This is a genomic window from Blautia hansenii (assembly GCF_013304445.1).
Taxonomy (GTDB): domain Bacteria; phylum Bacillota; class Clostridia; order Lachnospirales; family Lachnospiraceae; genus Blautia.
This window is the reverse complement of the sequence record NZ_JAAITA010000001.1, coordinates 1-115,343: the sequence shown is the minus strand read 5'-3', so window position 1 is coordinate 115,343 and position 115,343 is coordinate 1. Positions and strand designations below refer to the sequence as shown.

Sequence of the window (115,343 nt, the reverse complement as noted above, 5' to 3'; positions counted from 1 at the left end):
TGACTCTCTCCCGGTTTTAGCTCTGCCGTTCCCGGTGTCACAGCCAACGACAGGCTTTCCTCTTCCACAGCCTTTGCTGCAACTGTTATGGGCTGTACTGCCTCCTTTGTTACGCCCTGCCAGGTATATTGCACTGTCATTTCCGTATAAGAACTGTTCAGAGCCTCTTGCATCCAGGTAACTTCTCCTGTCACATCACTTTCTGTCCCATCGCTCCACTTCGCCAGGACCTGCATTCCTGCTCCATCAAAACTCTCGCCTTCTATATAGGAAACTTTAGACGGCGCATTTGCGATTGCAATGGATTCCAACTGTTTTTCTGGGGGTATTGTTTCATCTGTATCCGGTGCCTGCTCCTGTGTGTTCTTCCCCCGGCTTACCACCGTGAGATAATCGCTTGACATATAGCCGTACATTCCCTCAAAGTCGTATTTTCCGCTGTCTTTTACCACCGTGCTTCGGCTGCTGTCCAGCACTGCGTCACTCTGAATCTCATAAAAGCCTTCCGAAGGTTCCTCATTCCTCACCAACACCACATAGTTTGCCGCTTTTCCGGTTTTATAAAGCAGCGTGGACGACACATTCTGCTCTTTCCGCACATTGACCGAGATATGTGTATCCGGAATGATTTCCTTAGCTGCAAGGGTGTAGGCTCCTGCGTCCTTACTGCCCAGTGTGCTGTCCAAACGCCATGCAATGTTGGCGGCTTTTTCTCCCCAATAGGGGTCTGATGCATATTTCACATTCAGACCACTGGCCTTATTTCCCAGAAAACCACCCTGATACCGGTAATCTCCCGGATAAAGATATCCTCTGGACATCCAGCCATTGGCAAAGTCTTCAATACAGGCCTCCACACTGCTGTACTGATTTGCATTGGCGCCGGGGGCCGCATCTGTGGCATTGAGCCCAAACAGGTTATTCTTTTTCTGGCTGATACTGCTCTTTCCCCAATTACTCTCATTGGCGGCAATTCCCGTCATCAGAAGCGCATGGACACCATATGTATTCTGGTTTTTTACAAAAGTTTCCCCTGTATTTTTCATTTTTGAGTTTGCGTTTACAAGCTTGTCCAGTGCTCCGTTGATTTCTTCCCCGGTATAGCCTGACTGGCTGCGCATGGGCAGATATTGAAAATAATTATAATAAGGCTCCTGAGGATTCACCGACTGTGTGCGCTGATTTTGCCTGTAATCTGCAGCCATGACTCCGTAATCTGTATAAAAATAATGTCCGTCATAACTGTAATATATGGTTCCGGGTGTAAGGTAAGAAGGCGCAGGACCGTTATTCAGGCTTGTAGCATAACCGGGAGTTGTCATGTCCTGTACAATATGATGCATCAGTTTCCCATCTTTTACCTCATAGCAGCTGACCGCTTTGGCCTGGGACAGATTGACCACCTGCACCTCTTCCGCCTTTACCCAGCCAACCACACCGGAAAGCATAAATTTGTATTTTCCATTGGCAGAGCCAAGATACACTGCATCTGCACCATATGCCCCATTGGTATAGCCCTGCTTTGCAGTCTCCTGCTCGATAAACTCTGTAATCGCATTGTTTTTCGTGCGGAAATTCACCACCTGGGGCTCTCCGCTTCTGGATTTGTTGGGTCCTGCCGGATTTTCAATGAGCTTTGCCGAACTGTCTGCGTCTTTTATATTTCCTTCTTCATCCATGGAAGTGATATGGTCTTCTCCGGAAGTATTTTCACTTTGTACCTGACTCTCAGACTGTGCTTCCGCTGCAAAAACCGGCTTGGAAAAATTCCATACACCTGAAAGTCCGAGGCAAAACGCCAGCCCGAAAGCCAGCAGTTTTCGCTTTCTCATTCGTTTCTCCTTTCTCTGTCTGAACGATTTTTTTGCCTCATTAAATGTAACATATTCTTAATACTTTCGCAAGAAATTATCGCTGCTCTGCTTTAAAAAAGCCAGCTTTGAATATTTAAAATTCAAAGCTGGCTTTTTCCTATCATATTCCCTTTCACAATCCGGACGTTTTATTGCAGCGCTTCCTCTTCTTTTTCTCCTCGATTTAATAAAAGCGAGCAGGCTGCTCCAATTCCCAGACAAAGAACATTTGTTATCATACTGCCCAGGGACGAGGCAAAACTTCCAAACGGTATAATCATAATGGTTGCCGCGATTACAACACCTACAATGGCATGAAATACATAAGAATAGTATTTTTTCAAAAGGGCGTCCATCAGTTTCGCAAAACACACAACCGTTACAAGGGCTCCAATCCCTCCGGGAAGGATGACACTCATATCCAGATGTCCCAAGCCTTCAATAAATGGTGTATACAGCCCCAAAGGCATCAGCAGCGTAGAAAAGCTCATTCCCGGAACAATCACGCTTAAGGCCAGGCATACACCGCAGAAACCATACCAGCCCACATTGGGCACAAGTTTCACGGACAAAATCTCCAAGGCCGCCAATACTGCAAAAATTACCACTGCAGAAATCATCAGGGCTATCCAGGAGCCTTTTGTTCTGCCTTCTTTTCCTGCCTCCTGCATGAGAGATGGCAGCATACCTGCAATCAGTCCTACAAAAAGGCACACCGATGGATTCGGATATTTCTCCAGGAAAAATGCCAATATATTGGCAACACCGAGAAAGCCGACTCCAATGCCCAGAATCACCGGAAACAATTTCCGGATATGCACCAGAAAGTATTTTCTGGGATTAGACAGCAATTCCATCACCGGCTTATAGATCCCAAAAATAACACACAAAACACCTCCTGAAATCCCCGGAAGGACGGAACCCAGACCAATCAGCATTCCCTGAAGCATTTGAATCAAAAACATGCGCGTTTTTCTGTTTCCTGTTTTCTGCTCTTTCATCATATTTTTTCTCATCACTCTCTTTTCAATGTTTAGGTGTTCTTCATTGCAACACTGCCCACAATATCAGCTACATGCTCGCAGGCATCCGCGCATTTCTCAAGATACGTATAAATCTCTCTCCACGCAATGATATTTCTTACATCCTGCTCTTCTACATGAAGTTTTCTCATACTGGACATAAATAATTCATCTTCTTTTTCCTCTAAGGTATTCAGGCGGATAATGCTCTTCTTTAATTCTTTAGAATGTTTGAAATTCTTAAATTCTTTCAAAAGATTCTGAAGCTCCTCACAGCATTCAATCACTACATCCAGCATAGCAAACACTTCCGGCCGCATTTCCTGTACATGATTGATGTAAACACGTATCAGTACTTCCTCTATCTTATCCGTAACATCATCAATATGGTGGCTGAGCGCAATAATATCCTCTCTCTCAATCGGTGTGATAAACGCCTTTGCCAGCTTATCTGTAATCTCGTGTCTCTGGGAATCGGCCTGACGCTCTATCTCATGGACTTCTTCCATTCTCTTAGAAATTTCTTCCGGCTGAAACTTAGTCAGTATCTCTTTTAATAAATACGCCTCTTTGCAGCTGTATTCTGCACATTTGATAAAATTATCAAAATAGTAATCATCCTGTTTTTTTGACATTTGTAGTCCTCCTCTTATCCAAATATATACATAAATATTTTTGCCATACAAAAACTAATCAGTCCGCAGCCCGGGAAAGTAAAAATCCAGGTCAGCATCATATCCTTTACAACTCCGAAATTAATGGCAGAAAGCCTTTTTACTGCTCCTACTCCCATAATGGCACTGGTCTTTGTGTGTGTCGTAGAAACCGGAACTCCCATCAGACTGGAATACAGCAGGCAGACAGCTCCTGCAATATCTGCGGAAAAGCCCTGATAACGCTCCAGCTTTACCATGTTCATGCCCACGGATTTAATAATCTTTTCACCGCCTACACTGGTTCCCACAGCCATAACAACACTGCATACAAGCATCAGCCATACCGGAATTTCCATACCGCTTACGGATGTATGTCCTCCCGAAAAGGCAATTCCCAAAAACAAAACACCGATAAACTTCTGTCCGTCCTGGGCTCCATGCATAAAGCTCATAGCCGCTGCTCCGGCAATCTGGGCGCCTCCAAAAAAGCGGTTTGTCTTCCGTCTGTCCATACTCTGGCACACAACTGTAATTATCTTGCACACAACCCATCCGGTTGCAAATCCCAGAATCAGACTCAGAACAAGACCGTACAAAACCTTTACCCATTCGTCGAAATTGATTCCGCCCACACCTTGCTGAATGGCAATGGCCGCTCCGGACAGGCCGGCAATGAGGCTGTGGCTTTCACTGGTTGGAATTCCGAAAAAGGAGGCCGCTGTACTGTAAATAACAATAGACAACAAGGCCGCGCACAAGGCAATCAAAGCCTCATTCGTATGTTCTCCGAAGTCTACCATGTTACTAATGGTGGACGCCACCGAACTGTTAATCTGTGTCATAACAAAAACACCAAGAAAATTAAACCCTGCACTCATCAGGATTGCGGCCCTCACCGGCATACATCTGGTTGCTACGCAGGTAGCAATGGCATTGGGCGCGTCCGTCCAGCCATTTACGAAAATAACCCCCAATGTAAGAACCACTGTAATAAACAGCACCGGATTTCTTACAACCTCCTGCCAGAAATTTATAAATGTCAATTCCATGCTCTCTTCCTCCGGTCTTTAAATTTCATTTGCAAATGCAGTAATGTTGTCTGTTTTTCCGATTACCACAATAATATCATCCCGGCGCAGACGATAATCCGGAATTACTTCAATATTCGTCTCATCTCCGTTCTCAATGGCAATGATGTTCAGCCGGTATCTCTGACGAATTTCTGTCTCTTCTATGCTTTTTCCAATCAAACGCTCCGAAATAGGTATCTGGCGAATTTCCACCTGGTTGCACAGAGAAACATATTCCAAAAAGTTATTGGACAACAGCTTCTTCCCAAGCCGCAGCGCCATATCCCGCTCCGGATATACCACTTCCGCACCAAGTTTTTCAAGCACGGCTCCCTGTTCAGGGCTTAATGCTTTTGCAATGACCCTGGGCACTCCCATCTCTATGACGCTCATGGTTGTCAATACGCTGACATCCACCTGTTCGCCAATGCAAATAATAACAACATCGCAATTTTGTATTCCGATTTCCTTTAAAGTATCTGCACTCAGGTTGTCTGCCACAAAAGCACAGTCCGTATACTGCCGTATTTCTCTTATCTTCTTTTCATCTTTGTCTACTGCAATGACTTCATTTCCTGATTGTGCCAGCATAGTGGCCAGCGCTTCTCCAAAGCGTCCCAGCCCAATCACTCCGTATGCTGCGTCTAGCTTCTTTTTCATTTTTATTTTCTCCTTTTTATCCTATTGCAACTTCTTCTTCTGAATATCTTGCTCTTGGCTCTGAACGGTTGACCCATATAGTAATCAAGGTGATGACTCCCACTCTTCCGGTAAACATCACAAGGATGATGACTGCTTTTCCTGCCACACTAAGCCCCGGCGTAATTCCCGTGGAAAGTCCCACAGTTCCAAATGCAGAAACCACCTCAAATAAGAGCTGCATAAAACTCAGGTCCGGTTCCAGAATACACATAAAAAATACTGCAATGCATACTACAGTTCCTGAAAGAATGGTAATCATGAAAGCCTTTGAAATATTCTGCTCAGATCTATTCCGCCGGAATGCATGCACAGTTCCTTTGGTACAGGTTCCTCTTATCTTCTGAAACATGATAAAAAAGGTACTTGTCTTGATACCGCCGCCTGTAGAACCCGGAGATGCACCGATAAACATCAGAATACACAGTACAAACAACCCTGCATTGGTAAATTCGCCAATGGGATAGGTGGAAAAACCAGCCGTTCTTGCAGAAACACTCTGAAAGAAGGCTCCCAGCCATGTAATATTTTCTGTTATTTTCAGCAGAACCGTTCCCACTGCAAGCAATACCACACTGGTAACAATGACCACTTTGGAATGAAGCGTCAATTCCCGGAAGCATCTCTGTTTCAGCAAATCCAGAATGACCAGAAAACCCAATCCGCCAAAAATAATCAGAATACTGGTGGTCAGATTCAGTAAAACATCATTCTGATAAGGCGTCAGATTTCTAAGTCCTCCCAGAATATCAAAGCCCGAGTTGTTAAAGGCCGCAATGGAATGGAAAATGCTGATTCCTACGGCATGCAGTGTATCGTAATCCCTGCTGAAAACCAGAAAACTTAACACTGCTCCTCCCGCTTCAAAGCATAAAGTCATTAATAATACGGCCTTTACCAGTTTTACAATTCCCTTATAGGTGTCAATGTTTAAGGCTTCCTTTACCATCATCCGGCTTTTAAGACCAACCTTTTTTCTTGCCACCAGCATGAGACCTACTCCAAGGGACGTGACACCCAGGCCGCCGATTTGTATCAGAGCTACAACAACTCCCTGTCCAAAGGCGGTAAAGTGGTCCGCTGTATCAATGGCAATCAGACCCGTTACACAGACCGCACTGGTAGAGGTAAACAGCGCGTCTATCACGGATACCTCTGCGCCGTCCTTTACAGATATAGGAAGGAGCAGCAAAATCATTCCGAGGAGAATGACGGCCGCAAATCCTCCCACAATCATTCTGCCGGGCGGCTGACTTCTTAAAAACATATTCATCTTTTTCATTTTTCTTTTCGTCCTGTCTTTTTTTTCTGAATCCTTTCTTTGTGTTCTTCCCGCCATACCCATAAAGGTCCGGCAATACAAATAGAAGAATAACATCCTGAAACAAGTCCGGCCAAAAGAGGCAGTGAGAAATTCGTAATAGATTCCATTCCGTAAACAACTGAAACAATCAAAATAATAGCCGCACACAATACTACGGTAAATGCAGTATTAATGGAACGCTGCAGGGTTTCTGTGGTACTGATATCCACCAGCTCCGCCAGGGTATTCTTCTGCTTCACGCCGTTTCTGTGTTCACGTATTCTGTCATATAATACAATGGTATCATTGATAGAATATCCGATAATTGTCAGGGTAACTGCCACAAATGCATCGTTTACCGGAATCCGGAAAATTCCAAACACAAACAAGACTATCAGAATATCGTGAAGCAGCGCTATTACAGCTGTAACACCGGATGCAAGTCCTCCCAGAGCAGAAAACCGAAGGCGAATATATACCACAATAAACAGGAAAGACAGCACAATGGCAATGGCTGAATTTTTCAATGCCTTTGCACCGATATAAGGTTCTACTGCTGAAGTTTCTGAGGTTTCAAACTGATTGTCGTTTCCCTCATTAATAGCAGTTAAAATTTCTTTCTGCTGGTCAGGGGTCAGCCCGTTCTTTCCGGACAGCGTAATAACCAGATTCTTTTCTCCTGTAGCGGAATCTTCAGAGGTCTGTACATTCACACTTCTGTCCACAATCTCCTCTACCTTTTTCTGAATTTCTCCGGTATCTGCCTCTTTGCTGTATGTATACCGCAAGATAACTCCGCCGGTAAACTGCGTATCCAGCTTAATTCCGTTTACAGAACTCCATATGGTTCCCACGATGAGCATTGCCAGACTGGCCAGGAAGAAATACCTCTTTGCCTCTGCAAATTTCAGTATCTTTTTTTCCTTTTTTCTTCGGAACCATTTTTCTTTATTGAAGAACTTGTATCTTATTACAGAATTCAACATATATCTGGACATCCAGACGCCTGCCAGCAGATTGATAATTACACCGGTAAGCAGTGTATATCCAAAACTAAGCATGGTACCGGAACCAAAAATCATCAAAATTCCTGCTACTGCCGCAGTTGTAATATTTCCATCCAAGACAGAGGAAAATGCCCTTTTGTATCCATTCTTCACTGCAGTTCTGACGGAATTTCCTTTTTTCAGTTCTTCGCTGATTCGTTCACTGATAATAATATTGGCATCCACCGCCATACCAGCCGACAAAATCAGGCCTGCAATTCCCGGCAGTGTAATGGTATACTGAGGAACAGAAATAACCAGAACCTGCAGTGCAATCTGAAAGGCCAGTGTCAGGCAGCTTATCACTCCCGGAAGACGATACCAGCATATCATAAACAGACAAATCAGTATCATTGCAATTTCTGCTGCCAGCGCCATGGCATTTAAAGCCTTACCGCCAAGTGTGGGACTAATCGTACTGTAATTGGTCGTCTCCATGGAAAAAGGAAGAGCGCCTGAATTAATCTTGTCCGAAAGGCTCTGTGCTTCTTCCTTCGAGGACATACCTGTAATTTCTGCTTTGCCGCCTGTGATTTTGGCATTGACCGTGGGATTGGAAATCAGTTCTTCATCCATATAGATTCCCATATTCTGTCCCACAAGCTTTTCTGTGGCTTCTGCAAATTTCTTTGCACCTTCACTGCTGAATTCCAGTTCCACCACATATCGCTTCTGCTCATCTAAACCTACCTGGCTTCTGGAAATATCGGAGCCTTTTATATACACGGTATTGTCCGAACCGCGGAAGGTCAATTCTGCCATTTCTCCAAGTTCCTGGATAGCTTCTTCCGGATTAAAATCTTTTTCATCCGACTTCCAGGGAAATCTCACAATCACATCCCCTGCTTTTTCATCTACCGTTACTTCCCTGTCTAAAATGTTCTGTGCGTCGAGACGTGTCTCAATAACCTCCCTGGCCATTTCCAACTGTTCCTCTGTTGGTTTGTCTTCAGACCTGACGGTTCAAAAACAGCTTCCACACCGCCTCGGATATCAATTCCGAAACGCATGTCACGAATTCCTTTGATATCCTCTCCGCATCCGAAAACTGCAAGGCACACAAACAGAACGATTACTGCAAGAGCAACCCAAATATGTAATTTTTTATTTTTCATTTTTTCCCGCTTTCTTTATAACCTTTTATTTTATAAAGTTCCGAAAGCAAGACTTCGTTTTTTTCCGTCTTTTTTTAATAGGATATAATACTCGCGCAGAAAACGCGCAAAAGAAAAGGAATAAAACTGAATGTACGACAAATAGACCCTCTTCAGACATACACCCAAAGAGAATATAAGAAATGCCAAAAGTTCCATGGAAAGTCTGTAAACATGCTTACGCTGCTCAAATTTCTGTGCAGAAAAAACTTCCTTCTGACTCTCCAGACGCATATAGTTCTCGTGAAGAATTTTCTTCTCCACATTATCCGTATACTTTGCTTCTGTCTGCATACCTGATCCGGATTCTTTCACAAAAACCTCCGAACCTTCGGACAGCAAAAAAGAAGGCAGAAAAATGCCAAACATAATCATTAACACAATTGCAACTGTTGATTTTAATCTGTGCTTCATTTTTCTCTCCTTCCTGTTTTTCACAAAGTATATAGAGAGTAACATTAAATGCATGATATGTCAATACATGATTTTCTTCTCTCCACTCTGTTCTATTGAAAAGAAACAGGACTCTGCCTTGTATCGTTCAGGTTTCCGAAAGAATCCTATACCAAGGCAAAGTCCTTTTATGTTACATATTTTTACTTTTTACAATCTGCCAAAGCATTAAGCCCTTTTCGCATTGATAGCTGCCTGAGCTGCTGCCAGCCTTGCGATAGGTACACGGAATGGTGAGCAGGAAACGTAGTCTAAGCCAATCTTATGGCAGAATTCTACAGAACTTGGGTCACCGCCGTGTTCTCCACAGATACCGATGTGTAAGTTTGGATTTACAGGTTTACCTAATTTGATAGCTGTTTCCATTAATTTACCAACACCAATCTGGTCTAATTTAGCGAATGGATCGTTTTCGAAGATTTTTGCATCATAGTAAGCATCTAAGAATTTACCAGCATCATCACGAGAGAATCCGTATGTCATCTGTGTTAAGTCGTTTGTACCGAAGCAGAAGAAGTCAGCGTCTTTAGCGATTTCGTCAGCTGTTAATGCAGCTCTTGGGATTTCAATCATTGTACCAACTTCGTAGTGTAATTCAATACCAGCTGCTGCGATTTCAGCGTCAGCTGTTTCAACAACGAATTTCTTAACGTATGCTAATTCTTTTGTATCTCCAACAAGTGGAATCATGATTTCCGGGCAAACGTTCCAGTCAGCGTGAGCTTTCTGTACGTTGATTGCTGCACGGATAACAGCTTTTGTCTGCATCTTAGCAATTTCTGGGTAAGTAACTGCAAGACGGCATCCGCGATGTCCCATCATTGGGTTGAACTCATGAAGAGAATCGATGATTGCTTTAATCTGTTCAACTGTTTTGCCCTGAGCATCTGCTAATTTCTTGATATCTTCTTCTGTTGTAGGAACGAACTCATGTAATGGCGGATCCAGGAAACGAATTGTAACTGGGTTACCTTCAAGAGCTTCGTATAATTTTTCGAAATCTCCCTGCTGTTCCGGAAGGATTTTCTCAAGAGCAGCTTCTCTTTCTTCTACTGTTTCAGAACAAATCATTTCACGGAATGCGTCAATTCTGTCACCTTCGAAGAACATATGCTCTGTACGGCAAAGACCGATACCTTCTGCACCAAGCTCACGAGCTTTGACAGCATCTGCTGGAGTATCAGCATTTGTACGAACTTTCATTGTTCTGTATTTATCAGCCCATCCCATGATTCTTCCGAATTCACCAGCGATTGTAGCATCTACTGTTGGGATAATTCCATCATAGATAGCACCTGTAGAACCATCCAGAGAAATGCTGTCTCCTTCATGGAATTCTTTTCCGCCTAATGTAAATTTCTTGTTTGCTTCGTCCATTGTGATATCACCACAACCGGATACACAGCATGTTCCCATACCACGAGCAACTACGGCTGCGTGAGATGTCATACCGCCACGAACTGTCAGGATACCCTGAGCGCTCTTCATACCTGTGATATCTTCCGGTGATGTTTCCAGACGAACAAGGATAACTTTTTCTCCTCTTGCAGCCCATTCAACAGCGTCATCTGCTGTGAATACGACTTTACCGCAAGCAGCTCCCGGAGATGCTCCAAGTGCTTTGGACATTGGTGTTGCAGCTTTTAAAGCAGCAGCATCAAACTGTGGGTGAAGCAGTGTATCTAAGTTACGTGGATCGATCATTGCAACTGCTTCTTCTTCTGTTCTCATGCCTTCATCAACAAGGTCACAAGCGATTTTCAGAGCAGCCTGAGCTGTTCTCTTACCGTTACGTGTCTGCAGCATATACAGTTTACCGTGTTCTACAGTAAATTCCATATCCTGCATATCTCTGTAGTGTGTTTCCAGAGTTTTGCAAACTTCTTTGAACTGAGCAAATGCTTCCGGGAATTTCTGTTCCATTTCGGAAATGTGCATTGGAGTACGAACTCCGGCAACAACGTCTTCACCCTGTGCATTTGTCAGGAATTCTCCGAACAGACCATTTTCACCTGTAGCCGGGTCACGAGTAAATGCAACACCTGTACCGCAGTCATCGCCCATGTTACCGAATGCCATCATCTGTACGTTAACAGCTGTACCCCAGGAATATGGGATATCGTTGTCACGACGATATACGTTAGCACGTGGGTTGTCCCAGGAACGGAATACGGCTTTAACAGCTCCCATTAACTGCTCTTTAGCGTCAGCCGGGAAGTCTTCACCGATTTTTTCTTTATATTCAGCTTTGAACTGTCCAGCCAGAGTTTTCAGGTCTTCTGCTGTAAGTTCAACGTCAAGAGTAACACCCTTTTCTTCTTTCATTTTGTCGATAAGCTCTTCAAAGTATTTCTTACCAACTTCCATAACTACGTCAGAGTACATCTGGATAAATCTTCTGTAGCAGTCCCATGCCCAACGAGCATTTCCTGATGCTTCTGCCAGAGTTTCAACAACTTCTTCATTTAAACCAAGGTTCAGGATAGTATCCATCATACCTGGCATAGAAGCTCTTGCTCCGGAACGAACAGATACAAGAAGTGGATTTTCTTTATCTCCGAATTTCTTTCCTGTTACTTCTTCCATTTTAACGATAGCTTCCATGATCTGTTCCATGATTTCATCGTTAATCTTTCTTCCATCTTCATAGTACTGAGTACAAGCATCTGTTGTAATTGTGAATCCCTGTGGTACCGGAAGACCTAATTTTGTCATCTCAGCAAGGTTCGCACCTTTACCACCGAGAGTGTTTCTCATGGATGCGTCACCTTCGGTGAACATATAAACCCATTTTGCCATTTTGAACATTCCTCCTAAAAGTAGATACTAGAAAAATAAATTGTTCAGTCCTTATTTTTCCCGGTGCAGGCTAACTGCGCTCGCACACAATATATTTTATCATAAGAAGTCATATAGTCAAGCAAGATTTGTTAATTTTTTTGCAATTTTTCCTGATTTTCCCTTCTATTTCCGTCAAAATTCCACAATACAAAATTGCATTTCATAATATGAAATAAATGGACATAAAATCAGCCCGGACCCCCATCCGGACTGATTTTCCTTCTATATAAAACCTTCTCACAAAACCTGTATCTTATTTCTTTTTCATCTTCAAAACAAGATGTCGCGGCAGACCATTTACCATAATCGGCTGATAATCTCCCTGAATCAGTGGTTTGATATAATCCACAAAGTCTTTTGTCACATAGTTGGCCTCCCGGTTCATCCATTCTCTCGGAACCAGCTTCTCTTCATTGGCAATTCTATGCACATCATAAATTCCGGTAGCGCTCATATACGGGTCATCAGAAACACGGTCAATCACTATCATCTTTCCGGTGTCCCCTTCGTCTGCTGCTTTCACAGCAGCACCGCCTACCATAAAGGCCTCGTCAATATCCACTCTGGACGCCATATGGGAAGCGCTTCTCTGAAGAGTAGATAATTCCACTGCTCTTGTCTTGCAGCCGCACTCTGCTGCCAGGAAGTTAGCCAGATAGGTAGCGGTTCCCTGAAGCTGCTTGTGTCCGAAAGCGTCTACATAGTCTCCTACGCTGCCAAGTTCGCAGACATAACGTCCGTCCTCCAGCTTAATCCCCTCAGAAACAGCAATGACAATAGACGATTTCTTTTTCAGAAGTTCTTTCACCTTCTTTAGGAATTTGTCTATATCAAAGGAAACTTCCGGAAGATAGATTAAATCCGGTCCATCGCAGTCTTCGGTCTTGGCCAGCGCCGTGGCACCGGTGAGCCAGCCTGCATTTCGTCCCATAATTTCCATAATGGTAATCATGTTCTTTTTATAGGTAAGTCCCTGAGCATCCCGAATGACTTCCTTCGTGGATGCGCCAATGTATTTGGCCGCACTGCCGAATCCCGGCGTGTGGTCTGTAAGCGCTAAATCGTTGTCAATGGTCTTTGGCACTCCCAGAAACTTCTGGCTCTGCCCTGTCAGAATCGCATAATCTGACAGTTTCTTAATGGTATCCATGGAATCATTGCCTCCGATATAAATAAAGGCATCAATTTCCAGTTTGTTTAAAATATCAAAGATTTTTTCATAAATCTCTTTATCCTGATGAATCTCCGGCAGTTTAAAACGGCAGGAGCCCAGAAATGCGGACGGAGTCCTTTTTAAAAGTTCAATGTCAAGTTCGGAGTGAATCTGTGTGGACAAATCTACATACTGCTCATCCAGTAATCCCTAAATGCCGTGAAGCATACCGTATACCTTATCAAATCCACGCTCAATAGCATTCTTATACACACCTGCAAGACTGGAATTAATGACAGCTGTAGGTCCGCCTGATTGTCCTACAATAATATTTCTTTTTTTCGCCATTTCGCCCTCTCCTCCTTTTTTTGAAAACGGAATCTATTGAAGATTATAACAAAAAAAATCCATATATTCAATAGATATATGGATTTTTGCACATTATTTTTATGTTTTTTCAAAGTTTTTTATGTATTTCATACAACTTTTTTTTAGTTTATGCGGCATCATCTGACAAATTATCACCACTGCCCCTCTTTCGTAAAATACCAAAAGGAGGCCATCGCTTTAAGCAATAGCCTCCAAAATTTCAGACTACCTTAAAATGTGAATTTTTCTTCAAAGTAATCTTTCAAGTCTTCAATCTTAATTCTTTCCTGCTCCATGCTGTCTCTGTCACGAACCGTTACTGCTCCGTCCGTCTCAGAGTCAAAATCGTAAGTTACACAGAACGGTGTACCAATTTCGTCCTGACGACGATAGCGTTTTCCAATGTTTCCTCTGTCATCAAATTCACAGTTGTATTTCTTGGAAAGCTGTTCAAATACTTTTAAGGCGCCTTCGTTTAACTTCTTAGACAGCGGCAGTACACCAATTTTCACCGGTGCCAACGCCGGATGGAAGTGAAGTACGGTACGTACATCATTCTTCTCTGCGTCCAGAACCTCTTCATCATAAGCGCTGCACAGAAATGCCAGTACCATACGGTCTGCACCAAGAGACGGCTCAATCACGTATGGAATGTACTTCTGATTTGTTTCATCATCAAAATAGGTCAAATCCTGTCCGGATACATTCTGATGCTGTGTCAAATCATAATCGGTTCTGTCGGCAATGCCCCAGAGCTCGCCCCAGCCAAATGGGAACAGGAACTCTACGTCTGTAGTGGCCTTGCTGTAGAAACTTAATTCTTCCTGGTCATGGTCACGGTAACGGACTTCTTCGTCTTTTAATCCCAGACTGTGCAGCCAGTCTAAGCAGAACTGTTTCCAGTATGCGAACCACTCCAAATCCGTATCCGGTTTACAGAAAAATTCCAGCTCCATCTGTTCAAATTCGCGGGTACGGAATGTAAAGTTACCCGGTGTAATTTCGTTACGGAAGGATTTCCCAATCTGGGCAATACCGAAAGGCAGTTTTTTCCGGGAGGTTCTCTGAACATTCTTGAAGTTTACAAAGATACCCTGTGCAGTTTCCGGTCTCAGATATACGGTGTTTTTCGCATCTTCTGTAACGCCCTGGAAAGTTTTAAACATCAGGTTGAACTGACGGATATCGGTAAAGTTGTGTTTGCCGCAGGTCGGACATGGAATCTGGTGCTCTTCGATAAAGTCTTTCATCTTTTCCTGGCTCCATGCGTCTACGCTTCCTTCGATTTCAATGCCTTTTTCAGCACAGAAGTCTTCGATAATCTTATCTGCACGGAAACGCTCATGGCACTCTTTACAATCCATCAGCGGGTCAGAAAAACCGCCCAGATGACCGGAAGCTACCCATGTCTGAGGATTCATGAGAATCGCACAGTCCACACCAACGTTGTAAGGGCTTTCCATTACAAACTTCTGCCACCATGCTTTCTTAACGTTGTTCTTCAGCTCAACTCCCAGGTTTCCGTAGTCCCATGTATTAGCCAGACCTCCGTAAATTTCAGAACCCGGATATACAAATCCTCTGGATTTTGCAAGTGCAACAATCTTTTCCATTGTCTTTTCCATTGTACAATCTCCTCTATTTCTACAGTTTATAAAATTTATTGCATTTTACTGATAGGGACTATTATACCTGTTAAATCTTATCTTTTCAACCTCTAAAAAGGGAGTTTTTTCACAGAATGAAATTAACAGTTGACAAAACACCCTCCCAAGTATAAAATACAAGCCATATCAGACAAGGGCGTCTTTTATGTGTTTTCGCATAAAAGGCGTCTTTTTGTTATATAAAAACAGGAATATAAAGGATATGGAGGTACTTGATTATGTGTTCAGTTATGGGATATTGTGACAGCGGCCTTCTTCTGGAAGAATTTCAGAAGTATTTTCAGAGAACGGTTTCCAGAGGACCGGATGACAGCCGCATAACAGATACGGGAAAAGGCTTTCTGGGCTTTCACCGACTTGCCATTATGGGGCTTACCCCTTCCGGTATGCAGCCCTTTTCGCTGCATGGAAATCATCTGGTGTGCAATGGAGAAATCTATGGATTCGAGCGGATAAAAAAACAGCTTCTGGGAAAATACAGCTTTGAGAGCGACTCAGACTGCGAAATCCTGCTGCCTCTGTATGAAGAATATGGCACCGACATGTTTGCCATGCTGGACGCAGAGTTTGCCTGTATCCTCTATGACAGCAAAACCCAGGAATACATTGCAGCCAGAGACCCCATAGGCATTCGCCCTCTTTACTATGGACGGGATTCAAAAGGGGTCATGGTTTTCGCCAGTGAACCTAAAAATCTGGTGGGTTTATGTGAACATATCATGCCCTTCCCACCGGGACATTTTTACAAAGACGGCAAATTTGTGTGCTACTGTGACATTGCAAAAGCCGAAAACTACAGTGATGACGATATGGAAACCGTATGCCAAAAGATTCATGACAAGCTCACTGCCGGAATTGAAAAGCGGCTGGTCGCCGATGCCAAGGTCGGTTTTCTCCTGTCCGGCGGTCTGGATTCTTCCCTGGTCTGTGCCGTGGCAGCACAAAAAAGCCAGGTTCCTATCCGCACCTTTGCCATTGGCATGAAGGAAGACGCCATTGATTTGAAATATGCCCGGCAGACAGCCGATTATATTGGCAGTCAGCACACGGAGGTCATCATCTCCAAGAAAGAGGTTCTGGCTTCCCTGGAAGAAGTCATTCAGCTCCTGGGCACTTTCGATATCACCACGATCCGCGCCAGCATTGGTATGTACCTGGTATGCAAAGCCATTCATGAACAGACAGACATCCGGGTTTTGCTTACCGGAGAAATTTCTGACGAATTATTCGGCTACAAATATACCGACTTTGCCCCTTCGCCGGAAGAATTTCAAAAGGAATCACAGAAGCGGATTCGGGAACTGCATATGTATGACGTGCTCCGGGCGGACCGCTGCATTTCCGTAAATTCTCTGGAAGCAAGGGTTCCCTTCGGGGATTTGGACTTTGTACGCTACGTCATGAGCGTAAATCCAAAACTAAAAATGAACACTTACGGAAAAGGAAAATATCTACTGCGCCGCGCCTTTGAAAAAGGCCGGTATCTGCCCCCTGAGATTCTCTGGAGAGAAAAAGCTGCATTTTCAGACGCAGTGGGGCATTCTATGGTAGATTATCTGAAAGAATATGCAGACACTCAATACACCCAGAAAGAGTTTGAAGAGAAGCAAAAGGGCTATGCCCACGCACAGCCCTTTACCAAGGAATCCCTTTTGTACCGGGAAATTTTTGAAAAATATTATCCAGGACAAAGCCGGATGGTGGCAGACTTCTGGATGCCCAACAAAGCCTGGAAAGGCTGTAATGTAGACGACCCTTCCGCCAGAGTCCTGTCCAATTACGGTGCAAGCGGAGCCTAAATCTCTGTGGGATACCGGTTGTCAAAGCAAGCTTTGCAAAGAGGCAGACCTTCTGCCATAGCAGCCAAATCCTCCACTTTCATATATCCCAGGGAATCCGCACCAATCATCCTGCGGATTTCCTCCGTGGAGTGGGATACTGCCAGAAGCTGTTTATTGGAAGGCACGTCTGTTCCATAATAGCAGGGATAGAGAAAGGGAGGAGAGCTAATGCGCACATGCACCTTTCCGGCACCTGCCTGTTTTAAAAGCCGTATCAAATTGGCAATGGTGGTTCCCCGGACAATGGAATCGTCTACCAGAACAAGGTTCTTTCCTTTGACTGCCTGCTCCAGCACGCTGAGTTTCAGACGCACACTGGATTCCCGCTCCTCCTGTGTAGGTTTGATAAAGGTTCTTCCCACATAACTGTTTTTGTAAAAAGCCATTCCAAAGGGAATACCGGAGGCTTTGGCATACCCCTGTGCCGCAGTAATGCCCGAATCCGGCACGCCTGCCACCATGTCTGCCTCTGCGGGATAAACTTTCGCCAGGGCTTCTCCTGCTTTTAACCTGGATTCATAGACCGAAACCCCATCGATTTTGCTGTCCAATCTGGCAAAATAAATGTATTCAAAAACACAGTGCGCCTGCTGCTTCTGACACAATTCCGTGTTGGAAAATACCTGCCCCTCGGAAATTGTCACAATTTCACCAGGACGGACATCACGAACAAACTCTGCACCAATGGCAGAAAGTGCACAGCTTTCCGAAGCAAATATATATGCCTCTCCCCGTTTGCCCAGACAGAGCGGCTTCAATCCCAGAGGGTCTCTTACGCCGATTAATTTCTGAGGACTGGCTATCACCAGGCCATAGGCGCCCTTGATTTTCTCTGCCGTCCGTAAAATTGCTTCTTCCACAGTTCTGGTATTCACTCTTTCTCTGGCAATGTAGTAGGCAATGACTTCTGAGTCCGTAGTGGTCTGGAAAATTGCACCGCTTTTCGCCAATTCTTCTCTCAGTTCCTTTGTATTCACTAAATTTCCGTTATGAGCCAGAGCCAGAGTACCCTTGATATAATGCAGCACTAAAGGCTGGGCATTATTTAACGCAGCCGCCCCTGTGGTAGAATACCGCACATGGCCGACACCCAGGTTTCCTTTCAGTTCTCTTAAATTTTCTTCTTTAAAAACTTCGTTTACAAGCCCCATGCCGCGATGTACATGCATATTTCCCACAGGCCCCTTTGTATCGCAGACGGCAATACCGCAGGATTCCTGTCCTCTGTGCTGCAGGGAAGACAGTCCGTAATAAACGGAATTTGCCACCTGTTCTCCTGCCGGGGCATAAATACCGAATACGCCGCAGGCTTCTTTTATACGTTCTTCCAATGTTTTTTCTCCTTTCCGCAGAAACGCAAAAAGACGCCTTGGATTTTCTCCAAAGCGCCTTTGCTTTACGATTAAGTAGTATACTCGAAATTCTGAATTTGTCAATCCCGTTTTCTCAATAATTTTCTTTCTGATAGAATCTTCCCAAAAGCGTATCTGTCTTCACCACATTTACAAATGCGTGAGGGTCTGCCTCCATCACCTTTTCGGTAAGCACTTTAGCCTCCATAGTTGATACCACGGAATATATCATTTTCCGCTTGGTATTGGAATACATACCCGTTGCTGTAAATTCCGTAGCGCTGTGGTTGGTAACCTCATAAATGGCCTGGTATACAGCTTCCGGTTCGTCCGTGATCACAAACAGCGTGACTTTCTTATACGTCTGATACAGCAGGTGAATCATCTGCGTGGAAGCATACTGAAAAATAATGGAATACAGAGCTTTGTCCCAGCCGAACAAATATCCTGCAACCAAAAGCACCATGGCATTTCCCAGAAGAATATAATTCCACACGTCCTTATTCTTCTTTTCCGCAAAATAAATGGCAATAAAATCCGTTCCTCCTGTAGAAGCGCCGCCGATTAACGCAATACTGATAGCCGCACCGTTAATCAACCCACCAAACACACTGATAAGCAGAATATCCTGGGTAATCGGTACGGAGGGTATTGCATCCGTAAGCACACTGGTAGCTATAATCAGCAAACTGGTGGTTATGGTAAAACGCTTGCCGATTGCCTTAAAGCTGATGATAGCCGGAATGGCATTCAACGCAAGGCTGATAGGGGAAAAAGGAACGGCAATAGCAAAAAAGCGGTCACAGATAGTCTGAAACAGCAGTGTCACTCCGTTAAATCCTCCCGGATACAATCCCCCTGCCCGCACAAAGGTCTTGATGTTCACAGCCATAATCACAGCGCCGATTAGACCAAAGATAATTCTCTTGGCTTCTCTTTTGGGGTCTATGTTTGTATTCACGTTTACACTCTCTTTCTTCTCCACGTTTTTTACAGCATATGTGCACGGAGTTCTTCCGGAGTCTCAAGGCTTAAATAAGCAGGTGCCACGTCAAATACGGTCTTGCAGCCTGTCTGTCCTTCCCGGCTCATGCGGTATGCCGCTCTTGCATATGCAGCAATGACAGAAGAAGTAAATTCTGGGTTGGAATCCAGCTTCAGACTGTATTCCACTACATGCTTATGCTCATCTTCCCACCCTGTGCTGCCTGTACGGATAACAAAACCGCCGTGAGGAAGCCCTGCATGGTTGGCTGCCATTTCTTCCGCGGTAATGAAATGTACGGTTGTATCATACTCGTCAAAATAGTTTGGCATGGTTTTAATTTCGTTTTCAATCCTTGCTTTGTCTGCACCGTCCTCAGCTACTACGAAGACTTCTCTTGTGTGCTTCTGGCGTGTGGTGAGTTCCGGATTTTCTCCGTTTCTTACTGCTTCCAGTGCGCTTTCCACAGGAATGGTATACTGTCTTGCGTCTAAGACTCCTTCAATTCTTCTCACTGCATCGGAATGGCCCTGACTGACACCTTTTCCCCAGAAGGTATAATCCTTACCTCCCGGCAAAATCGCATTGGCGTATAAGCGGTTCAGAGAAAACATACCCGGATCCCATCCCACAGAAATCATGGCTGTCTTATTTCCTTTCTTTGCCGCTTCATCTACAGCTGCAAAGTGTTCCGGAATTCTTGCGTGTGTATCAAAACTGTCTACAACGTTAAAATACTGTGCAAACTCCGGTGTCTGTACCGGCAGGTCTGTAGCGCTTCCGCCGCAGAGAATCAGCACGTCGATTTCATCTTTCATACCCACAGCCTGGTCTACATGATATACCTTTGCTGTCTCTGTAAGAATCTTTACCTCTTCGGGATTTCGTCTGGTAAAGACAGCAACCAGTTCCATATCCGGGTTATGTTTCACTGCGCACTCCACACCACGGCCTAAGTTTCCATATCCTAAAATACCAATTCTAATACTCATGTCACACTCTCCTATCTGTTTGTAGCCTGTATTTTCTCTTTCAGAATATATCAAATATCCTTTCTTTGTCAATGCCTGATTGAAAAAAAGGGCTGCGCAGAAGCGCAGCCACTTTTTTGTTATACCATGGTTGATTTAGTGATGGAACAGGCGAATTCCGGTAAACGCCATAACCATATTGTATTTGTTGCAGGTCTCAATAACCGCATCATCTCTGACTGAGCCTCCCGGCTGTGCAATATAAGCTACACCGCTTTTGTGTGCCCGCTCAATGTTGTCAGAGAATGGAAAGAAGGCGTCAGAGCCAAGGGTCACTTCCTGAAGGGTATCCAGCCATGCTCTCTTTTCCTCTCTGGTAAAGACTTCCGGTTTCTCGGTAAATGTTTTTTCCCACGCACCGTCAGCCAGCACGTCCATGTATTCCTCGCCAATATAAACGTCAATGGCATTGTCTCTCTCTGCACGGGTAATGCTGTCTTTAAACGGAAGGTTCATAACCTTCGGGCACTGTCTTAACCACCAGTTGTCTGCTTTCTGTCCTGCCAGACGGGTACAGTGTACACGGGACTGCTGTCCAGCGCCTACACCGATGGCCTGTCCGTCTTTGACAAAGCATACGGAATTAGACTGTGTATATTTCAGAATTATCAGAGAAATCTTCATATCTCTTTTTGCTTCTTCGGTAAGTTCTTTTTTTTCTGTCACCAAATTGGAAATCAGTGCATCGTCAATAGCCAGTTCCTGACGTCCCTGCTCAAAGGTAACACCAAAGACCTGCTTGTGTTCCAGAGGAGCCGGTACATAGTCCGGGTCAATTTCAATGACATTGTAATTGCCTTTTTTCTTCTGTGCCAGAATTTCCAGGGCTTCTTCTGTGTAGCCCGGCGCAATGACACCATCGGAAACTTCTCTCTTAATGAGCATAGCGGTATCTTTATCGCACACATCAGAAAGGGAAATGAAGTCACCAAAGGAAGACATACGGTCTGCGCCCCTGGCTCTTGCGTAAGCACAGGCAATGGGAGAAAAGTTTTTCCAGTCCATATCGTCTACCCAGTAAATTTTTGCCAGAGTTTCCGTAAGCGGAAGTCCTACCGCTGCGCCTGCAGGGGATACATGCTTAAAAGAAGTTGCCGCCGGAAGACCTGTGGCTTTCTTTAAGTCTCTGACTAACTGCCAGCCGTTAAACGCGTCCAGGAAATTGATATATCCCGGTTTTCCTGACAATACTTTAATAGGAAGTTCTGCACCCTCTTCCATGTAAATTCTGGAAGGTTTCTGATTCGGATTACAGCCGTATTTCAAAGCTAATTCTTTCATAACAAAGTTCTCCTTTCCCGTTTCTTATTTATTTTTATTCACAATTCTGGTTTCATACTTGCCTGTTTCAATATCAATAAAACGCACAAACAGAGAAACTTTGTTGTCCTCATTGAGACTGCTCCATACCTGCTCTGTAAAAGCGTCAATTTCATTTGGAATACTTACCAGCTTCGGTTCGCCTTCAAAACTTGGCAGCGGATTGCCGTCATGCATATAAGTATGAATAAAATGGCCCTCTCCTGCCACCGGATTTTCGTAAGCGAAGGTATAGCGGTTGCAGGCCTCCGGATTTCCATTGTTGCTCTTTAAAATGGACATGGCATAATTGTATTTCCCGCCTTCCACATGCATAATACCGGAAATACGAGGGGTATAGTTTGGTCCGTCCGGCTCAAACTCCCTACACCTCAAGGACTGCTCAAAAGTCATCTGTTTGTCCATGCCTTCATAAATTGTATCGGTCTGGTCTCCGTTTGTCACAATGGTTTTGTTTCCCAATACACGCACAGGCGCGTAGATAATCAGACTTGGATCCACTAATTTGGAAGGGTCAAAGGCCTGTGTGCGGATGCCTTCTCCTTCTTCTACAAATACGCGGTTTCTGCTGTTTTCACTTCTTCCCATAATGAAGTAAGCGGCAACGGCTTTTTTTCCGTCCTCTGATTTTCCCAGCACAATTCCTCTGCCCGGATACGCATTGTCTCTCAATTCTTTTTCCAGTGATAACATTTCCATGAACATTTCTCCTTTTCCTGCTGTTCTATGATAAGATGAAATCCTGCCCGGAAGACTTTTTCCTTTCCACAGCGTCTTCTGACCTTCCCGTGAAATAAGAAAAAGCCCACTTTCCGAGCATATGTGCCCAGACGGTCGGCTTCTGCGGCTTATACTCCCCGTGGTCATTTCCACTTCCGTCAGTCATATAAGCACTTAAAACATACCATTTTGCAAAAGGGTTGTCAATCCCCTTTTCTGTCCTTTTCCCTTCTTGTTTTTAATTTTTTCCCAAGTATCAGCCGGGGCAGTCCCCCGTAAAGCTCTGCTTCTGCCAGGATTTCATAACCTGCTCCCTGCATATTCTTCAGGCTAAAGCGGTTATCCGGGTGCACGGTACAAAGACAATACCACTGACTTAAGTCCCCGCGCTTTTTCAATGCTTCTTCTGCCGCCTCAAGCATCTTCCTCTGCAGTCCGTTTCCACAGAAAACTTTCTTTACAGCCGCCGTATCCATGTATACCAGATGTTCCCGCTCTTGTTCAGAAAGGGCTGTATACTCTGCCATGTATTCTTCCTTTTCCTCAGGAAAGAGCACGGCAAAAAAGCCTGCCGCTTCCCGACTTTCCCGCTCTCTGGCCAGAATGACAAAACTGTTTCCCAGAAGCGCGTCTAACAGACAGGCTCTGTCTCCCGCTGCAAACCATTCCTTTTTCTGTACGTTTCGGGCAGCGTCTTCCATAATTTCCACCAGTTCCTCTATCTGCTCTGCCCCTGCCATTTCCATGACAAATTCCATTTTTCCGCCTTCCTCCTTGCTTTTTTCATCTGAAAATTATATGATACTTTTAGCTTTTCATCAAGAGAAGCCTGACTGTTTTTTCATTCAGGATTTACCGCACCGCAGCTATGCGGAGAAAAGGAGTTTTTATGGAAATCGAACGCAAATATCTGATTCATCAACTTCCCAAAGAACTGGAAACCTTTCCCTCCAGAAAAATCCAGCAAGCCTATCTCTGTGTCAATCCGGTTGTCCGTATTCGCAGACAGAACGACGATTATTATCTGACCTACAAAGGAAAAGGCATGATGGTACGGGAGGAATACAATCTCCCCCTGACCAAGGAAGCCTACCAGCATTTAAAAGAAAAGGCGGATGGCCTTGTGCTCTCCAAAACCAGGTATCTGCTTCCCCTTCCCAATGACCTGACCATTGAACTGGACGTTTTTGACGCTCCCTATGAAGGTCTTTGGCTGGCAGAGGTAGAATTTCCCACAGAAGACGAGGCAAATGCCTTTGTTCCCCCTGCCTGGTTCGGGGAAGATGTGACTTTCTCCTCTGCCTATCACAACAGCACCTTATCTTCAGGCAAAAAAAGGGGTTGACTTCAGCGGCTATCTGCTCCAGGCCGTATCCACGGAATGCGATCCGAATACAGTCTGGGCAGATAACTCACCAAACCACGTTTCACCAACGGCTTTACTTTGCCGCTTTCTCGGCGTATTCTGTCAGTACCAGTTCTTCATACGGCGCCGGCTGCTCCAGTTCCCCTGCGCTTTCCAGAATATCTTCCAGAAGTTCAAAACTCTCCTGTTCAAAAATAAGATTTTCTTTCCAGGTATCCTGTTCCTGATAACGCTTCACAATAGCCGTAATGGTTTCCAAATCGTTTTCTTCAAACTGAGGTTCAATCATAGCAGCAATTTCTTCCGGGGTATGAGAATTCACATAATCCATCCCCTTTTGCAGCGCCCGGACAAATCCCTGAATCAGCTCTGGATTCTCTTCAATATAACTCTCTTTTGCGCTGTAAGCCGTATAGGGCACATAACCGGATTCCACACCGCAGGACGCTACCACATAACCGGCTCCTTCCTGTTCCAACATGGTGGCCGAAGGTTCAAACTCCACGCTGAATTCCCCCTGTCCACCGGAAAAAGCCGCTGCCGTAGAGCCAAAGTCTATACTCCGGTCAATGTTCATATCTTTTTCGGGGTCCATACCTTTTTCTTTCAAAATATATTCAAAAACCATTTCCGGCATACCGCTTTTGCGTCCTCCCAGAATATCTTTTCCCTTTAAGTCCGTCCATTGAAAATCCGGCATTTCTTCTCTTGCCACAAGAAAATTTCCGGCTCTCTGGGTAAGCTGGGCAAAATTCATCACCTTGTCATTCGCCCCCTGCTGATACGCATAAATCGTTGCTTCAGAACCCATAAAACCAATATCAGCCTCTCCTGACAACAGTGCAGACATGACTTTATCAGCGCCGAAACCGGTTACCAGTTCCAGTTTAATGCCCTCTTCCACAAAATATCCCTCTTCGATGGCCACATACTGAGGCGCATAGAACACAGAATGAGCCACCTCATTTAATGTCACCTTTGTCAATTCTTCCTTTGTATCCTCTTTCCCGTTCTCCTTGTTTGTTCCGCAGCCTGTAAGTCCCATGCTCAGGCACAAAAGGGCTGCAAAAAGCATGCTTACTTTCTTTTTCATAATCTCTCCCCCAAAATTCAAAAATCCCGCAAAACCTGCCGTAGATTCTGCGGGTATACTATACTCTATGATACGGGGAAAGATTGGATACAAAGACTACAGTTTCGGCACCTTTTTTTCCTTTTCTTTCAAATATCTTTTTACGCCCTCCACATCCGTATAGGCAAAGTGACGCAGTTCATTTTCCGCAAGCTGTCCCAGTTCTTCCAGATCAGAACTTCCGGTAAAGGGACAGATTGGTTTCAAATCTTCTTCTGTCAATCCTAATTCCTCCATCTGTTCTTTGGTAATATACTGGCTCACCTCAATTTTGTTGCAGGCTTTGCAGTGGTACACCGTAAAAATCTCTCTGCTTATCATGTTTTCTTACTCCTTTTTTCTCACTTTTGGTTCTTTGTCTTATTTTAGTATATTTCCTTCTTTTTGTACAGACCGGAACCTTCAGAAAACAGGCTCTATTTTTTTCCGGGAAATCTCTTCTCCGGCAAAAAAAACTGTGCTAAAATAGAACAAATCCTGTATATTTTATCTCAGAAAGGAAGGGTTCTTTATGACATTAGGTTTTATCGGATGCGGTAATATGGCCTCCGCCATTATTTCCGGCATTCTGGAAAAAGAAATTGTAAAAAAAGAGGAAATTTTCGCCTCCACAAAATCCGAAGTTTCCGCCCAAAAAATCACGGACGCTCTGGGTATCTCCTGCTCCACGGATAATCTCGCAGTGGCAAAAAAAGCCGATTATCTCTTTCTCTGTATCAAACCCCAGTTCTGTGGGGATGTAGCGGAAGAAATCCGGGACTGCCTGCCTGACGGACAGGTTCTGATTTCCATTATCGCCGGAAAAAATCTGGACTGGCTGCAGGAAAAATTCGGAACAGACAAAAAAATCATCCGCACCATGCCCAACACCCCTGCTCTGGTGGGAGAAGGCATTACCGGCGTCTGCCCAAACCAGTTTGTATCCCCGGATGAAATCCGTCAGGTGCTGACCCTGCTGCGCTCTTTCGGACGTGCTGACGTAGTGACAGAACCGATTCTGGATGTTGTGGGGGCTGTCAGCGGAAGTTCTCCCGCTTTTGTCTTTCTGTTTATTGAAGCCCTTGCAGACGGGGCTGTAGCGGAAGGAATGCCCAGAAAACAGGCTTATGAATTTGCCTCTCAGGCTGTTCTTGGAAGTGCAAAAATGGTGTTGGAAACAGGAATCCATCCCGGCGCTTTGAAAGATATGGTATGCTCACCTGCCGGAACCACCATTGAAGGCGTAAACGTGCTGGAAAAGGAAGGCATGCGCAGTGCAGTCATGGACGCTGTACGGGCTTGTATTGCAAAGACAAAAAAGCTGTAAGACTGCAAAAAGGGGCTGCGCACTATAATTCGTGCGTCAGCCCTAAAATCAGATTGTGAACCAAGTCGCTATTCGCCAACAATTGCTGCCCCAATCTGGCTGTATATATTCTCTGCGTCCAGAATATGAAAGGGCTCTGTATCATGATTTCCCTCTGCACCGGCAGTCACCAGAATGTATTCCTGCCCTTCCACTTCAGCCAGACTGGCCAGGCACAGTCCTGCTGCAGAAGTAAATCCCGTTTTTCCACCTAAAATTTCGCCGTCTGTCACTTCCAGGCTGTCTTTTTTCTCATACATGGTACTTTCAAAGGTAATCCCTTCCGGGTACTCCTGGGTTGGAGCTGTGGTATAGGAACGAGTGGTAAAGACCTGATAAAAAGTCTCGTTCTTTAAAGCGTATTCCAGTAAAACCAGAATGTCCTGTACCGTAGAATAGTGATTCTCATCATGGAGACCTGAGGCATTGACAAAGTTCGTATTTGTCATTCCCAGCTCTTTTGCCTTCGCATTCATTTTTTGTACAAATCCCGCCTCATCCCCGGCTATTTCACAGGCCAGAGCCATACAGCAGTCTGCGCCGGAGGGCAGCATTAACCCATACAGAAGGTCTCTTACCGAAACCGACTCTCCCGGCTTGAAGCCAGCCATAGAAGCCCCTCTTTCGTACAGGGCCAGTACCTCATCTACGGGAATCACAATACTTTTATCCAAATCCTCGAATTCTTCAATGGCTACCAACGCTGTCATAATTTTCGTCATAGAAGCCGGATAAATCCTCTCCTCCGGGCTTTTAGACGCCAGCACCTTCTGATTCTTCAAGTCTTTTACAATAGCCGCCTTACTGTAAATATTCATATCAATTTTTACATTCAGACGCTCTTCCAGTTTTCTCTTTTCCTCTGCTTTTCGTTCTTCCTCTTCCTGCTTTTTCTGCGCTTCTTCCCTTTCTATCCGCAGCTTTTCCTCCTGCCTCTGGTCATATTCCCGCTTTAGGGAAATGCCTCCGAATATGGCTGCAAAACCTGCCAGTGAGCAGGTACACACTATGGCCAATTTTCTTCTTAACTGCTTCTTTCGCTGTTCCTTCCTCATAATTCTCCGCCTCTTTTTTGTGCGAAAACACCCTTTCCACACAACCGTCTTGTGCAAAAAGGGCATTCTCCTAGTAAATAGCGAGAGGGGGATTCGAACCCTCGACACTACGGGTATGAACCGTATGCTCTAGCCAACTGAGCTATCTCGCCATGTTCTGTTCTTCTGTTTTTTGGCAAAAGAATGGGACCTATAGGGCTCGAACCTATGACCCTCTGCTTGTAAGGCAGATGCTCTCCCAGCTGAGCTAAGATCCCATTTGATTTTATGTCTTTCGACAAGTAGCGAGAGGGGGATTCGAACCCTCGACACTACGGGTATGAACCGTATGCTCTAGCCAACTGAGCTATCTCGCCATGTTTTGTTCTTTTGTCTTTTGGCAAAAGAATGGGACCTATAGGGCTCGAACCTATGACCCTCTGCTTGTAAGGCAGATGCTCTCCCAGCTGAGCTAAGATCCCGTTCCGTGTCAGCCGTATCGCTGACTGCTTTGCTATTATATACTGAAATTCCATGAATTGTCAATACCTTTTTTCAATTTTTTTCAAAAACTTCAATTTTTTTAAATTTATCCCCTTTTCAAGGGGCATTCCTTCGCCGGCAATCCGCAAGACTGCTGCATTTTCAGCCAATGTGTCTGTCTTTCGGATTGCCTTGTGAAGGCACAGCCCCGTATTTTTTATTCCGCCTCCCGCATTCTTTCCACCACGCTCTTCTTCTGGCTCTGACGGTAAGCGACCAGCGAAATTCCTCCTGCCACCAATGCAAACACCGGCAGCATTATCAGAAACGGAATGGCTGTATAGCGATAGGCAAAGCACATGATTACATTGTTTAGGGCACTGACAGCGAAATAGGCGATGATGCTTCCTGCTGTCACACTGATAACGCCCGAAATCAACAGATGATACCCACTCTCCCACAAGAGCATTTTCCGTACCTGTTCCTTTGTCATGCCAATGCTCTGCATGACGGCCAGCTCCTGCCGTCTGGACAAAATACCCGTCAGCATCGAATTGGCAAAATTCAGAATTCCAATCATGGCAATTGCGGCACAAAGCCCGTATCCCACCGCCGACACTCCGTCAATCATGCCGGAAAAGTCTGCTTTCACACTTTCTTTGGACAGATACCCCATGGACGTGTTCTCCTCTTCTGTATAGTATTTCAGATATCTGTCAAAAGCTTCTGCATTCTCTGACTCCACGGTATAAGATTTTGCAAACATGACGGCTTTGGGGCACTTCTTCATTTCTTCCAGCGGAAGAATGGTGGTAATGGCATTGATGGAATACGCATGGAGGTTCATACTGCCTGGAAGGGCTTCCACGATGGCCATAACCTCATACTCTTTTTGTTCCAGGTTGGTAAGACCAGACCCCAGTGCCTCTCCGTTTTCATCATATTCTATTTTCTGTTCTGTCCGAGAGGTGGGTGTCTGCAGCACAAGTTTATCTCCCGGCTCATAAAAGCTGTCGCCCTTTTCCGCATTGTCTGTGCAGACACTCTCCTGTAAAATCACATACTTTCCGCTTTTGAATTTTCCCAAATCAATGGTGCCTTTTATTGCTTTCAAATGTTTCAGCATGGATTCTGAATATCCATAGCGGTTCTCATTCAGAGCCATTTCTCCCCTGCCCATTTTTTCTTTATCTTCCTCTCTCGCTCTGTAATAAGAGCCTGTATCTATCTTTCCCTCTTTATCCAGCTTCCGGAATTCCTCCTGCCCTTTTTCGGACAAAAGATGTTCGGAATTCAAATACCAGAGTTCCGAAGCGCCTGTAATTCCCTGCTGACTGTCTGCCCCCTGCACATAAGCTTCATCAATCTGAAAGTCCATGACTCTGAGAGAAGCGCTGGTCCAGTTGGTATTTCCAATCATGTAATCTCCTGCTATCCGCTCCTCCAAATACTGTTCTATCCGAAAGCTGCCCACAACCGTCATAACCAATTCCAGCAAAATCACGCTCAGAGAAATCGAGGTAATCACTAACACGGTTTTCTTTTTGTTTCTTCCCAGATTGGAAAAGGCCATTCTGGCAATTTGGGCACCCTTTTGGGACTTCTTGATTCGTTTTCGTTTCAGGCCGCCTTCCGTATAGCGCACTGCCTCTATAGGAGATACATTTCCTGCAATTTTTACTGGTTTGCGGCAGCTGACAAACACGGTCAGCAAAGAGAACACACCGCCGAACACCAGTATCCAAATGTTGAAATAAAAGCTGCCGCTGCCTGTGAATGTACTGATTTTTGCCAGCATGGGAAGCAAAAGTTGTCCCAGAAAATACCCCAGCATCACTCCTAAGGGAATCCCCACACCGCACAGCTTCCACACCTGCCGGCAGACCAGTTTCTGCAGCTGCTTTTTCGTAGTTCCAATGGTTTTCAACAGTCCGTAAAACCGGATTTCCCGGAGAATGGAAAGCTGAAAAATATTATAGATAATCAGGTATCCTGTCACCAGAACCAAACAGAAAACTGCCGCAAACAGAACCATACTTTCCATATCCAGATTCTCTGTTCTGGAAGTCATATAGGCCCAGTTGACCCCATAGCGAATGGTATCTGTACCGGACATTTTCGTCTCATTTTCCGGTGTATAGCCTGCCTCTTTGATAGCCCGGATAACCTTATCCTCAATATTTCCGGCATTGTGAAAATACAGATTGCCATTTACCAGACCCTGCATATCTCCGGTTTTTTCATAATGTTTTAAAAAGTCTTTTTCTGTATAATTTCCCTTTACCTTTTCCCAGTATGCCTTTGAAATATAAAGTTCACTGGCATGGGAAATCTCGCTTCCTTCATACCAGCCGGAAAGAGTAAATTCCTGCTTCATGTTCTTATCCATAAAGGTATATTCAAGCGTTACCTTTTCGCCGACTCTGGCCGGGATTTTCAGTTCCTTCAGGGTAATGGTATCCATGAGAATCTCGTCTTCCTCCTCCGGATAAGCGCCTTCTTTTATCTTTACAAAAGCCCCCTCCAGTTCTTCTTTGCTGCCTGCCAGACGGATTTCCCCCTGCCTCTTTTTCAGGTTATCTGCTATTCCAAGAAAAATATTCCAGGACGACGAATCCACCTCAGAAGACTGGGAAATCTTCTCATACTGTTCCATGGTCACGGCTTTTAAACCTGCGTGAAATCTTCCTCCTACCTCCTGCATGGTCTGCTCCTGCAGCATCTGCATCATGCCGAATCCCATGGAAAAAACGGCGGTAAACAAAAGGGTAGTCAGACAGATAGCCGCAACGGCGAAAAGGTTCCGCATACGGCTCTGCTTCATAGTTCTGATGGAAAGCTTCTGTATGATTTTTTTGTTGTTATTCCTCATAAATCCTCACCCCCGGATTTGACGATTTTGCCGTCCTCAATGCGGATAATCCGGTCACAAAGCTGGGCCAGGGTTTCAGAATGAGTAATCATGACGATGGTCTGGGAGAACCTGGAATTGGTCAGTTTTAAAAGACCCAGAACCTCTTGCGAGGTCTTCGAGTCCAGGTTTCCGGTCGGTTCATCGGCCAGCAAAATACTGGGTTTTGAAGCCAGCGCCCTGGCAATGGCCACCCTCTGCTGCTGCCCGCCGGAAAGCTGATTCGGCAGGCTGTAGCGCTTCTCCTCCATACCTAAGGTGCGGATAATTTCATCCACATACGCTTTATCCGGCTCCTCCCCATCCAGTTCTATGGGAAGTACGATATTCTCATACACATTGAGCACCGGCACCAGATTGTAGTTCTGGAATACAAAGCCGATGTTGCGCCTTCTGAAAATTGTAAGCTGGGTTTCATTCAGAGAAAAAATGTCCTTTCCGGCCACAAATACTTTCCCTTCTGTAGGATAATCCAGACCGCCCAGCATGTGAAGAAGGGTGCTTTTTCCACTGCCAGAAGTTCCCACCACAGCTGCAAATTCGCCTTCTTCCACGGATAAATTCACCCCGTCCAGGGCCTTTACCCGACCGGTATCTTTTCCATAATATTTTTTCAGATTCTCTGTCTTTAAAATTTCCATAGAGCAAACTCCTCTCCTGTTGTCTTTCTATCTTTGATTCTACAGAGAAAATCTGACATTCCTCTGACAGTTTCCAAAAAAGTTCTGACAAAACTGTCAGAACTCCTTCCGCCTTTGTCACCCCAGAAACAGAAAAACCGAGAAACATGTCCCGCCTCTCCTGCCTTTGGCGACTGTAATATATCCTTTTTCACTTTGTAAAATCACCTGTGCCAGATACAGTCCAAGGCCGCTTCCCTCCTGCTCTTCCGCCTGTTTTCCACGGTAAAACCGACGGAAAATCCGGTTATATTCTGCCTCGCAGATACCGGGACCCTCATCCGTAATTTTCACCTGCACATACAACTCCATCATCGTTGTTTCTATGAAAATACGGCTGCCTTTTGGACTGTACTTCACCGCATTTTCCAGAATATTTCCTATGGCCTCTGCCGTCCATTTGGGATTGTGGACAGGCATACATTCCTCTACTTTTTCCGTTTCTATGGAAATCTGTTTTTCCTTTGCCAGGGCATAAACCGCGCTGATACTTCTGGCCAGAGTTTCTGTAAGCGGCGCCAAAAACGTATCAAATACCAGAATTCCCTGCTCAATCCGGGAGGCTTTTACTAATGTTTTCATGAGCCACTGCATTTTTTCCGCCTGCTCCTGATTCCGCATCAGAAACTGCCGCTGGTCCCTGCTGCTTAACTTCCCCTCTTTTAAAAGTTCCGTATTCAGCAGAATATTGGCCAGAGGTGTTTTTAGCTGATGAGAAATATCAGAAAGCAATTCTGCGATTTCCTGTTTCTCTTTTCCCGCCTGTTCTTCCTTCTGTCTGCTGCGCTTTAATACCCGGCACAGGCGGCTGATGAGCTTGGATTCCATGGTCTCCCGGCTCTCTTTTTCCACCAGTTCTCCCGTCTTTTCAAAGGTATTTAAAACATCTGAAAACACTCGAAGCTGACGCCGGTAATATAGAAAACTTCCCAACCCCAAAGCAATTCCCACTGCTGCAGCCCCCAGACAGATACCTGCAAATACTTCTGCTGTCATCCTTCCTCCTCCCACAGATAGCCAATACCGTGAATGGTTTTCACCGAAGAAGTGCAGCCTGCACTCTCCAGTTTTTTCCGCAGTCTTCCTATATTTACCTGCAGCGTATTGGCATTGACATACCGTCCTCTGCAGTCCCAGACAGCCTCTAAAATCTGATTTTGTGTCAGCACCTGTCCCCGGTTTTCCAGGAAGTATTTCAGCAGTTTATACTCCGTCATACTACATTCTATTTCTTCTTTTCCCACCCATATTTTCATAAAATCGGTGTCCATACACAAGTTTCCGGACTTCACCCGGCTGTCTTTTTTCGGCTTTTTTTCTTCTCTTTCCACCAGTTTTTTCAGGCGCAGTTTCAGTACGGCTATGGAAAAAGGCTTGGTAATATAATCATCCGCCCCGCTTTCCAGCCCCAGAAGTTCGTCTGTCTCCATGTCTCTGGCGGTCACCATAAGCACCGGCACACGGGAGTTTTCCCGTATCTTTCTGCACAGCAAAATTCCGTCCATATCCGGCAGATTTAAGTCCATTAAAACAGCTTTTGGCTGCTCTCTTTTAAAAAGAGCATAACCTTCTCTGGCTGTTCCAGCCTCCCATACCTCATAGCCTTCCTGGGAAAGCACAAAGGAAATTCCCGTGCGCAGTCCCTTGTCGTCCTCAATAAGTAAAATTTTCATTTCGTCCACCTCTCCCAAAGCATACCATGGCTTTTACAGGGATACAAGCCTGTTTTCTCCTTTGTCAAGGACTAAAACTTTATGAAATTTTCCCCGCTTTGGTATATTGTCTCATTCTTGGGAGAATCTTTTTAGTAGATGCTGAAACTACATGATTGGAGGATTCTTGCTATGGCACTCAACAAAGTGGAAATCTGCGGCGTCAATACGGCACGCCTTCCCGTTCTTACCAATGAGGAAAAGGAACAGTTGTTTACACGTATCAAAACAGGTGACATGGAAGCGAGAGAACGGTACATTAAGGGAAATCTGCGGCTGGTATTAAGCGTAATCAAACGTTTTTCCAACAGCAGCGAGAATGTGGATGATTTGTTTCAAATTGGCTGTGTAGGTCTCATCAAGGCCATTGACAACTTTGATACCACACTGAACGTAAAGTTTTCTACCTACGCAGTTCCCATGATTATAGGAGAAATCCGCCGCTATCTGCGGGATAACAATTCTATCCGTGTCAGCCGCTCCCTGCGGGACACGGCCTACAAAGCCATTTACGCCAGAGAAAACTATGTAAAGCAGCACCAGAAAGAGCCCACGATTACAGAAATTGCCGAAGAAATCGGCATGGAGAAGGAGGATATCGTCTATGCCCTGGATGCCATCCAAAGCCCGGTAAGCCTGTATGAACCAGTGTATACCGAAGGCGGTGACACCCTGTATGTCATGGATCAAATCAGCGACAAAAAGAACAAAGAAGATAACTGGATTGAAGACTTATCTTTAAAGGAAGCTTTAAAGCGGCTGGATGACCGGGAAAAAAATATCATTGAAATGCGTTTTTATGAGGGACGCACGCAAATGGAGGTTGCACAGGAAATCGGCATTTCCCAGGCACAGGTCAGCCGTCTGGAAAAACATGCTTTAAAGGCCATGCGCACCTACCTGCGTTCCTAAGCTGCACGCATCCCCCTTGTTTCCTTTTGCCAAAACCGCTATAATAGCTTTATAAAAAACAAAAGGAACTTCTATTGATTATGAGCAACCAACGTTATTCTCTGGATTTTCACAATCTGGACCGCCCCAAGGCCCAGCTTTTATATGTCACCTGCGCTACTTCGGACAGGGACTGGCACAGTATGGAACACGCCCACTCTTTTTCAGAACTGTTTTTTGTCACAAAGGGCAGCGGTTTTTTCCAGATTGGCAGTAAGAAAATTCCGGTTCAGAAAAATGATTTGATTTTTATTAACCCTAACACGCCGCACACGGAACTGGGAAACCGGGAAAAACCCTGGGAGTATGTTGCCCTGGGAATTGAGGGGGTACAGTTTGGCTACGCCCAAAAAGGAACGCCTTACGACTACAGCCTGTTTCCCCTTCCCCCCGGTCAACAGGAAATCCGCCGGTATCTGGACACGCTGTTAAAAGAGGTGCAGAGCCAGCCTTTAAACTATACAGCGGTGTGCCAGAACCTCCTGGAACTGATACTGCTCTTTATAGCCCGCAGCACCAGGCAGGAACTTCTGACTGCTCCCCAGCAGAAAACCACACGGGAATGTAAGCTGGTGGAGCAGTATATCAATGAGCACTATGCAGAGGACATTACTTTGGAGTTTTTAAGTTCTCTGGTACATATTAATAAGTATTACCTGGTGCATGCGTTTAAAAGCTACAAAGGGATTTCTCCCATTAATTACCTGATTGGACGCAGAGTGGAAGAAGCCAGGTATCTGTTGGAATCCACCAATTATCCGGTTACAAAAATAGGCGAAATCACGGGATTTTCCTCTCAGTCTTATTTTTCACAGACGTTTAAGAAATTTGCGGGGATTTCACCTAATGAATACAGGAAGAAAATGGCCCGGCATGTGCCGGATGGGAAAAAGGCGACTGCTTCCTATTCATAAAAAACAGGGCTGCGCACAAAACAGCCCCGTTTTTCTATAGAATATTCATATCCTCTGAAACTCAGATTTCATACCACTTAATCTCATTCGCTTCCAAATGCAGTGCAAAGCTGCTTCCGTCGCCTTTGTAAACTGTGGTATCCTGTGGTTCATAAGTATTGTTTACCACGCAGTATTTTCCATTCTTCACATACGCATGTACTTCTACATTGTAGTTGTCAGAGAACCATTTATGCAGGTTTTCTTCGTCATGGGAAGCCCAGATAATGGCGCGGTAAAGCACACGGCTGTTTTCAAAGCTGTATGGAAGTCCGCTGATGTATACGCTTCTTCCTTTTCCGAATTCATGGACAGCCATCTGTACTTCTTTATCGTTCTGCTTGATAATCGTGGTTTCCGGCAGAGCGTAAATCGCTTTCTGTCCTTCTCCGAAGTCCACGTCACCTTTGCAGTCTTCTGTTATAAAGTGCTCATGCTCATCCCAGTTGTACTTGTCTGTGTTTAAAGTAAAGCCTGTCTCTTTTTCCACACCCATAACGCCTGCAAGCTGGAAGAAACGTCCTTCGTGCTGGTAAGCGGTAGGTTCCCCTACACCGATGAAACCGCCGCCGTTGTAAATGAATCTCTTCACAGCCGTTACAATGGTTTCGTCTGCCCAGTTTTCGCCGCCTGTATAAGCCGTATAAGCGCCGCCTACGTTTAATACCACATCGATATCGTCCAGAATTGCCGGATTTTCCCGGATGTCGTCAAAGCTGATAAACTGTACGTCAAATGGTGCGCCGCTTAACGCTTCGATAATGCCTGCATAAGAATAATTCTGTTTGTAATAAATGGCATGATGCACCATGTGATTTCCCCATGCACGCATTTTGCCCCAACTGTTTAATACAGCCACTTTCTTGATGCAGTATGGAGTGGTTCCCTTGATGTTTTCATATAAAGTACGGAATTCGTTGCATACGCTTTCCACATAGTCGATAAATTCCGGGAACTCCATCGCCAGTTTCAGATAGCCGCCGTAGCCGATACGGTCGATAGGGCTTCTTAAAATTGCGCGTCTTGCTGTTACCCAGTTTACTTTTGCCTCTTTTACAGGGTCTCCGCCTTCGTGGAATGTATCCGGGAAAAAGTATGGAAGGAAACGGCCTTCTGTGTATTTTACGCCTTTGATATCACTGATAAGACGAAGAGTCGAACCATTTCCCACACTTCCTACCACTGCGTCCAAACCGATGTTTTTAAACTCATCCATGAAGGGCTCCATGCCAATCCAGTGGTCTCCTAAGAACATCATGGCTTCTTTGCCGCACTCGTGGGTGATGTCCACCATTTCTTTTGCCAGTTTGGCAACTTCTCTTCTCTGGAATGCCTGAAAATCCTGGAATTCTTTGGAAGGAATACGGTAGGTATTGTTCATATAGCCCTGGTCAATGATAAATTCCGGGCGGAATTTATAGCCCACTTCTTTTTCAAACTGTTCCAGAATGTAGGGACTTACAGAAGCGGAATATCCGTACCAGTCTACATATTTTTCTCTGGCCAGTTCATCGAAAATCAGGGTAAACTGGTGGAAGAAGGTGGTGTAACGGATAACGTCTACATGTGGATTGTCTGCAATAAATTTGCGCAGACGTTTCATGGAATATTCTTTTGTCTTCGGCTGACGCACATCAAAAGTAATCTGTTTTTCAAAGTTTGTCCAGCCATTTGTCACAGCATTGTACATATGTACCGGATCCCACATAATGTAAGCCAGGAAACTGACGGTGTAGTCATGAAATTCCTTTGCATTGTGAATGGTCACGTCTCCGGTTTCTTCGCTGTACTCCCACTGGGATGACTCAAGCGGTTCTCCTGTGGTACGGTCCATAACTTCCCACCAGCGTGTGATATCATCGTGGGAATTTACCTTCAGCATATCCGGGTATAAATGGTTCATCAGATGAATGGACAATTCGCTTTCCACAGCTGTGTAGAAAGGCGTCATAATGTACATCTGCTGGATTTCCTCCGGGTTGGCTTTTGCCCAGGCATTGTCCTTTCTTGTCGTGTAATAGGTGGAATATACCTTTGCGTCAACATTTTTCAGTTCCTCCGGGTAGTCTGTGCCGTCACAGTCACGGATAGCGTCTGCGCCCCATCTTTTTACCAGTTCCAGTGTCTCCGGTACCACATCCACATCTGTAGGAATGGTAACACGTCCTTTAAAATTTGTGTCGCTCATGTTTTTTCTCCTTTCGCAAGTTCGCCTTACTCTATATTCCTAGAATATACAAATTTTTCAAAAATTGCTAGGGTCATGTTGCTGGAAACTTTAGATATCTTGCTGTTTTTCTTTTCAGAAAAACAAAAAGATGAAGCTGTCCAAAAGAAACAACTCCATCTTTTCCTTTAAAAATCTTTTTCTATGCTGTCTTTCTGCCGTATTTTTTCTTAATGACCAGCAGAGTTCCCAACATCAGCAGAATCCCTGCCGGAAGGGCAATCCACGCCGTTTTTACGAAACCGGCAATGATATACGTTACAAAGGAAACTGCTGCTGCGGTCAGCGCATAAGGCAGCTGGGTAGTCACATGATTGACATGATTACACTGCGCTCCCGCAGACGCCATAATGGTGGTATCGGAAATGGGAGAACAGTGGTCTCCGCACACAGCGCCGGCCATGCAGGCAGAAATGGAAATAATCATCATCTGCGGGTCTTTGCCTTCAAAAACAGCCACTACAATGGGGATTAAAATACCAAAGGTTCCCCAGGAGGTTCCTGTGGCAAACGCCAGGGCGCAGCCCACCAGGAAAATAATTGCCGGCAGGAAATTCAACAGTCCTCCGGCTACCGATTTCATGGCTGTTGCCACAAAAACGTCTGCGCCCAGACTGTCCGTCATAGCTTTCAGTGTCCATGCAAAAGTCAGGATAAGAATCGCCGGCACCATGGCCTTAAATCCCTCCGGAATGCAGTCCATGCAGTCACGGAAAGACAGCACTCTCCTTGCCGCATAGAAAATCACGGTGAAAACAAAGGCAAAAAAGCTTCCGATAGACAGAGCCAGAGATGCTTCACTCTGGGAAAAAGCAGTCACAAAATCCGTTCCGCTAAAGAAGCCGCCCGTGTAAATCATCCCCGTAATACAACAGATAATCAGCAAAACAATGGGAACTACCAGGTCTGTAACTTTTCCTCTCGGATTTGGTTTTACCGTCTCTTCTTCCTCGTCCGCACGCTTGCCGCAGGTATAGATATCACCTTTCAAAGCGTTGGCTTCATGCAGGGCCATTGGGCCGAAATCTACCCGCATGAGCACCACGGCAAACATCATAAAAATAGTAAGCAGTGCATAAAAGTTATAGGGAATAGCCTGCATGAAAATGGCCAGTCCGTCCTCTCCTTCTACAAACCCGCTGACTGCCGCTGCCCAGGAGGAAATCGGGGCAATAATGCAGACCGGAGCAGCCGTGGAATCTATCAAATATGACAATTTGGCTTTTGACACCTGATGTCTATCCGTCACTGGACGCATAACGCTTCCCACGGTAAGGCAGTTGAAATAATCGTCTACAAAAATCAGGATTCCCAGAATAATGGTGGCAATCTGGGCACCGATTCTGGTTTTGATGTGCTTTCCTGCCCATTTTCCAAAAGCTGCGGAGCCTCCCGCCCGGTTCATCATACAGACCATGGTTCCCAGAATCACCAGGAAAATCAGAATTCCCACATTGGCAGAATCCGAAAGTACCTGAATAAAGCCTTCGTCTATGATTTTCAGAACTGTTCCTTCAAACTGAAAATCTGTGGCAAACAAAGCCCCCACTAAAATTCCCACAAACAGGGAACTATACACTTCTTTTGTAACCAGCGCCAGGGCAATAGCTACCACAGGGGGAATCAGAGACCAGAATGTAGCATACATATGGGGTTTCGGCTCCTCCCCGGTGGCTGCAAACACAGTCATCGTCATCAAAAGCAGCAGAGCCGCAAATGCGACGAAGGCTATCATGATTTTTTTTCTTCTTTGTGTCATTGTTCTTCTCCTTTTCTTATGAAACTCTTGCATAAGAAAAACCATGAACGATACTCCCTTTTGGGGAACGCGCTCATGGTTTGCCAATAAACATATGACTGTGACCAATGATGATAGCGCTCCACATATTGTGACAGTACGCTGCATATTCTGCAGCGTCCCAGGGGGAAAATCCCGGGCGGATTTCCCTCCTTCGGCAGTTTCCCCTTTCTCCTTCTGCGGCCGCCCAGCCCTTGCAGAAGAATACTCTTGAAACCTGCACCTCTATCATATATCGTCCCTGGCTTTCGCCAGAAATGTCTTTCTTATTCTGTTCTATACTATAGCATGAATTTTCCAGTGTGCCAAGACCGGTTTTTCCGGATTTTCCTGGAAATTCCCAAAAATATTTATTCCGGAAGCTGTCCTCCGTCTTTCACAGTCTGCATCAGCGCTTTGATGTTGTCTACAGACGTCTGGTCCGGCTGCATAACGTACAATGCAGTTCCCGGCATGGAGTAACAATACTGGCTGTCTCCCGTACCTTCCGCTGCCACAGATTTCATGGTCCAAGTTCCACCGCTGTTTAACTGGCTTTGAATCAGCTTCTGAATCTGGTCCATGCTCATGTTGGTTTCCACGCTGTCGCTGACTTCTGAAATCAGACTCGGGGCTTTCACCAGCATTTCCGGTGTAATCATCTTCTTAAACATAGCCTGGATAACTGCCATCTGATCTTTTCCTCTCTGATTGTCTCCGCCTGGAACGTTGTAACGCTCTCTTGCAAAAGCCAGAGCCTGTTTTCCGTTGAAATGATTGGTGCCCTGCTGTACGTTGATGACCGCACCGCCGTCTCCGTTTGTGGTAAATGCGTACTCGGATTCCACATCAATGCCGCCCATGGAGTCTACCATGGTAATCAGAGACGTAAAGTTGACTCTGGCGTAGAACGGAATTTCAATACCGTAAAGGTTTTCCAAAGTTGCCATGGACTTATCCACACCATAAATACCTGCATGAGTTAATTTGTCCTTGCTGTCTCCGCTGACGCCCGGGATAGTTACATAGTAATCTCTCGGTGTATTGGTCAGAAGAATCTGTTTCGTGGTAGGATTTACTGTAGCAATAATATTCACATCACTTCTGCTCTTGGAAGATACCGGGCCATATACATCAATACCACTAATGTACATATTGAAGGTTTCGTCTTTGACATCCACCTCTGCAGCCTTGCCCTGTACCAGCTGACTATCATCACTTTCTGTCTCAATGCTGTACTGCGCAATAATTTTCACCTGGCTGCTGTATCCCTCATATACCTCTTCCAGAATACCGCCGTAGCCTTCATTGTAAACAATGGCCTGTACACTTCCATCCAACAAAGCGGCCGCCTGCTCATTTAAAGTCTTGTACTCTGCCGTCATGACATCCGTCCCGGCGTCTTTATCTACGTGCTCCATAGCTGCGTCAATGTCCTCTGCATCTTCCGCGTGCTGAATACCGTAAATATAATCTTTGGTGTCCTTTACCTTCTCGGCAGGATCATCGCTTCTGACAACTACCAGCATACTGTTGACCTGCCTGCCCAGGCTGTCTCCACTGATGTCTTCTACTGCATTATGAGTCTGATACATATAGACTGAACCAAAAAGCAGCACCGCTGACATCAGAACACTGACCAGCTTACTGACAATAGCTTTTCCGCGGGTAACCACCTGCATGGTAAACAGCAGGGCTGCAAATACCAGAAGGATCCCTGCCATACCGGCCAGATACTTCGCAGGAACCATCCCCAGTCTCCAGGTAAATCCTATAAAAACAAGTGTCGCAAGAATCTGAATTCCAACCAGTACCTCTCCGGCAATCCGAAACGCTTTCTGGATACGCTTCTTTCTTCGCTTCGCCGGACTCATCTTTTTTCTGCGATTTGTATTTTCCATATGCAATTCTCCTCTTTTTCTATTGCCCCCGGCTTGCCTTCCGGCGGCATCACAGTTCCTAATATAATATAAATCCTGCGAAAAATCAACCTTCCCGTGGAATTTTCGGCATATTTGTGCTATAATATTTACAGAAACAGAGATTGAATTTTATACAGCAAGGAGGTATTTCTATGGCTCACCGTGTAATTACTATTAACCGTATGTATGGAAGTGGGGGAAGGCTTCTCGGCCGGGCGCTGGCCGAAAAACTGGGGATTCATTTTTATGATAAGGAATTAATCCGCCTTGCCAGTGAGGAAAACGACATTCCTTACGAAGAACTCTTAAAGGTAGATGAAAAGAAAGCAAACCAGTGGCGGCTGCCCATCAGTGAACAAATGCAGATGCAGCCCCAGTATCATTTTCACCCTATGAATGACGTGCTCTTTGAAACACAGTCTAAGATTATCAAAGACCTTGCAGCAAAAGAAGACTGTATCCTTGTAGGACGTTGTGCAGACTATATTCTGGGAGAAGACTGTCTGAGTCTTTTTGTTTACGCCCCCTATGAAGAGCGTGTCAAAAATGTAATGGAGCGCCTTGGACGTGAAGAAAAGAGCGCCCGCTCCCTGGTAAAAAAAATGGATAAAACCAGAAAAGCCTACTACGAGTTCTTCACAGACCGGAAGTGGAACGATTTGGGAAACTACCAGCTCTGCATTGACACCAGCCGCTTTTCCCAGAATTTTCTGCTGAATATGCTGGCTGACGTGTATAAACATATGTAACATTCGAAAAGAGGCTGCCTCATGAAACAGCCTCTTTTCTTTCTATCAGGATAATCTTCCATTTTCCATTTTATATACTTTATCTGCAATATTCATGGTGGACTGCCGGTGGGACACCAACACTACTGTCTTTTCCCTGCATTCCTCCTGCAGCGCTTTCAGGATAATCCCTTCATTTAGGGAATCCAGATTGCTGGTGGGTTCGTCCAACATCAAAAACGGCGCATTATGCAGGAAAGCTCTGGCGATTCCGATACGCTGCCGTTCTCCTCCTGAAAGGGTATCTCCCAATTCGCCTACCGGGGTGTCATATCCCTTTGGCAGACTTTCAATAAAACTGTGCAAAGAAGCCTTTTTTGCTGCTTTTATCACTTCTTCTCTGGTGGCGTCAGGTTTTGCCACCTTGATATTGTTTTCCACGGAATCGTGAAACAGGTAGGTTTCCTGAGTCACATAGGACTCCATTTCTCTCAGGTTTGCCGTATTGATTTCCTTTACATTTTTCCCGGAAATCAGCACCTGCCCCTGCTGCACATCCCAAAAACGCATAAACAGCTTCAAAAGCGTGGATTTTCCGGAGCCGCTTTTTCCGTGGATTCCGGTAATTCGGCCTTTCTCCAGTGCGATGCTGTAATCCTTTAATATGACCTCCTCCTCATAGGCAAAAGTCACATGTTCACACTGCGCCCGCCCAAAGGCCACCTCTTTTCTCCCTGTCACCTCTTCTACCTGCGGGGTTTCTTCTAAAATAGAAAGCACCCGCTCTCCGCTTGCCAGAGTCTGATTCAGATTGTTGGACAGATTGGCCAGAGCCACTACAGGCCCAAAGGAACCCATCATGGAAATCGTGCAGAGAATCACCGCTTCTTTATCCATGCTTCCCTGCGTGTATAAAAATACGGTGAAAAACAGCATGCCAAAGGAGCTTAAAAGAATCAGCAGATTGGTAAGCGCCCGTGTATTGCCCTCCATACGGCTGAGTTTTTTCTGCAGCGTTCCCAGTTCTATGGACTTTTCTGCCATGCCTTTTCGCCGCTCTTCTTCCTGTCCATACTGTATGGTTTCCTCCAATCCCCGCAGAGAATCCAGCACATAGCTGTTTAAATCCCCCAGCTTTGTCCGAAACTCCATTCCGGTCTGCGCTCCTTTTCTTCCATTCCAGAGGGGGACTCCCACTCCTACCAGAAGATAGGAAACCAGCGCCCAGATTCCCGCATACACATGGTAATGTCCAATGAACAGCACCATAATCAGAGAAGTCAGAAAGCCGATGGCAATGGGGGAAATGGTATGGGCATAAAAGACTTCCAGAAGTTCAATATCATTTGTGATAATGGAAATCAGATTGCCCTTGTCTTTTCCTTCCAGTTTTGCAGGACACAGCTTTCTAAGGGCCGCAAAAACCTTATGGCGGATAATAGCCAGCAATTTAAAAGCAATATAATGATTGCAGGCCTGCTCTGCATAGTGCAGAATTCCTCTTAAGACTGCGAATACGGCCATAAGTCCAAACAGTTTTCCCACAGAAAGACCTGCCAGGCTTTTTTCCATAATTCCGTATACCAGTCCGCTGCCCGCTAAAATGCTGAGGAAAATGGCGCACAGAAACCCTGCCACGCCCAGTAAAATGGCTGCTGTCATCACATGGAGCAGAGGAACTACCAGTCCAATCAACTGTCCCATGACCTTAATTCCGCTTCTTCTTTTCATGCTGTTTTCCCCCTTTCTTCTTTCGGCAGTCCGTATTTTTCCAGATTTCTCTGGGTCTGATACATGTTTTCGTAAACACCCTGTTTTTCCATCAGTTCTGAGTGCTTTCCTTTTTCTGCAATTTTCCCGTCTTTTAAGACATAAATCCTATCTGATTTTTTTACATTGGCCAGTCTGTGGGAAATCAGCAGTACCGTCCTTGTCTCTGCCAGTTCCCGGATGACTTCCATAATAATTTCTTCGCTCTCCACATCAATGTTGGAGGCCGCCTCATCAAAGATATACACCGGGGTCTCATGAAGCAGCGCTCTGGCTATGCACAGACGCTGGCACTGTCCTCCGGAAAAATTGCTGCCCTTTTCCAACAGCAAAGTTTCAAGCCCTTCCTGCTGCTGCAGGAAATCCCACAGATTCACTTTTCGCAGCACCTCTTCCATCTGCGCTTTGCCGGCTTTCGGATTCCCCATACGAAGGTTTTCTTCCACGGTTCCTTTAAACAGATAACTGTTGTGCCGTACCATGGTGATGTGTTCCATCAGGCTTTTTTCACTGATATCAGCCAGCGCCTTTCCTCCCATATAAATGTTCCCCCGGTAGTTTCTGTTTCTGCCCATTACCAAAGAGGCAATGGTACTTTTCCCGGAACCGGATTCTCCTACCAGGGATACAAAACTGCCTCCGGAAATCTGCAGACTGATGCCATCCAGAATTTTCCTCTCCTTTTCATACGCAAATTCCACATTTTCAAAGGAAATATCCAGGGAGCCTTCCGGCAGTTCTTCCCTGCCTGCTTCTCCCTCCGTCATATCTAACAGACGGAAAATTTTGTCGCTGGCTGCCATTCCGTTCATAGCAATGTGGAAAAAAGAGCCCAGCAGACGAAGAGGAATAAAAAATTCCGAAGCCAGAAGGATGATAGTAAAGGCTCCTGCAAATCCCAGATTTCCCGCCAGATATTCCCTCACAGTTACAATCATCCCCACCGCTGCACCGCCGTAGGCCACCAAATCCATAACGCTGATGGAATTCAACTGCATCGTCAGCACCTTCATGGTAATCCGGCGGAACTGCTCTGCCTCTTTATCCATTTCCTCTGCCTTTTTTTCATCAGACTGATAGATTTTCAGAGTGGTTAAGCCCTGGAGATTTTCTAAAAAGCTGTCTCCCAGTTCTGTATAGCTTCCCCAGTATTTATTCAGCAGTTTTTTGGCAAATTTCTGCACTGCCACAATAGAAACCGGAATCAGGGGAACGCAGACAAGCAGGATAACACTGGCCTTCAGATTTATAAAGGACAGCACGGCAAATAAGGTTAAGGGAGCCAGAAGGCTGTAGAAAAACTGGGGAAGATACCTTCCGAAATACGTTTCCAGCTGCTCCACACCCTCAGCGGAAAGCTGCACCACCTCTGAAGTAGAAATTTTTTCCCTGTAAGAGCTTCCCAGCCGTGTCAGTTTATCGTATATCTTTTCTCTTAAAATCCTCTTTACATCCACGCTTGCCATAAAGGATGCTTCCGCAGACTTCTTTTCGCAGAAAAAGCGCACCAGAATGGAACAGACACAGACCAGAGCTGTTCCTGCCAAAAGCCGGGTGCTGACCTCTCCTTGTACCAGATTTTCCAGTAAAATGCCCATGGCTGAAACTGCCAGAATCTGAAACAGCAGTCCGCACCACTGCCAGAAGACATTCTGGAAAATATACTTTCTGGAATCTTCCAGCAAATGAACCAGTCGTTTTTTAATCATTTTTCATTTTCCTCTTTTCTCTCAATGTACAAATCACATGCCAGATAGCCGCCTTAGGCGCATACAAAAGCATCCGTGGGCCGGAAAAGACCATCACCTGGCGAATACGCTCACGCATTTCTTTTTTATAGCAATGCACTCTGCAGTTGCTGCAAAAGGTCTTTTCTTCCATAAATGGGCATTTTCTGATTTTCCATTCCGCATAATCCAGCAATTCCCTGCACTGGGGGCAAAGCCCCCGCTCCTTAAATGCTTTCCCGCCATGTTTGCTTTTGCAGTAAAGAACCATCATTTTTCCAACCATTTCCTGCTCCTTCTGCCTTTTGAATTCTATCTGTGCGCTGTCTTTCCTCTCCATTTATACCTCCCCGGCCGCGGCTGTACGGATTCCCTTGGTGAAATAAATCATATGGAACAGCCAGACAAGGGCCAGAATGACACGGCCCACAGGCACACTGTCCATAAACCAGAAACCAATTCCCATAAACAGGGTCATGGACAGCATAACTGTAATTTTTGCCCTTCTGGTCATGGTTTTCTTCTCCATCAAGGGCTCCAAATGCTTCCGGTAAAGCCCGGTGGAACGGAACCAGTTTTCCATTTTGGCAGAGCTTTTGGCAAAACCAAACAATGCCAGAAGCAGGAAGGGAAACGTAGGCAGGATAGGCAGCACTACGCCAACTGCACCGATTCCCATACTGATACACCCCAAAAGCAGCCAGAAAATTCTCTTTATGTTCTTCATAAAACCTCCGTACACGTTTTTTTATCCTCTGCGTGGTTAGCTTTGTCTTACCGTCTTCAAAAGAAAGGGCCGCCACATCAAAATTGCGGCAGCCTTTTTTAACAGACGGCGCTTCCCGCCATAAATCCCTGCAGAAGTTAGTTTCCATTAACTTTTATATCATACCAGACTATTTTTGTCAACGAATTTTACATAGGAATTTCTGTCTCTCTCTTTACGCTGTCACTTCTGTGTGGTAGACTGAATTTATTTATCCGGCAATTTTTTCTGAAATATCCGGACATATAAGGAGGATTTGAACGTATGAATACGATTCTGGAAAGTTTACACAGCCGCAAATCAGTCCGCGTCTTTATCGACCGGGAAATTTCCCCAAAAGAAAAGCAGCAGATTCTCACTGCTGCCACCCAGGCCCCCACAGCAGGGAACCAACAAATGTACACCATTCTGGATATCACAGACCGGCGGCTGAAAGAGATTCTTGCCGAAACCTGCGACCACCAGCCTTTTATTGCCAAAGCCAAAATGGTGCTGATTTTCTGCGCAGATTATCAAAAATGGTATGATGCCTTTTCGTTCTTTGGCTGTTCTCCCAGAAAGCCTGCTGCAGGAGAATTTCTGCTGGCCGTTCAGGATGCCGCCATTGCGGCACAAAATGCAGTGACTGCTGCCGAAAGTCTGGGAATTGGCTCCTGTTACATCGGAGATATTATGGAACACTACGAAAAGCACCGGGAACTTCTAAATCTGCCGCCTTATGTTTTTCCTGCAATTATGGTGGTCTTCGGTTACCCCACACAGCAGCAGGCAGACCGCCAAAAGCCCAAAAGAGCGCCGCTGGATTTCATTGTACAGGAAAACCGTTATCACAGAGCAGACGAAACAACACTGAAAGCCTGTCTGAATACAGCCACCGGCACACTTTCCTTTGAAGAATGGATACAGCGTTTCTGCAAACGAAAATACCATTCTGACTTTTCAAATGAAATGAGCCGTTCTATTGAAGAAGCGCTGAAAAATTTCAGATAATCAGAAAAGAAGGGATTTTCAGCGCACCCCGAACCTGGATAAAAACCGCTTTCCCAATATACGGAGCAGTTTATCCGCAGCCAATCCCATGAGCCCCAGGGTGAAAATCCCCGTAAAAATCCAATCTGTGCGGTAATACAAACGGGATGTATAAATCAAATAGCCCACCCCTTCCGAAGCTGCCAGCATTTCTGCTGCTGCAATACAGATAATAGCGCTTCCCAGTCCCAGACGGATACCGGTAAAAATATGGGGCACTGCCGAAGGGAGAATGACGGTAAAAAAGGTTTTGGCCCGTCTTGCTCCCAGGGACTCGGCAGCTTCCAGCAATGCGGTATCCACGGACCGTACCCCGGCTATGGTGTTGACCATTACAGGAAAAATAACCGCATAAAATATCAGCGCTACCTTAGAAGTCTCTCCCACTCCGAACCACAGCAGAAACAGGGTGATAAAACCAATGGCAGGAACAAACCGGAAGAAATTTAAAAAAGGTTCAAAAATTCTGCCTGCCCAGGGAAAGCAGCCCACGCACAATCCCACAGGAACAGCAAATACCACGCCTAAAACCCAGCCCTTCAGTACACGTCCCAGACTCACCCAGACATCCCCGGCCAGTGTACCGTCTGAAATCAGAGAAAAAGCTCCTTTCCAGGTCTCCAGGGGACCTGGCAGAAATTCCGGGGGATAAAAAAGCGAACCTGCTTTCCAAATGGCAAGAAGCAGCACCCATGTCAGCACACCGCTTCCCAGTATCTTCGCAGCCACTCCTTTTGCTGCATTTTTTTTCTTCTGCATACAGATTCCTCCTTAAATTCCTTAAATATAGTACATATCTCTGCTGTCCAGAGCAGCGTTTACCAGCGTATAGGCTGTCTGTTGGTCAAATACATAAAGACGGGATACCATGACCTGAACCAAATCTCCCTTTTTGATGATTCCTTCGTCTATGGGCTTTCTTGCCTTTAATGTCAGATTGCCCACGCGAATGGAGAGTTCCACAGAGGTTCCTCCAAAGGCTGCGTCTTCCACCCTTCCTTCCTGGTATACACTGGGATAAGGCGGATTTTCGCCTCTTGGAATGACCTTTACAAATTCCGGACGAATGGCCGCATTGGGAGCATTTTCGTAAGGGGAAAAGCCTTTCAGCTTTGCATACTGAAACTCCGTTAAAAGCACGGATTCTCCGATAAACTGTGCTACAAACGGCGTCTGCGGGTTTCTGTAAATCTCCATGGGAGTCCCCATCTGCTCCACTCTTCCCGCATTGGTGACAAGGATTTCATCTGCCACCTCCACAGCCTCGTCCTGGTCATGGGTTACAAAAATACTGGTAATGCCTACCTTTTCCACCATTTCTTTCAACCAGCGGCGCAGCTCCTTGCGTACCTTGGCGTCAATGGCTGCAAAGGGTTCGTCCAAAAGCAGCACCTGTGGGTCTACGGCCAGAGCCCTGGCAAAAGCCACCCTCTGTCTTTGACCGCCGGAAAGCTGATTGGGATAGCGGTCTTCCAGTCCCGGCAGTCCTACAAGCTCCAACAGTTCCTTTACTTTCGTTTTGATTTCCTTTTTCCCTTTTTTGCGAATCTTCATGCCGTAAGCAATGTTATCGTATACTGTATAATAAGGAAACAATGCATAATTTTGAAACACAAAGCCGATTTCTCTTTCCTGTACGGAAAGGTCATTGACAACCCTCCCGTTAATAGAAATGTTGCCGCTATCCTGCCTCTCCAATCCGGCAAGCATACGCAGAAGCGTTGTTTTGCCGCTTCCGCTGGGTCCCAGAAGGGCCACCAGCTTTCCTTTTTCGATTCCAAAGGACACGTCATCAGAGGCTTTGAAATCTCCAAAGTTTTTATGAACATGCTCAAATGTAATATACATACCTGTTTCCTCCCATTGCTTTTCTTATTCTTCCGCTGCTTCGGCGTCAGGCAGCGCTGCCCGAAGGGGCTCTAAATCTGTAAAATCTGACAGTTCATAGTCGTCAAAATCCCCCTTTGCAACTGCCCAGGCTTTGATGTCCTCCAAATGTTTTTTGGTTTCTTCAGAATAGTCTATGGTCAGATTGGTATCCTGAAGTTCTGACAGAAACTGTTCCTTTGATGTTCCCAGCTTTTCCGAAACCACTTCCGCCGCTTCCTCCTCATGGGAATATATCCAGTCAACTGTTTCTTTAGAAGCCTTCAGATAGTTTTCCGCCACATCCTCATGCTCTTTGATAAAAGAAGCCGTGGTAATATAATAGGAATCCACTGTAAGGCCCAAATCCTTCAGCGTCAGAAGTTTTTCAAGTCCGCCTTCCTCCAGCTTTGCCGCATTCGCGCCGCTTGCCCAGAAGGCCGCTGCCTTTCCTGTTGTCATCAAAGCCACCGCCGAAGCTGCACTGTCCACTTTGACCAGTTTTTGTTCTGTTTCCCCTATGCCTGCTTTTTCATAAGTTTTCGCATTCCAGAAGTCCCATACCGTTCCCGGCTGTGTGGCAAAAGGCTGTCCTGCCAGGTCTTCCAGGCTTTTTACCTTACTGCCGTCTACGTAAAGGGCGCCCCCGGTTCCGGAACCGATGCGGCTGAGAATAAGAAGATTTTTATCCTGTGTACTTCCCATGCGGTTTACCAGCGCGTAGTCTGCCAGATTTCCCACATCTGCCTGTCCGGTTACAACGGCATCCACCGTATTAATACCTGCTGCAAATTCTGATGTTTCCAGTTTTATCCCATACTTTTGAAAAATACCTTCTTCCTCTCCCACAGCTGCAATCCAGTGCTGCGCACCGTTTGTCATCACAGCGGCGCGGACTGTGGTCAGTCCGCTTCCGGAAACCTTTTGCTCTGTGCCACCGCAGCCTGAAAGAGCCAGTACTGCTGCTCCTGTCAAAATAAAAACCAATGCTTTCTTCTTCATACCCTACTCCTTCTTTTTCGTCAAATCACTCTTTTTAATAGAAGCTACGCAAAAATCAATTCTCTCATCCTCGTCTTCCTCATCCTTACTGCCTGTTTTCGGATTTTTATTAGGGTCTACGCCTTCCACAATGGTTACTTTCCCATTATCTTTTCCCACAGGTGAACCCGGCACCCGGAAAGTCTCCACATCCAGAGGCAGAATAGACGTTTCCTCCGGTTTTTCCAACTGGGGAATCCACTCATAAGGCACTCGGTAAGCACGGTAAACCATATTGTTGGTAAAATTTCCTGCCAGCTTATTGAAATAAGGATTGATATATTCCCATACAATTTCATGTTCCGGAGTAACTTCCAGGATTCGTCCGTCCGAGCCTTCTGTAATCAATGTATTTCCGTTTGGCAGTCTCTGTGCGGAGCTGATATAGGAGCTGTAAAACTTGGAAGCATCGGTAAACAGCAGAAATCCCGCTTCCAAAGGCGTATACTGCCAGGTAATCTCCAGTGTGACCGGATTGAACTGCAACACACGGGAATAATCTCTTCTGGCATGATTCACACCGGTTACCGCACCGGGATTTGGATTTCCGTAACCGCCTTCCCCGCCGTTGTCAAACACCAGCAAGTCTCCTTCTCCCGGAAGACCTTTTGGTATCATGTGCAGATGGTGCTGCCCGATAATCCAGCCCAGTTTTCTGGTTGCTTCGCTTTCGTTAAAATCCGGTCCCAGTCTCCAGACAACCTCTCCTGTCGCCTTGCTGATAATTCCAAGAATATTGGCATTTCTGGCATCAAAAATAATATTGTCCGGATGAAAGCGTTCATCTCCCGCGTCGTACCATTTATTTTCTCCCAGCGTTGACATACTGTTGATGTGCAGCCAGTCACCTCCTGCTTCTTCATGAAGCCCCGGATTGCGGAACAAAACGTTTTTGGCGGCTTCGTCAAAGCCCATTTCTTCAAAATGGTCGCTGGCTCTCCAGCTCCACAGAATATTCCCTTCCCAGTCCACTTCAATAATCTTGTCGTCAATGAGTCTTTTATCTGAAATCTCGTGGTTGTATACGTTTTCATGGGTCAAAATAAGGGTGTTCCCGCCGTCTGTCCTGGGCTCTCCACCAGGATAATAATAGCCCACAGAGGAACCTTCTCTCTGATAGTCGTGATGCTGTCTTGCCTGATATTCCGGTTCTTCCATGCCTGGGTCTGCAATCAGCTCCGTGTTGCGGAATTTCCACACAATTTTGCCCTCCCAGTCCACCTGTACCAAATCTATCTGGTCCTGATAAGCATATTTTCCGGAACGTGTTCCTGTGGTTCCCATAACATATCCTCCGGGAAGAATCTTATTTGGGAAGCCCCCAAGACCTGCCCAGCGTTGTACTTCATTGCCGTTCATATTAAGCAGCAAAGCGCCTCTTCCGGAAGGGAAGATTGTATACCCGTTCCATGCTTTTTCTTTATCGTATAAAATTGTCCCTGTAGGGAACACACTTGGATAACCCATCTTTATCTACCTCCGTTTACTCACTCAATTTTTTGATTGCTTCATTTATGATTAATTTATGTGTAAAACCTGTTTTTTTGTCTTTCACCGCTCCATTCCGGAAAAACAAAAGGGTTGGCAGTACCTGTATATCCCACCGGGAGGCCAGTTCCGGCTCCGCCGTAATGTCCACTTTTCCGAAAAATGTCTGTACTCCTTCCGTCTCCAGTTCTTCTATCCCTGTCTCTGTCCTTTTACAATGAGCGCAGGTAGGGGAGTAAAAAAGAACCACGGTTTCTTCCCCGGATTGGATTTTCTCTTCAAATGTCTTCAGATTTAATTCCTGCATGTTTATACCTCTTTCTCTGTTGTTCGTCTCAAATCTTCTGCCGCCAGAACGGCTGCATTGGCTCCGTCTGCCGCTGCCGTAATCACCTGGCGCAGGCTTTTTGTCCGCACATCTCCGGCTCCGTAAAATCCTTTCAAAGCTGTTCTCCCTGTTTCGTCTGCCTGTATGTACCCGTTCTCGTCTGTCACGGCAAGCTCCCTCAGAATCTCTGTGCGTGGTATCTGGCCGATTTCTACAAAAATACCGTCCACCGGAAGCCGTCTGTTATCCTGCGTCCATATGGCCTCTGCCTTGTGGGTTCCCTCTATTTTGCTGACCACGGTATTTCTGAGAATTTCTATGTTTTCTTCTGCTTCTGCCTGAAGGAGGGAGGACTTAGCAGCCCGGAAGTCTTCTCTTCGGTGAATGAGCAGCACCTTTTTACAGATTCCCGCCAGATACAGAGCTGCGTCTACGGCACTGTCTCCGCCGCCAATGACTGCTGCCACCCGGTCTTTATAAAAAGCTCCGTCACACCATGCACAGACGTGAACTCCTTTTCCGAAAAACTGCTGTTCTCCCGGTATGCGCAGCTGCCTGTGTACCGTACCGGCTGCATAGATTATGGCTCTGGCTTCCAGAACTCTTCCATCCTCCAGGCGGCATTTCCACTTACCTTCCTCACGCCAAAGCTTTCCGGCTTCTCCTTCTGTAAAAGAAACCCCACACTTTTCGGCGTGTCCCCGAAACTGCTCTCCCAGTTCGTATCCCCCAATTCCCGGAAGCCCCGGGTAATTGTCCACCCGGCCACTGTCTGCAATCTGTCCGGTTCCTCTGTATTCCTTCTCCACTATCTGCACGGTCAGATTGGCTCTTCTGGCATAAATTCCTGCCGTCAGTCCTGCCGGTCCGCTGCCGATAATAAGCAAATCCGGTGTTTTTTCTCCCATCTGCTGTCCACCTTTCTTTATCCTAGTTTTCATAGTAACTTACTAGGAAATATGATATTTGAAAGGATACCACAGAAAAACCCATTCGTCAAATAGAAAATATACATTATGCGTAATAGTTTCTATTTATAGGCAAAAAAAGACAGTTCCACCTCTGTCCTGAGGTTTGGAACTGTCCTTTTTTGTAAGATTCTTTTTTTGTATGTATTCTGTATTATTCTATATTCAAATATTTCTTAATGGCTTCTATATACGTTTCCCCCATTTCACTGAGCACCATGTTTTTTCTTGTAATATAGCCGATTTCCATAACACTGTCCTGGTCTTCTTCGTCCCCTTCAAAGGGAACAGCCACATAATCACTGCCATTTAATTCTTCGCAGATAATCCCGGAGCAGAGGGTGTAACCGTTGAGCCCCACCATGAGATTCAGCATGGTAGCCCGGTCATTGGCTTTGATAATTTGGGCATATTCATTGGTAGAAAGAATTTCTTCCGCAAAATAGAAGGAACTGTTTTCTCCCTGTTCAAAAGACAGACAGGGATAGCCGCTGAGCTGCTCAAACCTTATGGAGGTTTCCTTTGCCAGAGGATGCTGTTTCCACAGGTATACATAAGCCCCGCAGGAAATCAGAGGATGAAATTCCAGGCTTGCGGTTTTCATCATTTTTTCCATAGCTTTCCGGTTAAAGTCAGAAAGATAGAGGACGCCGATTTCGCTTCGCAAGGTGCTGACGTCACTGAGCACCTTTCTGGTCTCAGTTTCCCGGATTGCAAACTCGTATTTCGACATATCAAATTCTTTTGCCATATCCACAAAGGCTTTCACCGCAAAGGAATAATGTTGGGTAGAAACTCCGAATTTTTTTCGGTAGCTTCCGTTTTTGCTATATTTCTGTACCACCGCTTCATATTGATCATAAATTTCTTTTGCGTGAAGCAAAAATTCCGCACCGTCATTGGTCAGCGCCACGCCTTTGCCGCCCCGGTAGAGAAGCACCAGTCCCAGTTCCTTTTCCAGTTCCTTCATGGCATTGGTCAGCGAAGGCTGTGAAACGTATAAAAGCTCTGCCGCTTTGTTCAATGATTTTGTTTCCGCTATGGTAATCAGATAATGCAACTGTGTCAGTGTCATTTTCTGCACTCCTTTAAAAATAGTTCATGAATCCTGTTATCTGTATCCAGTTCGGGATGAAAGGCCAGCCCATACTGTCTGCCGTACCGGACCGCCACGATTTTTCCCTCTGCCCGGGCGAGAATCTCTACAGCCGGGTCTGCTTTTTCCACATAGGGAGCACGAATGAAGGTCATAGGCACTGTGCCGATTCCTTTCATTTCCTGTATTGTGTGAAAGCTGCCAAGCTGTCTGCCATATGCATTTCGCTTTACCGTTACGGGAAGGGTACCGAAATATACATGAGGGTCGTTTACACACGCTTCGGCCAGCAGAATCAGCCCCGCGCAGGTGGCAAGCACAGGTATTCCCCGGATAATCCGCTCTTTCAGGCCCTCAAAGATATCCAGTTCCCGCAGAAGTTTTCCCTGTACTGTGCTTTCCCCGCCCGGCAGAACCAGACCGTCAAAGGCTTCCTGCAAGTCACCTTTCTGACGAATTTCCACGCATTGTGCGCCAAGGGCTTCCAGCTTTTTTCGGTGTTCCAGAAACGCGCCCTGCACTGCAAGTATTCCGATTTTCATCCTATTTTCCCCTCTCTGCCATAAGAAGCTGTATTTCCTGCTCATTGATTCCCACCATGGCTTCCCCTAAATCCTCTGACAGTTCTGCCAGCAGTTTGCTGTCCTGATAATTGGTCACTGCTTTTACAATGGCTGCCGCGCGTTTCTTCGGATTCCCGGATTTAAAAATACCGGAGCCTACAAAGACTCCCTCTGCACCCAGCTGCATCATCAGAGCCGCGTCCGCCGGAGTGGCTACGCCGCCTGCAGCAAAGTTTACGACCGGAAGACGTCTGTGCTCATGTACATAAGCGACCAGTTCGTAGGGTACCCGCAGATTCTTGGCCTCTTCAAAGAGTTCCGCTTCCTTCATAGCCCCAATTTTTGCAATCTCCTGGTTCATTTTCCGCATATGGCGCACGGCCTGCACTACATCTCCCGTTCCCGGTTCTCCTTTTGTTCGAATCATAGAAGCGCCCTCCTGAATTCTCCGAAGGGCTTCGCCCAAATCTTTTGCACCGCAGACAAAGGGTACCTGAAATTTCCGTTTGTCAATGTGGTAGACATCGTCTGCCGGAGAGAGGACTTCACTCTCATCTATGTAATCAATTTCAATGGCTTCCAGTATCTGTGCTTCCGCGAAATGACCGATTCTGCATTTCGCCATAACCGGAATGGACACCGCTTCCTGAATACCCTTTATCATTTTCGGGTCACTCATTCTGGCCACGCCGCCTGCAGCCCGTATATCAGCCGGAATCCTCTCCAGGGCCATAACAGCGCAGGCTCCCGCTTCTTCTGCAATCTTTGCCTGTTCCGGAGTGGTGACGTCCATAATTACTCCGCCTTTTAACATCTGTGCCAACTGCTTATTTAATGCATATCTCTCATTTACCATTTCCAATCTCTCCCTTTCTTTTGTGATTGATATGCATCTTAAACCAAAACTGTCCTTGTTAAAATAACCAGTTTATTTATTTTTAAGCAGTCCAGTTTTCTTTTTCTCCTGTTTTCTATGCTTTCAGGTATCCAAAAGCTTCTCCTACTTTTCCCCCGTCCAAAAGATAGGCTTTCATTTTTCTCTGCAAAGAAGTATCTTCCGGCAGTTCCTCCAGGGAATTCCCCCTTTTCTGGAAAACCCATTCCAGCACTGCATCTGATTCCCAATGCACTTTATCCACTTCAAAAAGCGCCTGAAAGTTTAAAATTCGGGAATTCGGAGGCAGTAAATCCTTTAAAGCAGGACTTAAAAGCCAGGATTCACAGGTATACGGCGCCTGTCTGTAATTTGGATAGTACCTTTCAAAAAATTCCCGGGTCTGGTGTAAAGATTCCTGTACTTTCTCACTGCTGATGTCCGCATCCGAGGGAATATGTACCGCAATGGTCTTTTTTTCCTTCTGTGTGCACATCTCATACTCCAGTTCTCCCAAGCGGAACAACTGCAGAGAAAGCTGTCTGCCTGTCCAGAAATCCCGGTCAAATCCATAACAGCCATAGCTGACCTGATGTTCCTGTACAAAGCGCCAAAAGCACTTCATAGTTTCTGCAAAAATTTCTTCTGAAATTCCCAGATTTTCATATTTTTCATAGGTATACCCACAGGCTGTCAGCATGCAGAGCAACATGTTCATGCCTTTCTTATCTGTCTGCAGCAAGTTCTTCAAACCTTTTCTTGCATCCTCCCAGCAAAAGGGGTCTGTGAGATTTTTCAATATCTGCTGCAGGTTTCCGTCCTTTGACAGGTTTCCCCTTGCCTGCTTTTCTGTTTCTTCTAATTCCTGTAAGGCTTCCCCGGAAAAGCCTGTAAGTTCTGCGATTTCTCTCCATGTTTTCATGTTGTTTTTCCCCCTTTTTACTGGTATTTTCTGCATTATACCATGTAAAAAATACTTTGCAAAGACAGAAAAGAGGCCTTCTCAGCCTCTCTCCTTCTCTATCTTTCTTAAATTTTCCTCTGCCGCACAGACAGTCTCTTCATAATGCTGAATTTTTTTATCCAACAGATGCAAAGATTCCTGCATCTCTTCCAGACGCATACGCAACTGCTCTCTCTGCTCCTCTAAAATGGCTTTTCTGGCACGGGCCGTTTCTTCGCCCTGCTGGTAAAGCGCCACATACTCAATCAGTGCTTCGATTTGCACTCCGGCCTTCCGCATACACTTCATAAGCTGTATCCAGCCGCAGGAGGCTTCGTCATAGTCGCGAATTCCGCTTTTGGTTCTGGGAACCGGAGGAATCAGACCGATTCTCTCATAATACCGCAGGGTATCCGCTGAAATATCGTATTTTTTACTGGCTTCCGCAATGGTCATACACTTCCATCCTTTCTTAAAGTCCTGCAGGCTGCTTCAGTTTCTCGGCAAAATCTTTCATGGCATGAGAAATCTGCAGCATCTGAGGACAAACTGCCTCACAGCTTTTACAGCCGATACAGGCCGCCGGACGCTTCTCTTCTTCCAGGGCATCCGCCGCCATCTGGACAATGATGTTATTGGCAAAACGCATTTCATTATACATGGAAAGCAAGGTAGGAATGTCCAGTCCTTTGGGGCAGTGCGTTACACAATAACGACAGGCTGTACAGGGGAGCGTGTCCAGCATACTGTCTGTCACCTCTGCCAGCACCTTCTGTTCCCCTTCACTTAAAGGTTTATCCTCCTCATAAGTGTAGATATTTTTCTCCATCTGCTCCATGTTCGACATTCCGGATAAAACCACAGTCACACCAGGTACGCTCTGAAGGAAGCGGAAAGCCCATGCCGGAATTTCTTCCTCCGGACGAAGCGTTTTCAGCTTTTCTGTATTTTCCTCTGAAAGCTGTGCCAGACGTCCTCCTCTTAAAGGTTCCATGACCCAGACAGGCATATGATACGCATTTAAAAGCTCTACCTTGGCTTTTGCGTCCTGCAGTTTCCAGTCCAGATAGTTTAACTGAATCTGGCAGAATTCCATATGCTCTCCGCAGGCTTTCAGAAAGTGCTCCAGTGTCTCATATCTGGCATGTGCCGAAAAGCCCAGATGACGGATTCTGCCTGCTTTCTTCTGCTGCAGCAGATATTCCAGAATCCCATATTCAGGATTCAGATAGGCATCTATGTTTTTCTCATACACATTGTGCAAAAGGTAAAAATCAAAATACTCCACGCCGCATTTTTTCAGCTGCTCTTCAAAAATTTCCTCCACCTTGTTCATATTGGACAAATCATAGCCCGGAAATTTACTGGCCAGACAGTAGCTGTCTCTTGGATATTTGCGCAGCAGTTTTCCCATAACCACTTCTGACTGTCCATTGTGATAACCGTAAGCCGTATCAAAATAATTCACACCGTTCTCTATAGCGCGGGCAATCATTCCCGCAGTTCTTTCTTCGTCAATGGCTGCATCCGGCTGGTCTCCCAGTGTGGGCAGGCGCATAGCGCCAAACCCCAGGGAAGAAAGTTTTAAGTCCTGAAATTCTTTATATATCATCTCTTTTGTCCTCCTGTCTGCTCTTCTTAGGACAGCATACTCCTTGAAGTTCACTCTAAGTCAAGCAGTTTTTTCAGAAAAACAAATTTTATGTTTCCAACAAGGTTATCAGTCTGCTGGTACCCAGACGGTCTGCACCCAAATCCAGAAATTTCTCCGCATCTTCCACAGAAGAAATTCCTCCGGCTGCTTTCACCTTCACCTGCTCTCCCACATGTTTTCGCATCAGCTCTACATCTGCAAAAGTAGCGCCGCCTGTGGAAAAACCCGTGGATGTCTTAATGTATTCTGCACCGGACCGGGTGACTACACGGCACATTTCCAGCTTTTCGTCTTCTGTGAGCAGACAGGTTTCTATAATCACCTTTAAAACTTTCCCGCCGCAGGCCTGCTTCACAGCCTGGATTTCCTCCAGCACCCGGTCATAATCCCGTTCCTTTACCATGCCCAGATTGATCACCATATCTATTTCATCTGCACCGTTCTCCACGGCATCTCTGGTTTCCAAAACCTTTACAGCCGTTGTGGTATTTCCATTGGGAAATCCAATAACCGTGCAGATGTTTACTTTGTCCTGCACGTACTCCTTTGCCCTTTTTACATAGCAGGGCGGAATACACACCGACGCGGTCTGATATTTCATTCCTTCTTCACAAATCCTGCGAATTTCTTCCCAGGTGGCTGTCTGTTTTAACAATGTATGGTCCAGTCTGCTTAATAGTTCTCTTTTTTCCATGTAAGCTTCTCCTTTTGTCCTTTTACAGAAGTTCTTTTAACAGGGAAGTACCAATGGTTCCTTCCGGCATTGCTACGCAGAAATTGTCTGCAATGGTAGCGCCAATTACGGCAAACGTATCACTGACCCCCAGATTTTTCCCCTCCTTCATAGAAGGAGAATAGGCCAGAAACGGCACCTGTTCTCTGGTGTGGTCTGTTCCTGTATACGTCGGGTCATTGCCATGGTCAGCAGTGAGAATCAGCAAATCATCTTCCCGCAGCACAGAAAGCAGCACACCCAGCTTTTCATCAAAACGCTCCAGTTCCTCTGCATATCCCTGGACATTTCTTCTGTGTCCCCACAGAGCATCAAAATCCACCAAATTGGTAAAACACAGCCCTGTAAAGTCTCTTTTCGCAAGGTCTGTGGTCTGTTCCATGCCGTGTACCGAGCTTTGAGATTTATTGGATTCTGTCAGCCCCTGTCCGTCAAAAATATCGTAAATCTTTCCCACGGAAATCACGGAAAGTCCGGCTTCTTTTAAGCTGTCCAGCGCCGTTTTTCCATAGGGTTTTAAAGCATAGTCATGGCGGTTTGCCGTCCGCTTAAACGCTCCTTTTTTCTTTCCGGTATAGGGTCTTGCAATGACGCGTCCCACCTTCCACTCATCCCGCATGGTCAGTTCTCTGGCGATTTCACAGTAATGGTACAGGGTTTCCAGTCCCATGGTTTCTTCATTGCCGCAGATTTGGAGAACCGAATCTGCAGAAGTGTACACAATCAGTTTTCCTTCCCGGATTTCCTGCTCTGCCAGTTCTTCTAAGATTTCTGTTCCGCTGGCGCTTTTGTTTCCAATAATGGTTCTGCCTGTACGCTGTTCCAGTTCCCGGATGAGCTCCGGTGGAAAGCCGTTTTCCGTAAAAGTTTTGAATGGTTTTGTCACATGCAGCCCCATCATTTCCCAGTGTCCCGTCATGGTATCCTTGCCGCAGCTTCTCTCCTGCAGTTTCATATAGCAGGCCATTGGACGTTCCGCTTCCGGAATATTCTTCAGTTTATGAAGATTGGCAATGCCCAGTTTCTGCAGATTTGGAATCCGAAAATTCTCTTTTTTCTCTGCAATATGCCCTAAAGTGTCCACCCTGATATCTCCGTATTTTTCAGAATCCGGCATAGCCCCGATTCCCAGGGAATCCAGTACAATGGTAAAAATTCTCCGATACTTCATATGCAACCTTCCTTTCTGTATGGTTCCAAGTTTATGCGTGATTTCTGTCCCTTTCCTCTTCCGGCATTTCCAGATTTTTTCCCGAAAATCCCAGGGGAAGCAACTCCTCTAAAGTATATTCTTCCCATGTTTTGTCGCCTTTTCCCAAAAGAATCCGAAACTCTTTTGGCTCGCAAAATTCCATAAACACCTGTCTGCATACACCGCAGGGCGCTGTCAAGTCTGTTGGTTCTCTCCCTTCCATACCGCCCACAATGGCAATGGCAGCAAACGCTCTGACTCCCTCAGAAACCGCCTTAAAAACTGCAGTCCGTTCCGCACAGTTGGTAGGACTGTAAGCAGCATTTTCAATATTGCAGCCGGTAAAAATCTGTCCCTCCTTTGTCAGCAGCGCCGCCCCTACCTGAAAATGAGAATAAGGGGCATACGCAAAGGTTCTGGCCTCCAAAGCCCGATTCACTAAGGTTCTTTTTTCCTGTTCTGTCATACACTTTCCCTGTCTTTCTGAATCAGCAGACGAATTCCCTCTACTGCTACGCGAATCGCGGTTTCCGTGTCATGTACAATGGGGTTCTCAAGCCCCTGCTTTTCTCTCTCCTGGTTTCCTATCACCAGCAGGTCTGTTCCCACTCGCACTTTCAGATAATTTCCCACAATAAACAGTGCAGCGGATTCCATTTCTGAGGCTTTACAGCCCATGCGCAGCCAGGCTTCCCACTTGTTCAGCAGTTCATAACTCACCGGCTTTGTCTCCGGCTCGTGCTGTCCGTAAAACGCATCTTTGCACTCCACCACACCTGTGTGGTAAGTACAGCCGCAGCGTCCGGCCGCCTCCACCAGTGCGTTTGTTACCTGCAGATTAGGTACTGCCGGATATTCAATGGGCGCATATTCCTTGCTGGTTCCCTCCATACGGATAGCGCCTGTGGCAATCACAAGGTCGCCGCCCTTTACTTCTGTATCCATACCGCCGCAGGTTCCCACACGGACAAAGGTGTCCGCGCCGCATTGCACCAGTTCCTCCAGAGCAATAGACGCCGAAGGCCCGCCGATTCCCGTGGAAGTCACACTGACTTTTTCTCCGTCCAGATATCCGGTATACGTCTTGTATTCCCGGCTGTCTGCAATGAGTACAGGATTGTCCAGATATTTTGCGATTTTCTCACATCGCTTGGGATCACCGGGCAAAATTACATACCGTCCTACGTCCCCTCTGCGAATCTGTAAATGATACTGAAGTCCTGCTTCCCCTGAATAGTTTTGCATAATACCGTCTCCTCTCATGAAAAATTTTTTCTATTTGCTGTTACATGGGCGTCCCCACCTCAATCAAATTACCGTCCAAATCGTAAAACCGAACCATTTTCTGTCCCCAGCTATGGGTCATAAGCCGGTTGACATATTCGATATCGGGATAACGTTCCTCAAGTTTTTCCACAAACGCCTCTATATCCCGCTCTTCAAAATAAAGTTCACAAGAATTGCTCTTTTGCACAATTTCTTTTCCCACAAAGTCTCTCCAGATTTTTTCGTCCTGAAGCACCAGACCTTCTGTTAAAATCATATTTCCCCCATGATCTAATATCGTATCCAGTCCAAATAAATCATGGTAAAACTCCCTGGATTTTTCAATATCCTTCACAACCACCAACACATTTTTCAATTTCATCAGACGTCATCTCCTACTCATACAAAAACAGCAGTTTTTCCTCTTTCAAATACAGCCTTTCCGGTATCTTTCCCGCATTCTCCCACAAATATTTGGAAACCTTCCAGTCAATCCTCTGTTTTCCTTTTGGACTTGCCAGAAAAGAAATATTATACTCAAACATATCCTCCGTCACAATGGGCTTTTGCAAAGGAAAGCACAGACAATTTTCCTCTTCTTTTATCAGAAATTCATGGGCGCGGACCGCCACGGATTGTATGCCTTCCGTGCTGCGGTTTTGAATCGGAAAGGCTATGCCCCAGTCCGGTACCACAATCTCATTCTGTTCTTTTGTCTGCACATCGGCGATATTCTTGCATCCGGTAAGGCGTGCTGTCACCTTTGTCCGTGGATTTTGAAACAGCGCTTTCGTTTCCCCCTGCCCCACAATCCGGCCATGGTCCATGACCAGCATTTCCTCACTCATTCGATAAATCTCATCTCTACTATGAGAAACCAGAATCACCGTTCCGGAATACTCTTTCAAAAATTCCATCATCTCTCTTTGAAGCTGATCCCGCAGATATACGTCCAACGCAGAAAAAGGCTCATCCAGAAGAATCACCTCCGGCTCGCATATCATCATTCTGGCCAGTGCGGCTCTCTGCTGCTGTCCTCCTGAGAGTTCGTGGGGAAGGCGTTTTTCCAGACCTTTTAATTGAAATTTTTCCATATACTGTGCGGCCTTTTGCCTCTTTTCCCTGGGGCTTACCAAAAGACCTGCCATAATATTTTCTTCCACCGTCATGGTTGGAAAAAGGGCATAATTCTGAAACAGATATCCTACCTTCCTTTTCTGGGGTTTTTCACAGATTTTTTGTTCCGTATCCAGTAACGTTCTGCCGCAAATCACAATTTTCCCTTCATCTGCGCTTTCCACTCCTGCCAGACTTCGCAACAGCAGACTTTTTCCGCTTCCTGACGCCCCCAGAATCCCAATGCGGCGGCAGTCGCTGGAAAACTCTACAGCAAGCTGAAACCTTTCCAACTTTTTCTTTATTTTCACTTCCATAAACATACACCTCTTGGCCCCATCCGAAATCTGCCCCTTTCGGTAAACTTTTACCAGCGTTTTCTCCGCTTTCCTTTGCTTCCTGCCACCAGGTTCATAACCAGCAGGATTCCAAACGCTGCCACAAGCACAATAGCGACCCAGAAGCCTGCCGTGGCATAATCTCCGTCCTGAATTACCATAGCGATTTTCTGGGATATGGTTCCTGTTTTTCCCGGAATATTTCCCGCCAGCATAGAAGTGGCACCATATTCTCCCAGCGCCCTGGCAAAGGTCAGCACGGTTCCCGCAGCCACACCCGGTCCGGCAGTGGGAAGCACCACCTTCCAGAAAATTTTTGTCTCAGACATGCCCAAAGTGCGGGCCGCATAAATCAGATTGGAATCTATCTGTTCAAAAGCCCCCCTGGCATTGCGGTACATCAGGGGAAAGGCAATCACCACTGCCGCCAGCACACACCCGGCCCAGGACTGTATGATTTTAATATGAAAGGAATCATACAAAAATGCCCCCACCGGCCTTCTGGTGCTAAAGGTCAGAAGAAGAAAAAATCCCGCTGCCGTAGGGGGCAGCACCATGGGCAGCGTGAGTATACCGTCCAGTACGGCCCTTGTTTTCCCTCCGGCCTTCATAGCCTTTGCCGCCGCAAAAATCCCCAGAAAAAAAGAGAAAAATGTGGCGGCAATTCCTGTTTTTAAGGAAATCCAAAGGGGACTCCAGTCCAGATTTTCCAGTATCTGCTTCAACGCTTCCATGGCCTCTCCTTTACTCTACATTCGTGTCAAAATAATAGTTTTCAAAAACTTCTTTTGCCTCATCGGAAAGCACATATTCCAGAAAATCCTGAGCCGCTTCTTCCTGTGCCTTATCTGCTTCCTGGTTTTTCACCCGGCAGATAGGATAAATCACATCTCCGGTCAAATCGTATCCCACAGTTTCCAGAATTTTCACCTTGTCCTCATATCCGTAGGTATCCGAATAATAAGTGGTTCCCACCTCACAGGCCCCTTCTGTCACAGCAGTAAGCGCCTTGCTTACGTTATCCTGCTCACTGATTTCCACACCGCCTAAGCCTTCGGACACTTCCTGCGTCGTAATTTTGGACACGTCCTCTGCCTGCGGCAAAATCCCCATATTCACCAGAGCCTGCCGGGTATACTTGCCCACCGGTACACTGCCCCCTGCAAGAGCAATACTTTTGGCTTCCTGCAAATTGTTAAGTCCGGTTACTTTTGTTTCACTGTCTTTTAAAGTCAGAAGCACTACCTGATTGTTTACCACATTGCGGCGGGTTCCCTCCACAATCAGTCCGTCCTGCTCCAACTGGTCCATTTGTTTCTGGGATGCGGAAAAGAAAATATCACAGGCATATCCCTCTTCAATCTGGGTCAGCAGGGTACCGGAGCTGTCTGCATTGTATACAATTTTCACCTCCGGGTGCTCCTCCTTATATTTCTCTGCCAGTTCGGTCATCACGGTATTTAAACTCGCTGCAATAAACACCTGAATTTCTTCAGGTTCTGTATTCGTTTCTTCCGTTCCGCCGCAGGCACCCAGTCCTGCTGTCATACACAATACCAAAGCTGCTGCTAAAAATCGTTTCTTCATTCTGCTTCTCCTATTCTCTTTTGTTCTGTTTTCTTCTAATTTCTTCCACATTCTCCTTCGGTTCCCCGCAGGATTCCCAGACCGTGTTCCAAGACCGACAGAACAAATTCCAGAGATTCCTTTACTGCCTTAGGGCTTCCCGGAAGATTTACAATCAGCGTGCCCTTTCGGATTCCGGATTCTGCCCGGCTTAACATAGCGCGCTTTGTAATGGTCATGGAATATCCCCGGATGGCCTCCGCAATGCCTCTGGCCATGCGGTCACACACGGCAATGGTTGCTTCCGGGGTCACATCCCTTTTAGAAAATCCGGTACCGCCGGTGGTGAGAATCAGGCTTATCTGCCTCTGGTCAGCCAGACGCATCAGCTGCTGTTCCAACGGTTTCTGTTCATCTGGTAAAAGCAGCGTTTCTTCCACCTGGTATCCGGCTTCTTCCAGCATTTTTACAATCAACGGACCGCTTTTGTCCTCTCGTTCGCCCTTAGCCCCTTTATCGCTGAGGGTAATCACTGCCGCTGTATAAGGCCGGTTTGCGTCAGGCAGTACCAATTGGATTTCGTCTCCCCTTTTGATTCTTCCCCCCTGCAAAACTCTGGCAAATACCCCTTCCTTGGGCATAATACATTCTCCCATGCGCTGATAAATCTGACAGTGGTTATGACACTCCTTTCCAATCTGGGTCATTTCCAGCACCACATCTCCTATCCGGAAACGGCTGCCCACAGGCAGAGCGGCAAAGTCAAATCCCTCTACCACCAGATTTTCTCCAAAAGCGCCGAAGTCCACTTCTGCTCCTCTTGCCTGAAAATCCTGAATTTTCTCTACAGAGAGCATGCTCACCTGACGATGCCACGGGCCTCCGTGAGCATCTCCCAGAATCCCCCATTGTGGGGTCAGTTCTGCTTCTACTACTTCCGTTTTTGCAGTTCCTCTCTGTTTACTGATACAGATTGCTCTGATATTTCCCATTTCTATCCTCCTATTTTCCACATATCCCGCTGCTCTGTTATCTGTTCCGTATGTGCAAAACAATGCCTCTGGGGCTTCTTTTCAACAGCACTTCTAAGCAGTTCTCTGATTTCCTCACGATTTCCTGCTCTTACTGCCTCTTTCAGAGAAAAATTTTCCTCATAGCAAAGGCAGGGCTTTACCTTTCCCTCCGCCGTCATGCGCAGGCGGTTACAGCCTGCACAGAAATTATCATGTATGGCGCTGATAAAGCCCACACTTCCCTGAAAACCGGGAAAACGGTAATACACTGCCGGGCCGTTTCCGTGAGAACGGCCGTCCGGTTCTGCCTTTCCGAAAGATGCCTGCATCTCTTCCAACAGCAAAATATTGGAAACTCCCTCTGTTTCCTTATCTTTTCCCAGAGGCATTTTTTCAATAAATCGCACATCTATTCTGCGGTTTTTAGCCAATAGCGCCAGTTCTTTCCAATCCTTTCCGTTCTCCCAGGGCAGCAGTACCGTGTTGGTTTTTAAAGGCACCGGGAATCGGCTCATCGTATCCAGTCCTTCAAGGACCTGTGCAAGCTTGTCAAAGCCCGTGATTTTCCTGTATGTTTCCTCATTCAAGGTATCCAGACTCACATTCACTCCATCAATCCCAGCCTGATAAAGCGCCTCGGCGAAAGGAGCCAGAAGTACACCGTTGGTTGTCAGGGTCACCTTTTCCATTCCGGGAATTTCTTTCAGTTTCCGGATAAGTTCCACACAGCCGGGACGCAGAAGAGGTTCTCCTCCGGTAATCTTTATTTTTCGGATACCCATCCGGGCGCCGCAGACACAGATGTCCAGAATTTCCTCCAGACTTAAAAGTTCTTTCCGGGGCAGAAAGCAGGGCATTTCCGGCATACAGTACCTGCACCTTAAATTGCAGCGGTCTGTAATGGAAATCCGCATATAATCCACTGTTCTTCCGTAGCTGTCCTTCACTTACTGCTCCCCGCTTTCCATCTGCCTCTGGTATATCCCGCTTTTTCCCCCGGTTTTCTTTTCCAGACAGATATTTCCGATTTCCATACTTTTATCCACCGCCTTACACATATCGTAAATGGTAAGCAGCGCAGTGCTCACTCCGGTCAAAGCTTCCATCTCCACTCCAGTCTTTCCCACAGTACGCACGGTACACACCGCTTTTACTGCGCATTCCTGCTCCAAAAGGAAAAACTCCAATTCTACCTTGGAAAGATTCAGCACATGGCAGAGAGGAATCAGTTCTGAAGTCTTCTTCGCCCCCATGATTCCGGCAATTCTGGCCACACCCAGCACGTCTCCTTTTCCCATTCCACCTTCTGCAAGTTTCAAAAAGCATGCTCTGCTCATAGTAATGGTTCCCGCGGCAATGGCTTCTCTGACCGTTTGCTTTTTCTCGCTGACGTCTACCATAACCGCCTCGCCCCGGTTGTTAAAATGCGTAAACTCTCCCATTTAAACTCCTTTCCCAAATCCGCAGTTCGGATAGGTACACTGGGGACAGGACAGACACAGACCGCCTTCCCCTGCCCGGATAAAATCTTCCTCTGTGAGCATTTCTCCTGCCAGAAGCCGCGGCAGAACCAAATCGAAAATCGTTCTTTTCGCATACATGACACAGCCAGGCAGTCCCAGAACGGGAATCTTCCTATCCCCATGCTCATAATAAGCCAGCAGGAACATAGCGCCCGGCAGCATGGGTGCTCCGTAAGTCACAATCCTGGCCCCTGTATTTTTAATAGCCAGAGGCGTCCGGTCGTCCGGGTCCACACTCATGCCTCCTGTGCAGATAACCATTTCCACGCCTTTTTCTATCATTTCTTCAATGGCTTTTGTAATCACAACATGGTCGTCTCCGCTTAATACATGCTCTGTCATCTGCACCTGATACTCTGCCAGTTTTTCCTCAATGACCGGGGTAAAGGTATCGGAAATTCTGTTTTTCAGCACCTCGCTTCCCGTAGTAACCACTCCTGCGGTTTTATACCGGTAAGGCAAAATCTGAAAAATCGGTTCTTCCCCTGTAGCCTGCCTGGCTGCCTCCATTTTTTCTTTTTCGATTACCAGGGGAATAATTCTGGTACCTGCAATTTTATCCCCTTTTTTCACCGGAAAATTGCCGTGGCGGCTGGCAATCATCATCTGGCCCATCCCATTGATTTTGTGCAGGGTTTCTCTTTGTATCTTCAGAACGCCGTCCATGTCGGCAATGAGTTCTATTTTTCCTTCCTTAACTTCACTTCCGTGCATATGCTCGCCCTTGCAAATGCGGTACAGGATTTCTGCCGCTTCGTTCTCATGCAGCATATGCTCATTATTTTCCCATATATAAATATGCTCTTTTCCCACACTTAAAAGAACGGGAATGTCCTCCTTCTGAATCACATGGCCTTTGCGAAACACAGCGTCTTTGGTAACGCCTTTGATAATCTGCGTAATATCATGGCATAAAATCTGTCCTACTGCGTCTTCTGTACGCATTAATTTCATAATAATATGCTCTCCCTTCTATCTGAACAAAAATAGTTTGTTTTCTCTATCTTTCTATTTTAATGCATCTTGCCCGTTCTGTCTATCTCCCTTCCCATTTTCTGTTGACAAACCCTTTCCCCCATTCTATAATGATTTATAACTTTTACGCTGTAATATCGTAAAATACAGGGAGGGATTGCATTATGAAACAAATTTCAGGAAACCGACTGTTGGTAAAAGCCCTGAAAGAAGAAGGGGTGGACGTTTTATTCGGCTATCCCGGGGCGTGTACCATTGACATCAGCGACGAGCTTTACAAACAGAACAATCTGGACATCATACTTCCCCGGCATGAGCAGGCTCTGGTTCACGAGGCAGACGCCTATGCCAGAACCACAGGAAAGGTTGGGGTCTGTCTGGTGACCAGCGGTCCCGGCGCTACCAATCTGGTGACAGGTCTTGCCACAGCCAACTATGACAGCGTACCTCTCGTATGCTTTACCGGACAGGTGGCACGTCATCTCATTGGAAACGACGCTTTTCAGGAGGTAGATATTGTGGGTATCACCCGCAGCATTACCAAATACGGCGTCACCGTACGCAGGCGGGAAGACCTGGGACGAATTATCAAAGAAGCCTTCTATATTGCACGCACAGGAAGACCCGGCCCTGTGCTCATTGACTTACCAAAAGACGTGATGGCTGAGCTTGGCAGCCCCGAATATCCCAAAACTGTCAACATTCGGGGATACAAACCCAATTCCGGTATCCATGTGGGGCAGCTGAAAAAGGCGCTGAAGCTTCTCCAAAAAGCCAAAAAACCTCTGTTTCTGGCAGGGGGCGGTGTCAACATTGCAGGAGCCGGAGAAGTTTTCACCAAAGTGGCTGAGCAAACCCAGGTTCCTGTGGTAACGACCATTATGGGCAGAGGCGCTATTTCCACCAACCATCCGCTGTTTATTGGAAATCTGGGCATGCACGGCGCTTATGCTGCCAATATGGCTGTCAATAACTGCGATTTGCTGTTTTCCATTGGTACTCGCTTTAACGACCGTATCACCGGAAAACTCCACGAATTTGCTCCCCATGCGCAGATTGTCCACATTGATATTGATACGGCTTCTATTTCCAGAAATATCCATGTAGATATCCCTATTGTGGCAGATGCCAAAGAAGCCCTGCTTAAGATGGATGCTTATGTAGAGCCCTGCAGCACGGGCAAATGGCTGAAGGAAATCCATGCATGGCAGGAAGAACACCCGCTTACCATGAAGAAGCGGGCGCTGATGGGGCCTCTGGATATTCTTCAGGAAATCAACCGCCAGTTTGACAAAGCCATTCTGGTCACAGACGTGGGCCAGCACCAGATGCTGGTAACCCAGTACGCAGAGATTACAGAAAAGAAAAAACTGATTATGTCCGGAGGCCTTGGCACTATGGGCTATGGACTTCCCGGTGCCATTGGGGCAAAAATCGGCAATCCCGATACGCCTGTCATTGCCGTTTCCGGCGACGGCGGCATGCAGATGAATATTCAGGAACTGGCTACCGCAGTTCTGGAAGAACTTCCGGTCATTCTCTGTATTTTCAATAACGAATATCTGGGCATGGTACGCCAGTGGCAGAAGCTGTTCTACGGCAAACGGTATTCTATGACAAACCTGCGGGCCGGCGCTCTCTCCCGCCGCACAGACGGAGAAGAACTGCCGCCTTATACCCCGGATTTTGTCAAACTGGCTCAAAGCTATGGGGCTGACGGCATTCGTGTTACGAAAAAAGAAGAAATCGCCCCTGCCTTTGAGCGGGCTAAGACCCACGCCAAGACGCCTACGGTGATTGAATTTATCCTCGACCCGGAGGAAATGGTTTACCCGATGATTAAACCCGGCGGCACTCTGGCCGATATGATTATGGATTGTTAGGAGGCGGGACTATGGAAAAAGGAATGAAAAAAAGATGGATTTCCCTCTATGTGGAAAATCAGGTAGGGGTACTTTCCAAAATTTCCGGACTGTTCTCCGGAAAATGCTACAATCTGGACAGTCTCACGGTAGGAACCACGGAAGACCCTACGGTTTCCCGTATGACCATTGCAACCGTCAGTGATGACGAAACCTTTGAGCAGATAAAAAAGCAGTTAAACCGCATGGTGGAGGTTATCAAAGTCATTGATTTTACGGATATTTTTATCCGCATGAAGGAAATTCTCTATGTGAAAGTCAGAGATTGCTCTCTGGAGGAAAAAATCGAGTTGTTTCAGATTGCGGAAACCTTTAAAGGACGTGTCATTGACCGTGGAAAAGACAGCCTGCTTCTGGAATTTGTCCAGACCGCTGCCAAAAATGATGCGGTTGTCAAGCTGTTTAAAGAAGAATTTAAAAATATCGAAGTGGTACGGGGCGGAAGCGTGGGAATTGAATCCATCAGCATGATGGAACACTGATTCTCCCCCCTATTCCAAAAAGCCCGCGAAGCTGCAGTCTTTCCTGTTTCTTCGCGGGCTTTTCTTTTTTATGCATCTTAGTATCTTCCGTAAAGTCTTCCTGTCCATGCAGCGTCAATGGCTGCGAAAGCTTTTCCGTTTTTCTCAATGTATCTTTCCAGGCGCTGTCCAAATGTCATTTTTTTTGTATCTATATTGTTCTGATTTAATTTCTTCATAATAATTTCTCCTCTTTTTGAAATAAGTGTTTTCCTTGTTTACAACCATATGTTATCATAGACTATAGAATTATTTTAGATAATATATTGACTGTTTTTAGGTCAATATTGACATTTAGGAGGTTTTTTATGAAGACTGCGTTTTACAGACATCTGGATGACCTGGAGGGAAAAAATATCTCCATCCGCTATCAGACCAACCGTGGTTCTTATTTCCCAGCCCACTGGCATCCTGCCGTTGAACTGCTCTATATCCTGAACGGCACTGCGGAAATCACCATAAGCGGCAAAAAATACACCCTGGTGGCAGGGGAATTTATTGTTACGGATTCCAACCAGATACATGAATCCCGCTGCGCTCTTGCTTATACGGAAATCTGTGTGCACATTTCCAGGGCATTTCTGGAATCCTATATGGAGCAGGGTATCCTTCCCCATCTGGTGTGCAGCAGAGAAACCCTTACCCACAAAGACCTTCCCTGGTTTCTGGAAATCTGTGACCTTTTCAAGCAGCTGGTTCCCCTTTACATCACCCAGCCCCCTGCCATGAACCTGGCCTGTGAAGCCATTGTCATGCAGATTCTGTTTAAACTGGTAAACCATTTCTCTGTTTCCATTCCTGCAGAGGAAGTACCTGCCGCCGGAAATCAGGAACGACTAAAGGAGATTCTGCTCTATGTGGAAGAACACTACAGCCACAGCATTTCTCTGGAGGAAATTTCTGCTCATTTTGGTCTCAACCGGGAATATTTCTGCCGTTTTTTCAAAAAGAATGTGGGGCTCAACTTTTCCCGGCATGTAAATCTGGTCCGGCTTTCTCACATTCATTTTGAACTGCTTACCACCAATGACCCCATTATGGAAATCATTGACCGGAACGGATTTACCAATTATAAGCTGTTTCATAAGCTCTTTCGTGAGATTTATGGCTGTACGCCCCGTGATTTGCGGACGTCGAAATCTGCAGGGGCGGAAAATTAAAACTGCTACAAAAACAGCCTCTTTCTGGCTGTCCGCACAGACAACAGGCAGATTCCGCTAAACAGCACCAAAACAATGCCTGCACTCCACAGATTTACCAGCAGCAACTCTTCCTTCATGACATTTCCCAGCGCATGTATGGAAAACCAGGAGGTGACAACCATGAGCACGAAGGGACAGTAGTAGGTAAAACAGATTTCATTCCGTACAGACTTTTTCAATACCTTTGTCTGAATTCCCATTTTTTCCAATACCCTGTACCGCTCTTTGTCCTCGTAAACTTCATTGCCCGTCTTTAAGAAAATAATACTTCCTGCTGCCAGTACCAGCGTCACAAACATAAACTGGCACAGAGAATACATAATCCGAATCCAACCGTCCTGCTTAGACTGTGCCTGGGAATAGTTGACACCGGTTGTATACTGGCCGTTTTCATCCTGCGTAACCAGGGATTGAAGATAAGCCTTTGACGCTTCTATGTTTTCGGGGTTTTTCAACCTGTAATTATACAGATAGCTTTTCACCCCAAGTCCCTCCAATTCTTCAAACGTCTTATCACTGACCACATAGATATCTGCTGAGCTTTGCAGAGCTCCCAGATAAGGGGTCTTGTCCACGGTAAGAACCTCATACATTTTCTCTCCTATCTGCTGTTTTTCATCTCCAACCGAACTGCCCGCAAGGCTCATAAGAATTTCGTGGTCCAGGTTAATCACCTGGGTGTCCTTCAGTTCTTTGTAGGGAAAGGAAAGCCCTGCCGCTTTGGCCGCGGACTTTACCTGGGAATAAGATACCACACCGTACATCGTTTGATTGTATTTTGAATGCATGGTTTTGGAATCCAGAATTACCAGTTCATAAGTATTCCAGCATTCCAGTTCATTTTCCTGTTGGATACCCCTGGCAATTTCTTCCCCGTCTTTTGGCTGTGTGCTTACCACCTGACAGGTATAAACCCGGTCAAAGGCATGTATTTTCTCATACCGCTGCTTCATGGCAATGGAAAAGGCCAGCACAGTCACAGAACAGATCATCAGTACAGTCACCATGGCATACGTTCTGTAATTCTTTTTCATGCGGAAAGCCAGACTGTTCACCCAGAGATTTCTCTCTTTTTTATACAGATACTTTTTATTGCCTGTCAGCTTTCTCAAAAGTGCAGGGATAAGACCGGAAAACAGCAAATACACGCCTGCAATCACCAGAATTACCGCTGCCAGAGCATTATTCAGAGCCTGCATACCATTGGTATCCCAGGCCAGATAATAGCCTGCTCCCAGAATACCCAGACCTGCCAGAATGCGCAGAAAGGTCAGAATCCCCTTTTCCGGACGGATTTCTTTCTGCTTCGCACCGGAAAGCAGATTCAGCACACTGCTGGTTGCCAGGGTGTGATAACTCTTTAACGTCATCAGTCCGTATACACCGCCAAACATAGCTGCTGTCACCAGTACCGGCGAAAGACTGAAAGAAAATTTTACATCCACACTGATATCCGACAGCTTCAAAAGCAGCATCTGAAACAGCTTGGAAAACAACACTCCGGTTACAATTCCCGAAACCAGGGAAACCAACCCGATAAATACAGCTTCCAGCACATACATTTTTCCGATACGCTGATTATCCAACCCCATAAAGATGTAAATACCGATTTCTTTTTTCCTCTGATTTAAAAACACATTGGACGCATACCAGATAAAGAAGAATAAAAATACGGCAAATACAACAGACGCGGCCTTTACAATCATATCAATGTAATCCTTTTTATAATCCATGAGTACGTCCATGGAATCCGAATACAGCACATTTTGAAAATTAAAAAAGATAAACACAGAAAAGGCCAGGGAAACAATGAGCATACCATAATTTCTTACACTTCGCTTAAAGTTCGAAAAAGAAAGCTTGAAAAGACTCATTCCTGCTCACCTCCCATGGCAGCCAGCATGGACATGATTTCCTCGTAAAACGCCTTTCTGCTTTCCCCGTGGTTTAAGCGGCTGTGAATTTTTCCGTCTTTGAGAAAATACACCTGTCTTGCATAGCTGGCTGTGTAGCCGTCATGGGTAACCATTAAAATCGTAGCCTTCTCCTCTTCATTAGCCGCCTTCAGACAGCACAGCAAATCCCGGCTGGATTTGGAATCCAAGGCTCCGGTGGGCTCATCCGCAAACAAAATCCGGGGTTCCGTAATCAAAGCTCTGGCGCTGGCCGCCCTCTGCTTCTGTCCTCCGGAAAGCTGATAGGGATATTTCCGCAGATGGCTTTCCAATCCAAAGGCGCACGCTCTCTGCTGTACCTTCCGGATAATCTCTCCGCTTTTCGCCCCGTTTAGAGATAAAGGCAGCGCAATATTATCCTGCAAAGTCATATTATCCAGCAGATTATACTCCTGAAAGATAAACCCGATTTTATCTCTTCGGATAAGAGAAAGCTGCTTGTTGGACAATTTTGTAATGTCCTTTCCTTCCAGAAGAATTTCTCCCTTTGTGGGCTTATCCAGTGTGGACAAAAGATTTAAAAGCGTGGTTTTCCCTGCGCCGCTGGGACCCATAATGGCAATGAAATCACCTTCAAAAATATCCATACTGATATCCTGCAGTACAGGTGTTTCATATCCCTTTCGTCCATAATTCTTATACAGATTTCTGATTTCCAATATTTTATTCATGTTCTATTACCTCCCTGTCTGCTTTTATCTTAGCAGACAGGATTCTAAAAATCCTTTCATTCCGGCAACACTTTCCCTTCCAGACTTTCATTTTTGTTAGAAATCCGCTTTTTGCTGCTTAAGGCAGTAGCAAATGGTCGGAGGTATCCTGAAAATACAGCGAAAAACAGGTTCCCTCCCCTTCCCTGGACGAAACCTCTATGGAAATGCAAAGCAGCTGTGCAATGCTTTTCGCAAAAGCAAGCCCCATTCCGGTAGAATGATAGTCGCCCTTTCTGAGTATTTTTCCCACATACCCTTTTTCAAAAATATAGGGCAAATCTTCCGAAGAAATACCGATTCCCTTATCTTCCACCGTAAAAATCACACCTTTTTCTTCCCTTTTTGCACGAAAGGAAAGTTTGGGCTCGTCTTTCCTGTATTTCACTGCGTTTCCAACGAGCTGGTTCAATAAATACACCAGCCACCGTCTGTCGCTGTATACCGAAATCCCCTGCAAATCCAATTCCAGTTCAAACTGATACTGAATCAGGAAATACGACTGATTTTTCACAGCCTCCTTTACCACGCTTTCCAGTGTAAGCTTTTCCATGCGCACATCGTGCTGGGGCTGCTGCAGCTTGCTTCCTGTAAGTACGGTGTGAATCAGCCCTTCCAGCCGCATAATACAGTCCTGCATATCTCTTTTCAGGCCTGTATCCTGATTTCTCTGATTCATGAGTTTTAAGGAGGTCAAAGGCAGCTTGGCCTCATGGGACCAGCGTGCAATATAATCCGAAAGCTCGCCCAGACGCCTGGTGTATTCCGCCGCCTCTTTTTGCTGCTCCTCCTGTATTTTGCAGACATACCCATACAGTTCCTCTCCCAGAATTTTCTTTTCCTCCTCTGCCAAAAAGGCCTCCTGATTCTGAAAATAATTTTTCAGCTTCCTCCATTTCTGATAATCCCGGATAAGCCAGCACACTCCGAAAAAGCAAAGCAACAGATTCAGATACAGGATATCCTCTCCCTGCAGCGCAGGAACACACAAGAAAATAAGATAGCCGTTTACAAATCCCCAGAGTCCTCCAATCATCAGAAAGACCTCTGCTCTGTGGCAAAAATATGCTTTCATTCCAGATAATACCCCTTTCCCTTTCTGGTATGGATACAGGAAACTCCGTCTGCGCACTCAGCAATCTTCGCCCTGAGCCTGGATACCAAAACAGTCAAAGAAGCGTCTGTTACATACTCATCTGTACTCCACAAATGCTGCATCAGTTCTTCCCGTTCCACCACACGCCCTTTGTTTTCTGCCAGAATCCCCAGAATCCGGTTTTCCGATTTCGTCATCTCAATAGTCCTGCCCTTGTAAAGCAAAACTCCCTGGTTCCTGTCATACACCAGATGTTCTCCCAGATATTCCCGGTCTGCCTGCGTATATTCATACGCTCTCCGAAGAAGCGCACGGATTTTCACCAGCAGAAGTTCCGTATCAAAAGGCTTTTCCACATAATCATCTCCCCCGGAAACCATAGCCATGACCTTGTCTGCATTCTGATCCCGGCTGGACAAAAACAAAATGGGAACTCTGGAAAAGCTGCGAATTTTGCTGCACCAGTAAAATCCGTCATAATACGGAAGGTTAATATCCATGAGCACCAGGTCACAGCCGCTTTTTTCGCACTGCTTATCCACTTCCTGAAATTCTTCCAGGTACACGGCCTCAAATCCCCATTTCTCACAAAGTCTGCAGATTTCTCCGGCCAGTGTGAAATCATCTTCTACAATCAAAATCTTCATACGGAAAATCTCCTGTTCTATATTCTGTCTCCTATCTTACACGTTTTTCTCTCTTCTTCCTACCCTTTGGAGCAATCTTGCAAAAATGTTAGAATTCATGATTCTTTTTCGGGAAGAAGGGGCAGGAAAATTTCTGCCCGAAATCCTCCCTGGGGTGCATGGGAAAGTTCTACCCTTCCTCCGTGTGCCTGGGCAATCTGCCGGACAATCAAAAGCCCCAGGCCGTGGCTCTGCTCTTTCACCTGACTGTCACACACCATATAATGAGGCTTCTTCTGAATCGCGGACAAAACTTCCTCTGTGACACCCACTCCGTCATCCGAGACTGCAAGACAGCACATTTCCTGGATTTGCTTCACTTCCAGAGTAATGATACAGCCCTTTGGATTGTGCACCTGGGCATTGCATATCAGGTTGGAAACTGCCCGCTTTAGAAGTTCCTCATCTCCCCGGATAAAAACTGCCGACACTTGCTCTTTTGTGGCCCACTCCACAGGATATTTATCCTCTCCATCCAGATTCAGAAAATCCACTGCCATTTTTCTTAAAAATGCCACTGCGTTGATTTTGCCGGAATGGAGAGGCTGTACCTGATATTCCAGTTTGGATGCCAGGTTTAAATCATTTATCAGATTTTTCATGCGCAGGCTCTGAAGCCGTATGACATGGGCTTTTCTTTTGTTTTCTTTTGAAAGTTCCTCATCTTCCTCCAACTGTCCCGCATACCCCATAACCATAGACAGCGGGGTGCGGATATCATGGGAAACTCCTGCAATCCAGTTGGCCCTGGCGGTTTCCTTCTTCTTTAGCACATATTCCTGGGAACGAAGCTGCCCTGCCGCCTGGTTAATGGACACGGCTATCTGGGAAAGCAGCCCGGTTTCCTTTACATAGACCTGATGATTTTCCGGCAGCTGACGGATTCCCTCTATAATAGGCTTAACTGCCTTTAAAACACCAGAGACGGAAACTGCATATACCAAAATAACAAACAACAGATTTCCTGCACAAAACAGTAAAAGAAATGTGGGAAATCTGGCGATTATCTGGTAATCAAACATAGGGGACATATGTTTCCAATATGCATTCTTTGGATACCCTATCAGCAGTACATCGGCTCCCTTCCCTACACTGACTGTAGGATAATCTTTTACATATCCCCGTACCGCCGAAGCCATTTCCGCGTAAGTGTATGCATCGGGAATCTCTTGCGGAAGGTTTGCACTGCTCCAGACAACCTTTCCGCTGCCATTTTCTATAAGCTGTACCCAGGCTCCCGCTTCCTTTAGAAGCTGAAGGCCGTTTTCAGAAAGAACATAGTTCTCCCCTTCCTGCTGCAATTCTGCAGATATCATTTCCGCCCTGCTCCACGGTCCTTTTTCTCCATTCAAAATGCTGTTCTGGTTTTTCGAAATGTAAGCAATCCAAAGCCCCACATTCAGCACAATTCCAAATACCAGGGAAAGAACCAGGATTCCGAAAAATCTCCGGATAAGTTTCAGTACACTGTTCATCTCCTACTCCTTTACTTTCAGCTTATATCCCAGCCCTTTTATCGTAATCAAAGAAACGGGTTTTGAGGGGTTTTCCTCTATTTTCTCCCGAATCCGGCGAATGTGGGCCATCAGGGAATTTTCATAGCCAAAAGGATTGTCTCCCCATACGGCTTCACAAAGCATATCAATGGTTACGATTCTTCCCGCATTGCGGGCCAGCACCTGCAAAAGCGCGTATTCCTTTGCAGTAAGAGCAATCCGATGCTCGCCTTTCACCACTTCCGCCCGCTGAAAATCAAGAGCACAGGCAGCAAGACGAAGTAAATCCTCTTTTTCTTCTTCCTTATAACATCTCCGCAAAATACCGGTCATGCGAAGAAGCAATTCTTTTGGAAGAAAGGGTTTGACCAGATAATCATCTGCCCCCAGCCCCAGTCCCCGAAACCTGTCCTCATCTTCTCCTCTGGCACTCAGAAACAGCACCGGAATGTCTGAAAACGCCCTGGCTGCTTCCAAAAATTCAAATCCATCTCCGTCCGGCAGCATAACATCTAAAAGCACCAGTTCCGGTTTCCATTCCTTCCATGCCGCCATAGCTTCCCTTACCGTCCCGGCCGTTCTTGTATTCAAATATCCTTCATGAGCCAAAATCCCCTGTACCATATACAAAATTTCCTGTTCATCATCCACCAGCAATATTTTTTTCTTCTTTAGATAATCCTGTTTCATGGCTTTCTCCTTTTCTTATTTCTTTCTAAAATTATAGCACGGCTTTGCTTTTGCAACAGACCATATTTAAAAATGTAAGGTAATTGTAAGGTTGCGGGAAGGTTCCCGTAAGACGGCGGGTTTATAGTAAAGACCAGAAACAGGAAAGGAGTTTTCACAATATGAATACCATAATCGAAACACACAATCTCACCAAACGATACAAAGATTTTACAGCTGTAAACAAGATAAACCTGCACATTCAGAAAGGAAGAATCTATGGCTTTCTGGGGCCAAACGGCGCCGGAAAATCCACGACCATGAAAATGTTTCTGGGACTGACCGCCCCTACCAGCGGCAGTTTTTCCGTAAACGGAAAGACGTATCCCAAAGACCGGAGGGAAATCTTGCGGGAAACCGGTTCCTTTATTGAATCCCCCGCCTACTATGGAAATCTTACAGGCGAAGAAAATCTGCAGATTATACAGCAGATTTTAAAGCTGCCCAAAAGCAGTGTCAAAGAGGTTCTGGAATTAACCGGACTTTACGAACACCGCAGACGCCCGGTATCCAAATATTCTCTGGGCATGAAACAGCGTCTGGGACTTGCGGGAGCGCTGATGGGACATCCTCCTGTGCTGATTCTGGATGAGCCAACCAATGGTCTGGATCCGGCGGGGATTCACGAAATCCGCACCCTGATTCGTTCCCTCCCGGAAAAATACAACTGCACTGTGTTGGTATCTTCTCATCTGCTTTCGGAAATAGAGCTAATGGCTGATGACATCGGTATTTTAAACCACGGCAGACTGCTCTTTGAGGGAACACTGACGGAACTGAAAACCCATGCCCACGAGCTTGGCTATCCTTCAGAAAATCTGGAAGAGGTCTTCCTGTCCATGATTGGAGAAGACAATCTGAAAAGAGGTGGACGAAAATGATACTGACTCTGGAAATGAAAAAACTGAAGCGCACAGGCTTTCTCCCCACCATTTTTCTGGGCAGTCTGTTTGCCTGCGCCTTTCCCCTGGCAAATACGGCTCTCCGGCCAGAACTCTTTGTGCAGCAGGAGCTGCCTGCCACGGAAATTCTCCTAAATGCCAACGGACAGATGCTTTCCATGGTGAATCTGCTGTTGACGGTGCTTGGCGCCTGTATTCTTTACCACACAGAATTTTCCGGCAGCGGCATTAAAAAAATGAACACCCTGCCAGTAAGCCAGGATCTGCTGTTTTTTCACAAAACCCTGCTGCTCCTTTTGGGGCTGGCCGCTGCTGTCCTACTGGAAAGCTGCTGTCTGGGATTTTGCGCCGTACACTGGTTTCCCAGCGAAGAAATGCTACCTCTTCATCTGGCGCAGCATACAGGCTATGCTTTTTTCCTGCTGGTGCCTGCTGCTCTCCTGATGATGCTGATTGCTCTTTCTTTTGAGAATATGTGGGTCACACTGGGTGTGGGTGTTATCTGTATCTTTGTATCCACCATGATTCCCACAGATACCGCCATCCTCGGGTATTTTCCCTTTGTCCTGCCCTTTTGGCGTTTCTTTGATATACAGGACAAAGAAACGCTGCTTCTTTCCCTGTGTATCTGTCTGGCAGAAATTTTGGTACTGATGTTCGTAGAAATTTTATTGCAAAAACTTCGGAGGAAATTATCATGACTTATATTCAGCTTGTTAAAACAGAACTAACCAAACTGCGCCGTTCTCATATTTTCTGGATTCTCCTGGCGCCTGTTATCCTTTTATGGATACCCAGCTTCTTAAACGCAGATATAAACTTTGAAGCAACCGGAATTTCCCCGGAAAACAACTTCTTCATCCAAAGCTACCTGGGCTTTACCTGGTTTATGTTCCCGGCTTCCCTTGTCGTCTGCACCGTACTGCTTACCCAGTCTGAGCGCACCAACAAAGGACTTCAAAAAATGCTGTCTCTTCCGGTAAACCCGCAGCTTTTCTGTCTGGCTAAGTTTACCATCCTGCTGCTTCTGGCTGCTTTTCAGCTTCTGCTCATGGGGGCTGCCTATTTTCCCACAGCCATGATTGTTTCCCATATGCAGAATTATTCCATGGTTCTGCCGGTATCTCTGGTACTGAAAGAAAGCTGTCTTTTGTACCTTTCTGCCATTCCCATGGCTGCCCTTTACTGGATGCTTGCGGTATGTATCCATACCCCGGTGTTTTCTATTGGTGCAGGACTGGCCTCCATTGTGCCTTCCATGCTGCTCATCAACACCAAAGTCTGGTTTGCTTATCCGGTATCTTATCCCATCTATACCCTGATGATACTCCGTGGTACTATGGAAAACAGTTTCCGCAGCTTTGTTATGGACCCCATCCCCTGGATTCCTGTATCCATCGGTATGACACTTGTTTTTCTCGCCGTTTCCTGTATAACCTTCGGCAGATATGAAAGGAGATAAGACCTATGAAAAGAACATGTATTTCCGTTTACCTTGTTCTTATGATAGGCGGGGCTGTATTTTCTCTTGTAGGGTATACAAAAGGAAAAGTAAGAACCGTATATATGCAGATTTGCATGGTGATAAACATGATATATGGAATTGCAGGAATTGCGCTGGCAGGGCTTATGCTGTATACCGCTTTAGGATAAGGCAAATTCCTTACCCTGCCGCACTGCTCTGCCTATTTAGACAGTTCAACAAAACCACCCTGCATTCACCCAGCAAGGTGGTTTTCTCATCTTCAATCCCTATCTCTTATCCCGCAAAAGTACATCATGCGCCCCGCCTTCTACAATACTGGTAGCGGAAACCAGTGTGATTTTTGCCTTTTCCTGCAATTCCGGTATGGTCAGCGCCCCGCAGTTGCACATGGTAGAGCGCACTTTGCTGAGCGTCAGCCCCACATTGTCCTTCAAACTTCCCGCATAGGGCACCAGCGAATCCACCCCTTCCTCAAAGGACAGCTTCTTATCTCCTCCCATATCATACCGCTGCCAGTTTCTGGCTCTTGCACTTCCCTCACCCCAGTACTCTTTCATATAGCTTCCGTTAATGTTCACCTTTTTCGTAGGACTTTCATCAAATCTGGCAAAATATCTTCCCAGCATAATGAAATCCGCCCCCATAGCCAGTGCAAGGGTAATGTGGTAATCATGGACAATACCGCCGTCCGAGCAAATCGGCACATAGATTCCCGTCTCCTTATAATATGCATCCCTGGCTTTGGCTACATCAATGAGGGCGGTAGCCTGTCCTCTTCCGATTCCCTTCTGCTCACGGGTAATACAGATAGCGCCGCCGCCGATACCTACCTTTACAAAATCTGCTCCGGCCTCTGCCAGAAAACGGAAACCTTCTCCGTCTACGACATTTCCGGCACCTACTTTTACTGTATCTCCGTAGTTTTCCCGGATATAGTCTATGGTCAGCTTCTGCCACTCCGAAAAGCCTTCGGAACTGTCAATACACAGCGCATCTGCCCCGGCTTCCAAAAGCGCCGGAACCCGTTCCCGGTAATCCCTGGTGTTAATTCCCGCACCCACCATGTACCGCTTGGAACTGTCAATCAATTCATTCTCGTTTTTCTTGTGGGTATCATAATCTTTTCGGAATACCAGATACACCAGTTCCTGATTTTTATTTACCAGAGGCAGACAGTTAATTTTATGCTCCCAGATTATGTCATTGGCCGCTTTTAAGGTGGTCTCCTCTCCTGCATATACCAGACTTTCCAGCTTTGTCATAAATTCTGACACTTTTGTATCCGGCGACATTCTGCTGATACGGTAGTCCTTATTCGTTACAATCCCCAGCAGCTTTCCGTTTGCCTGACCGTTTTCTGTAACCGCTACAGTAGAATGTCCGGTTTTCTCTGTAATATCCAACACGTTCTGCAGCGTCATTTCCGGAGATACATTGGAGTCACTCACCACAAAACCGGCCCGGTAGCGTTTCACTTTCCGAATCATCTCTGCCTGCTTTTCTATGGGCTGGGAACCATAGATAAAGGACATACCGCCCTCCTGGGCCAATGCAATAGCCAGATTATCATCCGAAACAGACTGCATAATGGCAGATACCATAGGAATGTTAACGGACAATGCCGGTTCTTCCCCTTTTTTAAACTTTATCAGAGGTGTTTTCAGGCTTACCTTTGACGGAATGCAGGCTGATGAAGAGTATCCCGGTACCAGAAGATACTCGCTAAAGGTTCTTGACGGTTCTTCATAATAAAATGCCATAGTTCTTCCTCCTTGGCTTCTCACTGTAAATTTTCTTTATTTTACCACAAAATGCACAAAAAGAAAAACAGGAAAAAGAACTTTTCTGTTAAATATTCTTTCAACGACTCTTATGACAGACGCGTAATCAATTCCGGCAGTTCTGCCAGATTGCGAATCACATAATCTGCCCCGGCCTCCCGATAGATTCTTTCCACTTTCGCACACTGCATAATCTTCTCTTCTTTGGAAAATTTTTCGTATTCTTCTTCTGTCAGACCCATCTCTGAACTGCCTTCCAGAACACCTACAGAAAGCACGCCGGCATGTTTTCCCTCTTTGATATCGGATACCGTATCTCCCACCTTCACGACACCTGCCGCAGAACTGCACTTTAACACTTCCATATTTTTAAATATCATAAAGGGATATGGACGTCCCGCATGCCCCACAGAGTCCGGGCTGAACCAGGCATCCGGTTCATATCCCGCATTTTTCGCTTCTCTTGTGACAATTTCCATCATCTTATCCGTGTATCCGGTGGTCGAACCGATTTTCACTCCCATTTCCCGAAGTTTTTTCACCGTTTCCAGCACATATGGCTTGGGTTCTGCAAATTGGTCCAGAATCCCCAGAAGTTTTTCCTCAAAAAGTCCATAAAGGCTGTCAATGTCTTCTTCTGTCACTTCATGCCCGTATTTTTCCAACCAAAGCCTGTGAATTCGTTCCATGGAAAGCATGGTTTTAATGTGATCTCTTTTCAGCATTCCCATGGGTTTCCGCACTTCCTCCATAGTCGGTTCAATACCGAAGTGTTTAAAGACTTCCACAAAAGCCTGCACCGGTGCAAAACATCCAAAGTCTACCGTAGTTCCTGCCCAGTCAAAAATTACCGCTTCTATTTTTCCCATTTTATCTGCCCTCCAGAAAGTCTTTCATAATGCTGCATACTTTTTCAATATCCTCTTCGTAAATTTCCCCGATATTTCCAATGCGGAAAGTATCTGCCTCTGTGACCTTTCCCGGATAAATAGCATAACCTCTCTCTTTGATATACTCGTACATCTCCTGAAAAGCAAAAGCGTGATTCTTCGGATACAAAAAAGTAGTAATAATCGGTCCCTGATGTTCGTCTTCAATATAAGTTTCCATGCCCATTTCTTTCATGCGCTGAATCAGCAGCCGGTTGTTGTCAGAATACCGTTTGCTTCTGGCTGCGATTCCACCCTCTTCCAGAATTTCATCTAAGGCTTTTGAGAAAGCCAGCACCACATGGGTAGGGGAGGTAAATCTCCACTTTCCATCCTTATTCATAGTTTTCCACTGATCATACAAATCCAGAGAAAGACTTCTGGCTTTGCCCTCACTTTCTATTAACTTCTGCTTGCGGGCAATGATAAAGGAGAATCCCGGTACGCCCTGAATACACTTGTTGGCGCTGCTCACCAGAAAATCAATGCCCCAGTCTTGAACCGGAATATCCACACCGCCAAAACTGCTCATGGCATCTACAATAAACGTACGTCCCTTTTCTTTCACAACCTTTCCCACTGCTTCAATATCGTTCAGAATCCCGGAGGTCGTTTCACTGTGTACCATGGAAACATGGGTAATATCCGGGTCTTTTTCCAGAATTTCCGCTATTTTTGCAGCGCTTGGAATCTTATTATATACCTCGCGGTACATCACATAGGAAATCTGAGCATGCTCAGCGATATCTTCCATACGCTCTCCATAGGCGCCATTTGCCACAATCAGCAGTTTCTCCTGCTCACCCATAACACTGGTAAGCACAGACTCCACACCAAAAGTTCCGCTTCCCTGCATCAATACCACGGTGTAGTCCTCATCTGTCACATGAGCCAGCTCCAGAAGCTGTCTTCTGATTTTCAGGGTAATGGCTTTATAATCATCATCCCAGGTACAATGGTCAAACATCATTTCTTTTCTCACAGTTTCTGTGGTGGTCAGCGGTCCCGGTGTTAATAATTTATAATTTTTCATGATTCTTTTTCTCCTTTTATCTCTTTCTATATCCTTTTTTATTTACATCTTTCTGATAATTTCTGATGTTGTTCCAACAGGTCCACAGTCAATGGCTCCGGAAATACTTTCGGGTAGGCCGATTGATTTGCGGCGTCCTCAACTTCTCCCTCATATACGGCAAGGGGATAGGTTTTCTGCAGTTTAGTTCTGCCTTTTTCGATTATGCACTGTGCCATTTCCATAGCCAGTTTCTTTCTCGGTGTTTCTCTGTCCAAAACAGCCACCGATTCCGTGAGAGAAAAGTTTCCCTCTTGCGGGTCTACATAGTCCACCGGCAGCCCTTCTTCCTTGTCTGCCACAGCCTGATGACGCAGGCCAAATCCCACCGCCACTTCTCCTGCCCGGACTTTCTTAAGGGGGCCGGAACCGGAATCTTCTATGTGCGGTCCTGCATTTTCGTAAATTTTTGTCAGCACTTCTTCGGCGCCGTCTTCTCCATAGGCATCTACCAAAGCCTGTACCATAAGCCAGGCCGTAGAAGAGGAGGATAAATCGGTTACAGAAATCATATCCCGGTACACAGGGTCTGCTAAATCTTTCAGAGAGTTTGGCATGGGAAGACCTGCCTCCAGCAGCACCCGGGTATTGATAAGAATAGCGCCCTCCTGGGCGGTAATGGGCTGACACCAGGCAGAAACGTCCGACAATGTCTGTTTCCCAAAATCCAGATCAGAAAACATAGGGTGCTGTTCCTGGGCGCTGTCAATGTAAAAGGTACTCATGGTAATCATATCTGCTTCCATATTTTCTCCTTCTGCCAGCAGTTTTCCTCCCAGTTCGGAAGTACCAAAAGACTGCAGAATGTATTTTCCCTGATATCCGTTTTCGTCCAGGGTATTTTTCATAGCCGTAACGGCCTCATCATCCGCATTGGAATAAATCACAACCAGGTCGCTGTTTCTGCCCCCGCTTACCAAAGATACTCCGGAAAATACCAGCACCAGGGCCAGTCCTGCTGCTGCCGCTCTTCTGGCAATGCGGACTCCTGCTTTATCCGTCTTCCGCTCCCGTCTGGCCAGATGTTGGAATATAAGCTTGCACACCAGATTGGTAGCCAGCAGCAATATGGACAATACAAAAATTTCATTGTATTTGTTATAATACTGCAGCTGCTTGATTTTCGTGGTAATCACCATGGTTCTGGCCCCTGCCAGGAAAATCACAGCACTGATGGTTACCATTGCATTGATAAAATAATAGCTGAACACCTCAATAATGGTGGAAAGAGCATTGGGCGTCACAATCCGCACAATGGTTTTCAGCCAGTTGTCTCCCATAAGCATGGCAGTAGTTTCCCAGGAGGCATTCATCTTTGCCAGGGATTCCTTCATCATAAGATACGGAGTTGAAAAAAAGTGAATCACATTGCACAGTACCAGAATCGCAAAAGTGCTCTGCAGTCCGGTTCCCGAAAAGGCAAAGAGAAAGGCAAGACCAAGCACCATTCCCGGAATGGTATTCGTCACCAGCGCAATTCCCTCAATGACATTTTTCAGCGCCCTGGACACCTTGCTTCTGGCTGTCACCAGAGCACTTCCATATGCAGTCAGCGTTCCAAACACTGCGGTAAAAAAAGCGGTGTAAAGAGAATTCAGATACACGTTCAAAAGTTCAGAATCTCCAAACACATTTTTTACATTCTCCAGAGTAAATCCCAATTCATAAGGCCACTGCTTTACAAAAGGCACTACAAAAATAACGAGGAAAATCATCAAAACCCCCAGACAGATAAAACTGCCCAGACCTGTGCAAACGATATCTCTGCCCCTGTTTTTCCGGATTTCAATATTGGAAATCTTGTTGTAGCGCACATTATATTTCTCCAGGTAATGAAGAAGGGCAATGCTGACAACAGAAGGAATGAGCATTACCACTGCAACCACTGCGCCGTTATGAAAATTGGGTACACTTCCCAACATCCGGTCATAAAGTACGCCGGCCAGCACCTCAAATTCCCCTCCTACAGCCGCAGGAATACCAAAATCCGTAAAGCTTAAGAAAAAAGACTGTACAAAAGAGGCTGCCAGCGTTCCCAACAGAGGCCGGATAATGGTTATCCAGAATGTAGACAGGGCATTATCCCCCATAACTCTGGAAACTACCATATATTTCTTGTCAATATAGGACATGGCATTATACAGCAGCATAAAGGACACAGGCAGAGTGTAAATCACATACCCCAGAAGAAGACCATTCATGCCGTAAATCTGGAAAAGCTGTTTTCCAAAAATTTTTGTCAAAAGCCCTTCTTTTCCAAAGGAATACAAAATCGCAAAACCATAAGTAATGGTGGGCAGCAGCATAGGAAGTACCGCTGCTGCACGGAGAAACTTTTTCAGCTTTTTTGGCACATTGGTATAGTGAATGGTATAGGCCAGCAAAAAAGCAATGGCCGTGGTACAAAGAGCTGCCAGAGAGGCCACCAGAAAACTGTTCCCCAGGGCTGTCAGAAATCCCTTTGAGCCAAATACTTCTCTGTAAAAGGCAGTGGTAACTCCGGAATCTCCCAGAAAAGATTTTCCCAGAAGCCGGAAAACGGGAAGCACCAGGAAGGCCCCGAAAAGCAGTATTACCGCTGCAAATATCAGTTTAATCTCTCGGTCTTTTGTTTTCTTCATCTCTGTCTTTCCCCTGACCTAACATGCTACGCTGGTCTTATCGGAGGAAAGTTCCCGGTATCCGAACAGACTGTAAATGTTGTTTCTCTTGATTTCCAGCTGATTGAGAATAAACTGTCGGATAAAATCGTCTTTTGGATTGTGTACAATCTCATCCGGCGTTCCGAACTGGGCAATTCCTCCCTTGTTTAAAATCAGCACTTTATCGGAAATTGTCAGTGCTTCCTCCGGGTCATGCGTAACAATAATGGTAGTCAGCTGATACTCTCTTGCAATTTTCTTAATCCGTTCTTTAATGGATTCTTTAATCACACCGTCCAGTGCACTTAAAGGCTCGTCTAAAAGCAGAATTTTCGGTTTCATAACCATGGTTCTGGCCAGTGCCACTCTCTGCTTCTGACCGCCGGAAAGCTGCTCGATTTTCTTTGTCAGATGTTCTCTTAACCCCAGCAGGTCAATAAGTTCCTCCACTTCCTGTCTGGTGGAAATATCCGGCTTATTCCGCAGCCCATAAGTAATGTTCCTGTACACATTCAGATTTGGAAAAAGGGCATAATCCTGAAAGACAATGTTAAATCCTCTTTTTTCCATAGGTACTCTGGTAATGTCTTCTCCCTGAAAGAGCATTGTTCCACTGTCCGGTTCCGTAATTCCCAGAATCATATTTAAAAGAGTGGTTTTTCCGCAGCCGGAAGGTCCCAAAATAGAAACAATTTCTCCTTTTTCAATACTCAGATTCATATCATTTAAAATTGTCACACCATCGTAAGATTTCTTAATGTTCACTAATTCTAACATACTACTTTTTTCCTTTCCGCTACTGTCTGCGCTCTGTTTTAAAACTCACCGCCATTATAAACATGTTGTTCTGACAAAAACTATCAAGAAAAAGTCAAAGTTTTGTAAAGAAAAGATAAAATCAGGACAGAAAAAACGGAAAAACTCTGTAGAAATTCTACAAAATTTTTCCGTCTTATTTATCTGTAGGCCCGATCACTTATCTTCTTACTGTTTTTATCCAGAAGTCCTGCGAATCTTGTATAATCACTGACCAGAATTCCCATATACAGCATATCCACCACAGCCAGCTGTGTCGTCCTGGAAAAAATGGCGTCTCCGTAAAAAAACTGCTTCTGACTGGAGCAAAGCACATAGTCTGCATATTTGCTTAAAGGAGAGTCCCGGAAATTGGTCAGGGCAATGGTAACTGCCCCCTGCTTTTTTGCTGCTTTTAACGTATCTACGGTATCTCTGGAACTGCCGCTGTAAGAAATCCCCACCGCTGCGTCTGTAGGTTTTAAATTTTCTGCACTGATACGCTGCAGATAAGTATCTGTGAAACACCTGCAGTTCAATCCCAGATATGTCAGCTTGGTACACAAATCACTGCATACTGTATGAGAGTTTTCCACACCGTACACCTCGATTTTTTCTGCCTGAAGCAGACTATCCACTGCTTTTTCATAAGCGTCTGCGGACAAAGATTTCAGATTTTCCTCCAACATGGCGATTACGGCAGCTGTAATTCCGGCCGGGATATTTCTCCTTTCCTCTTCCCTTGCCACCTCATATCCGTACATGGCATGAGGAATCGTACTCCCTCTGCCTGCCGGGCTTTGTGCCAGCAGACAGTGCTGAAATTCCTTATACCCTTTAAACCCCAATGCCTTTGCAAAGCGCACTACTGTAGGCTGACTAACCCCTGCCTTTTGAGCCAGGCAGGACAAGCCCATTCCTGCTGCCGCCTCCGGATTTTCCAATATATAATCTGCAGCCTTCTTCTCTGATGCCCGCAGGGACGCATAGTTTGCTTCTATTAAAAAACTCATGGATTCTTTTTGGTACACGTTCTTTCCTCCCTGTAGAAATTCTACATTTTTTTGACTATAAAAAAATTTTTTTCTGTTTTTCTCTTTTTTCTATTGTACACGAAATCACCCTTTTGCTATGTTAAATCTTGGTAAAATCCATTCTTTTCTGCTGTTTTCACGCAGATTTCCTTTCTTATCTCGCTTTATCTCTTTAAAAAAGCAGTTGACAGACGTGTTTTTCTGTGTATACTATAATGTCATAAAGCAAGGGCGCTTTGGAGAAATCCAGAGCGCCCCATTTTTATTTGAGGAGGAATGTATTATGAACACAGGTGACACAGGTTTTATGATTCTATCCGCTGCATTGGTCTTCTTTATGACACCGGGTCTTGCCTTTTTCTACGGCGGACTGGTCCGAAGGAAAAATGTGTGCAGTACCATGATGGCTTGTACTTCTATTATGGGACTTTCTGTTGTGATGTGGGTGCTCTTTGGATATTCGCTTTCCTTTGGCGGAAACCATTTGGGTATTATCGGAGATTTCCGCTGGCTGGCTTTCCGCCATGTGGGAATGGACGCCGGACCATATGCAGACACCATTCCCCATTTGGTCTTTGCTGCTTTTCAAATGATGTTTGCCATGATTACCCCTGCCTTAATCACAGGTTCTCTGGTCGGGCGCATGAAATTTAAAGCACTGTTTTTCTTTATGGCTTTCTGGTCTGTGCTGGTATACTATCCCCTGGCTCATATGGTCTGGGGCAGTGGAGGAATTTTGGCAAAGCTTGGCTCTGTAGACTTTGCAGGAGGCAATGTGGTACATATCAGTTCCGGAGTCAGCGCCCTTGTACTCTCCATTCTCCTTGGCAGGCGCCGCGGATACGAACACACCACTTACCGGGTACACAATGTGCCCTTTGTCCTTCTGGGCGCTTCTATTCTCTGGTTCGGCTGGTTTGGGTTCAATGCCGGAAGCGCGCTGGGAGCCAATGGTCTTGCCGCACATGCATTTATGACTTCGGCCCTGTCATCTGCCTGCGCCATGCTGACCTGGATGCTTATAGAAGTGATTCGAGAAAGAAAGCCTACACTGGTAGGCGCTTCTACAGGTCTGGTTATCGGGTTGGTTGCCATTACTCCAGGCGCCGGCTTTGTTCCCATCTGGTCTGCCTTTCTCATTGGCGGTTTGGTCAGCCCCATCTGTTACTTTGGCGTAGCTCTGGTAAAGAAAAAACTGAAAATTGACGATGCTTTGGATGCCTTTGGATGCCACGGTATCGGCGGTATCTGGGGCGGCCTTGCCACTGGTTTGTTCGGCCAGAGTTCCATTAACAGCACAGCCCAATGGGACGGCTTGTTTTTCGGTGATACCAGACTCTTTCTGGCACAACTTGCAGGTATTTTCATTACGATTATCATTGCAGTTATTGGCACACTTGTCTGTGCGGGAATCATAAGAATCTTTACGGAACTTCGCGTTTCTGTACGGGACGAACAGCTTGGGCTTGATATTTCCCAGCATGGAGAAAGTGCATATCCGACCTTTACAGGTCTTGACCAATAAGGAGGAGGAAACGTATGTTAATAAAAGTAGAAGCCATTATACGGGAAGAACAGTTTGAAGACGTGAAACAGGCGTTGCAGGAAATCGGAGTCAACGGCATGACTGTTTCCCAGGTTATGGGCTGCGGGGCTCAGTGGGGTTACACCCAATATGTCCGCGGCATGGAAGTGGATATTCAGATGGTACCTAAAATCAAATTTGAAATTGTGGTATCTTCTGAAGAATGGGAAACAAAAACCATACAAGCCATACAAAAAGCTGCCTTCACCGGGCAGGTGGGCGATGGAAAGATTTTCAGCTACGAAATCCGCATGGCACAGAAAATCCGAACCAAAGAAACCGGGTATGACGCTCTGCAGTCTGACAATTAAAAAAATGCCCCATGAAAGATTTTTTCTTCTTTCATGGGGCCGCTTTTTATTTTCAGACTACCTGATGCTTGGCAATATAAACCGGGAAGGTCTCTGCCCCCCGCACTTCTTTTCCTGCAGTAAGTTTCACATTTTTATCGGAAATCACATACTCTGCTTTCACACCATCTTCTACAACCGTATCCTGCATGAGCACACAGTTTTTCACCACAGCGCCTTTTCCAATTCTGACTCCTCTAAAGAGGATGCTGTTTTCTACTTCCCCTTCAATCACACAGCCGTCTGCCGCCATTATATTGCTGGCCTTGGAGCCATTGATGTAACGGGTTGGATTGTCGTCACGAATCTTGGTGTAAATCGGGTCTCCTGCAAAAAGACCATCCAGATTTTTCTCATCCAGCAGCTTCATATTTTCCCGGAAATAACTCTGCATATCGCAAATACGCGCTTTATAGCCGCAAAATTCATAGGCCTGCACATGCATTTTATCCAGATGCTGGGCCAAAATATCCCGCTCAAAGTAAGAGTATCCTCTGGCAAAAGCAATTTCAAAAAGTTTCACCAGAAATTCTCTTTCCATAATATAGATATTCATAGCCAGTTTTTGTACCCCGGGCTCTTTGGAATTAATATGGATTTTTCTTACTCTTCCGTCTGCGTCTACATTTAAGGTGTAATACATACCGTCTGTAGCTATACGGGGTTTTAAAAATCCCTGGGGAATTTCTTCCTCTGCGTAAACCATGGTGATGTCTGCATGATTGTCTGCGTGCTCGTCCATCAGGGCTTTAAAGTCAAAGTTCACTGCAATATTGCTATCCGACATAACCACATATTTTTCTTTCTGTCTTCTGAGATAATCCAGAAGATTAGCTATAGCCTCCACACGTCCGGTATAAAGCTTCACACCGTTTTCTGCAAAAGGAGGAACAATATTCAAACCGCCGTTTTTCCTGGTCAAATCCCATTCTCTTCCGGACCCCAGATGATCCATGAGAGAAAGATAATTCTGACGGACCGCAATGGAAATATTGCCGATACCGCTGTTTACCATACTTGACAAAATAAAGTCCACCATCCGATAACGTCCTGCAAAAGGAATGGAGGCCATCAGTCTTTTCCCGACCAGTTCGGGAACCAGTGTATCATAACTGTTTGGGAAAATGATTCCCAAAGCATCTGCATTTGAATTTACCATTGTTCTTCACCGTCCTTTACGTCATGCTCGACCATGGCACATGGCCCGATTTTGGCATTGTTTCCAATGTGGATGCCGGGGCCTACGGTAGCAACGCCCTTCTCTTTTTCTGAAGGCATGCCTCCTACCACTGCTTTTTCCCCTATCACTGCTTTTTCTGCAACAATACAATGTTTTACAACCGCACCGGCTTGAATTACCGTACCGCCCATAACCACGGCGTCTTCTACCACAGCGCCCTCTTCCACGCGCACGCCTGCAAACAGAACGGAGTGTTTTACATGACCTTTGATACGGCAGCCGTCTGTAATCATAGAATTTTCCACTACAGCCTCTGCACTGATACGGTGTCCGGTCATACCGCTGTTGCGGCTGTAGATTTTCCAGTCATCGTCAAATAAGTTGATGCCGCTGTGCTCCGGGTCCAGTACCTCCATATTGGCTTCCCAAAGTGAAGAAATGGTACCTACATCTTTCCAGTAACCGTCAAAATGATAGGCATACATTTTTCTTTTGTCGCGAAGCAGATTGGGAATAATGTTGTTTCCAAAGTCATTTTCGGAGTCCGGATCTGCCTTGTCTTCTTCCAGATATTTTCTCAAAATGTCCCAATTAAAGATATAAATCCCCATAGAAGCCAGATTAGACTTGGGATTTTTGGGTTTTTCCTGGAATTCTGTAATTCGGTCATCTTCATCTGCAACCATTAAACCGAAACGGGAGGCATCTTCCCACGGCACTTCCATAACAGCCACACTGAACTCAGCCCCTTTTTCTTTATGGAATCTGAGGAAGTCGCTGTAATCCTGTTTGCAAATCTGGTCTCCGGATAAAATAATGACGTACTGCGGGTCGTATCTCTCAATAAAAGATAAATTCTGGTAAATCGCATTTGCGGTTCCCTTATACCAGTCTGAACCGGACGCCTGCTGATACGGCGGCAGTACATGAACGCCTCCGTGAAGCCGGTCCAAATCCCACGGCTGGCCGTTTCCGATATATTCGTTCAATACCAAAGGCTGGTACTGGGTCAGAATTCCTACAGTATCAATCCCTGAATTAATACAGTTGGACAGCGGAAAGTCAATAATTCTGTATTTTCCGCCAAAAGGAACTGCCGGTTTTGCCAGCTTCTTTGTCAGTGCATACAAACGTGAACCCTGACCGCCTGCCAGCAGCATTGCAATCATTTCTTTTGCCATTTTAATTCCCCCTAGTATGTATTCGATGTCTCAATTATACCACACTTTTACCAATATCAATGTAAAATTTTGCATTTTTTTGTCAACTTTTAGCAAAAAAACTGCTGCCCAGATGGTGTTTTCCCTTGGGGCAGCAGTTTTTTCTGCATGTTCGTGTTGAATTGTTCTATTTTTCAAAAAGAATCGCTCTGGCTTCATAAGGTTTTAACATACCGTCCTTATGATACTCGTAATTGGAAATCAGTTCTTTTCCTTCCTCTGCTCTGTCGAACAAATCACAGGAAACTTCCTCTCCGCTGAAGTTACATGCCACAACCAGACGCTGGCTGCCCAGATTTCTGGCATAAGCATAAATATTTTCATCCTCTTCCAAAAGACCTTCGAAAATACCGTCAATAATAATCTCATAATTTTTACGCAGTTTTATCAGCTTCTGGTAATAGTAGTAAATGCTGTTTTTGTCCTCCACAGCTGCTTCTGCATTAATCTGCAGATAGTTTGGATTTACCCTAATCCATGGCTCCCCTGTGGTAAAACCTGCATGAGCGCTGGTATTCCACTGCATGGGAGTTCTGGCATTATCACGGCTGACTGCTTTTAATGCACTCATCATTTCTTCCGGATTCATCAGACCGTTTTCTGTAAATTCTTTATAGGTATTGATACTTTCAATATCCCGGTAATCTTCCATCTTGTCAAAGTAAGCATTGGTCATGCCGATTTCCTCACCCTGGTAAATGTAAGGTGTTCCTTTCAGCATGTGCAGACAGGTTGCCAGCATCTTGGCGGAAAGCTCTCTGTACATGGGGCCGTCGTTTCCGAAACGGGATACGGCTCTTGGCTGGTCATGGTTGTCCCAATACAGGCTGTTCCATGCTTTTCCTTCCAGCTGGGTCTGCCATTTATTTAAAATACTTCTCAGTCTTTTCAATTCAAATCTCTTGTCTGTCCATTTTCCGTGCTCAGCGGTTGGAGCGTCTACGTGCTCAAACTGGAAAACCATATTCAGCTCACTGCCGTCCAGGTTGGCATATTTTTTCGCTTCCTCTACGGTTACGCCTGCCGCCTCACCGACTGTAATCAAATCAAATTTGGACAATACCTTTTGATTCATTTCCTGCAGGTATTCATGGACACGAGGACCATTGCACACATAGGGGCTGTTATCTCCGTACAGACCATTATGTACAATACCGTCCGGGTATGCAGGGTCTTTGGAAATCATACTGATAACATCCATGCGGAAGCCATCCACTCCTTTCTCGCACCACCAGGTCATCATGTCAAAAACTTCCTTGCGCACCTTCTCATTTTCCCAGTTCAAATCCGGCTGTTTTTTGGAGAAACAGTGCAGATAATACATCTCTGTTTCCTCATCGTATTCCCAGGCAGAACCGCCGAAGCAAGCTCCCCAGTTGTTGGGTTCTTTACCGTCTTTCGGGTCTTTCCAGATATAGTAATCCCGGTAAGGATTGTCCTTTGACTTGCGGCTTTCCACAAACCAGCGATGCTCATCGGAAGTGTGGTTTACAACCAAATCCATTACCAGCTTCAGGCCTCTTTTATGCATTTCCTCCAGCATACGGTCAAAGTCTTCCATGGTTCCGAATTCCTGCATAATTGCCTGATAATCCGAAATATCGTATCCATTGTCATCATTGGGGGACTGGTATACCGGAGAGAGCCAGATGACATCGACTCCCAGATCTTTTAAATAATCCAGATGTGCGGTAATTCCGTTAATATCTCCAATTCCGTCCCCGTTGCTGTCTGCAAAACTTCTGGGGTAAATCTGATAAATAACACTTTTTTTCCACCATGCTTTTTCCACGTTTATTTCCTCTTTCCTCTGCGTTTTCTTATTTGTTACCTATAGTATACGAAAAGGCTTTTCCTTCTTCTTGCAATATGTTATTCTATATTTGTACTATATTCACTTTTTATTGTAAATTATATGGGTTTTTCAAGGAGAATCAGAACTGATTATGAATAAAATTAACTTTCGGGAAGAGGAACGCCACGGCACCCCCTATTTTCCCTTCCAGGCTTTTTCCCAAAAAGACACCTGCGGACAGTATTTTGCTCCCTATCACTGGCATGATGAAGTAGAATTTCTCTATGTGACAGAAGGAAGTCTGCTTCTCCACACAGAAACCGATACCCATCCGTTGAAAGCCGGCCATGTATACTTTATCAATCCCGGCACCGTACACGGCATTTTTGGGGACAGTCCGATTTCCCACCACTATGCACTTTTGTTCCCTCTGGAATTTTTAAGCTTTGCCAGATACGACATTTGTCAGAATGAATTTTTATCCCCCGTTCTTTCCGGCAAGCTGCAGTTTCCTCTGGGCGACAAACTTCCTGCCTCCTGCACATCTGCTCTCGGACAATATATGGAGAAAGCCGCTCTTGCTTCCTGGGACACGGACTCTCTCTCCGGGCCTTTATCTGTAAAAATTGCCCTGCTTCAAATATTGGAAACGCTGTTTTCTTATGAGGCTTTTCTGGCAAAATCCCCTGCTGCCTACGAGCAGGAAGATTTTGTCCGCTACTCCCTGAAACCTGTTTTTTCCTATATAGAGGGTCATTACATGGAAAAAATCACTCTGGAGCAGCTTTCTCTTCTCTTACATATGAATAAAAATTATTTCTGCAAATTTTTTAAAGAAAAGGTGGGCAAAACGCCCTTTTCCTATTTGAATGAGTACCGCATCAACCAGGCGGCTGCCCTGCTTTTAAAGAGCAGCCTGCCGGTTACAGAAATTGCCTTAAACACTGGGTTTGAAAATATCAGCTACTTTATCCGGCAGTTTAAACATTACCGGGGCTGTACTCCCTCTGCTTTCCGCAGCATGAAAACGCCGAAGGCTATGCCTATCTTATAGGGAACACTTTTCCAATACTTTTGTGATCTGGTCACAGAAAAAAGCAGTGCTAAAAGAAGTGATTGAGCCTGTGATTACCCAGATTCCTCTCCGCAGGCTGGGACAGCCTGTAAAACCACCTATTTCCTCACTAATTTACAGATAGTCTCACAGTGTGTTGTCACTATTATAGGAACACACATCCTTTACCTCGTCTACGATATGGGAACACATTTCTTTCGCTGTTTCTACTGCTTTTGATTTCTTCCCGAATCGTTCCTTTGCATTTCCAATTTCATTTCTGAATCCTGTTTTATATATGAAAATAATTCTATAGGGATCTTTCTCTCCATTTTCATCGTAACCACCGACAATAACTTTCTCGATGATACTTTCAAATATTCCTCTGTCAAATTCTTCTAAAACTTGATTTTTTGACAATGCTTTCTTAAAGTCCACAAGTCTTCTTTGTAAACTGCTTTCATCGTCATATTGCTGTTCCAGCATACTTAGTTGTGCATTTATTTCAGACAATTTCTTTTCATATCCCATGTCTGTTTCTTCATAAATGTCTTTAGCCACAACGCCTTCTAAATAGTTCTCCAGCAGTATCTTTCTCTTATATTTAATATTATAAATACTTTTATTTAGCTTTTCAATTTTATCTTCAACTGAATTTTCAGATAATGCCTTTTCAACTCTTTTAATGAATTCTTCTAATACATCTTTATGGTCTGTGCATAACATTCGATAGGATTCAATAAAAGCATCCTCTATAACTTGTTCCGGTATTCCTTTACTATCCGGACAAAATCTTTTTCCATGTTTTGTTGATTGTACGCATTGCCAAATAGTCTTTTTATACTTTGAACTGCTATGCCACCTTCGTCGTGATAAACTTGCTCCACAAAATCCACATTCCAGCATACAGCTAAAAGCATATTGTCTACTGAATTTTTCTCTCTTTCCAGGTGTTACTCCTTTTTTGCGTCCTCCGTTTCGACGTTCTCGTATTTCTTGGGCTCTTGCAAATGTTTCTTCTGATATAATCGGTTCGTGGTGATTTTTTATGTAAAATCGATCTTCTTCTCCCAAATTATCCAATCTTCTCTTAGATATTGGATCTACGGTAAAAGTCTTTCCTAATAAAATATCACCTTTGTATTTTTCATTGTTAATAATTCCCATTACACTAGAAGATGTCCAAGGATTTCCTTTAATAGTTGAAATTCCCTGTTCATTTAATTCTCTCGCAATCATAGTACTTCCAGCTCCGGCTACATATCTTTCAAATATGTAACGTACTGTTTCTGCACCTTCTTCATTGATAGAAAGAGATTTAGTTACTACATCATAATCATACCCTAAACAGCCCTGAAATCCAACAAGTTCTCCTCGCCTCATTTTCATTTTCAAACCTTTTTTTACATAGGCTGATGTATTTTCCACTTCCTGCTGTGCAACAGAACTTAAAATAGTCAACAAGAATTCCCCATCTTTTAGTGTATTGATTTTTTCAACCTCAAAATATACCGCTATATTCCTTTCACGCAACAACCTTACATATTTTAATGTATCTAACGTATTTCTTGCAAATCGAGGAATACTTTTTGCAATTACCATATCAATATTTCCAGCAAGACATTCCTGTATCAATAATTGAAATTCTTCTCTTTTGTCAGTTTTCGTACCTGTGATAGCCTTATCTGCAAAAACTCCTGCAAAAACCCACTGCTTATTACTCTTTATTAAGTCAGTATAATATCTAACCATCGAATTATAGCTTTTAATCTGATCTTCATCATCGGTACTCACACGACAATATGCGGAAACTCTCAGTCTATCAATCTTTCTTACAGAAGAAGTCTTCTCATCAGATCCTTTTGCTTTAATAATTTCAACTTCCATTTTACCGCCCTTTCTTTTTGTGTTCCCACCATAGTGTTGATATAATTTTACAACGCAACAGTCTAATAGTCAAGCGGTAATATTAGAGATTACACCATAATCTTTTTTTAATTTTTTCTCTATTAACTGATATTCTGCTTCATTGATAAGTTTTAATGACTTGAGCTGTTTTAACATTGACAACTGCATACTATATCTCAATAATTTTGTACTATTCATTTTCCCTTCCTTACTTATTTTATGGATAATCCCACAGGTAGCCATCGGGTAACGGCTTCATTGGTATTTCACCATCTTTCCAGACCGGGCAGCTTTCCCGGAAGTATCATTATCAGAAACAGTATCTTCGCCACAAAAGTCCCACTTCCTGATCACAGTCAAATATTTACCGCTCGTGCCTTTACTTCAATATCATTTTAATATTTCTTCGTTTACAGCATTTCCACTTTGCGTCACGATGTCGCAAGGTTATAATGCAGACAGTCTTGGCGTATTTGCTGCACAGCTCCTCTGTTTCATACGTCCTGCAGGATAAATATTAAATTTTCAAGGTACAAACAACGCTAAATAACTTTTCCAGCAGAAAGGGATGCTCTTAAATGTTTTTTAGCGAACTATTTTAAATCCAATAATTGTTTTTATCAATTTTGTTTCCAGACGTCTGCGAAGTGTTTCATCTACACAATAATGAACGCAGCCATACTCATCATACATTTTTCTGACCGATAATTTTGCAATATATCCCTCATAATGTTTCAGAATTTTATTTATCGCCTGAATGTCACCCTCCAATGCTCTTTCGATTACCCAAAACGGTATCAATTTTTTATTATTTACGCTTTTTTCTTCCGTTTTCACCTGCATTTTCCTCCAGCATAATCTTTAATATTTCAAGCGATCGTGTACGATGCTCATGTACCGTACTTCTTACAAGGTTCAGTTTTCTTGCTATATCTGCATCATTCATTTCCATAAAGTATGACAAAAGAATAATGTCCCTTTTTCTCTCTGTCAGTGCAGTTAATGCTTCTGCCAATAGAGCATTTTTTACCTCTACATCATAACCACCTGCCCGAAAATAGCTTTTTTCCAATTCATATTCATCAAATATAGAAAGGCTCTCCATCTCTTGTTCGGATAATTCTGAAAACAAAGTTTCATGTTTTCTAAGATAGGCTAAATGTCTTTCATAATCCACTATTTCGCCCTTTAATGCCAATTTACATTTTCGATCAAACTGGTGCATTACCGTTTTTTCATCATAGGAAGAAGATTGCTCCATAGAGTTCACCTCCTCCCCGACCATGAGATATGAGCAAAGGTCTTTTTCCCTTTCACTCTTATCCCGTTTGAACAATGCGTTTTGTTCGGATCTGAAAGAAAATTTCTTAAAAATGACATAAAAAAACGTCCTCATAGGTCAAACCTACCGGACGTTTTTAATTTATATTTTTCACAAAACGAATACTCGCTTCCTGTACTTCCATTTTCCTGCCAATACAGATATTCCTACTATCAAAACTGTGTATATAATTGAATCTCTTAAAACCATAATTCGCAGAGCTATACTTATTGCAAGCAAGAAGCTGTACCCCAAAATTAATTGCCTCGATCTTTTTGCATAGAACCTACTATCGGCTTTTGACAATGGATGTATCGGATTATCTACAGGAGAAAACAGAACAATTACACAAATGAAGCATAAATAAATAATAAACATACTATCCAACGAAATCACATTGATTTTTCTTACTAGCATTGCAATATTCACGATTCCTACAGAAATCATACAGCATTTTATTTCTGTATCAGCATGATAACCGCCCGCATACGGGCGCAAAAAATATATTTCTAAAAAGACCAAGATACTAAAACAAAATTCATGCCACAAAACACCTGATATTACAATTGCAAAAAAATTTAATAGTATCCAAAAAAGCTGATTTAAACCATATTGTATAATTTCCTTTTCGTTCTGATTTTCACATATTTGGTTTGATATTTTCCTGCTCCACTCACCTATCCTTCAATTTTCTCCTACAGAATCTCTCTCTTTAATCATATTAACCCTACATTAAATATATCTCTTTACCTGTTTCAGCATTAACCAGCATGACGTATTTTTGAGAATTATTATCATTTACTTCCAAATACCAGATTGGTTCTGCCGTATATTGCTGATCTTCATTTATGTATGCACGCTCATAAAATTTTGCCCGAGTCACTGTATAAGTAGCTTCATCTAATAAGTTTTCATACTTTGTTTCTACCGTTGCTGCGATTTCGTCAAAACCTTTTAACGATACATTTTCCCCATCTTCCTGGAAATTATAAAGACCATACACTCGCAGGCTTTCTATCCCCCGTGTAGAACAAACAGCAACCACTGGACTGGACTCTGGCGTATCATATGCAAGCGCCTGTGCCATAACCGATAATTCAGGATACACAGGAATCCCACTTACTGTCTGCCTTGCATATACGATACATACATCATCCTCGTTTGTCCACTCAGGCTTTCGTTTACTCTCTTCCAGCAATCCTTCAGCAACATATTGGTTTTCAATTTCCCGAAGTATATCCGCGCTCAAAGAAGAAGTCTGAAAAACTAAATTTTCTACTGCATATCCGGCATTTTCAAGAGTTTCTTTTACTTTTTGTACAGCATCCTGATCGTTTACAATAGATTCTGTCGCAGAAGTAAACTTCTCCATATTCTCCGTATTAGTCACCCCTATTTGAGCATAATAAGCCGATTTTTCCGTTGATACTCCAAACTCCATTCCAATCCCTACATTTGTACCATCCGCTAAAACATAATAGTTTTCTTCCGGATATAAATCACTGGCAGGAGTATTATGCTTGTCAAGAATTTCTTTTCCTTCTACAAAATTTGCATATGCCTTTTCACTATCCACAAAATGCACACTTTCCAAAATAAATTTGGGAATCTCTTTTCCGTTCCAATTCTCCGGAACTTCTAACTCACACTGAAACCTAACTTTACCGGATTCGGATTCCTTTTCATACGTCTGCGCATACGCATTTTGAGTCAGCATAATAAGCGATAAAGCACATATACCTGAAATCATTATGTCTTTTCTCATTTTTCTGCTCTCACTTACAAATCACGGTGTATAACGTCCTTCTACATGTAAACTGCCTACACTTGCTTTGCTGATTACCCCTCCCTCCATCTCATAAACCTCGTCGCAAAGAATCTCTATATCCTCCCGGTTATGACTGGCCAGGATAATCAGCTTATTTTCTTCTTTCATTTTTAACAGAAGCTCCCTGATCTCTCTTACCCCGTTTTTGTCCAGACCATTCATAGGTTCATCCAGAATCAAAATTCCCGGATCTTCCATGATGGCCTGTGCAAGAGCAAGTCTCTGGCGCATACCCAGTGAATACTTTCCAACCGGTCGCTTCAATGCAGGATCTAAACCAACCTTTCTCAGAACAGAGCAGAGATAATCTTTATTCTTTTTGTTTCGCAAAGTATAAAGAAATTCCAGATTATGATAGCCACTCCAGGTCCTTAAAAACCCGGGTTCTTCAATAATAATCCCCGCATCAGTCAGCATATCCTTATCTTTTCCCATTACTTTACCGTTAACGGTTATCGTTCCCTCATCGCAGGAGAGAAAACCGCAAATAGATTTAAACAAAACAGTTTTTCCAGAACCGTTGTGTCCTACAAGACCATATATTTTACCACTTTCACATGAAAGAGAAACATCCTTTAAAACCTTGTTATCTTTAAAGCTTTTACTTACATGAGATACTTCAATTACATAATCCTGTCTGTCCATATATTTCACTCCTCGCTATATATCCTCATTTTCCCAGTTAAATTCTATTTTTTTTACTTTTATTAAAATAATGACCGTCATACACAAAATCCCTGCTATTAAAAACCCGAACATATAAGGTATAGATGGCAGCCAATAGTAACCATAATCCGGGGTTGCAATCCTTGCCAGTTCAGCCCATATCGTCGGGATAAAAAAGGCCAGTTTATGACGTATCATGGAATGTATATTCAGCACAGGAAATAGAGCGATTGCCAGGGCAAGACCACCTGCAACTGCAGCAATCTTATTCAAAAACAAACTTAACAGGAACATCAGAACCCCTATAAATGTACAGACACAGGCACAAAGAAGAATCTCCAGCCCTATAAGCTGTAATGGCGAAAATTCAGAGAAAATCTCGTAATAAATAAACACAGAACTATCAAACTGGGTAAGAGCCCTTGTCGTTGCTGCCGTTCTCAGCAGCTTTCCCCATTCATTGCTCCATTCAATGTCCGGTAAAAGAGGGAGTATTGTGCAGATGACTGCCACAACAGTAAGAACAATGGAACGGATAAAAATCCCTCCTATCTGCCCTAATGCCCAACACTTTCTTCCTACACGAATTGCATGATACATATTCATATGCTGCATAAAAGGCACATCCGTGTTCACATAAATTACTCCAAACCAAAACATAATCAAATAAGAAAAACTACACATTGCAAATGGAAATACACACCACGAGGATGGGTAGTCCACTGCAACCGAAAACTGTCGGATAGCCCCCACATATGTCCGGCTGACTGCAATCATCAATATTGTAAAAACTGCCATTTTGCTATTGATAATTTTCATCATAGAACTTTTCCAGGTATACTGTAATAACTTCATGTTCCCACCTCTACAATCTGTTTTTTATTTTTTTGTAGATACCCCAGGTAAACAACGCTGAAAAACATAAACTGCAACCGAGAGCAGTAAGAAAGTACTGTATATCCGTCGAAAACCGATTCAAGGTCGGATATATCAGCATTGCATTGAACCAGCCTTTTCCACTGTATTCCATTAATATCTGTTGTATTAAAACAGGTGTGATTAATACGAGCATTTTATTAGAAACAAACATAGACAGAAATGAAGCCGCCAATGACAAGACCCCTGCAAGCATTCCCATTTGCAATGCGAATAAAACAACATAAGGCCAGTAGTGTTCTCCGGCAATCAGGGAACCGTACATTCCTTCCATAAAAAAAGCATCCTGTAATCCCTCTGAAGTCCAAGGTATCTTTAACCGTATAGACGCAACAAACAGAAGACTTCCCAAAACCATAGTGATCACGGACGATCCATAAACAACCACTGCCTTGGATACCACATATTTCCATGTATTTCCTCTGTTAATGCTATATCTGGCATATTTATGCTCCAGATCCTCACAAAGCACAGTTGCATAAGAAAATGCACAAAAAGCATAGGCAATCATGATTCCGGACATACTAACAGCGAAATGGTATGTATCTAGCGCATTTCCATTTACCATTTCCTCAGTAAACGCATAATCTTCAAGGGAAAACCACATGGATACTGCAACACCCACAATGGCTAAATATATTGGATAATTTTTTATCAGACGACGGATATCCGTCTTTAAATAATGTGCTCTATTCATCCATTTCTCTCCTTTTGTAAACAGCTCTTTTGCCACAAAAAAATATATATACAAATACCTGTAGCAAAGCTACTTACATTTATCAGGAATAACATCCTTTTTTTTGTTTCTCTTTCTTTTTAATCAGCTCTTTGCTTGTTTCGAGAATTGTATCCAATTTGTCATAAGGTATCTTCATGTCTCTGATTTTTTTATATATTTCTCTTTCACACTCATTCGGGGCATTTTCTATACATTTATTAAGCCTTCTTCGTTCTTCTATAATCGAATAAGGAATTGTGGATCTATTCATAAAACATCCCTTTCGCTAATTTTTATTGCAAGAATATTTCCTTTCCTGTTTCCGCATTAATTAATGTTACAGATTTACTTATATTATTTTCGACTACTTCAAAATACCAGATAGGATCTGCCTTATATTTTTGTCCCTCATCCAGATATACCCTCTCATAGAATTTTGCTCTCGTCACTTCATAATCCGCATCGTTTAAAATATTCTCAAATTTTTCCTCAACCACAGCAGCAATATCCTCGAAAGGCTTCAGTAAAACTTGTTGTTTTCCCTTTTCAAATTCATAAACGCCGCTGATGCCCAGCGTTTCTATTCCCCGGGTAGAATATATTGCCTGAATCGGGGCATTATCCGGAGTATCATATGCCATAACTCTGGCAATACTCATCATTTCATGAAAAACTGGAATATCTTCATATTTTTGATACGCATAAATAAAATACGCATCATCTTCCTGACTCCAACTTTCCTTTCTTTTTTCTTCTGTTAAATAATCTCCCTGTAAATATTGTTCTTCCAGATTTTTCATTGTCTGGAAACTCAATGGGTAACAGGCAAATATAAAGTCTTCTGAATGGTATCCCAATTCATCTATTATTTTATATAAATTTTATATCTAATTTTCGATTATCCGCATAAACACTATACTTTCAAGTATTTTGAAGTATAGAAAAAACTCATTTTACCACGAATTTACCACGATTGAATGAGCCTTGATATGACCTATAAAATAACACCCAAAAGACATCATTACACCTAAATGGTGTCTTTTTAAAAAGCAGTCAATCCTAAAACTAACTGCTTTGTGTATATGGATATGAAATTGTAAACTAGAAGCTGTTTATTTTTTCTTTTTAGGTTTTGGCGTTGGTAGTTCATCATACATCACATCAAATAACCCCGTCAGAAAATCTTTATTATCAACTTCTTCCACCAATAACATTTCTTTGGCGTTTTCGTATGGAATTTCATAAGTAACTGTCGGCATATAAGAAATTGCAGACTTTGTTGGTTTTACAAGTAACCTATCATCATATATACCGCCAACGATTTTTCCACGATAATAAATAATAAATTCTCCCATCATTGCACGATATGTTATTTCTTGTAATTCTGATAATTGTTCTAAAACAAATTGTAAATAATCTTTACTTGAAGCCATTTCCAACCCTCCAATCTTGAATTTTATTATTCCAATGCTTTCTTTAAGTCCAGAACAAATTGCTTTTGTTGTTTTTTCAAATAGGTTTTTACAAAAGGTTTCATAAACCACTTTTTATGTATCACATTTTCTGTAAAGTCTATTTGTGTTTCATTCCCTTTGTCTATAAAAACACCAATCCAATGACCTTTCATGTTGCTATTCTCCATATCAAATTCCCAGCGTTTATATGGTTCTGCAACGGTAACGGTAAATGTAGTAGCATATCCATTTTTTGTGTATTCAATAAATTGTTTGTCATTTATTATTTCTGTTTTGCTCAAATCACTTCGCCATGAGTTATATTTATCAACAGCTAAAACAATGTTCCAAACTTTTTGAATATCATTACTAATAATTGTATTTATATTTGAAATTGCCACTTTTTCATTTCCCCTTTTCAAACTGGAATTTGTCTTACAACAATTTATATATGCATAAAAAGCAATATATTTATGAAAACACCCTAAATCCAAAATCTACTCAATTCATTTTTCCTTACATAAAATGTTCTCGTATATTTCACTTCCTCACCAAGTGTTTCCCCTATCAAAACTTCAAAATCATTGATATCAAATTCTGGAAAGAATGTATCTCCATCTTCAATATTTAAATCTACTTCTGTGATATACATTTTATCTACTATTTGCAAAGCTTCCTTAAATAGTCCATATCCACCAGATATGTATACATCTCGTCCTTTAGCCAATAATAATGCATCTTCTAATGATTTAACTGAAACTAAATTATCTCCTTGATACTCTGTTGTGGTGGAAACAACAATATTCATTCTATTAGGCAACGGATGACCGATTTCTTCATAAGACTTTCGCCCCATAATAACCACATTACCCGTTGTTAACTCTCTAAATTGCTTTTGTTCTCCCTTTATTTTCCATGGTATATTACCATTCTTGCCTATAACATTATTCTTTGACCTCGCAACAATCAAACCTATCATCTATTTCATCCTCCATAATATGATGTCGTACCTGTGATTCCATCAAGTGCACCACATCTTAACAAACTCAAAATTATCTCGAACTAACCAGCTCGACAAATTCATGTTTATCTATTTAATCCTCCGAAACCCTTGTGTTTTCAAGGAAAATCGGCATTTTAATGTTCGTTCCTTATGTATTTTCCCTTGTTTTTGCCCTTATGAGCCGAAACAAGGGAAACTTTTTGTTTAGGCTTCCCCGACCACCTTATCAAGCAGTCTTGCGGAAGTTCGTTTCGCTTCCCTTTTAGAGTGAGCGTAGATGTTCATTGTGGTACTTACGTCAGAGTGCCCGAGCAGTTCCTGCACATCTTTCGGTGCTGCACCATTGGAGAGCAGATTGCTGGTAAATGTGTGTCTCAGCATATGAAAATGGAAATCTTCAAATCCTTCCAGTTTCTTTTTTGCCGACCTTGTCATAACACCAACCGTACTCGGTGACTCGTATGCTCCGTCAGGTCTAAGGCAGACAAAGGATATTTCCTTGTATCCGTCTGGCACTTCATCCGTTCTCGGCAGGCTGTAGACTTCATAGTAAGTACGGTCTTTCTCCTTGACCTCTTTATAGTAATTGAGGCGGTAGAGTTCGCCATACTTGAAGCGGCTCTTGTGCTGTTCCGTCTTTGCCTTTCTGAGAATGTCCGCCAGAGTGTCGCAGAAGTCCACGGTGCGGACTTTCTTGCGTTTGGTAGCACCTATCTCTGTCTTGTGCCTTTGCCCGTTGTATCGCATACTGCGTCGTACTGTGAGGTACTGTCCGTCAAGGTTGATGTCCTGCCAAGTCAATGCACACGCTTCTCCGATACGAAGCCCTGTGTAATAGGCTATCTGCATCGGGAGCAATGCAGGATTGTCTTTCTTTTTCAGAAAGTCCTCCAACATTAAAAACTGCTGATGGTCAATGGTAGGAGCATTATCAACTTCTCCGTCCTCGTCTGCAAACAGTTCATATTCCTCTTTCTTTCCCCTCCATACCACATACTGCATAGGATTAAAGGAAATCAGTTTCTTTGGGAATACCGCAAATCGGAACGCTCCCTGCAATACCGCTGAGAACAGTCTCAGATACCCTTTGCTAAGTGCCTTTGCTGTTGTCCCGTCAGGGTTTTGTCCTCCGAAAGTGAGAAAGTCCATAAATGCCTGTAAATGTTCCGCAGTGACCGTTTTCAGCTTTCTGTCGCCGATAGGATATTTCTTTATCCTGTTCACTGTTCCCATATACGCCATCACTGTACCGTTGCTCAAATTGCCGGGTTTCAGTTCTTCCTCCACCCACATATCAAGCAGCATACCTACTGTGGTGTTCTCAGGCTTTGCCACGAACTTCTTCGCTTCGTAGTCCTCCATTGCCTTGCGGAGCAGACTCTCTGTTTCAGATTTGCTTTCTGTGCCTGCAAACTCACGCTGTACCATCTTTCCGCTTTCATCTTCTACATAGAAGCGGTAGTACCATTTCTTGCCCTTTTTTCTTACAGATCCTTTTGCCATTGATAAATAGTCTCCTTTCTATCCGTGGCAACCGGAACTGTGACGTATGGTGTGCGTAAAGTAAATAGTGTCACATCCGCCGATTGTTTCATCGGCTTTTTTCATTGTCAAAGAGCCACGGAATTATTCTTTTTCGGCAAGCCTTGCTTCGGCTTCCGCTACTATCCCGAAAAGGTCACCCATCTTTACAGCGGTGCGTCCTTCATCGTAGATATGTAAAATTCCGTCTAAGAATCGTTTCATATCCTCAATCGGTGCTTCCATCTCTTTATGGTAAACTCGCTCTGTAATCGCTCCTGATTCAATCGCATATCTGCGGAGAGACTGTTTCAGTCCTTCATCTTCTGCCACACGGTCAACCTCTGCCATAGCGTCGGAGAAGTGGTAGCAGAGAACGGAATATAAATCAATCATCTTTCCGAGAAATGTGGTAAGGAGCTGTTGGTGCGGTTCGCCATTCACAACCGTAGACACAGTATCAATGTACTTCTTGATATGTTCTTCCAAATCTTTTTCACAGAGCGTTCTGCTGTCATATTCCTTATCCTCTGAAAGACCTGTGAGCCATTCAGGAGTGGTAAGCAGTGCTTCTGCCAGTCCATTGATAATCATTGTTCTTTTTGGGTCTACGCCGTCTGCTTCGTATCTCTGTATCGTAGACTTGTTCACTCCGATACGCTTGCCAAGCTCCGGCATCGTAAGATTCAATTCTGTTCGACGTTCTTTCACTCGTTCACCGACCTGTTTTGCGGTGAATGTAATTTCTTTTTTCAAGGTTTACACCTCCTATCGAAACCAAGTATACCACACCAAAACCTATTTTGCAACTCTTTTTCTGATAAAAATTAAAAAATATCTTTAATGGGTTGTAAAATGAGTTGACAAGAAATAGCAAAATAAGTATAATGATAATTGCAAAGTTGCAAAATGAGTATTTTGAAAGGAGAGATGTACAATGACAGCAATTAAAATGGGTTTAACTATCGAAGAAGCAGCGGAATGTACGGGTATCGGTAGGAACACAATGCGAAAACTGGTGGACTGGGGCAAGCTGCCTGTTTTGAAAGTCGGACGAAAGACCATTATCCGCAGGGATACGCTGGAGCGTTTTATGACGGTCAATCAGGGCAGGAACTTACTCAATCCAAGTGATGTACGAAAAGTGGAATGACCGTTCTCCAAAGCCCTCGGCGTTTGAGAGCGAAATACACCCCTCGCACAAATCTGCGATTTGTACTCTGGGTATTTCGCCCCTGCGGGGAGCCTGTATCACAGCTTCGGACACCACCACCTCAGCTATGATACAGAGGAAATTGCACCGCAATTTCCATTGCTGTCCCACCAATCACCGATGGCTGTGACAGCCGCACCCGACAAGTCGGTTGCGTAATGAGTACGGTATTCTCAGCGAAGAAAGGAGCAAAAGGTTGGCAAGACATTCGTTCATTCAGATGTCGAAGCTGCCCAATGTCAAGGGAAGAATCTCATATATCACGAGCCACGCCAAACAGGAAAACCTTTATGCCACCTATCGTACCGCCGACAATACCTTTTGGAAAAATCTCGCCAGGGAAAGTCAGCAGGAGTTCCAGAGAAGCGGAACAACAGGAAAGTGTATCGAAGCAAGGGAGCTAATCATTGCCCTGCCGGAGATTTACACCACCTTTGACCCTCAGCAGGTGCTTGAAGAATTTACGGATAAGTTCCGACAGCAGTACGGAGTGGAATGTGTATCGGCTCTGCACCACAACAAACGCAAGACCAATTACCACATTCATCTCATATTCAGCGAAAGGAAACTGCTTCCAGAACCTGACATCAAGATTGCCACCAGAAGCGTATTTTATGACGAAACAGGAAAAAGGGTACGAACCAAGAAAGAAATCACAGACGAAAACGGTCAAATCCGAAAAGGCTGTACCGTTATCAAAAAGGGGGATGTTTACGAAAGCCATTTATTCAAAACCAAAGATGAGCGTTTCAAAAGTGAAGCGTTCATAGCAGAAGCAAAAGAAGTTTACACGGAACTTATCAATTCCCACATTTCAGATCCCGAGCAACGACTGAAAGTGTTTGATAAGAACAGCGTGTATCTCCCCACAAAAAAGATAGGCAAGAACAACCCCAAAGCTGCCGAAATCGAAGCGGACAACACGGCAAGGCAGGAATGGAACAGAACAGCAGATTTGGCTCTTGTATCGGGCATTGAAGAAACAAAGATACTGGAAATCAAGCAGACCGAAATCCACGATAAAGCCGGTCAGTCCATCCGTGAAAATGGTTGGCTTCCAAACCTATTCAGAAGTATCGTAGGCAAGGCAAAGGAATTTCTGCAAGCCATCATCCGTGAAAAGGATATGCCACCCAAGCCAGTCCTTGATATGGATATGGACGAGTTCCGCACAATGCAGACCCTTATGCTAAAGGTACAGAAGCAGGCGAAAGCAATCAAGAAGATACAGGAGATCACACTCCCGAATCTGCGACAGCAGCTTGCTGAAACAACGGGTATCTTCAAGGGCAAGGAACGCAAGGCTCTGGAAAAACAGATACAGCAGACCGAATCCGAGCTTAAAGAAAAACTGGATAAACTCCCCGATATTCTAAAAGATGACGGTTATCCTGATGTACAGGCATTTATGAAAACTTACCGCAAAGCAGAGGCTATTATCACACAGTATAACCAAGACCTTGCAGAATGGGAGCAGACAGTTAAGAACGGACAGAAACCTGCCGAGAAACAGCACAGACCGCCCGAAAGACAAAGTGTGCGTAACAGGCTCAGACAGCTTCAGGAAGAGAGTAAACAGAGTTCTCAGTCGAAGCAGAGAAAGAAATCCCAAGGCAGGGACAGATAATCACGACATAGGAAATCAACACCGCAGGGCAACCTGCCTTGCGGTCTTACATATATATCAGAGCATAAGAAAACACCCTGCAAGATTTTTTCGTCTTGCAGGGTGTTTTCTTATGCAATCCAAACTCAACAGAAACCTGAAAGTTTTCTACGCATCGCTTTTCTATTTTGGGTGGAATTTGTTAACGAAACTAATTCATCTATATCTAAACAAGTGCGTCCTTTAAATTCCACACGAATGTCTTTTGCTTTTAATATCAATTCCATAACATTTTCCTCCTGTCTATAATCGCATGTTTTCATTTGCTTGTACGCAGGGAAAACCCTGCGATTTTAGCAGGAAAAATTACATGAAAATTAAATACATAAAAATGGCCCTCCTATGAATTTTGTTTTAAATCTAATTTTCTAATCTCAGTTATCATTGGGCAAACTATTGCAATGCAAATAATTAAAATACCTGATAGTAAAAACCAATGATTTACACCGATTCTATCAGCAAAGAATCCAGAAAGAATTAACCCAATTGGCATAGCAAGAGACATGATACTTCCAGTTAAAGAAAATACACGTCCTAAATATTCAGGCTTAATTTTCTCCTGAAAAAGAGCTGTTTGCACACCGCTGTAAAACGGAACCGAAAGCCCCATTATTGCACAGCAGACTACAAATATGAAAAATCCACTTTGGGGAAGTAATCCTGAAATGGTTAAGCTTATCCCCATCATAAAAATGGATGCCGTTATTAATAAGATTCGCTTTTGGTAATTCCCAAATAACCCTAATAATAGACCCCCTATCAACATACCAGAGGCATAAGCAATCTCCGTAATAGAAATATGCATCGGTGTACCATTAAAATATTCCATAGTGATTAAAGGATATAATGCATTTATGGGCATATAAACAAACATATATAATGTTCCAACGAGTAATAAAGCAAATAATCCTTTATTTTGCCGTAGTACAGCCATTCCTTCTTTCATTTCTCGTATGAAATTTGGTTTCAAACTTTGCACTTGATCACCCAGCTTAGGAATACGTACAATTGCTACCGTAATAGATGCAATCACAGCACCCAATACATCGATGGCAATAATAGCATTTAGTTCCCAAACGGAGTATAAGAGTGCTGCAACCGCCGGACTAACAATATAGCTTATAGACTGCAAAGACTGACTATAGCCTGCACATTTCGTAAGCTGTTCTTCTGGTACTAAAAGTGGTGTAACCGCATTGAGAGCCGGGGTGTGAAAAGCTGTTCCAATGCTACGGATAAACAATACTACCATAACCATCCAGATAGGTAGCTCCATATACAATGCAACAATAGCAAGCACTGCCCCAGCTGCTGCGATAATTAAATCAGCACCAATCATTATCTTCTTCCTATCATGACGATCCACTAATACACCAATAGCTGGTCCAAAGACCGCATAGGGTAAAAAACCTACTAGTGAAGCCATAGACAAGACCATCGCAGATCCTGTTTTCTCTGTAAGGTAAAAAATGATCGCCATTTGCAGGATGGCACTAGTGATTAATGATACTGCCTGCCCTGCCCATATTGTATAAAACTTAAGTTTCCAATTGTTGTATTTTTCCATTTATATTATCTCCTGCATATTATTTTGCTTGAATTTCTATTTTGAACAGCATTCTAGGCAATAAAAAATGCAAGCCAAAATCCACAATGTGGCTTTTGGTCTGCATACATACAATTTGGAAACATTCATATTAAAGACATAGTTAAATAAAGGTATAGTTAAATAACTTATATCTCACCGTAACTAATGAATGCTCAATATCGTATAAATAAGCACAACAAAAAAGCCTATCATCGGGGATAGATTCTGCTTTTTTTATTGCCAGCTTATCTTAAACGCATTGATGCTGTCATAGTTTCGGTTCCTCCTAAACTCTTATTTGTATCAGCATATATTTTAACACAATAAGTTGTTTTAAGCAACGTTTAAAATTGAAAAAAGCCACGGACAGCGATAGCAAAATACGCAATACCGTCAATGGTCTCGATGAACAGTGCAAGCACTGCCATTGACGGTATTTCTTTATTTTGCTTATGAGCAGACAAGGGCAGTAAGCCAAAAGCTGGCTTACCGCCCCAATCACTCATTCTGTTATGCGTAGATAATCTCGCTGTAAATGATTTCTCTAACTCTGGACTGAATTTCATTCATTTTCTGTACCCACAGCATAGCATTATCTGCTTTCAGTTGCTCGGTCACATTTTCCTGCTCTGCAATTTGCTTTGTCAGCAGGAGCAAACGCTCCTGTGCCTGTCTGTCAATATCTGCAAGGTAGGAGTTTAGTGTACCCTCAATCAGCATTGTGGTATAGAGGAACTGCTTATGCTCCTTTAGATACTGCTTGTGGCGCTGTCCCCACAAACCGATAGGCTGTGTTTCTTCTTCGGAAAGTATCAGACAAGGGATATAATAATCTCCCTGCAATTCATACCATAAACCGTTGCTTTCATCAAAAATGTACTTGTCCATATAATAAATCCTCCAGTATAATATATTCGCACATACGTCACAGTTCTCCGATTGCCACATTCTCTTATATCTTGTTATCAGATTTTCTTGCCCTTGTGTTTGCCCTTATCAGCTTCCAAGGGAAGAATAAACGTAAGTGAAATCGTATAATAAGTTAAGGTGAGCATTTTGCGATAAACCCTTTATTTTCAAGGCTTTCGGAGGATTTTATTAAAACCCTGTGAGGGTTAATAACCACTTATAAAAATGTGGTTTTCAAATTCATGTTTGTCGCTTTCTTCATATCCACATTATATCATTTTCATATCTGCACCACAATAAAATTTTATGCACCGATAATCTTACTGAACAGCTCTAACAAACACCATTTCATCACTCCAATCTGAAATTTAGGTATGAAAAAAGCAGTCAATCCTAAGACTAACTGCTTTGTGTATAGAGATATGAAATTGTGAAATAGAATTTGCCTATTTCAAATCAAAAAGAGAATTTTCATAGTCCTTTACATAGTATCGTATATTTTTACGCCCCTTTTGAATAATGGTATGTCCCTCTGCTTCTAATTTTTCTTTCTGTGCTTCAATACCATTTGGATATTTAGCATTTAATTCTCCGTTTGCTTTTAATGTTCTCCAATAGGGTGTTTCATCTTCGGAACGCTGATAACTCGCCCACGCTACAATAGAAACAAATATACCCGCTGTAATCGGCTCTGTAAAATCTGCACCACTCAATTTTGCAAAGTGTTCTCGTATTTTTCCAACCGTAATCACTTTACCATACGGAACTTTTTTCATTACTTTGTCATAGTCAATCGGGGGAGCAAAATACATTTTGTTTCCACCATATTTCTCAATACTTTTCTGGTCTATGATAATTTGAAATTTTGGCATATCCTTACTATCATGCAACATAGCATTAAAATCTTTTTTATCTTCATTTGCCATTTGTGCCACCTCCTACTTTAAGGATAGTCTGTTTCTTATTTCCATGCAATGAGGCTGTTTGAAAATTATTAACACTTTCAAATTTGTCGCTTTCTTCATATCCATATTATAACAGTTCCATATATCCGCCACAATAAAAATCAGCATACCCTTAGCATTTATGGAACAAAAATGCACACTTTTTCTTTCTTCCTCTTGATTACCCCACAACAGAAAAGAAAAAGCCCTGTCAAGAGCCTTGCCACCATTGGTGGTGCTTTGCACTCTTTACTGGGCTTTTTGTTTGCTGTATCTTCCATGCAAGAGGAAATTAAAGACCTCTGTTCCATTTCGCCTTTAGATAATCTTCATAGTCTGCTTCATTGAAGTCTACTTGTGGAGAAGTGTCGGGAATGTTGTTTCTGTTGTCTATATCCGCAAGCTGACGAAATATCCAATCATCATAAGGGTCATGGTATTTATACTCTTTGGGCTGTTCTCTGTATCGGTCTAACCCTCGCATTTCCTTATGTACTTTTATCATGCGTTCCAGTTTTTGACGCTGTATCAACTGCTTGATTTCCATAAGTTCTTCCAACTCCGTAACCTCATTGGTAATGTAGTTATGGATATACTGTATGAGTTTATATGCCTTGTAAAATGTGCATTCTTTTTCATCATCGAAAAATTCATTTTCAGACAGGTAATCTAAGGAAACATTGAAGTCCTGTTCCCGTTTGATAATATCCATGATATAGGGCTCGGTGTGGTCAATATACTTCCATTCTCCCGACAATAATTCATTGGGTGTTACTCCCAGCACGTCCATTATCTTTTCCAGCGTATCAAAGGTAGGATAATTCACGCCACGTTCAATCTTGGAAAGGCTCTGCATATTGATACCGATTTTGTCCGCAAGTTCCTGTTGTTTCATTCCTCTATGCTTTCTTATGGTCTGTATGTTCTCTCCTAAGAAACTGATTTTCTTTTCGTAATGCTCCATGACTTAGTATAAACACTCCTTTCATTGCTTTTCTTGGTATTTATAAGCATATCATACTTAATATATATCTAAAAGTCAACAAAAACTTCTTGACAAGTAATTCTAATGGCGTTATTATCGTATCAGATAGAGTGATTAAGCACGCTAGGGTCAATCACACGCTTGAGTAAGCATAGAAAAGATGTATTTTCATTTTGATAGCATGAATAAGCATAGACTATCAGACCGAAAATAAGGTTTCTGACTGGGGCTGTTCCGTTTAGCCACGAGCCTTACAAGGCTCGTGAGCGTTAAGAACGGATCAGACACAGGAAGAAAGGGAACGCCTTTAGGCGTTCATAAAGGGCGTATATGTAACACCGCCCTGCGCATACATGTCATAGTACCTAGAAACTGTGATAAATAAAGGAAAAAACACGATTTTTACCCCGCAAAAAAACGGGAAGTACGAAAGGAGTAATGCACTATAACTACACACAAAAATTTATCCGTTAAGATTGATTACATCAGTATTGTATTCGATACTGCAACCGCCGAAGATGTCATCATGCACATTTTAGGTTTACCGACTGATATTTTCAATGTCTATCCGGCAAGCATTAAATTCAAGACTTATCAAGCACGCTGGCAGATTGGAGATATTTATGTATCGGGGGACGCAAGAAAGACAGAGGACAACCCACAAGGGCTAGGCTGTTATCTTGTTATGACTGGCAGAGGTTGTGATGATATTTTCCGTATTCTCGACAGTAGGAATTATACCTTTGGAGATATGTTCAAACATTGTGAGCGAAGATATGGACTGGATAACTTCCATTTCACTAGACTGGATATTGCCATTGATGATAAGAACGAAAAGCCATTTTTTACCATAGAGCAGATAAAGAAGAAATGCGAAAAAGAGGAATTTATCTCGAATAGTGAGGGCTACCACTTTGACGAAAGCAAGTTTGATGATTTCGACACCGCAA

At 44.4% G+C, this 115,343-nt stretch carries 109 protein-coding genes, 4 tRNA genes, 3 pseudogenes and 2 riboswitches (1 of these 118 running past the window's edge); of the genes and pseudogenes, 20 read left to right on the top strand and 96 right to left on the bottom strand.

Going from position 1 to position 115,343, the window contains the following annotated elements; translation table 11 throughout:
• The 11 genes and pseudogenes from G5A70_RS00585 to G5A70_RS00535 all read right to left on the bottom strand — a co-directional run.
• Positions 1-1,832, bottom strand: partial view of an N-acetylglucosaminidase gene (locus G5A70_RS00585; protein WP_173747184.1) — the 5' portion only. It extends 532 nt beyond the left edge of the window; only the first 1,832 of its 2,364 coding nucleotides appear in the window; the start codon lies at positions 1,830-1,832; the stop codon falls past the left edge of the window.
• Between the two features lie 170 nt (positions 1,833-2,002).
• Positions 2,003-2,857 carry a DUF368 domain-containing protein gene (locus G5A70_RS00580; protein ID WP_226853420.1) on the bottom strand — a complete coding sequence of 285 codons (855 nt, stop codon included), beginning with the start codon at positions 2,855-2,857 and terminating at the stop codon, positions 2,003-2,005.
• Positions 2,858-2,886: 29 nt separating this feature from the next.
• The gene (locus G5A70_RS00575) at positions 2,887-3,510 is read right to left on the bottom strand and encodes a DUF47 domain-containing protein (RefSeq protein WP_173747183.1); all 624 of its coding nucleotides are present in this window, start codon (positions 3,508-3,510) and stop codon (positions 2,887-2,889) included.
• Between the two features lie 14 nt (positions 3,511-3,524).
• Positions 3,525-4,580, bottom strand: a complete 1,056-nt coding sequence (locus tag G5A70_RS00570) for an inorganic phosphate transporter (RefSeq protein ID WP_173747182.1) — start codon at positions 4,578-4,580, stop codon at positions 3,525-3,527.
• Between the two features lie 18 nt (positions 4,581-4,598).
• Entirely contained in the window at positions 4,599-5,261 is a 663-nt protein-coding gene (locus tag G5A70_RS00565) for a potassium channel family protein (RefSeq protein ID WP_173747181.1), read from the bottom strand.
• Positions 5,262-5,277: 16 nt separating this feature from the next.
• Entirely contained in the window at positions 5,278-6,582 is a 1,305-nt protein-coding gene (locus G5A70_RS00560; RefSeq protein ID WP_173747180.1) for a TrkH family potassium uptake protein, read from the bottom strand.
• Positions 6,579-8,764: pseudogene (gene secF / locus G5A70_RS00555) on the bottom strand (protein translocase subunit SecF). The gene G5A70_RS00560 and the pseudogene secF overlap by 4 nt, the downstream one beginning before the upstream one ends.
• A gap of 30 nt (positions 8,765-8,794) precedes the next feature.
• Positions 8,795-9,217, bottom strand: a complete 423-nt coding sequence (locus G5A70_RS00550; RefSeq protein ID WP_173747179.1) for a hypothetical protein — start codon at positions 9,215-9,217, stop codon at positions 8,795-8,797.
• Between the two features lie 207 nt (positions 9,218-9,424).
• Positions 9,425-12,055 carry a pyruvate, phosphate dikinase gene (ppdK, locus tag G5A70_RS00545; RefSeq protein ID WP_173747495.1) on the bottom strand — a complete coding sequence of 877 codons (2,631 nt, stop codon included), beginning with the start codon at positions 12,053-12,055 and terminating at the stop codon, positions 9,425-9,427.
• A 295-nt stretch (positions 12,056-12,350) separates the two neighbouring features.
• Positions 12,351-13,598 (bottom strand): annotated as a pseudogene (locus G5A70_RS00540) (6-phosphofructokinase).
• Between the two features lie 251 nt (positions 13,599-13,849).
• Positions 13,850-15,244 carry a glycine--tRNA ligase gene (locus tag G5A70_RS00535; RefSeq protein ID WP_173747178.1) on the bottom strand — a complete coding sequence of 465 codons (1,395 nt, stop codon included), beginning with the start codon at positions 15,242-15,244 and terminating at the stop codon, positions 13,850-13,852.
• 260 nt (positions 15,245-15,504) lie between these two features.
• On the opposite strand from G5A70_RS00535, the gene asnB reads away from it, so the two are divergent.
• On the top strand, positions 15,505-17,085 hold the full coding sequence (gene asnB / locus G5A70_RS00530) for an asparagine synthase B (RefSeq protein WP_173747177.1): 1,581 nt from the start codon (positions 15,505-15,507) through the stop codon (positions 17,083-17,085).
• Here asnB and purF read toward each other — a convergent pair.
• The 6 genes from purF to G5A70_RS00500 all read right to left on the bottom strand — a co-directional run bounded on the left by purF (position 17,082) and on the right by G5A70_RS00500 (position 23,293).
• A complete protein-coding gene (purF, locus tag G5A70_RS00525; protein WP_173747176.1) occupies positions 17,082-18,458 on the bottom strand; it encodes an amidophosphoribosyltransferase in 1,377 nt (458 codons plus the stop codon). The two genes, asnB and purF, sit on opposite strands and share 4 nt — an antisense overlap.
• A gap of 115 nt (positions 18,459-18,573) precedes the next feature.
• Positions 18,574-19,440: a YitT family protein gene (locus G5A70_RS00520; RefSeq protein ID WP_173747175.1), complete on the bottom strand. Its 867-nt coding sequence runs from the start codon at positions 19,438-19,440 to the stop codon at positions 18,574-18,576.
• Positions 19,441-19,469: 29 nt separating this feature from the next.
• Positions 19,470-20,456, bottom strand: a complete 987-nt coding sequence (locus G5A70_RS00515; protein ID WP_173747174.1) for a diaminopimelate dehydrogenase — start codon at positions 20,454-20,456, stop codon at positions 19,470-19,472.
• 135 nt (positions 20,457-20,591) lie between these two features.
• Positions 20,592-21,776: a phosphoribosylaminoimidazolecarboxamide formyltransferase gene (locus G5A70_RS00510; RefSeq protein ID WP_173747173.1), complete on the bottom strand. Its 1,185-nt coding sequence runs from the start codon at positions 21,774-21,776 to the stop codon at positions 20,592-20,594.
• Between the two features lie 24 nt (positions 21,777-21,800).
• The gene (locus G5A70_RS00505) at positions 21,801-22,514 is read right to left on the bottom strand and encodes an IMP cyclohydrolase (RefSeq protein ID WP_173747172.1); all 714 of its coding nucleotides are present in this window, start codon (positions 22,512-22,514) and stop codon (positions 21,801-21,803) included.
• 118 nt (positions 22,515-22,632) lie between these two features.
• Positions 22,633-22,711, bottom strand: a riboswitch (ZMP/ZTP riboswitch).
• Between the two features lie 27 nt (positions 22,712-22,738).
• Positions 22,739-23,293 carry a hypothetical protein gene (locus tag G5A70_RS00500; protein ID WP_173747171.1) on the bottom strand — a complete coding sequence of 185 codons (555 nt, stop codon included), beginning with the start codon at positions 23,291-23,293 and terminating at the stop codon, positions 22,739-22,741.
• A 131-nt stretch (positions 23,294-23,424) separates the two neighbouring features.
• On the opposite strand from G5A70_RS00500, the gene G5A70_RS00495 reads away from it, so the two are divergent.
• The gene (locus tag G5A70_RS00495) at positions 23,425-23,880 is read left to right on the top strand and encodes a CYTH domain-containing protein (protein ID WP_173747170.1); all 456 of its coding nucleotides are present in this window, start codon (positions 23,425-23,427) and stop codon (positions 23,878-23,880) included.
• 94 nt (positions 23,881-23,974) lie between these two features.
• Here G5A70_RS00495 and G5A70_RS00490 read toward each other — a convergent pair whose 3' ends face one another.
• Both G5A70_RS00490 and G5A70_RS00485 read right to left on the bottom strand, forming a co-directional pair.
• Positions 23,975-24,994 carry an ABC transporter substrate-binding protein gene (locus G5A70_RS00490; protein ID WP_173747169.1) on the bottom strand — a complete coding sequence of 340 codons (1,020 nt, stop codon included), beginning with the start codon at positions 24,992-24,994 and terminating at the stop codon, positions 23,975-23,977.
• A gap of 96 nt (positions 24,995-25,090) precedes the next feature.
• Entirely contained in the window at positions 25,091-25,354 is a 264-nt protein-coding gene (locus G5A70_RS00485; RefSeq protein WP_180211069.1) for a toxin PIN, read from the bottom strand.
• Between the two features lie 190 nt (positions 25,355-25,544).
• Here G5A70_RS00485 and proC point away from each other — a divergent pair, with 190 nt between their 5' ends.
• Positions 25,545-26,339, top strand: coding sequence for a pyrroline-5-carboxylate reductase (gene proC, locus G5A70_RS00480; protein ID WP_173747168.1), 795 nt, complete (start codon positions 25,545-25,547; stop codon positions 26,337-26,339).
• 68 nt (positions 26,340-26,407) lie between these two features.
• Here the strand turns inward: proC and G5A70_RS00475 are convergent, their stop codons facing one another.
• The 9 genes from G5A70_RS00475 to G5A70_RS00435 all read right to left on the bottom strand — a co-directional run bounded on the left by G5A70_RS00475 (position 26,408) and on the right by G5A70_RS00435 (position 33,159).
• On the bottom strand, positions 26,408-27,433 hold the full coding sequence (locus G5A70_RS00475; RefSeq protein WP_173747167.1) for a D-alanyl-D-alanine carboxypeptidase family protein: 1,026 nt from the start codon (positions 27,431-27,433) through the stop codon (positions 26,408-26,410).
• A gap of 78 nt (positions 27,434-27,511) precedes the next feature.
• Positions 27,512-27,585 (bottom strand) — tRNA-Met (locus G5A70_RS00470).
• Positions 27,586-27,617: 32 nt separating this feature from the next.
• A tRNA-Val gene (locus tag G5A70_RS00465) sits at positions 27,618-27,690 on the bottom strand.
• A gap of 25 nt (positions 27,691-27,715) precedes the next feature.
• Positions 27,716-27,789 (bottom strand) — tRNA-Met (locus tag G5A70_RS00460).
• Positions 27,790-27,821: 32 nt separating this feature from the next.
• Positions 27,822-27,894 (bottom strand) — tRNA-Val (locus G5A70_RS00455).
• A gap of 218 nt (positions 27,895-28,112) precedes the next feature.
• Positions 28,113-30,767 carry an ABC transporter permease gene (locus tag G5A70_RS00450; RefSeq protein WP_173747166.1) on the bottom strand — a complete coding sequence of 885 codons (2,655 nt, stop codon included), beginning with the start codon at positions 30,765-30,767 and terminating at the stop codon, positions 28,113-28,115.
• Positions 30,764-31,447 (bottom strand): ABC transporter ATP-binding protein, encoded by a 684-nt coding sequence (locus G5A70_RS00445; protein ID WP_173747165.1) that lies wholly within the window; start codon positions 31,445-31,447, stop codon positions 30,764-30,766. The genes G5A70_RS00450 and G5A70_RS00445 overlap by 4 nt, the downstream gene beginning before the upstream one ends.
• A 117-nt stretch (positions 31,448-31,564) precedes the next feature.
• Positions 31,565-32,482 carry a sensor histidine kinase gene (locus G5A70_RS00440; protein WP_173747164.1) on the bottom strand — a complete coding sequence of 306 codons (918 nt, stop codon included), beginning with the start codon at positions 32,480-32,482 and terminating at the stop codon, positions 31,565-31,567.
• The gene (locus G5A70_RS00435) at positions 32,479-33,159 is read right to left on the bottom strand and encodes a response regulator transcription factor (protein ID WP_173747163.1); all 681 of its coding nucleotides are present in this window, start codon (positions 33,157-33,159) and stop codon (positions 32,479-32,481) included. Before G5A70_RS00435 ends, G5A70_RS00440 begins: the two co-directional genes overlap by 4 nt.
• Positions 33,160-33,330: 171 nt before the next feature.
• On the opposite strand from G5A70_RS00435, the gene sigG reads away from it, so the two are divergent.
• Together sigG and G5A70_RS00425 are read left to right on the top strand one after the other, a co-directional pair.
• Complete coding sequence (gene sigG, locus G5A70_RS00430; protein ID WP_173747162.1) at positions 33,331-34,110, top strand: RNA polymerase sporulation sigma factor SigG; 780 nt, start codon at positions 33,331-33,333, stop codon at positions 34,108-34,110.
• Positions 34,111-34,190: 80 nt separating this feature from the next.
• Positions 34,191-35,063 (top strand): AraC family transcriptional regulator, encoded by an 873-nt coding sequence (locus G5A70_RS00425; protein WP_173747161.1) that lies wholly within the window; start codon positions 34,191-34,193, stop codon positions 35,061-35,063.
• 61 nt (positions 35,064-35,124) lie between these two features.
• On the opposite strand, the gene gnpA is transcribed toward G5A70_RS00425, so the two are convergent.
• From gnpA to G5A70_RS00405, 3 genes are all read right to left on the bottom strand, one after another.
• Positions 35,125-37,290 carry a 1,3-beta-galactosyl-N-acetylhexosamine phosphorylase gene (gene gnpA / locus G5A70_RS00420; protein ID WP_173747160.1) on the bottom strand — a complete coding sequence of 722 codons (2,166 nt, stop codon included), beginning with the start codon at positions 37,288-37,290 and terminating at the stop codon, positions 35,125-35,127.
• 181 nt (positions 37,291-37,471) lie between these two features.
• A complete protein-coding gene (locus G5A70_RS00415; protein ID WP_226853418.1) occupies positions 37,472-39,088 on the bottom strand; it encodes a Na+/H+ antiporter NhaC family protein in 1,617 nt (538 codons plus the stop codon).
• Between the two features lie 106 nt (positions 39,089-39,194).
• Positions 39,195-39,363, bottom strand: a riboswitch (Lysine riboswitch).
• 114 nt (positions 39,364-39,477) lie between these two features.
• Positions 39,478-41,007, bottom strand: coding sequence for an LCP family protein (locus tag G5A70_RS00405; RefSeq protein ID WP_173747157.1), 1,530 nt, complete (start codon positions 41,005-41,007; stop codon positions 39,478-39,480).
• 173 nt (positions 41,008-41,180) lie between these two features.
• Between G5A70_RS00405 and G5A70_RS00400 the strand changes: the two genes are divergently transcribed.
• The gene (locus G5A70_RS00400) at positions 41,181-41,777 is read left to right on the top strand and encodes an AAA family ATPase (RefSeq protein WP_173747156.1); all 597 of its coding nucleotides are present in this window, start codon (positions 41,181-41,183) and stop codon (positions 41,775-41,777) included.
• A gap of 45 nt (positions 41,778-41,822) precedes the next feature.
• Here G5A70_RS00400 and G5A70_RS00395 read toward each other — a convergent pair whose 3' ends face one another.
• The 4 genes from G5A70_RS00395 to G5A70_RS00380 are packed head-to-tail and all read right to left on the bottom strand — an operon-like array spanning position 41,823 to position 45,980.
• Positions 41,823-43,487, bottom strand: coding sequence for an amino acid ABC transporter ATP-binding/permease protein (locus tag G5A70_RS00395; protein WP_173747155.1), 1,665 nt, complete (start codon positions 43,485-43,487; stop codon positions 41,823-41,825).
• Complete coding sequence (locus tag G5A70_RS00390) at positions 43,484-45,235, bottom strand: ABC transporter ATP-binding protein/permease (RefSeq protein WP_173747154.1); 1,752 nt, start codon at positions 45,233-45,235, stop codon at positions 43,484-43,486. The genes G5A70_RS00395 and G5A70_RS00390 overlap by 4 nt, the downstream gene beginning before the upstream one ends.
• Complete coding sequence (locus G5A70_RS00385; protein ID WP_173747153.1) at positions 45,228-45,593, bottom strand: nitrous oxide-stimulated promoter family protein; 366 nt, start codon at positions 45,591-45,593, stop codon at positions 45,228-45,230. The genes G5A70_RS00390 and G5A70_RS00385 overlap by 8 nt, the downstream gene beginning before the upstream one ends.
• Positions 45,594-45,980, bottom strand: a complete 387-nt coding sequence (locus G5A70_RS00380) for a YbaN family protein (RefSeq protein WP_173747152.1) — start codon at positions 45,978-45,980, stop codon at positions 45,594-45,596.
• A 303-nt stretch (positions 45,981-46,283) separates the two neighbouring features.
• On the opposite strand from G5A70_RS00380, the gene G5A70_RS00375 reads away from it, so the two are divergent.
• Entirely contained in the window at positions 46,284-47,009 is a 726-nt protein-coding gene (locus G5A70_RS00375) for a nitroreductase family protein (protein WP_173747151.1), read from the top strand.
• An 18-nt stretch (positions 47,010-47,027) separates the two neighbouring features.
• On the opposite strand, the gene G5A70_RS00370 is transcribed toward G5A70_RS00375, so the two are convergent.
• The 24 genes from G5A70_RS00370 to G5A70_RS00255 form a co-directional block, all read right to left on the bottom strand.
• Positions 47,028-47,807: an ABC transporter permease gene (locus G5A70_RS00370; RefSeq protein WP_173747150.1), complete on the bottom strand. Its 780-nt coding sequence runs from the start codon at positions 47,805-47,807 to the stop codon at positions 47,028-47,030.
• 21 nt (positions 47,808-47,828) lie between these two features.
• A complete protein-coding gene (locus G5A70_RS00365) occupies positions 47,829-48,896 on the bottom strand; it encodes a sulfate/molybdate ABC transporter ATP-binding protein (protein ID WP_173747149.1) in 1,068 nt (355 codons plus the stop codon).
• Positions 48,897-48,920: 24 nt separating this feature from the next.
• On the bottom strand, positions 48,921-49,916 hold the full coding sequence (locus G5A70_RS00360; protein ID WP_173747148.1) for an ABC transporter substrate-binding protein: 996 nt from the start codon (positions 49,914-49,916) through the stop codon (positions 48,921-48,923).
• 3 nt (positions 49,917-49,919) lie between these two features.
• Positions 49,920-51,422, bottom strand: a complete 1,503-nt coding sequence (locus tag G5A70_RS00355; protein WP_173747147.1) for an aryl-sulfate sulfotransferase — start codon at positions 51,420-51,422, stop codon at positions 49,920-49,922.
• A gap of 16 nt (positions 51,423-51,438) precedes the next feature.
• Complete coding sequence (locus G5A70_RS00350; protein ID WP_173747146.1) at positions 51,439-51,750, bottom strand: thioredoxin family protein; 312 nt, start codon at positions 51,748-51,750, stop codon at positions 51,439-51,441.
• Positions 51,751-51,752: 2 nt separating this feature from the next.
• Complete coding sequence (locus G5A70_RS00345; RefSeq protein WP_173747145.1) at positions 51,753-52,679, bottom strand: NAD(P)/FAD-dependent oxidoreductase; 927 nt, start codon at positions 52,677-52,679, stop codon at positions 51,753-51,755.
• Positions 52,680-52,893: 214 nt separating this feature from the next.
• On the bottom strand, positions 52,894-53,814 hold the full coding sequence (locus G5A70_RS00340; RefSeq protein ID WP_173747144.1) for a LysR family transcriptional regulator: 921 nt from the start codon (positions 53,812-53,814) through the stop codon (positions 52,894-52,896).
• Positions 53,811-54,377, bottom strand: coding sequence for a pyridoxal 5'-phosphate synthase glutaminase subunit PdxT (gene pdxT / locus G5A70_RS00335; protein ID WP_173747143.1), 567 nt, complete (start codon positions 54,375-54,377; stop codon positions 53,811-53,813). The genes G5A70_RS00340 and pdxT overlap by 4 nt, the downstream gene beginning before the upstream one ends.
• A 1-nt stretch (position 54,378) precedes the next feature.
• Entirely contained in the window at positions 54,379-55,254 is an 876-nt protein-coding gene (gene pdxS / locus G5A70_RS00330; RefSeq protein ID WP_173747142.1) for a pyridoxal 5'-phosphate synthase lyase subunit PdxS, read from the bottom strand.
• Positions 55,255-55,369: 115 nt separating this feature from the next.
• The gene (locus G5A70_RS00325; protein WP_173747141.1) at positions 55,370-56,194 is read right to left on the bottom strand and encodes an acyltransferase domain-containing protein; all 825 of its coding nucleotides are present in this window, start codon (positions 56,192-56,194) and stop codon (positions 55,370-55,372) included.
• An 81-nt stretch (positions 56,195-56,275) separates the two neighbouring features.
• Entirely contained in the window at positions 56,276-56,671 is a 396-nt protein-coding gene (locus G5A70_RS00320) for a MerR family transcriptional regulator (protein ID WP_173747140.1), read from the bottom strand.
• A gap of 16 nt (positions 56,672-56,687) precedes the next feature.
• Positions 56,688-57,827, bottom strand: coding sequence for an aldo/keto reductase (locus G5A70_RS00315; RefSeq protein WP_173747139.1), 1,140 nt, complete (start codon positions 57,825-57,827; stop codon positions 56,688-56,690).
• Between the two features lie 88 nt (positions 57,828-57,915).
• The gene (gene deoC, locus G5A70_RS00310; RefSeq protein ID WP_173747138.1) at positions 57,916-58,563 is read right to left on the bottom strand and encodes a deoxyribose-phosphate aldolase; all 648 of its coding nucleotides are present in this window, start codon (positions 58,561-58,563) and stop codon (positions 57,916-57,918) included.
• Between the two features lie 22 nt (positions 58,564-58,585).
• Positions 58,586-59,773 (bottom strand): phosphopentomutase, encoded by a 1,188-nt coding sequence (locus G5A70_RS00305; protein ID WP_173747137.1) that lies wholly within the window; start codon positions 59,771-59,773, stop codon positions 58,586-58,588.
• A gap of 31 nt (positions 59,774-59,804) precedes the next feature.
• The gene (locus G5A70_RS00300) at positions 59,805-60,260 is read right to left on the bottom strand and encodes a cytidine deaminase (RefSeq protein WP_173747136.1); all 456 of its coding nucleotides are present in this window, start codon (positions 60,258-60,260) and stop codon (positions 59,805-59,807) included.
• Positions 60,257-61,039 carry a uridine phosphorylase gene (gene udp / locus G5A70_RS00295; protein ID WP_173747135.1) on the bottom strand — a complete coding sequence of 261 codons (783 nt, stop codon included), beginning with the start codon at positions 61,037-61,039 and terminating at the stop codon, positions 60,257-60,259. The genes G5A70_RS00300 and udp overlap by 4 nt, the downstream gene beginning before the upstream one ends.
• A gap of 40 nt (positions 61,040-61,079) precedes the next feature.
• Positions 61,080-61,442: a VOC family protein gene (locus tag G5A70_RS00290; RefSeq protein ID WP_173747134.1), complete on the bottom strand. Its 363-nt coding sequence runs from the start codon at positions 61,440-61,442 to the stop codon at positions 61,080-61,082.
• A 13-nt stretch (positions 61,443-61,455) separates the two neighbouring features.
• A complete protein-coding gene (locus G5A70_RS00285) occupies positions 61,456-62,493 on the bottom strand; it encodes a sulfate/molybdate ABC transporter ATP-binding protein (protein WP_308781657.1) in 1,038 nt (345 codons plus the stop codon).
• A gap of 50 nt (positions 62,494-62,543) precedes the next feature.
• Positions 62,544-63,248 carry a molybdate ABC transporter permease subunit gene (gene modB / locus G5A70_RS00280; RefSeq protein ID WP_173747132.1) on the bottom strand — a complete coding sequence of 235 codons (705 nt, stop codon included), beginning with the start codon at positions 63,246-63,248 and terminating at the stop codon, positions 62,544-62,546.
• A 10-nt stretch (positions 63,249-63,258) separates the two neighbouring features.
• Entirely contained in the window at positions 63,259-64,101 is an 843-nt protein-coding gene (gene modA, locus G5A70_RS00275) for a molybdate ABC transporter substrate-binding protein (protein WP_173747131.1), read from the bottom strand.
• 35 nt (positions 64,102-64,136) lie between these two features.
• Positions 64,137-65,072 (bottom strand): MOSC domain-containing protein, encoded by a 936-nt coding sequence (locus G5A70_RS00270; protein WP_173747130.1) that lies wholly within the window; start codon positions 65,070-65,072, stop codon positions 64,137-64,139.
• 2 nt (positions 65,073-65,074) lie between these two features.
• On the bottom strand, positions 65,075-66,040 hold the full coding sequence (gene moaA / locus G5A70_RS00265; RefSeq protein WP_173747129.1) for a GTP 3',8-cyclase MoaA: 966 nt from the start codon (positions 66,038-66,040) through the stop codon (positions 65,075-65,077).
• Positions 66,041-66,535, bottom strand: coding sequence for a cyclic pyranopterin monophosphate synthase MoaC (moaC, locus tag G5A70_RS00260; protein WP_173747128.1), 495 nt, complete (start codon positions 66,533-66,535; stop codon positions 66,041-66,043).
• Complete coding sequence (locus G5A70_RS00255; protein ID WP_173747127.1) at positions 66,536-67,570, bottom strand: molybdopterin-binding protein; 1,035 nt, start codon at positions 67,568-67,570, stop codon at positions 66,536-66,538.
• Positions 67,571-67,755: 185 nt separating this feature from the next.
• Between G5A70_RS00255 and ilvB the strand changes: the two genes are divergently transcribed.
• Together ilvB and ilvN are read left to right on the top strand one after the other, a co-directional pair.
• Positions 67,756-69,474, top strand: coding sequence for a biosynthetic-type acetolactate synthase large subunit (gene ilvB, locus G5A70_RS00250; protein ID WP_173747126.1), 1,719 nt, complete (start codon positions 67,756-67,758; stop codon positions 69,472-69,474).
• 11 nt (positions 69,475-69,485) lie between these two features.
• The gene (gene ilvN, locus G5A70_RS00245) at positions 69,486-69,995 is read left to right on the top strand and encodes an acetolactate synthase small subunit (protein WP_173747125.1); all 510 of its coding nucleotides are present in this window, start codon (positions 69,486-69,488) and stop codon (positions 69,993-69,995) included.
• A 77-nt stretch (positions 69,996-70,072) separates the two neighbouring features.
• Here ilvN and G5A70_RS00240 read toward each other — a convergent pair whose 3' ends face one another.
• A complete protein-coding gene (locus G5A70_RS00240) occupies positions 70,073-70,213 on the bottom strand; it encodes a hypothetical protein (protein ID WP_173747124.1) in 141 nt (46 codons plus the stop codon).
• Positions 70,214-70,342: 129 nt separating this feature from the next.
• Here G5A70_RS00240 and G5A70_RS00235 point away from each other — a divergent pair, with 129 nt between their 5' ends.
• Positions 70,343-71,194 (top strand): AraC family transcriptional regulator, encoded by an 852-nt coding sequence (locus tag G5A70_RS00235; protein WP_173747123.1) that lies wholly within the window; start codon positions 70,343-70,345, stop codon positions 71,192-71,194.
• A gap of 5 nt (positions 71,195-71,199) precedes the next feature.
• Here G5A70_RS00235 and G5A70_RS00230 read toward each other — a convergent pair whose 3' ends face one another.
• The 6 genes from G5A70_RS00230 to G5A70_RS00205 all read right to left on the bottom strand — a co-directional run bounded on the left by G5A70_RS00230 (position 71,200) and on the right by G5A70_RS00205 (position 77,869).
• Positions 71,200-73,110 carry an FtsX-like permease family protein gene (locus G5A70_RS00230; protein WP_173747122.1) on the bottom strand — a complete coding sequence of 637 codons (1,911 nt, stop codon included), beginning with the start codon at positions 73,108-73,110 and terminating at the stop codon, positions 71,200-71,202.
• The gene (locus tag G5A70_RS00225; RefSeq protein WP_173747121.1) at positions 73,107-73,862 is read right to left on the bottom strand and encodes an ABC transporter ATP-binding protein; all 756 of its coding nucleotides are present in this window, start codon (positions 73,860-73,862) and stop codon (positions 73,107-73,109) included. Before G5A70_RS00225 ends, G5A70_RS00230 begins: the two co-directional genes overlap by 4 nt.
• A 118-nt stretch (positions 73,863-73,980) precedes the next feature.
• Entirely contained in the window at positions 73,981-74,976 is a 996-nt protein-coding gene (locus G5A70_RS00220) for a sensor histidine kinase (protein WP_173747120.1), read from the bottom strand.
• Positions 74,973-75,644: a response regulator transcription factor gene (locus tag G5A70_RS00215; RefSeq protein ID WP_173747119.1), complete on the bottom strand. Its 672-nt coding sequence runs from the start codon at positions 75,642-75,644 to the stop codon at positions 74,973-74,975. Before G5A70_RS00215 ends, G5A70_RS00220 begins: the two co-directional genes overlap by 4 nt.
• A gap of 95 nt (positions 75,645-75,739) precedes the next feature.
• Positions 75,740-77,158, bottom strand: a complete 1,419-nt coding sequence (locus G5A70_RS00210; protein ID WP_173747118.1) for a sensor histidine kinase — start codon at positions 77,156-77,158, stop codon at positions 75,740-75,742.
• A gap of 3 nt (positions 77,159-77,161) precedes the next feature.
• The gene (locus G5A70_RS00205; RefSeq protein ID WP_173747117.1) at positions 77,162-77,869 is read right to left on the bottom strand and encodes a response regulator transcription factor; all 708 of its coding nucleotides are present in this window, start codon (positions 77,867-77,869) and stop codon (positions 77,162-77,164) included.
• A gap of 161 nt (positions 77,870-78,030) precedes the next feature.
• On the opposite strand from G5A70_RS00205, the gene G5A70_RS00200 reads away from it, so the two are divergent.
• Genes G5A70_RS00200 through G5A70_RS00185 form a run of 4 tightly spaced genes read left to right on the top strand, consistent with a single transcriptional unit; the run spans position 78,031 to position 80,463 of the window.
• A complete protein-coding gene (locus G5A70_RS00200; RefSeq protein WP_173747116.1) occupies positions 78,031-78,789 on the top strand; it encodes an ABC transporter ATP-binding protein in 759 nt (252 codons plus the stop codon).
• Positions 78,786-79,511 carry an ABC transporter permease gene (locus G5A70_RS00195; RefSeq protein WP_173747115.1) on the top strand — a complete coding sequence of 242 codons (726 nt, stop codon included), beginning with the start codon at positions 78,786-78,788 and terminating at the stop codon, positions 79,509-79,511. Before G5A70_RS00200 ends, G5A70_RS00195 begins: the two co-directional genes overlap by 4 nt.
• The gene (locus G5A70_RS00190; protein WP_173747114.1) at positions 79,508-80,272 is read left to right on the top strand and encodes an ABC transporter permease; all 765 of its coding nucleotides are present in this window, start codon (positions 79,508-79,510) and stop codon (positions 80,270-80,272) included. Before G5A70_RS00195 ends, G5A70_RS00190 begins: the two co-directional genes overlap by 4 nt.
• 5 nt (positions 80,273-80,277) lie before the next feature.
• Positions 80,278-80,463 (top strand): hypothetical protein, encoded by a 186-nt coding sequence (locus G5A70_RS00185; RefSeq protein ID WP_173747113.1) that lies wholly within the window; start codon positions 80,278-80,280, stop codon positions 80,461-80,463.
• A gap of 99 nt (positions 80,464-80,562) precedes the next feature.
• Here the strand turns inward: G5A70_RS00185 and G5A70_RS00180 are convergent, their stop codons facing one another.
• From G5A70_RS00180 to G5A70_RS00155, 6 genes are all read right to left on the bottom strand, one after another.
• Complete coding sequence (locus G5A70_RS00180; RefSeq protein ID WP_173747112.1) at positions 80,563-82,056, bottom strand: IMP dehydrogenase; 1,494 nt, start codon at positions 82,054-82,056, stop codon at positions 80,563-80,565.
• Positions 82,057-82,166: 110 nt separating this feature from the next.
• Positions 82,167-82,946, bottom strand: a complete 780-nt coding sequence (gene phnX / locus G5A70_RS00175; protein ID WP_173747111.1) for a phosphonoacetaldehyde hydrolase — start codon at positions 82,944-82,946, stop codon at positions 82,167-82,169.
• A gap of 1 nt (position 82,947) precedes the next feature.
• Positions 82,948-84,039 (bottom strand): 2-aminoethylphosphonate--pyruvate transaminase, encoded by a 1,092-nt coding sequence (locus tag G5A70_RS00170; protein WP_173747110.1) that lies wholly within the window; start codon positions 84,037-84,039, stop codon positions 82,948-82,950.
• A gap of 38 nt (positions 84,040-84,077) precedes the next feature.
• Positions 84,078-86,699, bottom strand: a complete 2,622-nt coding sequence (locus G5A70_RS00165; RefSeq protein WP_173747109.1) for an ABC transporter permease subunit — start codon at positions 86,697-86,699, stop codon at positions 84,078-84,080.
• Between the two features lie 18 nt (positions 86,700-86,717).
• A complete protein-coding gene (locus tag G5A70_RS00160; RefSeq protein ID WP_173747108.1) occupies positions 86,718-87,497 on the bottom strand; it encodes an ABC transporter ATP-binding protein in 780 nt (259 codons plus the stop codon).
• 179 nt (positions 87,498-87,676) lie between these two features.
• The gene (locus G5A70_RS00155; RefSeq protein ID WP_173747107.1) at positions 87,677-88,546 is read right to left on the bottom strand and encodes a MurR/RpiR family transcriptional regulator; all 870 of its coding nucleotides are present in this window, start codon (positions 88,544-88,546) and stop codon (positions 87,677-87,679) included.
• Between the two features lie 286 nt (positions 88,547-88,832).
• On the opposite strand from G5A70_RS00155, the gene G5A70_RS00150 reads away from it, so the two are divergent.
• Positions 88,833-90,074, top strand: coding sequence for an ammonium transporter (locus tag G5A70_RS00150; protein WP_173747106.1), 1,242 nt, complete (start codon positions 88,833-88,835; stop codon positions 90,072-90,074).
• 14 nt (positions 90,075-90,088) lie between these two features.
• Positions 90,089-90,445: a P-II family nitrogen regulator gene (locus tag G5A70_RS00145; RefSeq protein ID WP_173747105.1), complete on the top strand. Its 357-nt coding sequence runs from the start codon at positions 90,089-90,091 to the stop codon at positions 90,443-90,445.
• A gap of 52 nt (positions 90,446-90,497) precedes the next feature.
• Here the strand turns inward: G5A70_RS00145 and glgD are convergent, their stop codons facing one another.
• The 3 genes from glgD to G5A70_RS00130 form a co-directional block, all read right to left on the bottom strand.
• Positions 90,498-91,643: a glucose-1-phosphate adenylyltransferase subunit GlgD gene (gene glgD / locus G5A70_RS00140; RefSeq protein ID WP_173747104.1), complete on the bottom strand. Its 1,146-nt coding sequence runs from the start codon at positions 91,641-91,643 to the stop codon at positions 90,498-90,500.
• Positions 91,637-92,845: a glucose-1-phosphate adenylyltransferase gene (locus G5A70_RS00135; protein ID WP_173747103.1), complete on the bottom strand. Its 1,209-nt coding sequence runs from the start codon at positions 92,843-92,845 to the stop codon at positions 91,637-91,639. The genes glgD and G5A70_RS00135 overlap by 7 nt, the downstream gene beginning before the upstream one ends.
• A gap of 166 nt (positions 92,846-93,011) precedes the next feature.
• Entirely contained in the window at positions 93,012-94,676 is a 1,665-nt protein-coding gene (locus G5A70_RS00130) for a glycoside hydrolase family 13 protein (protein ID WP_173747102.1), read from the bottom strand.
• 154 nt (positions 94,677-94,830) lie between these two features.
• On the opposite strand from G5A70_RS00130, the gene G5A70_RS00125 reads away from it, so the two are divergent.
• The gene (locus tag G5A70_RS00125) at positions 94,831-95,733 is read left to right on the top strand and encodes an AraC family transcriptional regulator (protein WP_173747101.1); all 903 of its coding nucleotides are present in this window, start codon (positions 94,831-94,833) and stop codon (positions 95,731-95,733) included.
• A 147-nt stretch (positions 95,734-95,880) separates the two neighbouring features.
• On the opposite strand, the gene G5A70_RS00120 is transcribed toward G5A70_RS00125, so the two are convergent.
• From G5A70_RS00120 to G5A70_RS00050, 15 genes are all read right to left on the bottom strand, one after another.
• Entirely contained in the window at positions 95,881-97,620 is a 1,740-nt protein-coding gene (locus G5A70_RS00120; protein WP_173747100.1) for a recombinase family protein, read from the bottom strand.
• Positions 97,621-97,689: 69 nt separating this feature from the next.
• A complete protein-coding gene (locus tag G5A70_RS00115; protein WP_173747099.1) occupies positions 97,690-97,839 on the bottom strand; it encodes an SHOCT domain-containing protein in 150 nt (49 codons plus the stop codon).
• Between the two features lie 387 nt (positions 97,840-98,226).
• Positions 98,227-98,478 carry a helix-turn-helix domain-containing protein gene (locus G5A70_RS00110; RefSeq protein WP_044924637.1) on the bottom strand — a complete coding sequence of 84 codons (252 nt, stop codon included), beginning with the start codon at positions 98,476-98,478 and terminating at the stop codon, positions 98,227-98,229.
• Positions 98,450-98,902 carry a sigma factor-like helix-turn-helix DNA-binding protein gene (locus tag G5A70_RS00105; protein WP_117801565.1) on the bottom strand — a complete coding sequence of 151 codons (453 nt, stop codon included), beginning with the start codon at positions 98,900-98,902 and terminating at the stop codon, positions 98,450-98,452. Before G5A70_RS00105 ends, G5A70_RS00110 begins: the two co-directional genes overlap by 29 nt.
• Positions 98,903-99,073: 171 nt before the next feature.
• On the bottom strand, positions 99,074-99,622 hold the full coding sequence (locus G5A70_RS16185) for an accessory gene regulator B family protein (protein ID WP_226853456.1): 549 nt from the start codon (positions 99,620-99,622) through the stop codon (positions 99,074-99,076).
• A 67-nt stretch (positions 99,623-99,689) separates the two neighbouring features.
• Positions 99,690-100,727, bottom strand: coding sequence for a hypothetical protein (locus tag G5A70_RS00095; RefSeq protein WP_173747098.1), 1,038 nt, complete (start codon positions 100,725-100,727; stop codon positions 99,690-99,692).
• Positions 100,728-100,748: 21 nt separating this feature from the next.
• Complete coding sequence (locus tag G5A70_RS00090; RefSeq protein ID WP_173747097.1) at positions 100,749-101,435, bottom strand: ABC transporter ATP-binding protein; 687 nt, start codon at positions 101,433-101,435, stop codon at positions 100,749-100,751.
• Between the two features lie 15 nt (positions 101,436-101,450).
• Positions 101,451-102,311: a hypothetical protein gene (locus G5A70_RS00085; protein ID WP_173747096.1), complete on the bottom strand. Its 861-nt coding sequence runs from the start codon at positions 102,309-102,311 to the stop codon at positions 101,451-101,453.
• Between the two features lie 10 nt (positions 102,312-102,321).
• Complete coding sequence (locus tag G5A70_RS00080) at positions 102,322-103,125, bottom strand: hypothetical protein (RefSeq protein ID WP_173747095.1); 804 nt, start codon at positions 103,123-103,125, stop codon at positions 102,322-102,324.
• A 278-nt stretch (positions 103,126-103,403) separates the two neighbouring features.
• A complete protein-coding gene (locus tag G5A70_RS00075; RefSeq protein ID WP_173747094.1) occupies positions 103,404-103,910 on the bottom strand; it encodes a hypothetical protein in 507 nt (168 codons plus the stop codon).
• A 312-nt stretch (positions 103,911-104,222) separates the two neighbouring features.
• Positions 104,223-104,543, bottom strand: a complete 321-nt coding sequence (locus G5A70_RS00070) for a TfoX/Sxy family protein (RefSeq protein WP_004612621.1) — start codon at positions 104,541-104,543, stop codon at positions 104,223-104,225.
• Positions 104,544-104,569: 26 nt separating this feature from the next.
• Positions 104,570-104,965, bottom strand: a complete 396-nt coding sequence (locus G5A70_RS00065; protein ID WP_173747093.1) for an SRPBCC family protein — start codon at positions 104,963-104,965, stop codon at positions 104,570-104,572.
• 83 nt (positions 104,966-105,048) lie between these two features.
• Positions 105,049-105,543, bottom strand: coding sequence for a trimethoprim-resistant dihydrofolate reductase DfrF (gene dfrF, locus G5A70_RS00060; protein WP_002322211.1), 495 nt, complete (start codon positions 105,541-105,543; stop codon positions 105,049-105,051).
• Positions 105,544-105,771: 228 nt separating this feature from the next.
• Complete coding sequence (locus tag G5A70_RS00055) at positions 105,772-107,070, bottom strand: tyrosine-type recombinase/integrase (protein ID WP_021419815.1); 1,299 nt, start codon at positions 107,068-107,070, stop codon at positions 105,772-105,774.
• 123 nt (positions 107,071-107,193) lie between these two features.
• A complete protein-coding gene (locus G5A70_RS00050) occupies positions 107,194-107,844 on the bottom strand; it encodes a helix-turn-helix domain-containing protein (protein WP_021419814.1) in 651 nt (216 codons plus the stop codon).
• 181 nt (positions 107,845-108,025) lie between these two features.
• Between G5A70_RS00050 and G5A70_RS00045 the strand changes: the two genes are divergently transcribed.
• Both G5A70_RS00045 and G5A70_RS00040 read left to right on the top strand, forming a co-directional pair.
• Positions 108,026-108,241, top strand: a complete 216-nt coding sequence (locus G5A70_RS00045; RefSeq protein ID WP_009288849.1) for a helix-turn-helix domain-containing protein — start codon at positions 108,026-108,028, stop codon at positions 108,239-108,241.
• 256 nt (positions 108,242-108,497) lie between these two features.
• Positions 108,498-109,928, top strand: a complete 1,431-nt coding sequence (locus tag G5A70_RS00040; protein ID WP_021419813.1) for a MobA/MobL family protein — start codon at positions 108,498-108,500, stop codon at positions 109,926-109,928.
• A 125-nt stretch (positions 109,929-110,053) separates the two neighbouring features.
• Here the strand turns inward: G5A70_RS00040 and G5A70_RS15590 are convergent, their stop codons facing one another.
• The 6 genes from G5A70_RS15590 to G5A70_RS00010 all read right to left on the bottom strand — a co-directional run bounded on the left by G5A70_RS15590 (position 110,054) and on the right by G5A70_RS00010 (position 114,372).
• On the bottom strand, positions 110,054-110,194 hold the full coding sequence (locus G5A70_RS15590) for a hypothetical protein (protein WP_198097251.1): 141 nt from the start codon (positions 110,192-110,194) through the stop codon (positions 110,054-110,056).
• 113 nt (positions 110,195-110,307) lie between these two features.
• The gene (gene mef(A) / locus G5A70_RS00030; protein ID WP_009288847.1) at positions 110,308-111,534 is read right to left on the bottom strand and encodes a macrolide efflux MFS transporter Mef(A); all 1,227 of its coding nucleotides are present in this window, start codon (positions 111,532-111,534) and stop codon (positions 110,308-110,310) included.
• 365 nt (positions 111,535-111,899) lie between these two features.
• Positions 111,900-112,061 (bottom strand): hypothetical protein, encoded by a 162-nt coding sequence (locus tag G5A70_RS00025; protein WP_153903692.1) that lies wholly within the window; start codon positions 112,059-112,061, stop codon positions 111,900-111,902.
• 4 nt (positions 112,062-112,065) lie between these two features.
• A complete protein-coding gene (locus G5A70_RS00020) occupies positions 112,066-112,443 on the bottom strand; it encodes a TnpV protein (RefSeq protein ID WP_021419811.1) in 378 nt (125 codons plus the stop codon).
• A 467-nt stretch (positions 112,444-112,910) separates the two neighbouring features.
• Positions 112,911-113,390 carry an MGMT family protein gene (locus tag G5A70_RS00015; RefSeq protein ID WP_002322212.1) on the bottom strand — a complete coding sequence of 160 codons (480 nt, stop codon included), beginning with the start codon at positions 113,388-113,390 and terminating at the stop codon, positions 112,911-112,913.
• Between the two features lie 310 nt (positions 113,391-113,700).
• Positions 113,701-114,372 (bottom strand): helix-turn-helix domain-containing protein, encoded by a 672-nt coding sequence (locus G5A70_RS00010; RefSeq protein ID WP_002322214.1) that lies wholly within the window; start codon positions 114,370-114,372, stop codon positions 113,701-113,703.
• Positions 114,373-114,919: 547 nt separating this feature from the next.
• On the opposite strand from G5A70_RS00010, the pseudogene G5A70_RS00005 reads away from it, so the two are divergent.
• A pseudogene (locus tag G5A70_RS00005) lies at positions 114,920-115,343 on the top strand (replication initiation factor domain-containing protein); the annotation flags it as partial.

Bases quoted from the DNA above. Each gene is read 5' to 3' on its own strand.
- G5A70_RS00390 (WP_173747154.1), bottom strand. From the start codon at position 45,235: ATGATTAAAAAACGACTGGTTCATTTGCTGGAAGATTCCAGAAAGTAT.
- G5A70_RS00385 (WP_173747153.1), bottom strand. From the start codon at position 45,593: ATGGAGAGGAAAGACAGCGCACAGATAGAATTCAAAAGGCAGAAGGAG.
- pdxT (WP_173747143.1), bottom strand. From the start codon at position 54,377: ATGAAAATCGGAATACTTGCAGTGCAGGGCGCGTTTCTGGAACACCGA.
- G5A70_RS00270 (WP_173747130.1), bottom strand. From the start codon at position 65,072: ATGGGAAATATCAGAGCAATCTGTATCAGTAAACAGAGAGGAACTGCA.
- G5A70_RS00045 (WP_009288849.1), top strand. From the start codon at position 108,026: ATGACAGCAATTAAAATGGGTTTAACTATCGAAGAAGCAGCGGAATGT.
- G5A70_RS00085 (WP_173747096.1), bottom strand. From the start codon at position 102,311: ATGAAGTTATTACAGTATACCTGGAAAAGTTCTATGATGAAAATTATC.
- G5A70_RS00360 (WP_173747148.1), bottom strand. From the start codon at position 49,916: ATGAAGAAGAAAGCATTGGTTTTTATTTTGACAGGAGCAGCAGTACTG.
- G5A70_RS00570 (WP_173747182.1), bottom strand. From the start codon at position 4,580: ATGGAATTGACATTTATAAATTTCTGGCAGGAGGTTGTAAGAAATCCG.
- G5A70_RS00095 (WP_173747098.1), bottom strand. From the start codon at position 100,727: ATGAGAAAAGACATAATGATTTCAGGTATATGTGCTTTATCGCTTATT.
- G5A70_RS00445 (WP_173747165.1), bottom strand. From the start codon at position 31,447: ATGGAAATTTTAAAGACAGAGAATCTGAAAAAATATTATGGAAAAGAT.
- moaC (WP_173747128.1), bottom strand. From the start codon at position 66,535: ATGGGAGAGTTTACGCATTTTAACAACCGGGGCGAGGCGGTTATGGTA.
- G5A70_RS00285 (WP_308781657.1), bottom strand. From the start codon at position 62,493: ATGGAAGTGAAAATAAAGAAAAAGTTGGAAAGGTTTCAGCTTGCTGTA.
- G5A70_RS00355 (WP_173747147.1), bottom strand. From the start codon at position 51,422: ATGGGTTATCCAAGTGTGTTCCCTACAGGGACAATTTTATACGATAAA.
- G5A70_RS00575 (WP_173747183.1), bottom strand. From the start codon at position 3,510: ATGTCAAAAAAACAGGATGATTACTATTTTGATAATTTTATCAAATGT.
- G5A70_RS00290 (WP_173747134.1), bottom strand. From the start codon at position 61,442: ATGAAATTGAAAAATGTGTTGGTGGTTGTGAAGGATATTGAAAAATCC.
- G5A70_RS00025 (WP_153903692.1), bottom strand. From the start codon at position 112,061: ATGAGTGATTGGGGCGGTAAGCCAGCTTTTGGCTTACTGCCCTTGTCT.
- G5A70_RS00580 (WP_226853420.1), bottom strand. From the start codon at position 2,857: ATGATGAAAGAGCAGAAAACAGGAAACAGAAAAACGCGCATGTTTTTG.
- G5A70_RS00170 (WP_173747110.1), bottom strand. From the start codon at position 84,039: ATGAAAAATTATAAATTATTAACACCGGGACCGCTGACCACCACAGAA.
- G5A70_RS00190 (WP_173747114.1), top strand. From the start codon at position 79,508: ATGACTTATATTCAGCTTGTTAAAACAGAACTAACCAAACTGCGCCGT.
- G5A70_RS00315 (WP_173747139.1), bottom strand. From the start codon at position 57,827: ATGATATATAAAGAATTTCAGGACTTAAAACTTTCTTCCCTGGGGTTT.
- modA (WP_173747131.1), bottom strand. From the start codon at position 64,101: ATGAAGAAACGATTTTTAGCAGCAGCTTTGGTATTGTGTATGACAGCA.
- G5A70_RS00015 (WP_002322212.1), bottom strand. From the start codon at position 113,390: ATGGCAAATGAAGATAAAAAAGATTTTAATGCTATGTTGCATGATAGT.
- G5A70_RS00075 (WP_173747094.1), bottom strand. From the start codon at position 103,910: ATGAAAAATCTGGAAGAACAATATTTACAGGGAGATTATTTAACAGAA.
- G5A70_RS00210 (WP_173747118.1), bottom strand. From the start codon at position 77,158: ATGAACAGTGTACTGAAACTTATCCGGAGATTTTTCGGAATCCTGGTT.
- G5A70_RS00515 (WP_173747174.1), bottom strand. From the start codon at position 20,456: ATGAGTATTAGAATTGGTATTTTAGGATATGGAAACTTAGGCCGTGGT.
- ilvN (WP_173747125.1), top strand. From the start codon at position 69,486: ATGGAAAAAGGAATGAAAAAAAGATGGATTTCCCTCTATGTGGAAAAT.
- pdxS (WP_173747142.1), bottom strand. From the start codon at position 55,254: ATGGTAAATGAGAGATATGCATTAAATAAGCAGTTGGCACAGATGTTA.
- G5A70_RS00475 (WP_173747167.1), bottom strand. From the start codon at position 27,433: ATGAGGAAGGAACAGCGAAAGAAGCAGTTAAGAAGAAAATTGGCCATA.
- G5A70_RS00380 (WP_173747152.1), bottom strand. From the start codon at position 45,980: ATGAAGAACATAAAGAGAATTTTCTGGCTGCTTTTGGGGTGTATCAGT.
- G5A70_RS00125 (WP_173747101.1), top strand. From the start codon at position 94,831: ATGAATAAAATTAACTTTCGGGAAGAGGAACGCCACGGCACCCCCTAT.
- G5A70_RS00185 (WP_173747113.1), top strand. From the start codon at position 80,278: ATGAAAAGAACATGTATTTCCGTTTACCTTGTTCTTATGATAGGCGGG.
- G5A70_RS00320 (WP_173747140.1), bottom strand. From the start codon at position 56,671: ATGACCATTGCGGAAGCCAGTAAAAAATACGATATTTCAGCGGATACC.
- G5A70_RS00255 (WP_173747127.1), bottom strand. From the start codon at position 67,570: ATGAAATTAATGCGTACAGAAGACGCAGTAGGACAGATTTTATGCCAT.
- G5A70_RS00565 (WP_173747181.1), bottom strand. From the start codon at position 5,261: ATGAAAAAGAAGCTAGACGCAGCATACGGAGTGATTGGGCTGGGACGC.
- G5A70_RS00495 (WP_173747170.1), top strand. From the start codon at position 23,425: ATGGAAATCGAACGCAAATATCTGATTCATCAACTTCCCAAAGAACTG.
- G5A70_RS00510 (WP_173747173.1), bottom strand. From the start codon at position 21,776: ATGAAAGAATTAGCTTTGAAATACGGCTGTAATCCGAATCAGAAACCT.
- G5A70_RS00180 (WP_173747112.1), bottom strand. From the start codon at position 82,056: ATGGCATTTTATTATGAAGAACCGTCAAGAACCTTTAGCGAGTATCTT.
- dfrF (WP_002322211.1), bottom strand. From the start codon at position 105,543: ATGATAGGTTTGATTGTTGCGAGGTCAAAGAATAATGTTATAGGCAAG.
- G5A70_RS00105 (WP_117801565.1), bottom strand. From the start codon at position 98,902: ATGGAGCAATCTTCTTCCTATGATGAAAAAACGGTAATGCACCAGTTT.
- G5A70_RS00440 (WP_173747164.1), bottom strand. From the start codon at position 32,482: ATGACAGCAGAAGTATTTGCAGGTATCTGTCTGGGGGCTGCAGCAGTG.
- G5A70_RS00350 (WP_173747146.1), bottom strand. From the start codon at position 51,750: ATGCAGGAATTAAATCTGAAGACATTTGAAGAGAAAATCCAATCCGGG.
- udp (WP_173747135.1), bottom strand. From the start codon at position 61,039: ATGCAAAACTATTCAGGGGAAGCAGGACTTCAGTATCATTTACAGATT.
- modB (WP_173747132.1), bottom strand. From the start codon at position 63,248: ATGGAAGCGTTGAAGCAGATACTGGAAAATCTGGACTGGAGTCCCCTT.
- G5A70_RS00230 (WP_173747122.1), bottom strand. From the start codon at position 73,110: ATGAGTCTTTTCAAGCTTTCTTTTTCGAACTTTAAGCGAAGTGTAAGA.
- G5A70_RS00165 (WP_173747109.1), bottom strand. From the start codon at position 86,699: ATGAAGAAAACAAAAGACCGAGAGATTAAACTGATATTTGCAGCGGTA.
- G5A70_RS00220 (WP_173747120.1), bottom strand. From the start codon at position 74,976: ATGAAAGCATATTTTTGCCACAGAGCAGAGGTCTTTCTGATGATTGGA.
- G5A70_RS00505 (WP_173747172.1), bottom strand. From the start codon at position 22,514: ATGGAAATGTTATCACTGGAAAAAGAATTGAGAGACAATGCGTATCCG.
- G5A70_RS00090 (WP_173747097.1), bottom strand. From the start codon at position 101,435: ATGGACAGACAGGATTATGTAATTGAAGTATCTCATGTAAGTAAAAGC.
- G5A70_RS00020 (WP_021419811.1), bottom strand. From the start codon at position 112,443: ATGGACAAGTACATTTTTGATGAAAGCAACGGTTTATGGTATGAATTG.
- G5A70_RS00425 (WP_173747161.1), top strand. From the start codon at position 34,191: ATGAGCAACCAACGTTATTCTCTGGATTTTCACAATCTGGACCGCCCC.
- G5A70_RS00145 (WP_173747105.1), top strand. From the start codon at position 90,089: ATGTTAATAAAAGTAGAAGCCATTATACGGGAAGAACAGTTTGAAGAC.
- G5A70_RS00450 (WP_173747166.1), bottom strand. From the start codon at position 30,767: ATGAGGAATAACAACAAAAAAATCATACAGAAGCTTTCCATCAGAACT.
- G5A70_RS00225 (WP_173747121.1), bottom strand. From the start codon at position 73,862: ATGAATAAAATATTGGAAATCAGAAATCTGTATAAGAATTATGGACGA.
- G5A70_RS00340 (WP_173747144.1), bottom strand. From the start codon at position 53,814: ATGACACTGACACAGTTGCATTATCTGATTACCATAGCGGAAACAAAA.
- G5A70_RS00115 (WP_173747099.1), bottom strand. From the start codon at position 97,839: ATGAATAGTACAAAATTATTGAGATATAGTATGCAGTTGTCAATGTTA.
- G5A70_RS00365 (WP_173747149.1), bottom strand. From the start codon at position 48,896: ATGTATATTACATTTGAGCATGTTCATAAAAACTTTGGAGATTTCAAA.
- G5A70_RS00535 (WP_173747178.1), bottom strand. From the start codon at position 15,244: ATGGAAAAGACAATGGAAAAGATTGTTGCACTTGCAAAATCCAGAGGA.
- G5A70_RS00055 (WP_021419815.1), bottom strand. From the start codon at position 107,070: ATGGCAAAAGGATCTGTAAGAAAAAAGGGCAAGAAATGGTACTACCGC.
- G5A70_RS00485 (WP_180211069.1), bottom strand. From the start codon at position 25,354: ATGATAAGCAGAGAGATTTTTACGGTGTACCACTGCAAAGCCTGCAAC.
- G5A70_RS00345 (WP_173747145.1), bottom strand. From the start codon at position 52,679: ATGGGAGAAAAAACACCGGATTTGCTTATTATCGGCAGCGGACCGGCA.
- G5A70_RS00415 (WP_226853418.1), bottom strand. From the start codon at position 39,088: ATGACACAAAGAAGAAAAAAAATCATGATAGCCTTCGTCGCATTTGCG.
- deoC (WP_173747138.1), bottom strand. From the start codon at position 58,563: ATGGAAAAAAGAGAACTATTAAGCAGACTGGACCATACATTGTTAAAA.
- sigG (WP_173747162.1), top strand. From the start codon at position 33,331: ATGGCACTCAACAAAGTGGAAATCTGCGGCGTCAATACGGCACGCCTT.
- G5A70_RS00560 (WP_173747180.1), bottom strand. From the start codon at position 6,582: ATGAAAAAGATGAATATGTTTTTAAGAAGTCAGCCGCCCGGCAGAATG.
- asnB (WP_173747177.1), top strand. From the start codon at position 15,505: ATGTGTTCAGTTATGGGATATTGTGACAGCGGCCTTCTTCTGGAAGAA.
- G5A70_RS00370 (WP_173747150.1), bottom strand. From the start codon at position 47,807: ATGCAGAAGAAAAAAAATGCAGCAAAAGGAGTGGCTGCGAAGATACTG.
- glgD (WP_173747104.1), bottom strand. From the start codon at position 91,643: ATGGTAAATTCAAATGCAGATGCTTTGGGAATCATTTTCCCAAACAGT.
- G5A70_RS00490 (WP_173747169.1), bottom strand. From the start codon at position 24,994: ATGAAAAAGAAAGTAAGCATGCTTTTTGCAGCCCTTTTGTGCCTGAGC.
- G5A70_RS00135 (WP_173747103.1), bottom strand. From the start codon at position 92,845: ATGGCAAAAGAAATGATTGCAATGCTGCTGGCAGGCGGTCAGGGTTCA.
- G5A70_RS00010 (WP_002322214.1), bottom strand. From the start codon at position 114,372: ATGGAGCATTACGAAAAGAAAATCAGTTTCTTAGGAGAGAACATACAG.
- proC (WP_173747168.1), top strand. From the start codon at position 25,545: ATGACATTAGGTTTTATCGGATGCGGTAATATGGCCTCCGCCATTATT.
- G5A70_RS00200 (WP_173747116.1), top strand. From the start codon at position 78,031: ATGAATACCATAATCGAAACACACAATCTCACCAAACGATACAAAGAT.
- G5A70_RS00395 (WP_173747155.1), bottom strand. From the start codon at position 43,487: ATGAAAAGAAGAAGCGGAATTAAGGTCATGGGACAGTTGATTGGACTG.
- G5A70_RS00305 (WP_173747137.1), bottom strand. From the start codon at position 59,773: ATGAAGTATCGGAGAATTTTTACCATTGTACTGGATTCCCTGGGAATC.
- G5A70_RS00405 (WP_173747157.1), bottom strand. From the start codon at position 41,007: ATGGAAAATACAAATCGCAGAAAAAAGATGAGTCCGGCGAAGCGAAGA.
- G5A70_RS00235 (WP_173747123.1), top strand. From the start codon at position 70,343: ATGAAGACTGCGTTTTACAGACATCTGGATGACCTGGAGGGAAAAAAT.
- G5A70_RS00215 (WP_173747119.1), bottom strand. From the start codon at position 75,644: ATGAAGATTTTGATTGTAGAAGATGATTTCACACTGGCCGGAGAAATC.
- G5A70_RS00550 (WP_173747179.1), bottom strand. From the start codon at position 9,217: ATGAAGCACAGATTAAAATCAACAGTTGCAATTGTGTTAATGATTATG.
- G5A70_RS00150 (WP_173747106.1), top strand. From the start codon at position 88,833: ATGAACACAGGTGACACAGGTTTTATGATTCTATCCGCTGCATTGGTC.
- G5A70_RS00160 (WP_173747108.1), bottom strand. From the start codon at position 87,497: ATGTTAGAATTAGTGAACATTAAGAAATCTTACGATGGTGTGACAATT.
- phnX (WP_173747111.1), bottom strand. From the start codon at position 82,946: ATGGGAAAAATAGAAGCGGTAATTTTTGACTGGGCAGGAACTACGGTA.
- G5A70_RS00070 (WP_004612621.1), bottom strand. From the start codon at position 104,543: ATGGCTTCAAGTAAAGATTATTTACAATTTGTTTTAGAACAATTATCA.
- G5A70_RS00325 (WP_173747141.1), bottom strand. From the start codon at position 56,194: ATGAAAACATGGAGAGAAATCGCAGAACTTACAGGCTTTTCCGGGGAA.
- G5A70_RS00240 (WP_173747124.1), bottom strand. From the start codon at position 70,213: ATGAAGAAATTAAATCAGAACAATATAGATACAAAAAAAATGACATTT.
- ilvB (WP_173747126.1), top strand. From the start codon at position 67,756: ATGAAACAAATTTCAGGAAACCGACTGTTGGTAAAAGCCCTGAAAGAA.
- gnpA (WP_173747160.1), bottom strand. From the start codon at position 37,290: ATGAGCGACACAAATTTTAAAGGACGTGTTACCATTCCTACAGATGTG.
- G5A70_RS00500 (WP_173747171.1), bottom strand. From the start codon at position 23,293: ATGGAATTTGTCATGGAAATGGCAGGGGCAGAGCAGATAGAGGAACTG.
- G5A70_RS00205 (WP_173747117.1), bottom strand. From the start codon at position 77,869: ATGAAACAGGATTATCTAAAGAAGAAAAAAATATTGCTGGTGGATGAT.
- G5A70_RS00120 (WP_173747100.1), bottom strand. From the start codon at position 97,620: ATGGAAGTTGAAATTATTAAAGCAAAAGGATCTGATGAGAAGACTTCT.
- G5A70_RS00435 (WP_173747163.1), bottom strand. From the start codon at position 33,159: ATGAAAATTTTACTTATTGAGGACGACAAGGGACTGCGCACGGGAATT.
- G5A70_RS00375 (WP_173747151.1), top strand. From the start codon at position 46,284: ATGAATACGATTCTGGAAAGTTTACACAGCCGCAAATCAGTCCGCGTC.
- G5A70_RS00400 (WP_173747156.1), top strand. From the start codon at position 41,181: ATGGCTCACCGTGTAATTACTATTAACCGTATGTATGGAAGTGGGGGA.
- G5A70_RS00300 (WP_173747136.1), bottom strand. From the start codon at position 60,260: ATGACAGAACAGGAAAAAAGAACCTTAGTGAATCGGGCTTTGGAGGCC.
- ppdK (WP_173747495.1), bottom strand. From the start codon at position 12,055: ATGGCAAAATGGGTTTATATGTTCACCGAAGGTGACGCATCCATGAGA.
- G5A70_RS15590 (WP_198097251.1), bottom strand. From the start codon at position 110,194: ATGGAATTGATATTAAAAGCAAAAGACATTCGTGTGGAATTTAAAGGA.
- G5A70_RS00195 (WP_173747115.1), top strand. From the start codon at position 78,786: ATGATACTGACTCTGGAAATGAAAAAACTGAAGCGCACAGGCTTTCTC.